The 92,494-nt window shown below is 62.6% G+C and carries 94 protein-coding genes (1 of these 94 cut by a window edge); 53 read left to right on the top strand and 41 right to left on the bottom strand.

Annotation, left to right across the window (positions count from 1 at the left end; genetic code table 11):
• Positions 1–275: 275 nt before the first annotated feature.
• From gshB to rsmI, 8 genes are all read right to left on the bottom strand, one after another.
• Positions 276–1,223 carry a glutathione synthase gene (gshB, locus tag D460_RS0114780; RefSeq protein ID WP_018899338.1) on the bottom strand — a complete coding sequence of 316 codons (948 nt, stop codon included), beginning with the start codon at positions 1,221–1,223 and terminating at the stop codon, positions 276–278.
• A 133-nt stretch (positions 1,224–1,356) separates the two neighbouring features.
• Positions 1,357–1,845, bottom strand: a complete 489-nt coding sequence (locus tag D460_RS0114775) for a cupin domain-containing protein (RefSeq protein WP_018899337.1) — start codon at positions 1,843–1,845, stop codon at positions 1,357–1,359.
• 148 nt (positions 1,846–1,993) lie between these two features.
• Complete coding sequence (locus D460_RS0114770; protein WP_018899336.1) at positions 1,994–3,097, bottom strand: sn-glycerol-3-phosphate import ATP-binding protein UgpC; 1,104 nt, start codon at positions 3,095–3,097, stop codon at positions 1,994–1,996.
• Positions 3,098–3,099: 2 nt separating this feature from the next.
• Positions 3,100–3,948, bottom strand: a complete 849-nt coding sequence (gene ugpE / locus D460_RS0114765; protein WP_018899335.1) for a sn-glycerol-3-phosphate ABC transporter permease UgpE — start codon at positions 3,946–3,948, stop codon at positions 3,100–3,102.
• A 14-nt stretch (positions 3,949–3,962) separates the two neighbouring features.
• Positions 3,963–4,847, bottom strand: coding sequence for a sn-glycerol-3-phosphate ABC transporter permease UgpA (gene ugpA / locus D460_RS0114760; RefSeq protein ID WP_018899334.1), 885 nt, complete (start codon positions 4,845–4,847; stop codon positions 3,963–3,965).
• Between the two features lie 66 nt (positions 4,848–4,913).
• Entirely contained in the window at positions 4,914–6,242 is a 1,329-nt protein-coding gene (gene ugpB, locus D460_RS0114755; RefSeq protein WP_018899333.1) for a sn-glycerol-3-phosphate ABC transporter substrate-binding protein UgpB, read from the bottom strand.
• A 124-nt stretch (positions 6,243–6,366) separates the two neighbouring features.
• Positions 6,367–6,750 carry a YraN family protein gene (locus D460_RS0114750; RefSeq protein ID WP_018899332.1) on the bottom strand — a complete coding sequence of 128 codons (384 nt, stop codon included), beginning with the start codon at positions 6,748–6,750 and terminating at the stop codon, positions 6,367–6,369.
• A complete protein-coding gene (gene rsmI, locus D460_RS0114745) occupies positions 6,740–7,600 on the bottom strand; it encodes a 16S rRNA (cytidine(1402)-2'-O)-methyltransferase (protein ID WP_051110797.1) in 861 nt (286 codons plus the stop codon). Before rsmI ends, D460_RS0114750 begins: the two co-directional genes overlap by 11 nt.
• A 329-nt stretch (positions 7,601–7,929) precedes the next feature.
• Here rsmI and dnaN point away from each other — a divergent pair, with 329 nt between their 5' ends.
• The 7 genes from dnaN (at position 7,930) to D460_RS36415 (ending at position 12,893) form a co-directional block, all read left to right on the top strand.
• A complete protein-coding gene (gene dnaN / locus D460_RS0114740) occupies positions 7,930–9,048 on the top strand; it encodes a DNA polymerase III subunit beta (RefSeq protein ID WP_026283155.1) in 1,119 nt (372 codons plus the stop codon).
• Positions 9,049–9,157: 109 nt separating this feature from the next.
• Positions 9,158–9,754 carry a phospholipid N-methyltransferase PmtA gene (gene pmtA / locus D460_RS0114735; protein ID WP_018899329.1) on the top strand — a complete coding sequence of 199 codons (597 nt, stop codon included), beginning with the start codon at positions 9,158–9,160 and terminating at the stop codon, positions 9,752–9,754.
• Position 9,755: 1 nt separating this feature from the next.
• Positions 9,756–10,343: a histidine phosphatase family protein gene (locus D460_RS0114730; protein ID WP_018899328.1), complete on the top strand. Its 588-nt coding sequence runs from the start codon at positions 9,756–9,758 to the stop codon at positions 10,341–10,343.
• A 1-nt stretch (position 10,344) separates the two neighbouring features.
• Positions 10,345–11,052, top strand: coding sequence for an orotidine-5'-phosphate decarboxylase (pyrF, locus tag D460_RS0114725; protein ID WP_018899327.1), 708 nt, complete (start codon positions 10,345–10,347; stop codon positions 11,050–11,052).
• 29 nt (positions 11,053–11,081) lie between these two features.
• On the top strand, positions 11,082–11,369 hold the full coding sequence (locus D460_RS0114720; protein WP_012482361.1) for a DUF1330 domain-containing protein: 288 nt from the start codon (positions 11,082–11,084) through the stop codon (positions 11,367–11,369).
• 109 nt (positions 11,370–11,478) lie between these two features.
• Positions 11,479–12,459: a complex I NDUFA9 subunit family protein gene (locus D460_RS0114715; RefSeq protein ID WP_018899326.1), complete on the top strand. Its 981-nt coding sequence runs from the start codon at positions 11,479–11,481 to the stop codon at positions 12,457–12,459.
• 284 nt (positions 12,460–12,743) lie between these two features.
• Complete coding sequence (locus tag D460_RS36415) at positions 12,744–12,893, top strand: hypothetical protein (RefSeq protein WP_018899325.1); 150 nt, start codon at positions 12,744–12,746, stop codon at positions 12,891–12,893.
• A 61-nt stretch (positions 12,894–12,954) separates the two neighbouring features.
• On the opposite strand, the gene D460_RS0114705 is transcribed toward D460_RS36415, so the two are convergent.
• Entirely contained in the window at positions 12,955–13,752 is a 798-nt protein-coding gene (locus D460_RS0114705; protein ID WP_018899324.1) for an undecaprenyl-diphosphate phosphatase, read from the bottom strand.
• 282 nt (positions 13,753–14,034) lie between these two features.
• Here D460_RS0114705 and D460_RS0114700 point away from each other — a divergent pair, with 282 nt between their 5' ends.
• From D460_RS0114700 to D460_RS0114680, 5 genes are all read left to right on the top strand, one after another.
• Complete coding sequence (locus tag D460_RS0114700; protein WP_018899323.1) at positions 14,035–14,727, top strand: glutathione S-transferase family protein; 693 nt, start codon at positions 14,035–14,037, stop codon at positions 14,725–14,727.
• Positions 14,728–14,738: 11 nt separating this feature from the next.
• Positions 14,739–15,899 carry a tRNA epoxyqueuosine(34) reductase QueG gene (gene queG / locus D460_RS0114695; RefSeq protein WP_018899322.1) on the top strand — a complete coding sequence of 387 codons (1,161 nt, stop codon included), beginning with the start codon at positions 14,739–14,741 and terminating at the stop codon, positions 15,897–15,899.
• The gene (locus D460_RS0114690) at positions 15,899–16,771 is read left to right on the top strand and encodes an SDR family oxidoreductase (protein WP_018899321.1); all 873 of its coding nucleotides are present in this window, start codon (positions 15,899–15,901) and stop codon (positions 16,769–16,771) included. Before queG ends, D460_RS0114690 begins: the two co-directional genes overlap by 1 nt.
• 406 nt (positions 16,772–17,177) lie before the next feature.
• Positions 17,178–17,540, top strand: coding sequence for a septal ring lytic transglycosylase RlpA family protein (locus tag D460_RS0114685; protein ID WP_026283154.1), 363 nt, complete (start codon positions 17,178–17,180; stop codon positions 17,538–17,540).
• Positions 17,541–17,703: 163 nt separating this feature from the next.
• A complete protein-coding gene (locus D460_RS0114680; RefSeq protein ID WP_018899319.1) occupies positions 17,704–18,993 on the top strand; it encodes an RsmB/NOP family class I SAM-dependent RNA methyltransferase in 1,290 nt (429 codons plus the stop codon).
• 16 nt (positions 18,994–19,009) lie between these two features.
• Here the strand turns inward: D460_RS0114680 and D460_RS0114675 are convergent, their stop codons facing one another.
• Positions 19,010–19,516: an HPP family protein gene (locus D460_RS0114675; protein ID WP_018899318.1), complete on the bottom strand. Its 507-nt coding sequence runs from the start codon at positions 19,514–19,516 to the stop codon at positions 19,010–19,012.
• Positions 19,517–19,729: 213 nt separating this feature from the next.
• Here D460_RS0114675 and D460_RS0114670 point away from each other — a divergent pair, with 213 nt between their 5' ends.
• From D460_RS0114670 to D460_RS0114655, 4 genes are read left to right on the top strand one after another with little or no spacing between them, the layout of a single operon-like run.
• Positions 19,730–21,010 carry an imelysin family protein gene (locus D460_RS0114670; protein ID WP_018899317.1) on the top strand — a complete coding sequence of 427 codons (1,281 nt, stop codon included), beginning with the start codon at positions 19,730–19,732 and terminating at the stop codon, positions 21,008–21,010.
• Positions 21,011–21,056: 46 nt separating this feature from the next.
• The gene (locus D460_RS0114665; RefSeq protein WP_018899316.1) at positions 21,057–22,592 is read left to right on the top strand and encodes a di-heme oxidoredictase family protein; all 1,536 of its coding nucleotides are present in this window, start codon (positions 21,057–21,059) and stop codon (positions 22,590–22,592) included.
• The gene (locus D460_RS0114660; protein ID WP_018899315.1) at positions 22,592–23,728 is read left to right on the top strand and encodes an imelysin family protein; all 1,137 of its coding nucleotides are present in this window, start codon (positions 22,592–22,594) and stop codon (positions 23,726–23,728) included. The genes D460_RS0114665 and D460_RS0114660 overlap by 1 nt, the downstream gene beginning before the upstream one ends.
• A gap of 4 nt (positions 23,729–23,732) precedes the next feature.
• Positions 23,733–24,830, top strand: coding sequence for a DUF1513 domain-containing protein (locus tag D460_RS0114655; RefSeq protein WP_018899314.1), 1,098 nt, complete (start codon positions 23,733–23,735; stop codon positions 24,828–24,830).
• Here D460_RS0114655 and D460_RS0114650 read toward each other — a convergent pair.
• Complete coding sequence (locus D460_RS0114650; RefSeq protein ID WP_018899313.1) at positions 24,816–25,892, bottom strand: DUF2252 family protein; 1,077 nt, start codon at positions 25,890–25,892, stop codon at positions 24,816–24,818. The genes D460_RS0114655 and D460_RS0114650 overlap by 15 nt on opposite strands.
• Before the next feature lie 136 nt (positions 25,893–26,028).
• Here D460_RS0114650 and D460_RS0114645 point away from each other — a divergent pair, with 136 nt between their 5' ends.
• Together D460_RS0114645 and D460_RS0114640 are read left to right on the top strand one after the other, a co-directional pair.
• Positions 26,029–26,481: a TspO/MBR family protein gene (locus D460_RS0114645; protein WP_026283153.1), complete on the top strand. Its 453-nt coding sequence runs from the start codon at positions 26,029–26,031 to the stop codon at positions 26,479–26,481.
• A gap of 11 nt (positions 26,482–26,492) precedes the next feature.
• Positions 26,493–27,125, top strand: a complete 633-nt coding sequence (locus D460_RS0114640; RefSeq protein WP_018899311.1) for a hypothetical protein — start codon at positions 26,493–26,495, stop codon at positions 27,123–27,125.
• Here the strand turns inward: D460_RS0114640 and D460_RS0114635 are convergent.
• Complete coding sequence (locus D460_RS0114635) at positions 27,122–27,583, bottom strand: GNAT family N-acetyltransferase (protein WP_018899310.1); 462 nt, start codon at positions 27,581–27,583, stop codon at positions 27,122–27,124. The two genes, D460_RS0114640 and D460_RS0114635, sit on opposite strands and share 4 nt — an antisense overlap.
• A gap of 149 nt (positions 27,584–27,732) precedes the next feature.
• Here D460_RS0114635 and D460_RS0114630 point away from each other — a divergent pair, with 149 nt between their 5' ends.
• The 5 genes from D460_RS0114630 (at position 27,733) to D460_RS0114610 (ending at position 31,246) form a co-directional block, all read left to right on the top strand.
• Complete coding sequence (locus D460_RS0114630; RefSeq protein WP_026283151.1) at positions 27,733–28,182, top strand: PaaI family thioesterase; 450 nt, start codon at positions 27,733–27,735, stop codon at positions 28,180–28,182.
• Positions 28,179–28,817, top strand: a complete 639-nt coding sequence (locus tag D460_RS0114625; RefSeq protein WP_018899308.1) for a 5'-methylthioadenosine/S-adenosylhomocysteine nucleosidase — start codon at positions 28,179–28,181, stop codon at positions 28,815–28,817. Before D460_RS0114630 ends, D460_RS0114625 begins: the two co-directional genes overlap by 4 nt.
• 121 nt (positions 28,818–28,938) lie before the next feature.
• Positions 28,939–30,501 carry a glutamine-hydrolyzing GMP synthase gene (gene guaA / locus D460_RS0114620; protein ID WP_018899307.1) on the top strand — a complete coding sequence of 521 codons (1,563 nt, stop codon included), beginning with the start codon at positions 28,939–28,941 and terminating at the stop codon, positions 30,499–30,501.
• 68 nt (positions 30,502–30,569) lie between these two features.
• Positions 30,570–30,860, top strand: a complete 291-nt coding sequence (locus D460_RS0114615; RefSeq protein ID WP_018899306.1) for an AbrB/MazE/SpoVT family DNA-binding domain-containing protein — start codon at positions 30,570–30,572, stop codon at positions 30,858–30,860.
• Positions 30,857–31,246 (top strand): type II toxin-antitoxin system VapC family toxin, encoded by a 390-nt coding sequence (locus tag D460_RS0114610; protein ID WP_018899305.1) that lies wholly within the window; start codon positions 30,857–30,859, stop codon positions 31,244–31,246. Before D460_RS0114615 ends, D460_RS0114610 begins: the two co-directional genes overlap by 4 nt.
• Positions 31,247–31,248: 2 nt before the next feature.
• On the opposite strand, the gene D460_RS0114605 is transcribed toward D460_RS0114610, so the two are convergent.
• Positions 31,249–31,809, bottom strand: a complete 561-nt coding sequence (locus D460_RS0114605; RefSeq protein WP_018899304.1) for a methylated-DNA--[protein]-cysteine S-methyltransferase — start codon at positions 31,807–31,809, stop codon at positions 31,249–31,251.
• 111 nt (positions 31,810–31,920) lie between these two features.
• Positions 31,921–33,150, bottom strand: coding sequence for a glycosyltransferase (locus D460_RS33055; RefSeq protein ID WP_018899303.1), 1,230 nt, complete (start codon positions 33,148–33,150; stop codon positions 31,921–31,923).
• A 123-nt stretch (positions 33,151–33,273) separates the two neighbouring features.
• Between D460_RS33055 and D460_RS0114595 the strand changes: the two genes are divergently transcribed.
• From D460_RS0114595 to D460_RS0114575, 5 genes are all read left to right on the top strand, one after another.
• Positions 33,274–33,891 (top strand): 2'-5' RNA ligase family protein, encoded by a 618-nt coding sequence (locus D460_RS0114595; RefSeq protein WP_018899302.1) that lies wholly within the window; start codon positions 33,274–33,276, stop codon positions 33,889–33,891.
• 44 nt (positions 33,892–33,935) lie between these two features.
• Entirely contained in the window at positions 33,936–35,015 is a 1,080-nt protein-coding gene (locus D460_RS0114590; protein WP_348625634.1) for a succinylglutamate desuccinylase/aspartoacylase family protein, read from the top strand.
• Between the two features lie 29 nt (positions 35,016–35,044).
• Positions 35,045–35,395: an ArsC family reductase gene (locus D460_RS0114585; protein ID WP_018899300.1), complete on the top strand. Its 351-nt coding sequence runs from the start codon at positions 35,045–35,047 to the stop codon at positions 35,393–35,395.
• 4 nt (positions 35,396–35,399) lie between these two features.
• Entirely contained in the window at positions 35,400–35,873 is a 474-nt protein-coding gene (ybaK, locus tag D460_RS0114580) for a Cys-tRNA(Pro) deacylase (RefSeq protein ID WP_018899299.1), read from the top strand.
• 78 nt (positions 35,874–35,951) lie between these two features.
• Positions 35,952–37,205 (top strand): aminopeptidase, encoded by a 1,254-nt coding sequence (locus D460_RS0114575; protein ID WP_018899298.1) that lies wholly within the window; start codon positions 35,952–35,954, stop codon positions 37,203–37,205.
• Here D460_RS0114575 and D460_RS0114570 read toward each other — a convergent pair.
• Positions 37,180–38,100: an EamA family transporter gene (locus tag D460_RS0114570; RefSeq protein ID WP_018899297.1), complete on the bottom strand. Its 921-nt coding sequence runs from the start codon at positions 38,098–38,100 to the stop codon at positions 37,180–37,182. The genes D460_RS0114575 and D460_RS0114570 overlap by 26 nt on opposite strands.
• A 97-nt stretch (positions 38,101–38,197) precedes the next feature.
• On the opposite strand from D460_RS0114570, the gene D460_RS0114565 reads away from it, so the two are divergent.
• A complete protein-coding gene (locus D460_RS0114565; RefSeq protein WP_018899296.1) occupies positions 38,198–38,680 on the top strand; it encodes a MarR family transcriptional regulator in 483 nt (160 codons plus the stop codon).
• A gap of 21 nt (positions 38,681–38,701) precedes the next feature.
• On the opposite strand, the gene D460_RS0114560 is transcribed toward D460_RS0114565, so the two are convergent.
• Together D460_RS0114560 and xseA are read right to left on the bottom strand one after the other, a co-directional pair.
• Positions 38,702–39,055, bottom strand: coding sequence for a hypothetical protein (locus D460_RS0114560; protein ID WP_155947753.1), 354 nt, complete (start codon positions 39,053–39,055; stop codon positions 38,702–38,704).
• 188 nt (positions 39,056–39,243) lie between these two features.
• On the bottom strand, positions 39,244–40,848 hold the full coding sequence (gene xseA / locus D460_RS0114555; protein ID WP_018899294.1) for an exodeoxyribonuclease VII large subunit: 1,605 nt from the start codon (positions 40,846–40,848) through the stop codon (positions 39,244–39,246).
• Between the two features lie 218 nt (positions 40,849–41,066).
• On the opposite strand from xseA, the gene D460_RS0114550 reads away from it, so the two are divergent.
• Both D460_RS0114550 and D460_RS0114545 read left to right on the top strand, forming a co-directional pair.
• Positions 41,067–41,330, top strand: a complete 264-nt coding sequence (locus D460_RS0114550) for a hypothetical protein (protein ID WP_018899293.1) — start codon at positions 41,067–41,069, stop codon at positions 41,328–41,330.
• A gap of 114 nt (positions 41,331–41,444) precedes the next feature.
• A complete protein-coding gene (locus tag D460_RS0114545) occupies positions 41,445–41,681 on the top strand; it encodes a hypothetical protein (protein ID WP_018899292.1) in 237 nt (78 codons plus the stop codon).
• 23 nt (positions 41,682–41,704) lie between these two features.
• Here the strand turns inward: D460_RS0114545 and D460_RS0114540 are convergent, their stop codons facing one another.
• On the bottom strand, positions 41,705–43,528 hold the full coding sequence (locus tag D460_RS0114540) for a hypothetical protein (RefSeq protein ID WP_245267751.1): 1,824 nt from the start codon (positions 43,526–43,528) through the stop codon (positions 41,705–41,707).
• A 194-nt stretch (positions 43,529–43,722) separates the two neighbouring features.
• On the opposite strand from D460_RS0114540, the gene D460_RS0114535 reads away from it, so the two are divergent.
• Both D460_RS0114535 and D460_RS0114530 read left to right on the top strand, forming a co-directional pair.
• Positions 43,723–44,736 carry a glycosyltransferase gene (locus D460_RS0114535; RefSeq protein ID WP_018899290.1) on the top strand — a complete coding sequence of 338 codons (1,014 nt, stop codon included), beginning with the start codon at positions 43,723–43,725 and terminating at the stop codon, positions 44,734–44,736.
• Positions 44,733–45,110: a GtrA family protein gene (locus D460_RS0114530; protein ID WP_018899289.1), complete on the top strand. Its 378-nt coding sequence runs from the start codon at positions 44,733–44,735 to the stop codon at positions 45,108–45,110. The genes D460_RS0114535 and D460_RS0114530 overlap by 4 nt, the downstream gene beginning before the upstream one ends.
• Here the strand turns inward: D460_RS0114530 and D460_RS0114525 are convergent, their stop codons facing one another.
• Entirely contained in the window at positions 45,111–46,097 is a 987-nt protein-coding gene (locus tag D460_RS0114525; protein ID WP_026283149.1) for a Gfo/Idh/MocA family oxidoreductase, read from the bottom strand.
• A gap of 193 nt (positions 46,098–46,290) precedes the next feature.
• On the opposite strand from D460_RS0114525, the gene D460_RS0114520 reads away from it, so the two are divergent.
• Positions 46,291–47,241, top strand: a complete 951-nt coding sequence (locus D460_RS0114520) for an aldo/keto reductase (RefSeq protein WP_018899287.1) — start codon at positions 46,291–46,293, stop codon at positions 47,239–47,241.
• Between the two features lie 12 nt (positions 47,242–47,253).
• Complete coding sequence (locus D460_RS0114515) at positions 47,254–47,697, top strand: GNAT family N-acetyltransferase (RefSeq protein ID WP_018899286.1); 444 nt, start codon at positions 47,254–47,256, stop codon at positions 47,695–47,697.
• Here the strand turns inward: D460_RS0114515 and D460_RS0114510 are convergent.
• On the bottom strand, positions 47,687–48,304 hold the full coding sequence (locus tag D460_RS0114510) for a hypothetical protein (protein ID WP_018899285.1): 618 nt from the start codon (positions 48,302–48,304) through the stop codon (positions 47,687–47,689). The genes D460_RS0114515 and D460_RS0114510 overlap by 11 nt on opposite strands.
• Positions 48,305–48,454: 150 nt before the next feature.
• Here D460_RS0114510 and D460_RS0114505 point away from each other — a divergent pair, with 150 nt between their 5' ends.
• Complete coding sequence (locus D460_RS0114505) at positions 48,455–48,949, top strand: ferritin-like domain-containing protein (protein ID WP_018899284.1); 495 nt, start codon at positions 48,455–48,457, stop codon at positions 48,947–48,949.
• A gap of 42 nt (positions 48,950–48,991) precedes the next feature.
• Here the strand turns inward: D460_RS0114505 and D460_RS0114500 are convergent, their stop codons facing one another.
• Entirely contained in the window at positions 48,992–49,882 is an 891-nt protein-coding gene (locus tag D460_RS0114500; protein WP_018899283.1) for a LysR family transcriptional regulator, read from the bottom strand.
• Positions 49,883–50,004: 122 nt separating this feature from the next.
• On the opposite strand from D460_RS0114500, the gene D460_RS0114495 reads away from it, so the two are divergent.
• From D460_RS0114495 to D460_RS0114485, 3 genes are all read left to right on the top strand, one after another.
• Complete coding sequence (locus tag D460_RS0114495) at positions 50,005–51,000, top strand: aldo/keto reductase (protein ID WP_018899282.1); 996 nt, start codon at positions 50,005–50,007, stop codon at positions 50,998–51,000.
• Positions 51,001–51,155: 155 nt separating this feature from the next.
• Positions 51,156–51,443, top strand: a complete 288-nt coding sequence (locus D460_RS0114490; protein ID WP_018899281.1) for a hypothetical protein — start codon at positions 51,156–51,158, stop codon at positions 51,441–51,443.
• Between the two features lie 78 nt (positions 51,444–51,521).
• Positions 51,522–51,881 carry a nuclear transport factor 2 family protein gene (locus D460_RS0114485; protein ID WP_026283148.1) on the top strand — a complete coding sequence of 120 codons (360 nt, stop codon included), beginning with the start codon at positions 51,522–51,524 and terminating at the stop codon, positions 51,879–51,881.
• A gap of 266 nt (positions 51,882–52,147) precedes the next feature.
• On the opposite strand, the gene pheT is transcribed toward D460_RS0114485, so the two are convergent.
• From pheT to infC, 8 genes are all read right to left on the bottom strand, one after another.
• Positions 52,148–54,583, bottom strand: coding sequence for a phenylalanine--tRNA ligase subunit beta (gene pheT, locus D460_RS0114480; protein WP_018899279.1), 2,436 nt, complete (start codon positions 54,581–54,583; stop codon positions 52,148–52,150).
• Between the two features lie 15 nt (positions 54,584–54,598).
• Positions 54,599–55,681: a phenylalanine--tRNA ligase subunit alpha gene (pheS, locus tag D460_RS0114475; protein WP_018899278.1), complete on the bottom strand. Its 1,083-nt coding sequence runs from the start codon at positions 55,679–55,681 to the stop codon at positions 54,599–54,601.
• Between the two features lie 40 nt (positions 55,682–55,721).
• Positions 55,722–56,576, bottom strand: a complete 855-nt coding sequence (locus tag D460_RS0114470) for a hypothetical protein (protein WP_018899277.1) — start codon at positions 56,574–56,576, stop codon at positions 55,722–55,724.
• Positions 56,577–56,672: 96 nt separating this feature from the next.
• Entirely contained in the window at positions 56,673–57,077 is a 405-nt protein-coding gene (rplT, locus tag D460_RS0114465; RefSeq protein WP_018899276.1) for a 50S ribosomal protein L20, read from the bottom strand.
• A 38-nt stretch (positions 57,078–57,115) separates the two neighbouring features.
• Positions 57,116–57,319, bottom strand: coding sequence for a 50S ribosomal protein L35 (rpmI, locus tag D460_RS0114460; RefSeq protein WP_007813308.1), 204 nt, complete (start codon positions 57,317–57,319; stop codon positions 57,116–57,118).
• A 247-nt stretch (positions 57,320–57,566) separates the two neighbouring features.
• Complete coding sequence (locus D460_RS0114455; RefSeq protein WP_155947752.1) at positions 57,567–58,256, bottom strand: hypothetical protein; 690 nt, start codon at positions 58,254–58,256, stop codon at positions 57,567–57,569.
• On the bottom strand, positions 58,253–58,756 hold the full coding sequence (locus tag D460_RS0114450; protein WP_018899274.1) for a hypothetical protein: 504 nt from the start codon (positions 58,754–58,756) through the stop codon (positions 58,253–58,255). The genes D460_RS0114455 and D460_RS0114450 overlap by 4 nt, the downstream gene beginning before the upstream one ends.
• 171 nt (positions 58,757–58,927) lie before the next feature.
• Complete coding sequence (gene infC, locus D460_RS0114445; RefSeq protein WP_037111403.1) at positions 58,928–59,464, bottom strand: translation initiation factor IF-3; 537 nt, start codon at positions 59,462–59,464, stop codon at positions 58,928–58,930.
• Between the two features lie 175 nt (positions 59,465–59,639).
• On the opposite strand from infC, the gene D460_RS0114440 reads away from it, so the two are divergent.
• Positions 59,640–60,440 carry an alpha/beta hydrolase gene (locus D460_RS0114440; protein WP_018899272.1) on the top strand — a complete coding sequence of 267 codons (801 nt, stop codon included), beginning with the start codon at positions 59,640–59,642 and terminating at the stop codon, positions 60,438–60,440.
• Positions 60,441–60,678: 238 nt separating this feature from the next.
• Positions 60,679–61,278, top strand: coding sequence for a transglutaminase-like cysteine peptidase (locus D460_RS0114435; protein WP_026283145.1), 600 nt, complete (start codon positions 60,679–60,681; stop codon positions 61,276–61,278).
• Positions 61,279–61,337: 59 nt separating this feature from the next.
• On the opposite strand, the gene mbfA is transcribed toward D460_RS0114435, so the two are convergent.
• Complete coding sequence (mbfA, locus tag D460_RS0114430) at positions 61,338–62,321, bottom strand: iron exporter MbfA (protein ID WP_018899270.1); 984 nt, start codon at positions 62,319–62,321, stop codon at positions 61,338–61,340.
• Between the two features lie 331 nt (positions 62,322–62,652).
• Between mbfA and D460_RS0114425 the strand changes: the two genes are divergently transcribed.
• Entirely contained in the window at positions 62,653–63,003 is a 351-nt protein-coding gene (locus D460_RS0114425) for a helix-turn-helix transcriptional regulator (RefSeq protein ID WP_026283144.1), read from the top strand.
• Positions 63,004–63,033: 30 nt separating this feature from the next.
• Here the strand turns inward: D460_RS0114425 and D460_RS36745 are convergent, their stop codons facing one another.
• From D460_RS36745 to D460_RS0114400, 5 genes are all read right to left on the bottom strand, one after another.
• Positions 63,034–63,237: a hypothetical protein gene (locus D460_RS36745; protein WP_018899268.1), complete on the bottom strand. Its 204-nt coding sequence runs from the start codon at positions 63,235–63,237 to the stop codon at positions 63,034–63,036.
• A 167-nt stretch (positions 63,238–63,404) separates the two neighbouring features.
• A complete protein-coding gene (locus D460_RS0114415; protein ID WP_018899267.1) occupies positions 63,405–65,246 on the bottom strand; it encodes a tetratricopeptide repeat protein in 1,842 nt (613 codons plus the stop codon).
• Positions 65,247–65,509: 263 nt separating this feature from the next.
• Positions 65,510–66,637: a molecular chaperone DnaJ gene (dnaJ, locus tag D460_RS0114410; RefSeq protein WP_018899266.1), complete on the bottom strand. Its 1,128-nt coding sequence runs from the start codon at positions 66,635–66,637 to the stop codon at positions 65,510–65,512.
• Positions 66,638–66,722: 85 nt separating this feature from the next.
• Entirely contained in the window at positions 66,723–68,639 is a 1,917-nt protein-coding gene (gene dnaK / locus D460_RS0114405; RefSeq protein ID WP_018899265.1) for a molecular chaperone DnaK, read from the bottom strand.
• A gap of 236 nt (positions 68,640–68,875) precedes the next feature.
• Positions 68,876–71,401 carry a transglycosylase domain-containing protein gene (locus tag D460_RS0114400; RefSeq protein WP_018899264.1) on the bottom strand — a complete coding sequence of 842 codons (2,526 nt, stop codon included), beginning with the start codon at positions 71,399–71,401 and terminating at the stop codon, positions 68,876–68,878.
• A gap of 305 nt (positions 71,402–71,706) precedes the next feature.
• On the opposite strand from D460_RS0114400, the gene D460_RS0114395 reads away from it, so the two are divergent.
• A complete protein-coding gene (locus D460_RS0114395; RefSeq protein ID WP_018899263.1) occupies positions 71,707–72,030 on the top strand; it encodes a hypothetical protein in 324 nt (107 codons plus the stop codon).
• 185 nt (positions 72,031–72,215) lie between these two features.
• Positions 72,216–72,398 (top strand): hypothetical protein, encoded by a 183-nt coding sequence (locus D460_RS0114390; protein ID WP_026283142.1) that lies wholly within the window; start codon positions 72,216–72,218, stop codon positions 72,396–72,398.
• Between the two features lie 200 nt (positions 72,399–72,598).
• Here the strand turns inward: D460_RS0114390 and D460_RS0114385 are convergent, their stop codons facing one another.
• Together D460_RS0114385 and D460_RS0114380 are read right to left on the bottom strand one after the other, a co-directional pair.
• Positions 72,599–73,489, bottom strand: coding sequence for an SH3 domain-containing protein (locus D460_RS0114385; RefSeq protein ID WP_026283141.1), 891 nt, complete (start codon positions 73,487–73,489; stop codon positions 72,599–72,601).
• A gap of 479 nt (positions 73,490–73,968) precedes the next feature.
• Positions 73,969–75,354: a M20/M25/M40 family metallo-hydrolase gene (locus tag D460_RS0114380; protein ID WP_026283140.1), complete on the bottom strand. Its 1,386-nt coding sequence runs from the start codon at positions 75,352–75,354 to the stop codon at positions 73,969–73,971.
• Positions 75,355–75,548: 194 nt separating this feature from the next.
• Between D460_RS0114380 and D460_RS0114375 the strand changes: the two genes are divergently transcribed.
• A complete protein-coding gene (locus D460_RS0114375) occupies positions 75,549–77,939 on the top strand; it encodes an EAL domain-containing protein (RefSeq protein WP_018899259.1) in 2,391 nt (796 codons plus the stop codon).
• 85 nt (positions 77,940–78,024) lie between these two features.
• Positions 78,025–78,561 carry a ribonuclease H gene (locus D460_RS0114370; RefSeq protein ID WP_018899258.1) on the top strand — a complete coding sequence of 179 codons (537 nt, stop codon included), beginning with the start codon at positions 78,025–78,027 and terminating at the stop codon, positions 78,559–78,561.
• On the opposite strand, the gene greA is transcribed toward D460_RS0114370, so the two are convergent.
• Both greA and D460_RS0114360 read right to left on the bottom strand, forming a co-directional pair.
• Complete coding sequence (gene greA / locus D460_RS0114365) at positions 78,545–79,027, bottom strand: transcription elongation factor GreA (RefSeq protein ID WP_018899257.1); 483 nt, start codon at positions 79,025–79,027, stop codon at positions 78,545–78,547. The genes D460_RS0114370 and greA overlap by 17 nt on opposite strands.
• 110 nt (positions 79,028–79,137) lie before the next feature.
• Positions 79,138–80,388: a D-arabinono-1,4-lactone oxidase gene (locus D460_RS0114360; protein ID WP_018899256.1), complete on the bottom strand. Its 1,251-nt coding sequence runs from the start codon at positions 80,386–80,388 to the stop codon at positions 79,138–79,140.
• 135 nt (positions 80,389–80,523) lie between these two features.
• Here D460_RS0114360 and D460_RS0114355 point away from each other — a divergent pair, with 135 nt between their 5' ends.
• From D460_RS0114355 to D460_RS0114340, 4 genes are all read left to right on the top strand, one after another.
• The gene (locus D460_RS0114355; RefSeq protein ID WP_018899255.1) at positions 80,524–80,946 is read left to right on the top strand and encodes a DUF1801 domain-containing protein; all 423 of its coding nucleotides are present in this window, start codon (positions 80,524–80,526) and stop codon (positions 80,944–80,946) included.
• 52 nt (positions 80,947–80,998) lie between these two features.
• Positions 80,999–81,460 carry a cupin domain-containing protein gene (locus tag D460_RS0114350; protein ID WP_018899254.1) on the top strand — a complete coding sequence of 154 codons (462 nt, stop codon included), beginning with the start codon at positions 80,999–81,001 and terminating at the stop codon, positions 81,458–81,460.
• Positions 81,461–81,572: 112 nt separating this feature from the next.
• Entirely contained in the window at positions 81,573–82,829 is a 1,257-nt protein-coding gene (locus D460_RS0114345) for a sensor domain-containing diguanylate cyclase (protein ID WP_018899253.1), read from the top strand.
• Positions 82,830–82,974: 145 nt separating this feature from the next.
• Positions 82,975–83,376, top strand: coding sequence for a hypothetical protein (locus D460_RS0114340; protein WP_018899252.1), 402 nt, complete (start codon positions 82,975–82,977; stop codon positions 83,374–83,376).
• Between the two features lie 50 nt (positions 83,377–83,426).
• Here the strand turns inward: D460_RS0114340 and D460_RS0114335 are convergent, their stop codons facing one another.
• Entirely contained in the window at positions 83,427–83,843 is a 417-nt protein-coding gene (locus D460_RS0114335; protein ID WP_018899251.1) for a MarR family transcriptional regulator, read from the bottom strand.
• Positions 83,844–84,208: 365 nt separating this feature from the next.
• The gene (locus D460_RS0114330) at positions 84,209–84,691 is read right to left on the bottom strand and encodes a hypothetical protein (protein WP_018899250.1); all 483 of its coding nucleotides are present in this window, start codon (positions 84,689–84,691) and stop codon (positions 84,209–84,211) included.
• 181 nt (positions 84,692–84,872) lie between these two features.
• Here D460_RS0114330 and polA point away from each other — a divergent pair, with 181 nt between their 5' ends.
• From polA to D460_RS0114315, 3 genes are all read left to right on the top strand, one after another.
• Positions 84,873–87,872, top strand: coding sequence for a DNA polymerase I (gene polA / locus D460_RS0114325; RefSeq protein ID WP_018899249.1), 3,000 nt, complete (start codon positions 84,873–84,875; stop codon positions 87,870–87,872).
• Positions 87,873–88,045: 173 nt separating this feature from the next.
• Positions 88,046–90,751 carry a DNA translocase FtsK gene (locus D460_RS0114320; RefSeq protein ID WP_018899248.1) on the top strand — a complete coding sequence of 902 codons (2,706 nt, stop codon included), beginning with the start codon at positions 88,046–88,048 and terminating at the stop codon, positions 90,749–90,751.
• A gap of 520 nt (positions 90,752–91,271) precedes the next feature.
• On the top strand, positions 91,272–92,494 hold the 5' portion of the coding sequence (locus D460_RS0114315) for an MATE family efflux transporter (protein WP_018899247.1). It continues 148 nt past the right edge of the window; 1,223 of the gene's 1,371 nt are visible here — the first part of the coding sequence; it begins with the start codon at positions 91,272–91,274; its stop codon lies off the right edge, out of view.

Below are 92,494 nucleotides of genomic sequence, written 5' to 3'. Positions count from 1 at the left end.
CGACACGTTCGCCCCCTCAAGCCCCGCCAGCCGACAGAATTCCAAACGCTCGTCCACAACCGACCTCGCCCGCCAAGCCATCGAAACCTCCCGGATTGCAATCCGAAAAGTGTCAGGCATGTCTCCGAACATCTGTCAGGTATGTATCAAGGCTGTACAACGAGCCCGAGGATGACGGTAGAGAGTGGGGCGCGGCCTCGCTTGCAATAAGTGGCGTTGCCGGCAATGGGGGGGAGGGGGATGTCAGGTATCGCCGCCCGCCGCCCTCGCCCACCTTACGCGCGCTTGCGCTCGATCGCATCCCACAACAGGCTGGCGATATCGGCGCCGCCGAATTTCTTGACTTCGCGGATGCCGGTGGGGGACGTGACGTTGATCTCGGTCATGTAGTCGCCGATGACGTCGATGCCGACAAGCAGGAAGCCGCGTTCGCGCAAGGCGGGGCCGATGCGGGCGCAGATTTCCTTTTCGCGCGCGGTGAGCTCGGTCGCCTCGGCGCGGCCGCCGACGTGCATGTTCGAGCGGCTGTCGTGCTCGGCCGGAACGCGGTTGATGGCGCCGACGGGTTCGCCGTCGACGAGGATGATGCGCTTGTCGCCCTTGCGCACGTCAGGCAGATATTGCTGGGCAATGTAGGGCTCGCGGAAGAGCTGGCCGAACATTTCGAGCAGCGAGGAGAGGTTGCGATCGTCCTTGGTCGAATGGAAGACGCCGGCGCCGCCATTGCCGTAGAGCGGCTTCAGGATGATATCGCCCATCTCGTCGCGGAAGCGGCGGATTTCGGCGGGATCCTTGGTGATCAGCGTCCGCGGCATCAGGTCGGAAAATTCGGTGACGAAGATCTTCTCCGGCGAATTGCGCACCCAGGCCGGGTCGTTGACGACGAGCGTCTTCGGGTGGATGCGCTCCAAGAGATGCGTCGAGGTGATGTAGGACATGTCGAAGGGCGGGTCCTGGCGGAGCAGGATCACATCCATGGTCGACAGGTCGACGCGCTCCGGCGCGCCGAGATCGAAATGGTCGCCCTTGATGTCGCGCAGCGTCATCGGCTCGACGGAGGCGTAGAGCTTGCCGTCGAGGAAGCTCAGGCGGTCGGGCGTATAGTGAAAGAGCTTGTAGCCGCGGGTCTGCGCCTCGAGGCTCATGGCGAAGGTGGAGTCGCCCGCGATGTTGATGGAGGCGACATGGTCCATCTGGACCGCTACGTTCTTGATCTTGGCCATTTCTGTCCCTTAGCGATTGCCGGACAGATGTAGGCCGCAGAGGGCGCGAACGCAACGGTCAATGGACGGCTTTTGTGCGGTGCGCCGGCGCAATTGGCCGGCGTGCCGTTCAGGTCTCAACACAAACCGTGTTTCAGGCCGCGATGCCCTGCTGGCCGCTGCTGCGCAGCAGGTTGCGCAGGCGATAGGCGAGCGCCACCGGCTTCGGGAAAGGCTTGCGCAGGAAGGCGACCTTGCGGACGTAATTGTCGACGCGCCAGCTGGCCCAGGTGCCGCCGGCGAAGAAGGCGACGTCGCCGGTGCGCAGCATGCGCTCGGTGCCGTCGTCGGCGGTGATGTGAACCTCGCCCTCGAGGATCATCACCGTCTCGTCCCAGCCGAAGAACCAGCGGAATTCGCCCGCCGTGCAGTCCCAGATCGCCGTCAGCGCGGCGTCGTCGTGGCCGCGCGAGTGCTCGCCGGTGCGCGCCTGCGGATCGCCGGCGACAATCCAGTCCGGGTTGATCGGCGTCGATTTCATGGCGATGAGATCGCTGGAATGCGCGACGAAGGACTTGCCGCGCGGAAATGCCACGATGTCGGGCATGGAGCGGGCGGCCAAGGCCATCGCGCTCGCGAACATAAGATGCAGTGATGCCACCAGAACCCCCTGAGTACACTATCCCCAATAGTGGGAATATCAGGGAGTCCTGACGGAGCCGTTCAGACATTCGCTAAAGTTGTAACGAGTGCCGCGATATTGCAACGCCCGCCTAACGCGGGCGCTAGCTTCAAGCGGGCTGGGCAGCCATGGCTGGCGCGGAGGCGCCATCAGTGTCGGCGGCGGCAATGCGCTTGCCCGTGTCGGCCGCGAAGAAGTGCAGCTTTTCGGGCGCGATGGTCAGACGCAGTTCGGCGGGAATGTCGATATCGGGCGCCAGCACCGCGGTGATCGGCTGATCGCCGAGCAGGCCGTGGACCAGCCGCTGCGCACCGAGTTCCTCGACGTACTCGACGCTGACCGGCATGGCGTGCTGGTCGGGTCCGGCGAGGCAGAGATCCTCGGCGCGGATGCCGACGGTGACGGCGCCCGAGGTCGGAGCACAGCCGGAAAGGTCGATCAGGCTCGGCCCAAGCGCCAGCTTGTCGCCGTGCAGCTCGCCCTTCAGGAGATTCATGGCCGGAGAGCCGATGAAGGAGGCGACGAAGGTGGAGGCCGGGCGGTGGTAGACATCGAGCGGCGAACCAACCTGCTCGATCTTGCCGCCGTTCAAGACGACGAGGCGGTCGGCGAGCGTCATCGCTTCCAGCTGGTCGTGGGTGACGTAGATGGAGGTGGTGCCGAGGCGGCGCTGCAGGCGCTTGATTTCGCCGCGCATGGAAACGCGCAGCTTGGCATCGAGGTTGGACAGCGGCTCGTCGAAGAGGAAGACGGCCGGCTTGCGGACGATGGCGCGGCCCATGGCGACGCGCTGGCGCTGGCCGCCGGAGAGCGCCTTCGGCTTACGCTCGAGATACTGGTTGATCTCCAGCATGCGGGCGGCCTCGGCCACGCGCGCATCGATCTCGGCCTTCGGCGTCTTGCGGTTCTTCAGGCCGTATTCCAGGTTCTGGCGCACGCTCATATGCGGGTAGAGCGCGTAGTTCTGGAAGACCATGGCGATGTCGCGATCGGCGGGCTCGACATTGTTGACGACGCGCGCGCCGATCTTAACCTCGCCTTCGGAGATTGTCTCGAGCCCCGCGATCATGCGCAACAGGGTGGACTTGCCACAGCCGGAGGGACCGACGAGCACGATGAACTCGCCATCGGCAATCTTGAGTTCGATGCCGGAAACGGCGCGCACGCCGCCGTGGTAGATCTTGCCGACATTATCGACGTCGATGGAGGCCATTGTTACTTCTCCGTCTCAACCAGGCCTTTGACGAAAAGGCGCTGCATGAAAATGATGACCAGAACCGGCGGCAGGGCCGCGAGGATGACGCCCGCCATCACAAGGTTCCATTGGGTGTCGCCATCCAGCACCGCGGCCAGGCGCTTGATGCCCATGACGACGGTGTAGTAGCCGGGTTCGGTGGTGATCAGCATCGGCCAGAGATACTGGTTCCAGCCGTAGATGAACATGATGATGAAGAGTGCCGCGATATTGGTGCGCGACAGCGGCAGCAGGATATCCCAGAAGAACTTCATGGGGCCTGCGCCATCGACACGCGCCGCTTCCATCATCTCTTCAGGAACCGTCAGGAAGAACTGCCGGAACAGGAAGGTGGCGGTGGCCGACGCGATGACGGGAATGACGAGGCCGGAATAGGAGTTCAGCATGCCGAGATCGGCGACGACCTTGTAGGTCGGCAGGATGCGCACCTCGATGGGGAGCATCAGCGTCATGAAGATGATCCAGAAGGCGACCGTGCGGAAGGGAAAGCGGAAATAGACGATGGCGAAGGCCGAGATGATCGAAATGGCGATCTTGCCGATCGCGACCAGGATTGCCATCGCCAGGCTGTTGCCGAGCATCAGGAGGAACGGCGGTGCGCCGGCGTTGGATGCGCCGGTGCCGAGCAGCACGCCGTAGTTCTCCAGCATCTGGTGACCCGGCGTCATCGGCACGACGCCGGTCAAGAAGTCCGAGGGACCGCGCGTCGAGGCGATGAAGGCGAGATAGACGGGGAACACCACCATGCCGATGCCGATGATCAGCACGAAATGGGTGAGGAAATTGAGGAAGGGACGGTTCTCGACCATGGCTAGCTCTCGCTTCAATACTGCACTTTGCGCTCGATCCAGCGGAACTGGACGACGGTCAGGACGACCACGATCAGCATCAGCACGACCGACTGCGCGGCCGATGGGCCGAGATTGAGACCGACGAAACCATCGGCATAGACCTTGTAGACAAGGATGTTGGTCGATTGCGACGGACCGCCCGAGGTGGCCGCGTCGATGATCGGGAAGGTGTCGAACATCGCGTAGGTGATGTTGATGACAGCAAGGAAGAAGGTGGTCGGCGACAGCAGCGGGAAGACCACCGTCCAGAAGCGCTTGATGGGACCGGCGCCATCGATCGCGGCGGCTTCGGTCAGCGAATGCGGGACCGATTGCAGGCCGGCGACGAAGAACAGGAAGTTGTAGGAGATCTGCTTCCAGGCGGCGGCGATGATGATCAGGATCATCGCGTTGTTCGGGTTCAGGCGGTGGTTCCAGCTATAGCCGAAATGTTCCAGCACATAGGGAATGATGCCAACGCTCGGGTTGAACATGAACCACCAGAGCAGGCCGGATGCGGCCGGCGCCACGGCATAGGGCCAGACCAGAAGCGTCGTATAGAAGCGCTGCGAGCGGATCACGCGGTTGACGCAGATCGCGAACAGCAGAGACAACCCCATCGACAGCACGGTGACACCGATCGAGAAGACGAAGGTGACGGTCAGCGAGTTCAGATAATCCGGATCTTGCAGCAAGCGCGAGTAGTTCGCCAAACCGACGAAGGTGTCCTTCAGACCGAAGGGATCCTGGCGCAGGAAGGACTGCCATACGGCCTGAACCGCCGGCCACACGAAGAAGACGATCGTGATGAGCAGCTGCGGTGCGATCAGGAGATAAGGCAGGAGACGGCTTTGGAAGACGGTGCGTTTGGTTTGCATGCATGACCCCTCAAGGAAAATGCCCTCCCCGGACGGGCCGGAGAGGGCTGACGGAGGGAGCGACCCTTAGTTGGAGTTCGCGGCTTCGAATTCGCGCAGCTTGGCATTGCCCTGCTTTGCGGCTTCGTCGAGCGCTTCCTGACCGGTCTTCTTGCCGTTGAGAACGGCTTCGAACTGCTGGTCGATGACGTCGCGGATCTGCGTCAGGTTGCCGAAGCGAACGCCCTTGGAGTTTTCGGACGGCGTGCCGCGCATGATCTGCTTGATGGCGATGTCAGAACCGGCGTTCTTTTCGTAGTAGCCCTGCTTCTGACCAAGCTCGTAAGCAGCGTTGGTGATCGGCAGGTAACCGGTGAACTGGTGCCAATCGGCCTGGACTTCAGGCTGCGACAGGTAGGTGAAGAACTTGGCGGCGCCCTTGTAGACAGCCTTGTCCTTCTGACCGTTCAGAACCCACAGCGTTGCGCCGCCGATAATCGAGTTCTTCGGATCCTGGGTGACCGTGTCGTCGTAAGGCATCGGTGCGAAGCCGACCTTGAAGTCCTTGGCGTTGTTGATGACGCCGGCGCGCGAAGCGGACGAGTTCATGTAGGCTGCGCACTGCTGCGAGTAGAAGAGCGGAGCAGCGTCGGCACCGGCGCTCGGGCCGCCGTACTTGTAGACGCCTTCATCCTGCCAGGTCTTCAGGTGATCCCAGAACTTGGCCTGGTTCGGGCCGTTGAAGGTGAACTCGGCGTTCATGCCGCCGAAGCCGTTCTGCTGGGTGCCGTAAGGCAGGTTCTGGATGGCGGAGTAGTTTTCCAGGCCAACCCAGGTCGCGCCGTAGGACATGGTGAAGCCGCACTTGGCAGCGCCGGAGGAGACGATCTTCTTGCTCATTTCAGCAAGCTCGGCCCAGGTCTTCGGGGCGACTTCAGGATCGAGGCCGGCCTTCTTGAAGACGTCCTTGTTGTAGTAGAGGATCGGGGTCGACGAGTTGAACGGCATCGACAGGATGCTACCCTCAGCGTCGGAATAGTAGCCGACAACAGGCGCCAGGAACTTCGAAGGATCCCAAGGCTCACCCTCGTCCTTCATCAGCTGGTAGACCGGGTAGACGGCGCCCTTGGCGGCCATCATGGTGCCGGTGCCGACTTCGAAAACCTGAACGATAGCGGGCTGCTGGCCGGCGCGGAAAGCGGCGATAGCGGCCGTCAGCGTCTCGGGATAGGTGCCCTTGTAGACAGGAACGATCTTGTATTCGCTCTGGCTGTCGTTGAACTTCTGGGCAACTTCCTCGAGTTTCTTGCCGAGTTCACCACCCATGGCGTGCCACCAGGTCACTTCGGTTGCAGCGAAGGACGCGGAAGCGGACAATGCGACCGCGGCAGCGGCCAAAGAAATCGACTTAAACATGAAAAAACCCTCTCCACCTTTGTTGGCGTGAGGACGCAATAGAGGCCTATTGTGACACCTCCTTAACGCTTTCATGACAGCGCGATTACAAATTCCGAAAATGTTAACCGACTAACGAAAGCAATCAGAACGCATCGCGCAAATGGACCGGCCATCGCCCGGGCAAGACGGCGACGATGTCGTAGCGTTGAGACAGGCGGGCCTGGTCGCGCTGGCGGGCGAGCCAGAGATCACTGGCGCCGCGGATGCGGGTTTGCGCGAGATGCGAGACGGCATCGACGGCCGCGCCCTCGTCGCGACGAGCCTTCACCTCGACGAAGACGGCCAGATCGCCCTTGCGGGCAATGATGTCGATCTCGCCGAGCCGCGTGCGGTAGCGCAGCGCGACGATGCGGTAGCCTTTGAGAATGAGATAGAAAGCGGCGATGTATTCGGAGACATGGCCCCGACGCAGTGCCTTGCGGCGAAGACCCCGTTGATGCGGGTCACTAGCGTCGTTACCTGACATCGCCCGCCTTTCTGTCGAGAAGGCGCTGGTAGAGCTCCTTGCGGGGGAGACCGGTGATGCGGGCGGCCTCGGCGGCGGCCTTGGCGGTCGGCAGCGTTTGCGAGAGGTCGGCGAGGATGGCGTCGATATCCGTCTCCTCGATTGCGCGCTCCGGCGCCGGGCCGATGACGAGGACGATCTCGCCTTTGACATTGTCCACATCCGCATAATGAGCGGCGAGCTCGGCGAGCGTGCCCCGGCGGAACTCCTCGTAGCTCTTGGTGAGCTCGCGGCACACGGAGGCCGGGCGATCGCCGCCGAGAACGTCGGCGGCCGCAATGAGCGTGGCGCCGATGCGGTGCGGGGATTCAAAGAACATCAGCGTTGCCGGCGTGGCGGCGAATTCCGACAGGCGGTCGCGGCGGGCCTTGTCCTTGGTCGGAAGAAATCCGGCGAAAAGGAAGGCATCGTTCGGAAGGCCGGAACCGACAAGGGCCGCCAGCGGCGCCGAGGCGCCGGGGATCGGGATCACCCGATAGCCGGCTTCGATCGCCGATTGCGCCAGGCGGTAACCGGGGTCGGAGACCAACGGGGTGCCGGCATCGGAGACCAGCGCCACGGACTTGCCCGCCTCGAGCGCCGCAAGCAGCCGGGGCCCGGCTTCGTCGGCATTGTGCTCGTGATAGGCGTAGGGGCGGTTCTGGATGCCGTAGCGATCGAGCAGCACGCGGGTGACGCGGGTGTCCTCGCAGGCCAAGACATCGGCGCCGGCGAGCGTTTCCAACGCGCGCAGCGTTATGTCGCCGAGATTGCCGATAGGCGTCGCGACGAGATAGAGGCCGGGCTCCTGCGGGCGGGCGGGAACGGCCATGTTGTGCAGGCGGAAGCTGCGCTGCCTGCCGCCCTCTGTCGTCGTCTCGTCATTGCTCAAGATATGTGTGCCCTTTCTGGCTTCCGGCCTTTATGGGCGACACCTTTCTCTTCGGCAAGGGGCAGGACTTCGCCGGTAACGGTGATTTCTGTGAGCATCCGCAGCGAAAATGGCAATTGCAGAGGCAGCGACCTTTGCGCCTCTTGCATTCGTCCGCAAAATTCTGCCATTTTGCGCGTCCAATCCTCCGATCCCAGCTTTTGGGAAAGGCATTATTCAGGCGCGTTTAAGCGCGCCCGGGCAGTAACGGTCGAAAGCGGTAGCATCCCATGCGTATTACTATTGAGCGGTCCAACCTTTTGAAGTCGCTGAACCACGTTCACCGCGTGGTTGAACGCCGCAACACGATCCCGATCCTGTCGAACATCCTGCTGCGCGCCGATGGCCAGAACCTCGACATGAAGGCGACCGACCTCGATCTGGAAGTGACGGAAGCGACGCCCGCCAATGTCGAGCAGCCCGGCGCCACCACGGTTCCCGCCCATCTTCTCTACGACATCGTGCGCAAGCTCTCCGATGGCTCCGAAGTGCTGCTCGCCACCAGCCAGGACGGCGGCTCGATGACGGTTCAGTCCGGCCGCTCGAAGTTCTCGCTGCAGTGCCTGCCGGAATCCGACTTCCCCGACCTCACCGCGGGCACCTTCACGCACACCTTCAAGCTGAAGGCGACGGATCTGAAGATGTTGATCGATCGCACCCAGTTCGCGATCTCGACGGAAGAAACCCGCTACTATCTGAACGGTATCTTCTTCCACACGATCGAAAGCGAAGGCGACCTGAAGCTGCGCGCCGTCGCCACCGACGGCCACCGCCTGGCGCGCGCCGACGTCAACGCACCCTCGGGCTCCGAGGGCATGCCCGGCATCATCATTCCGCGCAAGACGGTCGGCGAACTGCAGAAGCTGGTCGACAATCCGGAAGCGATGGTCACGGTCGAAGTTTCCGACGCCAAGATCCGCCTTTCCATCGGTTCGATCGTCATGACCTCGAAGCTGATCGACGGCACTTTCCCCGACTATCAGCGCGTCATCCCGACCGGCAACGACAAGGAAATGCGCGTCGATTGCACGAGCTTCGCGCAGGCCGTCGACCGCGTCTCGACCATCTCGTCGGAACGCGGCCGCGCCGTGAAGCTGGCGCTTTCCGACGGACAGCTGCTGCTTACCGTGAACAACCCGGATTCGGGCAGCGCCACGGAAGAAGTGGCCGTCGGATACGACACCGACGCCATGGAAATCGGCTTCAACGCCAAGTACCTGCTTGATATCACCGCGCAGCTCTCCGGCGATCAGGCGATCTTCCTTCTCGCCGATGCCGGCTCTCCGACGCTCATTCGCGACACCGCCGGTGACGACGCCCTTTACGTGCTGATGCCGATGCGCGTGTAGCGCGTCGCATTTGCCGTTCAAACTTTGTCAATTGCGACGCTCTGCCTTGTTTTAGCGCCGTATTGCCTGCACATAAGCATGCAGCATGTGCTGCACGAAGGAGAACGGCATGGGTGGCTTGCGCCTCAAGGAACGGCTGGGCAAGAAATTCGACGAGGAGATCCGGTTTTTCAAGGGGATGATGCAGGGGCCGAAGACAGTCGGCTCCATCGTGCCGACGTCGTCGATCACGGCGCGCAAGATGGCAAGCGTCATCAACCCAAACTCCGGCCTTCCGGTACTCGAGCTCGGCCCAGGCACCGGCGCCATCACCAAGGCCATCCTGCAGCGTGGCGTGAAGCCTGAAAACCTCGTCGCGATCGAATATTCGACCGACTTCTATGAGCACCTGGTGCGGCTCTATCCCGGCGTTAACGTCATCAATGGCGACGCCTTCAATCTTGACAAGACGCTGGCGCACATGGACGGGCAGAAATTCGACAGCGTCGTTTCCGCCGTGCCGCTTTTGAACTTCCCGATGCAGGCGCGCATCGCCATGCTGGAAAGCGTGCTGGACCGCCTGCCGGCCGGGCGCCCCTTCGTGCAGATTTCCTACGGACCGGTGTCGCCGATCATCGCGCGGCCGGAGCGCTACCATATCCAGCACTTCGACTTCATCGTCCGCAACATTCCGCCGGCGCAGCTCTGGATCTACCGCCGAGGCTGACGTGTTCGGTCTCTACATCACCCACCCGCAAGTGAAGATCGACGCCGCCGTCCCGGTGCCCAAATGGGGCTTGTCGGAGGTCGGCGCCGCACGCGCGCGGCTGGCGGCGGATACCCCCTGGGCGTCGCAATTGCGACGTATCGTCAGCAGCGACGAGACAAAGGCGATCGAGACCGCCGCAATTCTGGCCGCACCCTCGGGCGTTTCGGTCGAGATCGTCGAGGACATGCACGAAAACGACCGGTCCGCGACCGGCTTCCTGCCTCCATCAGAATTCGAAAAGGCGGCGGACTGGTTCTTCGCCAATCCTCAGCAGAGCTTCAACGGATGGGAGCGGGCGATCGATGCGCAGCAGCGGATCGTTTCCAACGTCGAGCGCATTCTCGCCACGCATGATAACAGCCTGCCGATCGCATTCGTCGGGCATGGCGGCGTGGGCACGCTATTGAAGTGTCACCTCGAGGGCCGGCCGATCGGGCGGGATCGCGACCAGCCCGGTGGCGGCGGCAATCTCTATTGTTTCCGTCTTGCGGATCGGCGCCTATCATGCGACTGGACGCCTATCGAAGACTGGCACGGATGGATGTGAGATGGACGCGCGCGAACGGTTGATCGTGGGACTGGATGTTCCAACACTCGGTGAAGCCGAGAAGATGGTCGCGACGCTCGGCGATACCGTCTCCTTCTACAAGATCGGCTACCAGCTGGTGTTTGCCGGCGGACTGGAATTCGCCCGCGACCTTGCCAAGGACGGCAAGAAAGTCTTCCTCGACATGAAGCTGCTCGACATCGACAACACGGTCGCCTCGGGCGTCGAAAACATCGCCAAGATGGGCATGTCGATGCTGACGCTGCACGCCTATCCGAAGGCGATGCGCGCCGCCGTCGAGGCCGCCAAGGGCTCGGGCCTCTGCCTGCTCGGCGTCACCGTGCTGACCTCGATGGACGAAGCCGATCTCACCGAGGCCGGCTATAGCGGCGATCCTCGCTCGCTGGTGCTGCGCCGCGCCGAACAGGCGCGCGAAGCCGGGATGGGCGGCATCGTCTGCTCGGCCGAGGAATCGGCCGTCGTGCGCGAAGTCGTCGGCCCCGACATGGCGATCGTGACCCCCGGCATCCGCCCCGCCGGCAGCGACCGCGGCGACCAGAAGCGAGTGATGACGCCCTATGACGCGCTGAAAGCCGGATCGACGCATCTCGTCGTCAGCCGCCCGATCGTCAAGGCGGCGGAGCCGAAGGTCGCGGCCAAGGCCATTCTCGACGAGATGGTCAGCGCGCTCTGGCCCGCCAACCGCTGATTTTACGACATAAACCAGGAGGAGACACCATGGCCAAGGGATACTGGATCGCTCGCGTGGATGTGCGCGATGCCGAGCGCTACAAGGATTATGTCGCCGCCGCCAAGCCGGCCTTCGAGAAATACGGCGCCAATTTCCTCGCCCGCGGCGGCGCGTTGACCGAGCTCGAAGGCAAGGCGCGGGCGCGCAATGTCGTCATCGAGTTCCCCTCGATGCAGCATGCGGTGGATTGCTACAACTCGCCTGAATACCAGATCGCCGCCAAGATCCGCCAGGAAGTGGCCGACGCGGAAATGGTTGTCGTCGAAGGCGTTTGAGGCAGATCAAAGTCGTGGCAAGCGTGGTGCGATAGGTCTTTTCGTCGCACCCTGATTGGGCTAAGACGAGATCACCCGCCAATCACATCAGCCTTCCGAGGAACCTGCCATGACCCTTGCCAACCTGCCGCCACTCGTCACCGTGTTCGGAGGCTCCGGCTTCGTTGGCAGGCACGTCGTACGCGCGCTGGCCAAGCGCGGCTACCGCATCCGGGTTGCCGTGCGCCGCCCCGATCTCGCCGGTTTCCTGCAGCCTCTCGGCAATGTCGGCCAGATTTCCTTCGTGCAGGCCAATCTACGCTACCGCCAGTCGGTCGATCGCGCCGTCGAAGGGGCGTCCTACGTCGTCAACTGCGTCGGCATCCTGTTTGAAAGCGGCCGCAACTCGTTTGAGGCCGTCCAGGAATTCGGCGGCCGCGCCGTGGCCGAAGCCGCGCGCGGCGCCGGCGCCAAGCTGGTCCACATCTCCGCGATCGGCGCCAACGCCAACTCCGATTCGTCCTACGCCCGCACCAAGGGACGCGCCGAAGCCGCGATCCACACGGTCGCGCCTGACGCCATCATCTACCGTCCGTCGATCGTGTTCGGTCCGGAAGACGGCTTCTTCAACAAGTTCGCCGGCATGGCGCGCTCGGCACCGTTTCTGCCGCTGATCGGCGGCGGCAAGACGAAGCTGCAGCCGGTCTACGTCATGGATGTCGCCGAAGCGGTCGCCAAGGCTGTCGAAGGCAAGGTTGCCGGAGGCAAGATCTACGAACTCGGCGGCCCTGAAGTGCTGACCTTCCGCCAGTGTCTCGAAGCGGTGCTGAAGTCGACCGCGCGCACCAACCCGCTGGTCTCGCTTCCCTTCGGCGTTGCCTCGCTGATCGGCAGCGTTGCCTCCATGATCCCGCTGATCGCCCCGCCGATCACCGCCGATCAGGTGAAACTCCTGAAGAAGGACAACGTCGTCTCCAAGGAAGCGGAAACCGAGGGACGGACGCTGAGGGACCTCGGCATTGCGCCGACGATGGTAAGCTCCGTCATCGACAGCTACCTCGTGCAGTTCCGCCCGCAGGGCCAGTATACGAATAGCGGCAAGGCTGCCTGATCCACGCCGATTTTCTTAACGACAACGCCGCTCGCGGACCCCGCGGGCGGCGTTGCGCGTTTCGAGGCAGGGGTTAAAAAACAGGCTGAACCATCAGCTTTTGCGGGTTTATGCACCGCCGGGCGTTGCATAAAAGTCGCATGAAAAGTTTAGCGGAATTAACAGGAAATTTAGCAGGAACATTTATTGCTATTTCCCATTCCTCTGACTACACACCCCGCGCGTCTGTGCTTGGACTCAGCGCCTCAAACAGGCGCGCTCAAACGACTTGAAAGGTTACTTCGATGGGTAGGTCAATTGCGCTGCTTTTTGCTTCCGCGGCGCTGGTGATTCTGGCTGGTTCTTTCGTGGCGCCCGGTTCGGTCGCTGCCGTGAAGGGCGAATGCTCGCCGGCCTACGGCGTTGATCCCTGCGAAACCGCAGCTCTCAGGTAAAAGAAAAACCGGCGCCCCAAGACGCCGGTTTCTTTTTTGGTCGGGGAGCTTTGCTTCCCGATCAGGCGATCATGCCGACCGATGCCATGCCGAGAAGAATGGCGCCGAGAATGATGCGGTAGATCGCGAAGGCCGTGAACTTGTTGCTCTGGATATAAGAGAGCAGCCATTTGACGGCGACGAAGGCAACGATCGTCGACACGACGAAGGCGATGCCGAGAGCCGTCCAGTCTTCATTGGCCGCGCCACCATCCTTGAACGTCTTCAGCAATTCATAGGCGCTTGCCGCATACATCGTCGGGATACCGACGAGGAAGGCGAATTCCGTGGCGGCCGCGCGGTTGCCGGTGCCGGCAAGCATGGCGACGAAGATCGTCGACGCCGAACGCGAGGTGCCAGGAAAGACGCCGGCGACGACCTGCGCGATACCGACAAGGATGGCGACCAGCCAGGTGATCTCCTTGTGCGGCGGACGGCGGGCGGCGAGCCATTCGGCAACCATCATCCAGATACCGCCGATGATCAGCGCCCAGGCGATCGGCGTTGCCGTATTGGGGAGCTCGAAGCCGAGCTTCTTGACGATCAGGCCGAGGACGGCGGTGATCAGGAAGGCAAGGATGAGCTTGAAGAGATAGGCGCGGTTGGCGGGATCCTGCCAACCGAGCAGAAGCGTCATGATACGGCGCCAGTAGATAATGGTGACGGCGAGGATGGCGCCCGCCTGAATGACGATGTTGAAAAGATCAGACCGGTGGCCGAGCCATTGCTCCGCAATGATGAGGTGGCCGGTGCTGGAAATTGGTAGAAACTCGGTAATGCCTTCGACTATGCCTAGGATTATCGCGTTTATGTAATCCATCAATTGTCTCCGTTTCGGGGTTCGGTCAGACGTGAATTGTGCTGTGCCGCTGGGGGAACGACACCAATTTTCACCAGACGAGGATGCGACGAGAACCTCTGATCGGTTGTCGGCGATTTTTGGGCGAGGTCGATTTCCTTCGTCAGGGTTTCGGGCGGCCCGACTCGCTTGTGTTGGAGGGGCCAAACTTCTATAGCTTCAACGAATGAGTCATGACTAGGGCGCTATAATCATCGCGTCCATGCGACGTGCACCCCCAGCCATCCAAAAATCCGAGTTTCGATGCCCACGCTCTATCATCACCCCATGTCATCCGCATCACGCTTCGTCCGGTTGATCCTGACGGAGTACGGCTATCAGGCAGACCTGATCGAAGAGCAGACCTGGGAGAAGCGCCGGGATTTCCTGGCGCTCAACCCGGCCGGCACCCTACCCGTCTACGTCGACGACAGCATGCGCGCACTCTGTGGGGCGACCGTGATCTCCGAATATCTCGACGAGACGCACGGTGTGCTGAAGCGCGACCGCCGATTGCTCGCCGAGGACCCGTTCCAGCGCGCCGAAATCCGGCGGCTGACCGAGTGGTTCATGGTCAAGATGGAAACCGACGTCACCCGGCCGCTGGCGCGCGAGCGCGTCTACAAGCTGCAGATGACGGCCGATCAGGGCGGTGGCGCACCGGATTCGAAGATCCTGCGCACGGCACGCGCCAATATCCGCCAGCACATGAAGTACCTGACGTGGCTCTCCGGCTCGCGCCAGTGGCTGGCGGGCGACCGGATGAGCTATGCCGATCTGGCGGCTGCGTCTTCCGTCTCCATTCTCGACTATCTCGGCGAGATCGACTGGACGGAATCGCCGCTCGTCAAGGAATGGTACCAGCGCATCAAGTCGCGCCCGTCCTTCCGCCCGCTGCTCACCGAGCGCGTGCGCGGCCTGACCCCTGTTTCGCACTACGCCGACCTGGATTTCTGACGGGGCCTCTCATGCCCGAACGATCCGCACTGACCAAGGAAGACAAACGCCTGCAGACGCTGACCGCCTTCGTCAAGGCGGAAGCGCAGGCGCTCGGCTTCGATCTCTGTCGGATCACGCGGCCGGACAGCATTCCCGAGGCGAAGGAACGCCTCGGCCAGTTCATCGATGCGGGCAGGCACGGGACGATGGAGTGGATGGCCGAGACGCGCGAGCGGCGCGGCGATCCGCGCACGCTGTGGAGCGACGTGAAATCGGTCGTCGTCTTCGCGATGAATTACGGGCCCGAGGAAGACCCGCGCGGCATTCTCGATAAGCCGGATAAGGCGGCGATCTCGGTCTATGCGCGCAACCGCGATTATCACGACATCATCAAAGGCCGTCTGAAGGAGATCGCCACGCGGTTTGCGGCGCGCGCCGGCGAAGACGTGAAAGTGTTCGTCGATACCGCCCCCGTGATGGAAAAGCCGCTGGCGGCCGCGGCCGGGCTTGGTTGGCAGGGCAAGCACACCAATCTCGTCAGCCGCGCGCATGGCTCCTGGCTGTTTCTCGGCTCGATGTTCACCACGGCCGACCTCTTGATCGATGCGCCCGAGATCGATCATTGCGGCTCGTGCCGGGCCTGTCTCGACGCCTGCCCGACGGCGGCCTTCCCGGCGCCCTACCAGATCGACGCGCGACGCTGCATTTCCTATCTGACGATCGAGCACAAGGGGCCGATCGATCCCGCCATCCGGCCGCTGATCGGCAACCGCATCTATGGCTGCGACGACTGTCTCGCCGCCTGTCCCTGGAACAAGTTTGCAAGTGCTGCTTCCGAAATGAAGCTGAAGGCGCGCGAGAATCTGCAGGAGCCGGATATCGAGGCGCTGTTGACGCTCGACGACCCGAGCTTTCGTACGTTTTTCAGCGGCTCCCCGGTCAAGCGCATCGGCCGCGACCGCTTCGTGCGCAACGTGCTGATCGCGGCCGGGAATTCCGGCGACCGACAGTTCCTCGATGCCTGCCTTTCTCTTTCCGTCGACGCCTCTCCTGTCGTGCGCGCGATGGCGATATGGGCGCTGTCGCGGCTGATGGAGGCTGGCGAATTTAAGCGGTTTGCGGCACAAAGGCCTCAGGGTGAGTCGGACAGCGATGTGCTGAACGAATGGAGACTGGCGGGAGCGGCGTGATGCATCTTGTGATTTTCGGTTGCGGCTATTCCGGCACGGCAATCGCCAAGGCGTTCATGGCCGAGGGTTTCCGCGTTTCCGGCACGACGCGCTCCGACGAGAAGGCGGCGGCGCTGAGAGCGCAGGGTATCGAGGCCTTCGTCTTCGATGGCGAGACGCTCGATGCGACACTCATCGACGCCATGCGCTCGGCCACGCATGTGGTGCAATCGATCGCGCCGCGCGAGGCAGGCGATCCGCTGCTGAGGGTTGCCGGCGAGCACATCGAGACGCTCATGCCCGAACTCTCCTGGATCGGCTATCTCTCGACCGTCGGCGTCTATGGCGACCACAAGGGCGAATGGGTGAGCGAGGAGACGCCGTGCGTTCCGGTCTCGGGCCGTTCCAAGGAGCGCCTGGAGGCGGAGGCGGCGTGGATTGCGATCGGCGAGCGGATCGGCATTCCCGCGGCGGTGCTGCGCCTGTCCGGCATTTACGGACCGGGCCGCAATGCCTTCGTCAATCTGGCACGGGGCACGGCGCGGCGGCTGATCAAGAAGGATCAGGTGTTCAACCGCATCCGTGTCGAGGATATCGGCACCAGCGCGCGGTTCCTCTCGGACCACAAACTTGGCGGCATCTATAATGTGACCGACGACCGCCCCGGCCCGCCGCAGGATGTCATCGTCGAGGCGGCCCGCCTGATGGGTGTCGAGCCGCCGCCGGAACAGGCTTTCGAAACCGCCGAGCTGACGCCGATGGCGCGCTCCTTCTATGGCGAGAACAAGCGCGTTTCGAACGCCAAGCTGAAGGCCGCCGGCTTCACCTTCGCCTTCCCCACCTACCCGCAATCACTCGCGCAGTTGTTGCAGAACGAGCGCTGGCGCGGCTGACTTAGACGCCCCTGATATCGCCATATCGTATGCGATAGATTGGTAGGAAATTCCTACTCCAGGCAGATTTCGTTAAAATTTGGCGCAAAATTTGGGCGGAAGCCTTGGAAATTGCCCAAATGGGGCAAGAATTATGACGCCGGCGCAAAATTATTTTCGTGATTTTTGTGATCACGGGAGTCGTGAACGGCTTCCCGCAAAAAAAGTTCTAATTTTACTTGATTCAATTGCGCTTTTTTCATTCGAAACCGCTTGACGACGGTTCGAATCATTTTGCCGGCTCATCACATATATTTCATAACGTAACATTCCGTGATCTCTCGGGGCACTTTTCTGCCACTTTTCGACCGGTTTAAGCCCCCGCCGCCCACAAGGCGTAGGTTTAACAGTTGAGGGACACCCCGTTTTGAAGAAAATTTGCCGTTCTATTATCGCCGTCACAACTATAGCAGCCTGTTCTACGATCCTTCCGATGGAAGGTTTTGCTGCAAATGGTTGCGGTGGCGCGTCGTGGTACGCACTTCACTCCAAAACCGCTTCCGGCGAACGCATGAACCCGACCATCAATACTGCCGCGCACCGCTCGCTCGCCTTCGGCACCAAGGTCAAGGTCACCAACCGCAACAACGGCCGCAGCGTCGTCGTCCGCATTAACGATCGTGGTCCTTTCATCCGCGGCCGCGTTCTCGATCTTTCCCGTGCAGCCGCCAGCAACATCGGCATGGTCAGCACCGGCACCGCCAAGGTCTGCTACGAAGTGATCGGCTAACGCCTGATATAAGGCACCGCTTGCTCTTGCCGCCAATCGCGGATACCACGCGGTTGAGACTTGTGTACCATCCGCTGCGTCTGTCGCGCTTCCTGCGGATCGTTCACAAGCCGCCGGTCCTTAAAAGGGTCCGGCATTGATCCAGGCAATAGGAGCGTTGTGAATGCGATTGGGCGGTAGGCTCGAAGGGGCGATTTCGGTTCTTGAAGACATCGATGCCCGCAGACGGCCTGTCGCCGATGCCCTCAAGGATTGGGGGCTCGCGCATCGCTTCGCCGGTTCCGGCGACCGCGCCGCAATCGGCAACATCGTCTACGACGCGCTTCGCATGCGCCTCTCGCACGCCTGGCTGATGGACGACGACAGCGCATCGGCGATTGCCCATGCCGTCATGTTCCGCCAGTGGGGCTTTACGCCCGAGACGCTCGCCGCCGAGCTTGCCGATGACAAGTTCGCGCCGGCAGCACTCTCCGAAACAACGCTTTCGGCCTTTCACTCCCGTGATCTCAAGGATGCTCCTTCCCATATCCAGGGCGATATCCCGGAGTGGATACAGCCCACCTTCGAAAAATCCTTCGGCGATACCTGGCTTCGCGAAGCCCAAGCGCTCGCCGAGCGACCGACGCTCGATCTCCGTGCGAACATCCTGAAGGCCACCCGCGAAAAGGCCGTCAAGGCGCTCGAAAGATCAGGCGCGCAGGAGGCCAGCATCGCGCGCTACGGCATCCGGATTGCCGCGGGCGAAGGAGCCTCCCGTCTTCCCAACGTGACAGCGGAGCTTTCGTTCCAAAAAGGTTGGTTCGAGGTTCAGGACGAGGGATCGCAGATCGTCGCCGATCTCGTGCTGCCCCAGGATGGTGAGCAGGTGCTCGACTATTGCGCCGGCGGCGGCGGCAAGACGCTCGCCATGTCGGCCGCGATGCACAACAAGGGCCAGGTTCACGCCTATGACGCCGACCGCAAGCGGCTGGCGCCGATCATCGAGCGGCTGAAGCGCGCCGGCACCCGGAACGTCCAGCTGCACGACAATCCGAAGGCACTGAAGAACCTCGAGGATCGTTGCGACAAGGTGCTGGTCGATGCGCCCTGCACGGGAACCGGCACATGGCGCCGACGCCCGGACACGAAATGGCGCCTCACCGCCAAGAATCTCGACGAGCGCACCGCCCAGCAGCAGGACGCACTCAGCCAAGCGAGCGCCTATGTGCGCCCCGGCGGCGAGTTGATCTATGTGACCTGCTCGGTGCTGCCGCAGGAAAACGAGGAGCAGGTGCGCGCGTTTAGCGCCGCCAATCCGGAGTTCGAAATCTCGGGTGCGCTCGAGGGCTGGGATCAGCTGTTCGGCAAGGACAGCCCGCATCCGCGCTCGTCGGACGGACAGACCATCACGCTGACACCCGCGTCGACAGACACGGATGGATTCTTCTTCTGCCGGATGAAGCGCAAAGCCTAAATCAATAAAGGCTAGATCAGTGCGGGGCCCGCAGCGGATATTGATGCCGCGGCGGGATCAGGTGATGCAGCACGGCGATCGCGATCAGCAGCGCACTGCCGAAACCGACGATCAGAAACAGCATCGGTCCGCCCATATGCGAGCCGAACGCCACCAGCGGCACGGCGCCCGCCGGCGGATGGGTGACGCGCAGCATCAGCATGCCGGCAATGGTCAGCCCGACGGCGATCGCGCCGACCCACCAGAGGCCCGGAAACAGGAAAACCGCCAGACCACCGATCAGCGCCGCCAGAAGGTAGCCGCCGATGACGTTGGCCGGCTGCGCCAGCGGGCTCTTTGGCTGGCCGAAGATCAGCACTGCCGTGGCGCCGAAGGGCGCGATCAGCAGCGGAATGCCGGTGAAAACGGTGAGCGCGCCGACCGACGCCATGCCGATCATGGCGCCGATGCCGGATTTCAGATGGAGGTGGACGGTACCCTTCGGCTCATGGCGATGGGTGAAATGCTTGATATGTCGGCGCATACGCGGTCAATCCGGACAATGTTTATGCAGTTGCACATTGATTACTCATATATCGCCCATTTTCCAAGCAATTCGATTTCGATTTCATGGCCTTTCGGCGGAATTCGTTTCCTTAAAATCATTCCAAACTAGAGTGTTTGACACCAGTTTGCTTTTGCGCGAAGACATTTTCGCCGGGTGTCATACGGGATGCCCGTCACAGGAGAGGATCCCATGAAACTCAACAAAAATTTCTGCGCAGCCCTGGCGCTGGCGGTGGCCCCAACCGCTTTGTCCGCCATTCCCGCTTACGCGGCCCCGGATGCTGCTGCCGTTGTGAAATATTACACCGAAGTCGGCCACGCGAAGTATGAAGACGCGCTGACCACGGCGAAGGCTCTCGACGCCGCGATCGACGCCTTCTTAAAGGAGCCGACGGACAAGACGCTGGAAGCTGCGCGCGCCGCCTGGATCAAGGCTCGCGTTCCCTACCAGCAGACGGAAGTCTACCGCTTCGGCAACCCGATCGTCGATGACTGGGAAGGCAAGGTCAACGCCTGGCCGCTCGACGAAGGCCTGATCGACTATGTCGACGCGTCCTACGGCACCGAGAGCGACGAGAACTCCCTTTACGTCGCCAACGTGATCGCCAACAAGACGATCAAGATCGACGGCAAGGATGTCGACGCTTCGAAGCTGACGCCCGAATTCCTCTCCGGCACGCTGGCGGAAGCCGGCGGCGTGGAAGCCAACGTCGCGACCGGCTATCACGCCATCGAATTCCTGCTCTGGGGCCAGGATCTGAACGGCACCGGCCCAGGCGCCGGCAACCGCCCGGCAACCGATTACGACCTGAAGAATTGCACGCACGGCAATTGCGACCGCCGCGCCGAATATCTGAAGTCGGCCTCGACGCTGTTGGTCTCCGACCTGCAGGAAATGACCGACAACTGGAAGCCGGATGGCGAAGCCACCAAGCATGTCGAGGCCGATCCGAAGGCCGGCCTCGTCGCCATCCTGACCGGCATGGGCTCGCTCTCCTACGGCGAACTCGCCGGCGAGCGCATGAAGCTCGGCCTGATCCTGCACGATCCGGAAGAAGAGCATGATTGCTTCTCCGACAACACCTACAACTCGCACCTCAACGACGCTGTCGGCATCGCTGCCGCCTATACGGGCAACTACACCCGCGTCGACGGTACGAAGATGAAGGGTCCGTCGCTGCACGATCTCGTTGCCGCCAAGGACAAGAAGCTCGACAAGGAAATGCAGGGCAAGCTCGACGCGACGCTGAAGGCGATGGCGATCATGGCCAAGCGCGGCCAGAACGTCGAGAAGTACGACCAGATGATCGCCGAGGGCAACAAGAAGGGCAACGCCGTTGTCCAGGCCGCCATCGACGGCCTCGTCGACCAGACGAAATCGGTGCAGCGCGTGATCGCAGCCCTCGATCTCGGCACGGTCAAGCTTGAAGGTTCCGACAGCTTGGATAATCCTACTGCCGTCTTCAAATAAGTAAAAAGGCGGGCCGCTTCGCTATCGAGGCGGCCCGAACTCCGAAATGTCGCCTTTCTCGGCCCGTCGTCTTCTTTTCAGCGCAACCATCTGCGCCACGATCGCCGGCCTATCAGCCGCCCTTGCGGATAATTTCGACCTTCCCACCAAGCGCACCGATCTCACCGAAGCCGACGCCAAGCGCGTTGCCGATGTGACGCGGCCGACCACCGACTTTTCCAAGGCCGAGCAATACGAGGCCATGCAGGCGGGCGGCGCAACGTCGATCGATCCGGTGACGCGCAATTCCTTCTCGCATATCTCCGCGAACATCCCTTTCGAGGAGGAGCAGCCGTTCAAGCTCGGCAATGCGCTCTTCAAAAAGCTCTGGGTCTCCGCCCCTTCCTCGACGCAAGCCTCCGACGGGTTGGGGCCACTGTTCAACGCGCGCTCCTGCATGAACTGCCACCTCAACGACGGGCGCGGCAAGCCGGAGCCCGACGCCAGCACCAGCTCAATGTTTCTGAGACTGGCGCGCACGGCCAAGACGCCCGACGAGGAACGCGCTGTCGCCAATGCCGAGACCATCAACTTCCCCGATCCGGTCTACGGCCACCAATTGCAGGACCGCGCGGTACCCGGCCTTCCCGCCGAGGGGAAGATGGCGGTCAGCTACACCGAGGAGCCGGTGACGCTTGCCGGTGGCGAGACCGTGTCGCTGCGGCGACCGCGCTACGCAATCGACGACCTCGGTTACGGGCCGCTCGATCCGGCAACGACAATCTCGCCGCGCGTGGCGCCGGCGATGATCGGGCTGGGGCTGATCGAGGCCATTCCCGAGGCCGATATCCTCGCGCATGCCGATCCGGACGACAAGGACGGGGACGGCATCCACGGCAAGGCGGCGATCGTGCGCGACCACCGCACCGGGAAGATCGCGCTTGGCCGCTTCGGCTGGAAGGCTCAGAACGCCAGCGTGCGCGACCAGAGCGCCGATGCCTTCCTGAACGACATCGGCATCTCCACCCCTGACCAGCCCGACCCGCATGGCGATTGCACGGAGGCGCAGGCCAAGTGTAAGGCGATGGCCACAGGCGTGCAGAAGCGGCTTGGGAACGAGGAAGCGCCGGGGCCGATCCTCGACCTTGTGACTTTCTATTCCGCCAATCTGGCCGTGCCGGCGCGGCGCAAGGCGAGCTTTCCGGAAACGCTGAAGGGCAAGCAGGTTTTCTACGAGAGCGGCTGCACCGCCTGCCATGTGCCGAAGTATGTGACGCGCCGCGACAGCCTCGACAAGGCGCAGTCCTTCCAGCTGATCTGGCCCTATTCCGACTTCCTGCTGCACGACATGGGCGATGGGCTGGCGGACGGACAACAGGTTGGACTTGCAAGCGGACGTGAATGGCGCACGCCGCCGCTATGGGGTATAGGTCTCACCAAGACTGTCAGCGGACATAGCTTTTTCCTTCATGACGGCCGGGCCAGAAACCTCACCGAGGCCATTCTCTGGCACGGCGGCGAAGCACAAAAGTCGCGCGACGCATTTGCCTCCCTGCCTGCGGATAACAGGCAGGCACTGATTACGTTTTTGGAGTCTCTTTGATGCGCCTTTGGTACCCTCTGGTTCTCTCGCTTGCCCTTGCCTCCAATGCCGTGGCGCAGACGGCCGCTCCGCAGGCGGGCGAGACCCCAGCACCGGCGGGTCAGGCTGCCGCTCCGGCCGGATTGAACGAGGATGCGGTGCCTGCCGTCATGCAGCGCGCTGTCGACGAGGTGATCCGCCCGGGATACCGCAACGCCCAGCAATCGGCCGCGCGGCTGACCACGGCGATGAAGGATCTTTGCGACAAGGGTACGCCCGGCAGCCTCGACAAGGCGAAGTCTGCCTTCGACGACATCATCCGCTACTGGTCGGCGATCGAAATGGTGCAGGTCGGTCCTGTCATCCAGGACAATCTCTTCGAGCACATCCTGTTTTATCCGGATCGCAAGGGCGTGGGCTTGAGGCAGGTGCAGACGCTGATCGCCAAGGCCGATCCCAAGGACACGACGGTCGACGCAATCGCCTCCAAGAGCGTTGCCCTGCAGGGCCTGACGGCGCTCGAATACGTGCTCTATGGGACGGGATCGGAAGACCTCACCAACCAGAAGAGCGGTTTCCGCTGCCTCTATGGCGCGGCCGTTGCCGGCAATATCCAGCGCGAGGCGGCCGAAGTGGTCGCCGCCTGGGAAAAGCCTGACGGCATCCAGGCGAGCTGGAAGCATCCGGGTCCGCAGAGCGCCGATTTCATGGACAACAAGGAAGCTGTGACCGCGCTTCTCGGCACTCTCGTGCACGGCGCCGAGAATGTCCGCGATCAGCGGCTCGAGCAATTCTACAAGGGCAAGGACAGCACCCCGAAGCCGCGCATGGCGATCTACTGGCGCTCCAAGAACACCTGGAAGTCGATGACATCCAATCTGGAGGGGCTGCGCAACCTTTGGCAGAAGGCCGAAATGGCCGACCTGCTTCCTGCCGACAAGAAGCCGGTTGCCGACGCGATCGACGCCAAGCTGAAGTCGCTGCTTGAGACCGTGCCGAAGCTCAACCCTGATATCGAGGTCGCCACCAGCGACGCCGAAAAGGCAAAGCTTGACCAGCTGCTGGTCGATACGCGCGACCTCGTGACCATGATCAGCGACAACTATGGCGCCGCGATCGGCCTTTCGGCCGGCTTCTCCTTCTCCGACGGCGATTGAGCCGATGATCAGGAGTGCCGCGATCGATCGGCGCAGCTTCGTCAAGGCGGCCGGGCTGACCTTCCTGGCGGCATTGCCGCCGCGCGCGCTGATGGCGCTCGAGCGCGCCGACGCCGTCTATGCCTCCGGCGTGCGGCAGGCCAACGGGTCCTTCGCGGTGGCGACCGTTTCCGAGCGTGGCGAGATCATCGACCAGGTGGCGCTGCCGGCGCGCTCGCACGGCATGGCCTTCAGCGCCGCCACGGGCAAGACCGTCGCCTTCGCGCGGCGGCCCGGCACCTATGCGATGATCTTCGACCCGCACGGAAAAGCCAAGCCGATCGTGATCACGGCCGCCGAGAACCGGCATTTCTACGGCCACGGCGCCTTTTCGCCCGATGGGCGCATACTCTATGCCAGCGAGAATGACTTCGACGGCAATCGCGGCATGATCGGGCTCTACGACGCCACCCATCGCTTCGAGCGGATCGGCGAATTCGAGACCTATGGCGTCGGCCCGCACGACATGACCGTCAGCGACGACGGGCACACGCTCATCATTGCCAACGGCGGGATCGAGACGCATCCGGATTTCGGCCGCACCAAGCTCAACCTCGGCAACATGCAGCCGTCGCTGACGCTCGTGGACGCCGCAACCGGCGCGCTGATCGAGAAGCACACGCTGCCCGCCGAATGGGCGCAGGTCTCGACGCGCCATGTCGATGTCGACGACAGCGGCCGCATCTGGTTCGCCTGCCAGTATGAAGGCCGCCGCAACGACCTGCCGCCGCTGGTCGGCTCCTTCGCCAAGGGCGAGGACCTGCGCTTCGTCGATTTGCCCGAAGAGACCACCCGAAGGCTCGCCAACTATGTCGGCGCCATTGCCGTCAACCGCAAGGACGGGCTGGTGGGCGTGACCTCGCCAAAGGGTGGGGCCTCGGTGACGATCGATGCCATAAGCGGCCGGGTGCTGCGCGAGGAGATCGTGCCCGAGGCGGCCGGCATCGCGCCCGCGAGCACCGGCTTTGCCGTTTCCTCCTATGACGGCGATTTCCTTGGCAAGCGCAGCGACGTGGCCTGGGACCAGCACATCGTCAGGATCGCGCCCTCACGACGCGTGTGACCATGTTTTCTGCTCGGCGCCGATCTGCGCTGCTGTAGCCTTCGCGTCTTCCACCAGCCAGCCCGGCTTGCGCGCCTTGAGGTCGCGCAGGATCGCATCAACGGCCGCAGGGTCATTGGCGTGGCAGTTGCCGATCTCGAAGCCCATCAGATCAAGCATATCCGGCGACAGCAGCAAATCGGAATTGCCGTCGATCTCGATCTTGGTGCTGCTTGGCGACAACCGCCGCACTAGGACCGAGCCGATCAGCCGATAGTGCTGATCGGGAGACCGCATCTGACCTGTCGCGATCTCGACGGCGTGGATGGCCCGATCATCGGGCGCGTGGGCGAGCGACCAGGCCGATTGCAGCATGGCCTTGGCCTCGCGCAGCACCGGCCCGCCCCGCCAATCCGTGTAAGCGATGAAACGCGGACGCCCGAGGCTGCCGGTGCCCGCCGTGCGCGGCTTCGGAATGTAAGCGGCATGGCCCGACGGCAAGGACGCGTCGAGCGCTTCGGTATAGGCTGACGGCGCCGGCTTTTCGCTCGGCGCAAGGCTCGCGAATTTATCCCAGAAGGCGCGGCGCTCGCTATCGGGCAGGGTCAGCGCCTTGCGCAGCCATTTGTGATCGCGCTCGAGAATGACGGACGTGGGCGTCTGCAGCGCCCTCAGATATCCCCCCAGCACCGAAGCCGCGATCGTCTGCGCCGGCGGGCCGCCCTCGGTGACCGCGAGGAGCGCGCTTGCCGTCAGCCGGATGAGATCAAGCGCGTAGGGCATGACGGCCGCGTCGTCGAAATCATTGGCGCCCCAGACGAGGCGTCCCTCGACATCGCGCCAGGTACCGAAGTTTTCCAGATGCGTATCACCGATCGCCAGAACCTTCGGCGCGGCGGCAGCGTCGGGGCAGATATCGAGGACGGTTTCTGAAAAGCGCCAATAGGTGGCGCGCAGGAAAGAGAAGCTGCTTGATCGCATCTTCATGTGCTTGCGCAGGAGATCGCCTTCGACCAGATCGGCCCCGAGTTGGCCGCGAAGCCAGCTTTCATAGGCCTGTGTGGACTGCACGATGCCGGCCATTTCGAAGCACTCCAATTTCCTGCTTCGCCAAGCATATCCCGAAGCGCATGGCGGGCAATCGGGATCATTGCACGATCATTTGAATCGTATGCGATATGGCTCTGGCGACGCGACGGCCGCGCCCTATCTCCGCCGCATGAGCAAAGCCCTGACCTACATCATCTTCGTTGCGATCGTGCTTGGCGGCGGTCTCGTGATCGGCGTCAACAATCTTCCGGGCGAATGGTATCAATCGCTCGCCAAGCCGCCGTTCAACCCGCCGAACTGGGTATTCGGCCCTGCCTGGACCATTCTCTACGTGCTGATCGGGCTTGCCGGCGCGCGCACCTGGATGCGCGGGCATCTCTCCGTGGGGATGCTGATCTGGGCGGGACAGATGGTGGCGAATTTTCTCTGGTCGCCGTTCTTCTTCGGCCTGCAGGTGCCGACGGTGGCGTTGATCGTGATCCTTGCCCTGCTGGCGTTGATCATCGCCTTCATCCTCAACCGCTGGAATGCCGACCGGATCGCAGCGCTGCTCTTCCTGCCCTACCTCGCCTGGGTTTCCTTCGCGACGCTGCTCAACGCCTCGATCGTCTATCTCAACTGAGATTGCCCTCGATGCCGCGCACCGCTAACACGGGCCGCATGGAGACACGACCGATCCCCGATCACGGCGCATGGGACGCCTGGCAGCCCGCGGAACTGGCCTTGCGGTTCGGCGGGATTGCGAAGCCATGGTGCGTGGTCGGCGGCTGGGCGCTCGATCTCTGGCATGGCGAGAAGACACGCGATCACGAGGACCTGGAGTTCACGGTTCTGCGCGGCGACGTCGCGGTGTTTCGCGCGGCGCTCGGCGACATGGATTTTTACGCCGTCGGGAGCGGCGTGGTCTCGCCCCTGCCGGATGACGCTGCGCCGCCCACCGGGATCGCGCAGATATGGTGCCATGATCGCGGCGCCGGCCGCTGGCGCGTCGACATGATGATCGAGGAGGGAACGGCCGATCGCTGGGTCTACAAGCGCGATCCCTCGATTGCGTTTCCCCGCGCCGAGATGATCGCCACCACCGCCGACGGCATACCCTATCTCGGGCCGGCCGGTGTGCTGCTGTTCAAGGCGAAATACCTGCGCGACAAAGACGAGATAGACTTTGCCAAGGCGCTGCCGAAGCTTGCTCCTTCCGAGCGCGACTGGCTGAAGGCCACGCTGGGACAAGCGCACCCCGGCCATGCCTGGCGGGACCGGCTCTAGAGAAATTTCTCCATGCGGAAATTGGTGAGGCGCTGGCCGCGCTTCTCGACGCTCTGGCGGGCGATGACGCTGAAGCCGCGACGCTCGAAGAAGGGCCGCGCGGTGAGGCTTGCCTCGGTGAAGATGCGGCCAATGCCCTGTTTTTTCGCTTCCTTCTCGACCGTCGCAAGAAGCAGGCTGGCGACGCCGATGCCCTGATGGGCGGGGTGGACGAACATCATGTCGAGGTGACCGTCGGGTTCCAGATCGGAAAAGCCGATGAAGTGCCCCGCACGCTCGGCGATGAAGGTTGGCCGGCTGGCGCGGCGCTCCGCCCAGGCGTCGCGGTCCTCGACCTTCGCCCAGGCTTCGATTTCGGCCGGGCTGTAATCGCGCGATGCCACCTCGCGGATCGCCGCAAGAAAGATCGCGATCGTGTCGTCGCAATCATCCGCCGTGTAACGCCTCACCTGCAGCACGCCGGTCCCTCCTCGTCTCCGCACTCGCTTGCCCGATCTAGCACGTCCCTCCGCCGACGTTGAGTGCACAATCGTACCGGCCATTCCGCCATTGCGCTTGTGTGGCGCGGCGACGCATGGCACTTTCCGGCTCGCACGAGGGCAGACAGATGACCAACACCGATAGCGGCGACTTCCGCGATCGCATCCAGACCAACTTTTCGCGCCAGGCGGCGCTGCACACGATCGGCGCCGAACTCACCCGCGTGGAGCGGGCGATGGTCGAGATCGAGCTGCCGTTCGACGTGAAGCTGACGCAGCAGCACGGCATCCTGCATGCCGGCATCATTTCGGCGGTGCTGGATTCGGCCTGCGGTTTTGCCGCCTATAGCGTCATCGACCCTGATGCCTCGGTGCTGACGATCGAATTCAAAGTGAACCTGCTTTCGCCCGGGCGCGGCGAGCGCTTCCTGTTTCGCGGCGAGATCACCAAGCCCGGCACCAATATCATCGTCGCCGACGGGCGCGGCTACGCGATCAGCGACGGCCCGGCCAAGCTGATCGCCTCGATGACCAGCACCATGATGATCATACGCGGCAGAGAGGGCATTACTGGATGACGTTCGAACTGAAATCGGTCGCGGGAAAATCCATCCTGTTCGTGATGGCAGCCGAGGCCGAATATGGCCCCTTCCTGCGCTCGCGCTTCGAGCCGCTGATGACGGGCGTCGGCCCTGTCGAAGCCGCCGTGGTGCTGACGCGGACGCTCGCCGCACTTGAGCACCAGGGAGAGCTGCCGCAGCTCGTGGTCTCGCTCGGTTCGGCAGGCTCCGCAAAGCTCGAGCAGACGGCGGTCTATCAGGTGACGTCGGTTTCCTATCGCGACATGGACGCCTCGCCGCTCGGTTTCGAAAAGGGACGCACGCCGTTTCTCGACCTGCCTGCCGTGATCGACCTGCCGCTGCGCATCCCCGGTGTCGCGGAAGCGACCTTGTCGACCGGCGGCAATGTGGTCTCGGGCGCGGCCTATTCTTCCATCGATGCCGACATGGTCGACATGGAGACCTTCGCCATCCTGCGCGCCTGCCAGGCCTATAATCTGCCGCTGATCGGCCTGCGCGGGATTTCCGACGGCGTCGAGGAGCTGCAGCACATCTCCGGCTGGACCGAATATCTGCACGTGATCGACCGCAAGCTGTCCGATGCCACCGACAGCCTGTTCACGGCGCTGGAAGATGGGGTATTCTGGTTCTAGCGCTTCTTATGCCCGAAAAACGGCTCCAGGCCCTGCGAAAGCGGGACAATCGATGCAATAAATCCCGCGGCGGCGGATTTCCCGCATTGCAAGACCGGGTGCTTTTCATTAAAGGCTCGCCATGACCCAGACAGCACATCCCGACAGCGTTCTCATCGTCGATTTCGGCAGCCAGGTAACCCAGCTGATCGCGCGCCGCGTGCGCGAAGCGGGCGTCTACTGCGAGATCGTTCCCTTCCAGTCCGCCGAAGAAGGCTTCAACAGCCTGAAGCCGAAGGCCGTGATCCTGTCCGGCAGCCCGGCCTCGACGGTCGACGAGGGTTCGCCCCGCGCACCGCAGATCATCTTCGACAGCGGCCTTCCCGTTTTCGGCATCTGCTACGGCCAGCAGACGATGTGCATGCAGCTCGGCGGCAAGGTCGAGAGCGGCCATCACCGCGAATTCGGCCGCGCCTTTCTCGAAGTCGACGAAGACAGCGAACTGTTCGAAGGCCTCTGGTCCAAGGGCTCGCGCCATCAGGTCTGGATGAGCCATGGCGACCGCGTCACGGCATTGCCTGAAGGCTTCAAGGTCGTCGCGACCTCGCCGAACGCACCCTACGCCTTCATCGCCGACGAGAAGCGCAAGTATTACGGCGTGCAGTTCCACCCCGAAGTGGTGCACACGCCCGATGGCGCCAAGCTGATCGGCAACTTCATCCACAACATCGCCGGCATCAAGGGCGACTGGTCGATGTCTGCCTACCGCCAGAAGGCGGTCGAAGAGATCCGCAAGCAGGTCGGCGACAAGCGCGTGCTTTGCGCTCTCTCCGGCGGCGTCGACAGCTCGGTTGCGGCGCTTTTGATCCACGAGGCGATCGGCGACAAGCTCACCTGCGTGCTCGTCGACCACGGCCTGATGCGCAAGGACGAGGCGGCCAATGTCGTCGCCATGTTCCGCGAACACTACAATCTGCACCTGATCCACGTCGATGCAGCCGACAAGTTCATCGGCGAGCTCGAGGGCGTTTCCGACCCCGAGACCAAGCGCAAGATCATCGGCCGCCTGTTCATCGAGACCTTCGAGGAAGAGGCAAAGAAGCTCGGCGGCGCCGATTTCCTCGGCCAGGGCACGCTCTATCCAGACGTGATCGAAAGCGTTTCCTTCACCGGCGGCCCGTCGGTGACGATCAAGTCGCACCACAATGTCGGCGGCCTGCCTGAACGCATGAACATGCAGCTCGTCGAGCCGCTGCGCGAACTCTTCAAGGACGAAGTGCGCGTGCTCGGCAAGGAGCTCGGCCTGCCTGACTCGTTCATCGGCCGCCACCCCTTCCCGGGCCCAGGCCTCGCGATCCGCTGCCCGGGTGGTATCACCCGCGAAAAGCTGGAGATCCTGCGCGAAGCAGACGCCATCTATCTCGACGAAATCCGCAAGGCCGGTCTCTACGACGCGATCTGGCAGGCCTTCGCAGTGCTACTTCCCGTCCAGACCGTCGGCGTCATGGGCGACGGCCGCACCTACGAATTCGTCTGCGCACTGCGCGCCGTGACCTCGGTCGACGGCATGACGGCGGATTTCTACCACTACGACATGGAATTCCTCGGCCGCGCCGCCACCCGCATCATCAACGAAGTGCGCGGGATCAACCGCGTGGTTTATGACGTGACCAGCAAGCCGCCGGGCACGATCGAGTGGGAATAAGGGTTCACGCTTGAAGACCAGGGCAAGGCGGATTATCTTACATCCGTCTTACCTCTGGAGTTCAAGCCATGGCGCAGAGCGAAACGCTGATCACGACCGTCTCGACCAAGGGGCAGGTCATTCTCCCCAAGGCAATCCGCCAACGGCGCGATTGGGAAGCCGGTACGCGCCTGATCGTTGAGGAAACGCCAGAGGGCGTCCTGCTCAAGCAGGCGCCTGCGTTTGCGCCGACACCTCAGGGCTCGGCGTTCGGCATCCTGCCGTACAAAGGTGAGCCCAAGACGCTTGAAGAGATGGACGCCGGTGTGGCGGCAGAAGCGCGGGCTCGCTACGCGCGCAGCCGCGATCCGGAAACATGATCGCTGTCGATACGAACCTTATCGTACGGTACATAACAGGCGACCATCCTGAGCAATCGCTTCGGGCGCGAGAGATTATCGACACGCAGAGCATTTTTGTCGCCGGGACCGTAGTAATGGAGGTGGCCTGGGTTCTCAGGACGACCTTCGGTTTTTCTCGGACGGATATCGCGAACTCGCTGCGCATCTTCGCAGGCATGCCGAGTGTGACGATCGAAGACGCAGACTTGGTGGCCGCCGCATTCGATCTCGTTGAAAACGGCATGGACTTTGCGGATGCGCTGCATCTGCTTCGCGCCCAGCATTGCGACGCTTTGATCACGTTTGACCGCAAGTTCATCAAGGCGGCACATGCCGCGGGCCACCCGTTCGTCCGCGAACCCTGACCTCAAAACAACGACTGCTGCACCGGCGTTGGCGGCGCGAGCTTCACGCCTTCCAGTTCCAACATGCGCGCCTTCGACACCGAGCCGCCGGGGGCCGAGAAGCCGCCGATCTTGTTGCCGGCGGCCAGCACTCGGTGGCAGGGGATGATCAGCGCGACGGGGTTCTTGGCCATGGCCTGGCCGACGTCGCGGGCGGCTTCGGGGCCGTGGCCGAGCTCTTTGGCGAGAGCGCCGTAGGTGGTCGTTTCGCCCCAGCGCAGGCGGCGGGCGGCGGCGTAGATGTCGCGGAAAAAGTCGTCCTGGCCGGCGAGATCCAGTGCGAGATCAGAGAAATCGATCGGCTCGCCGGCGAAGTAGCGTTTTACGGCAGCGATAGCCAGCGCGATGTCAGGCGTCGGGGCTGCCGGCTCGGCATCGGGGACGCGGCGCAGCAGCAGGCGTTCGGTTCCTTCAGCGCTTGATGTCGGCAGCTGAAAGCGGGTGATGCCGACGGCGTTCCATGCGATGCCGCAGAAACCGCCCGCAGTTTCGAAGATGGCGTAATGCTGTGCTTGTTGGGCCATGGGTCTCGCCTCCCGATATCGAAGCTTGCCGGCCTAAAGATCGGCCTCACCCGAAAATCGTGCCTGCCGGCCAAGAATTCAACCCGTTTCTTGCGCGTGGCGAATTCGCGATCAGCCGCGCGCCTGGCGAGGTTCGGCGTCTTCCTGCGCAGGCTTTGCCAGATCGGGGCGCAGCTTGGCGAAGACGGCGTCGAAGCCGGCGGCGATCTTTTGCGGCTCGTAGCGACGAGCCGCCTCAAGGGCTGCGCGCGACAGCGCCGGGATAGCCTCTGGTTTCGCTGCCATGGATGCGATCTCGGCGGCCAGCGCCGTGTCGTCGCCGGGATCGAAGAGATAGCCGTCCTTGCCGGGATCGATCGATTCCGGGATGCCGCCGGAGCGGGCGCCGATGACGGGAACGCCTTGCGCGAAGGCCTCGATCACCACGCGGCCGAAGGGCTCGCGGAAGAGCGAGGGGACGACGAGGACATCGATCTGAGGGAAGAAATCATCTGGCTTGGTCCAGCCGAGGAATGTGGTGTTTTCTCCCGGAAATTTCTGCGGCAGCGACTTCGAATAATCGCTCTTGGCGCTGCCGGCGATGACGAAGCGAACGTTCTGGTCGTTCACCAGCCGATGGGCAGCGCTGGCGAGTGTGTCGAGGCCCTTCACCGGATCATGCACGCCGATGAAGCCGAAGCGCATCGGCCCCTCGGGCTGCTTGCGCGGTTCTCTCAGGGCGATCGGCGGAACGGCGCCGGGGACGCGGTGGGTGCTGGCATTGGGGAAATAATCATGCTCGGTGTGGCGGCCGATGATGAAATCGGTCTCGCCGATCACGGCATCGACATAGCGCGAGAAGAATTTCTTGCCATAGGAAGAGACCTGGCAGGAGGAACAGGCGCGCACGCAATTATCGTCGCCGCGCCGCATGCTGGCCTTCCAGCAGAGCAAAAAGGCGCTGCGCAGGATATGGCAGACCGGCACGCCTGAACGCTTGGCGGCCGCCCAGGTGGCGACATTGATGTTCTCGATGCTATCGGTCAGCACGATATCCGGCTTGAAGCGGCGGATTTCGCGGCGCATGACGAGATAAGCGCGCGGATTGAAATTTTCCAGCGCGTGCCAGATCAGCTTCTTCCAGCCCGGCCGCGGCAGGCGGTAATTCCAGTCGATGTTCAGCGTCTTCAGGCGGTGCACTGGAACGCCGTCATAGACCTCGTGCTTGTCCTCGCCCGAGACATTGACGACCTCCAGGTCGTGACCAGCCGCGATCAAGAGCTTGGCGACCATCATCGCCGAAATCGGGCCGCCGCCATCGATAAAGGGCGGAAAGGCCGCACAGGCCATCAGGATACGCATGTACAGTCTCCCGGCATCGATATTGAATGTTCTTCTTTTGTTCTTGATTTCCTCAATCCACCTGCTACCATCCCCGCGTTCCCTGGATAGACAGAGGCGGGGCGGATGCTCCGGTGGTTGGTCATGCACGAACAGAACACGCAATCGTCCTTCGATTTCGCAAGCCGCACGATGCATCCGAAATCGTCAAGATTTGGCAAAGAAACCCTGTTTTTCGCGATCCTGCCGGATCCCGACGCGCGCCAGGCCTGCCTGGAGATACAGGCGCACCTGCAGAGGGAGCATGACGGGCTGCTCTCGCCCATGACGCCCGAGCGGTTGCACGTTTCGCTCTACGGCGTCGCCAGCGCCGAGAAGATCAAGGACGAGATGATCTTCGCGGCTTGCCAGGCAGCGTCGGCGGTGGATGCCTGCCGCTTCGATCTCAGCTTCGATCATGTCGCGACGTTCCGGACAGCGTCGCGCAACGCCGTCGTGCTCTCGGGCAATGGCGGTCGAGAATTTCTGCGACAGTTGCATATCCAGATCGGTATCGAGATGCATGCGATCGGCTGCGACCCGCATGTGAAAGCCGATTTCCAGCCGCATGCGACGCTGTTTTATGCTGACGAGACGGTGGCAAAGACGACGCTTGCGACGCCTGTTGTCATGCCCGCGCGGGAGTTCGTGCTCCTGCACAAGCGGCCGGGTGAGCCGAACTACGAGCATGTGGAAAGCTGGCCGCTCAGCGAACGCGGCTGACACCTTGCCTCATGCATCGGAACGCGCTTAAAGCTGCTGCAGCAATGACAGCAGCAGCGGAGACAAAGATGGATAGGTCCGAGATCATCATTTCAGGCGATACGGCGGGAATGGAGTGGCGGCTGCCGGTGCTGCGCTTCAAGGGCAACGATCCGAAGGCGCCGAAGATTTATATCCAGGCGGCGCTGCATGCCAACGAGCTGCCGGGCACGGCGCTGGTGCATTTCCTCTGCGAAAAGCTGCGCGCGGCCGAAAGCGCCGGCGAAATCCGCAGCGATATCACGATCGTTCCACACGCCAATCCCGTTGGTGCGGCGCAATCGCATTTCGGCGAGCTGCAGGGCCGGTTCGATCTTGGGACGCGCACCAATTTCAACCGCGAGTTCCCGCTGATCTCGGTCAAGGATCGCGACAGGCTGGTGGCCGAGCTCGACCGCTACAACGCCGTCGACCGGCTGAAGCGGCAGCTGATGCATATGGCGCTCGAAGCGGATCTGGTGATCGACCTGCATTGCGACGATGAATCGCTGCAATATGCCTATATCGACGAGGCCTTCTGGCCGGAGGCGGCCGATCTCGCAGCAGCACTCGAAATGGAAGCGGTGCTCCTGTCGGATGGCGAAAGCTCGGCCTTCGAGGAGGCGATCGGCTATGCCTGGAAGCACGAGACGCATGAGAAGAAGACGCGGTTGCCGGGCAAGCTCTCGGTTACCGTCGAGCTGCGCGGCATGCGCGATGTCTACCCAGAGATGGCGAAGAAGGATGCCGAGGGGCTGTTCAACTTCCTCGCCGCGCGCGGCGCCATCGCCCATCCGGTTACGCTTGCGCCCTTCACCGGCCCTGCCGTGCCGCTCGACAATATCGAGATGATCCGCGCGCCCGAGGCCGGCACGGTGCTCTTCCACCGCAACATCGGCGAGGAGATCAAGGAAGGCGAGCTGCTGGCTACCATCCTCACCCGGCCGGGCATGGCCGATGGCGCGATCGAAGTGCGCGCGCCGCAGGCCGGGCTGATCGTCACCCGCAGCTCGTCGCGTCTGGTGCGCCGCCGCGCCGACCTGATGAAGATTGCCTGCGGGGCCGCCAGCAAGGTCGTGCGCAAGCCGGGTGCGCTGGAAAACTGAACGCCTTAGAACTGATTGGGAAGAACCGAATGACCGTCACCATCTATGGCATCAAGAACTGCGACACGATGAAGAAGGCCCGCACCTGGCTGGAAGAGCACGACGTCGCCTATGATTTCCACGACTACAAGGCGTTGGGCATCGACCGGGCGCATCTGGAGAAGTGGACGCAGGAAGCGGGCTGGGAAACGGTGCTCAACCGCGCCGGCACGACTTTCCGCAAGCTGCCGGATGACGCGCGCGAAAACCTCGACCGCGAGAAGGCGATCGCGCTGATGCTGGAGCAGCCGTCGATGATCAAGCGGCCTGTTGTCGAGGCCGACGGCAAGCTTCTGGTCGGCTTCAAGCCGGAGATCTATGGCGGGTTCTTCAAGGGCTGATCAAATGTCGAAGACGACGCGGGCAACACAGGTTCTGGAGAAGGCCAAGGTGGCCTTCACCGTTCACACCTATGAGTACGATCCGAACGCCGAGCGCATCGGGCTGCAGGCGGCCGAAGCGATCGGCGAGGAGCCGCACCGCGTGTTGAAGACGCTGATGGCCGAGGTGGACGGCAAGCCTGTCTGTGTCGTCGTTCCCTCCGACCGCGAGGTCAGCATGAAAAAGCTCGCCGCAGCCTTCAGGGGCAAGTCGGCCAACATGATGAAGCCGGCGGATGCCGAGCGCCTGACCGGCTATCACGTCGGCGGCATCAGCCCTTTCGGCCAGAAGAAACTGGTGCCGACGGCGATCGAGGAAGCGGCGATGAGCGAGGCCCTCGTCTACATGAATGGCGGGCAGCGCGGATTGCAGGTGCGGCTTGCTCCGAAGGATGCGCTCGACGTGCTGAAGGCGACGGCGGCTGTGCTCGTCGCCTGATTGTCTTCGAGCTTCAATTTCGCCGCAAAGGGGTCTAAGTCTGATGGCCTGTCCGTTCGTTTCAGAAGGTGATCGATCATGAACTACATGCCGCAGGGCGATAACGCCGTGGACCCCATCAAGCTCGACAAGCTCGCCGAAGTCGCCGTCAAGGTCGGGCTGCAGCTGCAGAGCGGCCAGGATCTCGTGATCACCGCGCCTGTTGTGGCGCTGCCGCTGGTACGCCAGATCACCAAGCATGCCTATATGGCCGGCGCCGGTCTGGTCAGCGCGTTCTATTCCGACGAGGAATCGACGCTGGCGCGCTATCAATATGCCAATGATGCGAGCTTCGACCGCGCGTCCAGCTGGCTCTACGAGGGCATGGCGAAGGCCTATGAGAATGGCGCGGCGCGGCTTGCGGTTGCCGGCGACAATCCGATGATGCTCTCCGAGCAGGATCCTTCCAAGGTCGGCCGCGCCAACCGGGCGATGTCGACGGCCTACAAGCCGGCGCTCGAGAAGATCTCCAATTTCGACATCAACTGGAACATCGTCTCCTATCCGAACCCTGCTTGGGCAAAGCTGGTGTTCCCCAATGATCCCGAGCCGATCGCGGTCGCCAAGCTCGCCAAGGCGATCTTTGCCGCCTCGCGCGTCGACGTCGAGGACCCGATCGCCGCCTGGGCGGAGCATAACGCTAACCTCGCGAAGCGCTCCAGCTGGCTGAACGACGAGCGCTTCTCGGCGCTGCATTTCACCGGCCCGGGCACGGATCTGACGGTCGGGCTTGCCGATGGCCACGAGTGGCACGGCGGCGCCTCCACCGCCAAGAACGGCATTACCTGCAACCCGAATATCCCGACGGAAGAAGTGTTCACGACGCCGCATGCGCTGCGCGTCGAGGGTTACGTGTCGAGCACCAAGCCGCTGTCGCATCAGGGCACGCTGATCGACAATATCCGCGTGAAGTTCGAGGGCGGCCGGATCGTCGAGGCGAAGGCGTCGCGCGGTGAAGAGGTGCTGAACAAGGTGCTCGATACCGACGAGGGCGCGCGCCGGCTCGGCGAAGTGGCGCTGGTGCCGCATTCCTCGCCGATCTCGGCCAGCGGCATCCTGTTCTACAACACGCTGTTTGACGAAAACGCCTCGTGCCACATCGCGCTCGGCCAGTGCTATTCCAAGTGCTTCCTCGATGGCGCCAACCTCAGCCAGGATCAGATCAAGGCGCAGGGCGGAAATTCCAGCCTGATCCACATCGACTGGATGATCGGCTCCGACAAGGTCGATATCGACGGCATCAGAGCCGATGGCTCGAAGGTGCCCGTCATGCGGCAGGGCGAGTGGGCGTAACGGCCGGCTCGATCACCGATTTGGCATCCAATTTGGCGGGCATCGAGACCCGCTGACTGAACCAGACGCTCGCCAGCACCATTGCAAAACCGCAAAGCTGGGCGGGCGTCAGCACCTGGCCGAGCGCCAGCCAGCCGAGGAGAGTGGCGACGACGGGGCTCAAGAAGCCCAGTGAGGATGCCGCCGACGGCTCGATGCGGGCGAGACCGCGAAACCACAGAATATATGTCAGCGCCGCGCCGATCAGGCCGAGCCAGGCCATGCCGAGCACGTTTTCGAGCGTCGGCGGCGGCAGAGCGGGCTCGGCGATCAGCGCCAGCGGCACCAGCAGCAGGCCGCCCGCCGTCAGCTGCCAGGCGGTGAAGGCGAGGCTTGATACTGGTGGCGTCCAGCGGCGGGTGAGCACCGTGCCGCAGGCCATGGAAACGGCGCCGGCAAGACCCGCAAGAACCCCGATCGGATCCAGCGCCGCGCCCGGCGTCAGCACCAGCAACCCCACGCCCGCCATGCCGACAAGGCCGGCTGCGACCGCCAATGCCTTGATCGGCCGGCCAAGCACGAGGCGCGAGAGCACGATGACGATCAGCGGCTGGATGGCGCCGACCGTTGCGGCGACGCCGCCGGGCAGCCGATAGGCCGAAACAAAGAGCATTGCCCAGAAGAACGAGAAGTTCAGCGCGCCGAGCACGAAGGCGCGAAACCACCAGATACCCTGAGGCAGCCTGCGAACGACCGCGAGCAACAACAGCCCGGCGGGCAGGGCGCGGAGCATGGCTGTTGTCAGCGGATAGCCGTGCGGAAGATAGGACGTGGTGACGAAATAGGTGCTGCCCCAGATGGCCGGAGCGAGCGCGGTGGCCAACACATCGGCGGCGTATGTCGTGTTTTTCTTCATATCAAGTATCTCTATCTCAAGATAAATCAAGCCTATGCCGATTTATCTTGACGTCAAGACATATTGCGGTAGAGCTCAATCAGCATGGAGTGAGCCGATGGACCGCGTCGACAGGATATTGCAGCAATGGGCCCGCGAGCGGCCTGAACTCGACACCCAGGCGATGGGCCTGCTCGGGCGCATGAAGCGGCTGGCGACGCATCTCGGGCGCGAGGTGGAGCAGGTGCTGCAGAGCCACGGTCTGTCGTCGTCTGCCTTCGACGTGCTGGCGACGCTGCGCCGCTGCGGCGCGCCCTACCAGATGTCGCCGGGCGATCTCTTGGAGATGACGATGGTGAGCTCCGGCACGATGACCAACCGCATCGACCAGCTGGAGAAATCAGGCCTGGTGGAGCGCGTGGTCAATCCGCATGATCGGCGCAGCGTCCTGATCGCGCTGACCGGCAAGGGGCTGGCCCTTGTCGACGAGGCCGTCGGCGCGCATGTCGCCAACCAGCAGCGGCTGACGGAGACGCTCGATCAGGATGAGAAGGCGGCGCTCGATGCGTTGCTGCGGAAGTTCCTGGCGGCGTTCGAATAAAACGCCGCCCAGCCGAGATGATCAGCGGTAATAGATCACGTGGCCGCCGTTCAGCGCCCGCTGGACCTGGATGACATTCTTCAGCGCGATGCCGCGATCGGCGATCGCCTGCATCAGATGCCGGTCGGCGCTGACGGTTGCCTGCGCCTCGCGGATGCCTGAGGGCATGGGGTGGCGCAGCGATAGCGGCAGGGATTGCTCGCGCTGGGAGAGCGAGGTGATGCGGATGGCGGTGACGCTGTCGTTGTAAGCCTTGCCGAAAATAAACTCGGACACTTTCGACTGACCCGCCAGCGCCGGCGCGGCAGGCAAAGCGCCGGAGAGTGCACCGGCAAGGGCGCCAACCATCAGAAGAGCGGGCAACATTCTTTTCAAGGTATTTCTCCAGTCTCAAATATCAGAGCGGCCGCGATAGGCTGGCCATATCAAACGCGCGACGCACCGAAAGGTGGCCGCTTCAGCATCCAGATAAGCACTTTGCGGCAATTTTTAAACGCCCGGAAATAGGGCTCGACCACGATTTGGTGATTGCCCGTTGCGGCCCGCAAAGAAGCCGCGTGGGATCAGAACAGGCTGCCCTGCTTCGGCGGCGCTGCAGGATCGGCTGCCTTCGGCTCCGAGGTTTTGCTGCCGCGCTTTCTGGCGCCGGCCGGCGGTTCGCCGCCCTCGGTGGTGATCGCGCCGATGCGGCCATCGGAGAATTCGATCGAGATGCCTGAGCCCGCCGACAACATCGCCGCCTCGGAGACCGGGCGGTTGTCCTCGTCGCGAATGACGGCATAGCCGCGCTTCAGGACGTTCTTGTAGGAGAGCGATTGCAGCATGCGCTCCTGCGCCGAAAGCTCGCCGCGCGCCCGCACCAGCTGGTGGCGCACCGCCGTGTCGGCGCTGCGCGAGAGATTGGCGAGGCGGTCGCGCATGCGCGATGTCTGGCTCTTCAGGCGCGATGGCAGCGAGGCGAGTGCGGCATCGGCGCGGCCAATGCGCGATTTCGAGCGATCGATCAGCCGCTCGACGGTGCGCTCGGCCCGCGTCATGCGCTCGCTAAGCATCTGGCGGCGCTCGGCGATCCGGTTTGACAGCATGTCGGGGCGCAGATGCGCCGCCGTGCGCTCGAAGCTGCGGCGCTTGTTCAAGGTGTTGAGCTCAAGGCCACGGCCAAGGCCCGATGCGGCCTCGTCGAAGCGGCGGCGTGGGAGGGCGAGAAGCTGGTCGAGCGAGGGAAGTGCCCGCATCAGCGCCCGCACCTGTTGCCGGCGCTGGTCCATCTGCCTCAGCGTGCTGCCCTGCAGCCGGGCCGCAAGACCCGAGATCTGCGCCTGAAGCTCCGCCTTGACCGGCACGGCCATTTCGGCCGCACCCGTCGGCGTCGGGGCGCGAACATCGGCGGCGTAGTCGATCAGCGTCCAGTCGGTCTCGTGGCCGACGGCCGAGATCAGCGGGATCCGGCTTTCGGCGGCGGCGCGCACCACGGTCTCGTCGTTGAAACTCCAGAGATCCTCGAGACTACCGCCGCCGCGCGCGACGATCAGGACATCGGGACGCGGCGTTGGACCATTGGGCTCGAAAGCGTTGAAGCCGCGAATGGCGTTTGCCACTTCCTCGCCCGAACCCTCGCCCTGCACCTTCACCGGCCAGACGACGACATGCACGGGAAAGCGATCGGAGATGCGATGCAGGATATCGCGGATGACGGCGCCTGTCGGCGAGGTCACCACACCGATGACGCGAGGCATGAAGGGCAGCGGCCGCTTGCGGGCGGGATCGAACAGGCCCTCGGCGCCGAGCTTGCGCTTACGCTCCTCGATCAGCGCCATCAGCGCGCCGGCGCCCGCCGGCTCCAGCGTCTCGATGACGATCTGGTATTTGGAAGAGCCCGGGAAAGTGGTGATCTTGCCTGTTGCGATCACTTCCATCCCCTCTTCGGGGCGGACCTTCAGGCGCGAAAAGCTTGTCTTCCAGACCACGGCGTCGATGCGGGCGCGGTCATCCTTCAGCGAGAAATAGGCGTGTCCCGACGAGTGCGGGCCGCGATAACCGGAGATTTCGCCGCGCACGCGCACCTGATCGAAGGCCGTCTCAACGGTTCGCTTGATCGAACCCGACAGTTCCGACACCGAATATTCGGTGAGATTGCTCGGCGAATCATTGTCGAAGAAGCTGCTCATGGCGCTGTTCTAACCGAAGAACCGTGCGAACGCAGCCCCGTACGCGGGGAGGTTTTTTGCTCGCTGGCGCTATTTGGCACCGCATCTCGACGACAAAAGTCTTTTCGCTTCAATGGCTTGATGGTTCGGTAAGATTATATTGCGTTTCAAGCCAGCGCGCGATTTTCCCCGTTTTGCATGATGGCACCATCATTGCGCAAGCAACCAAGGAGCTTCCCATGTCCGATCGCTTTGCATCCCATACCCCCTCGCTCACGGGCCCCGCCAGCAGCGGCTTTCCGATCACGCCCGACGACACGCTGGCGCTGCCGGAAACCACGCGCGCGCTTTATGTCGGCGGCGGCGGCAGCCTTGCGGTGGAGATGGCGTCTGGCGCGGTGCTCACCTTCGAGGGCGTGGTCGACGGCATGCTCTTGCCGCTGCGTGTTTCGCGGGTGCGCGCATCGGGCACCACGGCAAGCGGCCTCATCGGTCTCGTCTGAGTTTTCCGGTGATGTTTTTCGGCCGGCCAAATATATGGAACCTCGAATATTGCCGGTGCGTTAATTGTTCGTCAAAGCCAGCGGACGTATAGTGAGGTGATTCGGGAGACCCTGATGATTGCTCTGACCGCAACAGCAATTGGCATCGCCACCGCGCCGATGCGCAACATCTTTTCCATGATTCTCGTGGGCTTGCTCATCTGCGGGAGCTATATCTGTGCCGCGATTTTCGGGCCGACCTCGATCATCGATCTCGCTGTCGCCATCGTCTTTTACAACATCAGCCTGCTCGCCTGCCTCGTCGGGCTTCACCTGATCGGGCGCGCCCGCAAGAGCGCGCGCCTCGTTTAACCTCCCTCACGATCCGACGATGATTACGATCCGCTGGGCACGTAGCGGAAAAACTGCACCGGCGACCCCTCCTGCTTCGGCATCGGCTGCAGGTAGGATGGGATATTGCCCTTTTCCAGCTGCGCGTAGAGACCATCCGGCTTCATCTTGGCGATCTCGCGCGTCTGCGCGAAATCGGGGCAGAAGGCGAGCGTCGTCACGCCGGTGCCGCGAATGAAGGCTTCCGCGTCCGCGGGCGTCGCAAGACCGATGTGCAGCTCAGTGAGCATGCCGCCCTGATTGCGGTGGTAGGGCGCGGAGAGAATGCGGTTTTGCGTGAAGCGCAGGATATGAACGCCCATGTCCGAGGGTGCTGAGACGAGGCCGGGCGGGATCGACGCCAGCGGCGCGACCACCTCGGGCGAGGCGCAGGTGAGCTTCTCCTTGGCCTCGGCCAATTCGGCCTGGGTGTTGTCGAGCCTGGAGCCAATGAAGCCGCCGACCAGTCCCCAGACCGAAGCAACGCTCAAAAGCACGGTGAGGATATAGCTCAGCGCGGCGGCGCCGTTTTCGCGGTCGGCATTGGACACGCGGCGCATGTCGATGATCAGCAGCGCCAGAGGGAAGACGGCGAGCTGGTTGGCGAAGGTCGAGCCGCGAACCTGGACAAGCGAGATCCCGAAGCTGATACCGAGCAGGCACAGCAGGATGAGATGGATACGGACACGATCGGCATGGAACAGCCGGAAGATGCAGACGGCGATGCCGAACAGGCCCGTCGCGTAGAAAAAGCCGATCGTATAGGGATCCTGGCGGATTGCGCCGAAGATCGACTGCGCTTCCTGGACATTGTTGAGCCACAGGTCGATCAGCATCGGGTCGAGATCGGCGAGCGGGTTGCGCAGGCATTGCGGGGCGATGATGAGCGCCGAGGCGAGCACGCCGGCCCCCACGCCCGCAAGGGCGACGAAGCGCAAGCCGCGTCCGAGGCCGCTGGCAAAAGCGGCGGCAAACAGGAGCAGGCCGCCGCCGATGGTCGCCAGGCTGTAATAGCCGAGAGAGAGGTTATCGCAGGTCACGGCTGGATAAAGCCTCGGCGGCACCGTGCCGAAGAAGAATAGGCTGATCGACAGCGCGAGCGTCAGGCCGAAGGCCTTGGCGGCGGGCGCGAAGGGCTTTCCCTCCCAGGCCCAGGCCAGCGAAACGACAAGGCAGACGCCGGCGACGAAGGGCGTGGTCTCGGCGCCGATCGCAATTGCCAGCGCCGCTGAAAATCCAGCGATCGCATAGCTCAGCGGCCTGTGATCCTCATCGAGCAGCATCGCCGTCATGATCGCCACCAGGGCAAACTGGACATTGTGGTGATCGATGGAGCCGGGCAGGAAGCGGTTGCTGGCAAGCAGCAGGAAAACGGTGAACCCCAGCGCGATATGCATGCCGAGCACGCCGCCGACGCGCCGGCCGGCAAGCCCCATGCCCCAGAGGCTCGGAACCACGAGCGAGAGCGGCCAAACGAGCAGTGCGGCGGCCTCGGCCCGCTGCTCCGGCAGGAAGAGCGAGAAGAACTTGAGCAGCGTGGCGATTGGAAGGTCGATCAACCGCGACCAGTGCATCAGCGTGCCGTTGCCCAGCCCCATGCGGTACTGCATCAGATCGAACCAGCCTTGTCCGTTCAGGAAGTCGCGAACCTCGACGAGGCGCATGACATCGTCATTGTCGGCGCCGACATAGTCCTTGGCATTCGGCAGGCGAAGCGCGACGATCGCGATTATCAGCAGCACGCTGTAGAAGAAAACGGAAGGCCAGAGCCGCGTCGCCTGCAGTTGCAGCCTTTCGCGCAGGGACATGGATGTTGGTTCGCCAGTCATCGGGGCAACAGTCGCCATGAAGCAGATCTCGTCATTGATTGCGGCGCGACTTTACGATGTGCGTATCAAGAAAGCGTAAAGTAGCGGCGCGGACACATCTTCGCGGCCCCATCAGTGACCTTCGCCCTCGTCATAGGCACTTGTTAACGGCCCTGCTTTAGACTTGCCGCAAATTCTTTCTAACGGGTGTGATCATGACCGGATCGCGTATCGACAATCTGAGCGTTGCCGTTTTGCTTCCCTGCTACAACGAGGCAGCGACGATCGGCGCGGTCGTGCGCGGCTTCAAGGCGACGCTGCCGGATGCGGCAATCCATGTCTACGACAACAACTCCACCGATGGCACGGCGCTCCACGCCATGCTGGCGGGCGCCCATGTCGTGCGCGAGCGGCGCCAGGGCAAGGGCCATGTGGTGCGCCGCATGTTTGCCGATATCGATGCCGACATCTACATCATGGCCGATGGCGATGGCACCTATGCGCCTGAGGACGCCGAGGAACTCATCCGCACGCTGCTGTCGGAGCGCGCCGACATGGTCGTCGGCACACGCCGCGGCGTGCATGACGACGCCGGCCGCCAGGGCCACGCCTTCGGCAACCGCATCTTCAACATCCTGTACCGCACGATCTTCGGCCCGGATTTCACCGATATCTTCTCCGGCTACCGGGTGTTTTCGCGCCGCTTCGTGAAAAGCTTCCCGGCGGTCTCGGCCGGCTTCGAGATCGAGACGGAGATGTCCGTCCACGCATCGCGGCTGAAGCTGCCTGTCAGCGAGCTGGAGCTCGACTATGGCCGCCGGCCCGAGGGCTCGCATTCCAAGCTTTCGACCTTCAAGGATGGCGCCAAGATCCTCTGGATGTTCGCCATGCTGATGAAGGAAACGCGCCCCTTCGCCTTCTTCGGCATCATCACCGGCCTGTTCATGGCGCTAAGCCTCGGCTTCATGACGCCGGTCCTGGCCGAATATTTCGAGACGGGGCTCGTCAGCCGCATGCCGACCTGGGTCATGTCGATGGCGCTGATGATGATCTCGTTCATGATGTTTACCGCCGGCGTGATCCTGGATTCGGTCGCCCGCTCGCGCGCCGAGCATCTGCGCATCGAATATATGCGGCTCGAGGCATCGCATCTTCTCGGCAACGGCTTTGCCTCCGAGCTCGAGGAGATCGACATTCGCCGGCAGACCTCTCAAGCAGGTGCGGCGTGAAGAAACTGCTGCGTTTCGGCATTGCCGGCGGGCTGGGCTTTATCGTCGATGCCGGCGTGCTCATGCTTCTGCTGCACACGACGCCGATCGGGCCCTTCATCGCTCGGGTGATCGCGATCGCGCTCGCCATGGTGACGACATTCGTCTTCAACCGAACCTTCACCTTCGAACGCTCGGGAGATTCTCTCGCCGCCGAAGGGTTCCGCTACGGCTCGGTCGGGATCACCGCCGCATTGGTCAATTACGGGCTCTATTCGGCGCTGCTTCTTTCGATGCCCGACCTGCAGCCGCTGGCGGCGATGGTGTTTGCCACCGCCGCGGCAACTGTCTTCAGCTTCTTCGGCTACTCGCGCTTCGTCTTTCGCGAGAAATAATCACACTGTCTCCCAGCCATCCTTCTCGCTGGCGCGATAGATCGCGTCGATGAACGCCTGGCTGAGCTTGGAGCTCTCCAGCGACACGATCTCCTGCGCCTCACCCTTGGCGGCGCGCGCGAAAGCTTCGGCCTCGCGCTTGTACTGGCGGCTGTCGGGGAAGCGGAAGGTGGTGGATTCGTTGTGGCTACGGTTGCTGAGCTCGATCTCCTCGGCGCCCCAGCGGTCGGCATTGAAGGGCGACTTCACCTCGATGAAGCCTTCGGAGCCGTGGAACACCATGACCTGGCGGTTCGCCATTTGCGTGGAGATGTAGAAGCTGAGCTCGAAGCCGCCGAAATCCGCCTTGACGCTGGAATAGATGTCGGTGCCGAAATCGGGATCGCGGCGGGTGACGGCCTGGACGCGGCGCGGCTCCTCGCCGGTGACGAAGCGCGTGGTGATGGTCGGATAGACGCCGATATCGGGCAGCGCGCCGCCGCCGAGTGCAGGGATGTTGCGCATGTTGCCGGGGTCACGGTTGAAGTAGGTGAACGCGCCCTGCACATGCAGCAGCGTGCCGATGGCGCCGTCCTTGATCAGCTGGCGCACCTTCAGCCACACCGGCGCGTAGGTGACCATGTAGGCCTCGGTCACCAGCACCTTGTTGCGGTCGCGCGCGGCAATCAGGCTGTCGATCTCGTCTGCCTTCAGCGCGATCGGCTTTTCGCAGAGCACATGCTTGCCGGCATCGGCCGCCTTGATCGTCCATTCGACATGCTGGGCCGTCGGCAGCGGGATGTAGACGGCGTCGATCAGGTCGGAGGCCAGCATTTCCTCGTACGAGCCGAAGGCATGCGGCACCGAGAAACGGTCGGCCATCTCCCTTGCCCTGGACAAATCGCGGCTGGCGATCGCCGTAACGACGCAGTTTTCCGCATCCTGGATGGCCGGAACCACGAGCTCGCGGCCGATCTTGGCGGTCGACATGATACCGAAACGCAGCATGGTCATTTCCTCTCCTCTACTGATTTTGAGGGGAGATTAGAGACGGCGGCCCCGCGGCGCAATGGCGCGATCACAATTCGCGGCGCTGGCCGCGGCGCGGGTTTTCATCCGCCTTGGCGCGCTCTAGGTTACATCGCAGCGGCGTCCTGCCGCGATCCGAATTTCACCATATTGAAGATTTCAGGAGTATCTCATGGAATTGCGTCGCCTTGGAAAAACCGGCCTTTCGGTCGCGCCGATCGTGTTCGGCGGCAATGTGTTTGGCTGGACGGCCGACGAGAAAACCTCTTTCAACATCCTCGACGCCTTCTTCGACGCCGGCTTCAACACCATCGACACCGCCGACGTCTATTCGGCCTGGGTGCCGGGCAACAAGGGCGGCGACAGCGAGGAGATCATCGGCAAGTGGCTGAAGCAAAACAAGGTCGCCCGCGACAAGGCCGTGATCATCACCAAGGTCGGCTCCGAAATGGGTCCGGGCAAGAAGGGGCTGAAGGAGCAGTACATCCTTGAGGCCGTCGAGGCCTCGCTGAAGCGGCTGCAGACAGATTATATCGACCTCTACCTCTCGCACTGGCCAGATGCCGAGACGCCCTATGAAGAGACGCTCGGCGCCTTCGCCAAGCTGAAGCAGCAGGGCAAGATTCGCGCCATCGGCTGCTCCAACCTCGACGCCACGCAGCTGCAGGCCTCCTTCGACGCCGCCGAGAAGGCCGGCCTGCCGCGCTATGACGTGATCCAGCCGGAGTATAATCTCTACGACCGCGCCCCCTTCGAGGGACCGCTGGCCGATCTCTGCGTCAAGCAAGATATCGGCGTCATCACCTATTTCAGCCTCGCGGCCGGCTTCCTGTCGGGCAAGTACCGCAGCAAGGCCGACACCGAAGGCAAGGCGCGGGGCGGCAAGGCTGCCGGCTATCTCGACGACAAGGGCCTGAAGATTCTTGCGGCGCTCGACACGGTCGCCACCGAAACCGGCGCCAAGCCGGCCGAGATCGCGCTTGCCTGGCTCCTGCGCAAGAAGGGCGTCACCGCCCCGATCGCCAGCGCCACCAGCCTGTCGCAGCTCGACAGCCTGACGAAATCGGCGACGCTTTCGCTCAGCGACGAGGCGATGGCACTGCTCGACAAGGCTGGTGCCTGAGGGGAGATGGCGATGACCGTGACGATCCGTGACGCGAGACCCGACGACGAAGCGCGCTGGCGTGCGCTTTGGGATGGCTATCTGGCGTTCTACGCGGTGACGGTCGCGCCCGAGATCACCAACAATACGTGGCGCCGGGTCTTCGATCCGGCGTCATCGATCGCCATGCGCGTGGCCGAGGTGGATGGGACACTGATGGGCTTTGCGCTCTATCTCACCCATGAGGGCACTTGGATCATGGGCAAGGACTGCTATCTGGAAGATCTCTATGTCGACGACGCCGCGCGCGGAATGGGGATTGGCCGGACGTTGCTCGACGACCTCGTGGCGCTCTGCAGAAAAGAAGGCTGGTCGCGGCTCTACTGGCATACCAGCGAGAGCAATGAGCGCGCCCGCTCGCTTTACGACAGCTACGTCGAAAGCGACGGCCATATCCGCTACCGCATCAATTTTTGAGCGGCGGAAAACCCTCATACCAATCCGAATGCTCGCCCTCCCAATTCTCCATCCCGGGCTTGGTCAAGATGCCGCGCGGGCTGACGTAGCTCTGGATCACCCGCCGCGGGCGCTCATGCCACTGGATGTTGAAGGCCCATAGCTTCGGGAAGAAGCAGAGCGAGGCGTAGGGCAGATGGTCGTGGATCCACCAGGCGAGCCGCTGCCAGTCTTCGAGCGCGTGATAGCGGTCGACCACCCAGGGAACGACGACGCAGGCTGCAGCACCCATGTAGCCATCGGCGTCGCGCATGTCCCAGATATGGTGGGCGGCCGTGGACGCGTTGGTGGAGCAGTTGAGCTTGTTCTGGTTGCCGAAGCGATTGACCTCGGGCGAGCGGTAGCCGGAACGGATGTGCAGGCGGCCGAAGGTCTCCTGCAAGGGTTCCAGCAGCTCTTCGCAGAGCCTCTTTCCCGTCTCGATTGCGAGATCCGGATCGTCGGGGATATTCGGGATGCGGTAGAAATCGGCGATCTCCGAGTGCAGGAAATCGCGCAGGAAGAAGTTCTTCGACAGCCGTGCCCGCCCCAGATCCTCCAATGCTTTCATCGATCCCGGCTTTTTCATAAGCGGCCTCCCTGCCCTTCTGACGACAAGTTTGCAGCATCCGCTGCAAATCGCCACCCGAAATGATCGGAACCATTAGCCTTCGTCCAGCTTCTCTCTGCGAAGCCGCATGACGCGGCTTCCACGAGCCAGGGACAAAGGACAAGGGACATGGCAAAGGAAAAGAACCTCGACGATCTGTTCTACGATACGCTGAAGGACATCTACTACGCGGAAAAGCAGATCCTCAAGGCGCTGCCGAAAATGGCGCGCGCGGCGCAATCGGAAGAGCTGAAAGCCGGATTCATGACGCACAAGGAACAGACGGAAGGCCATGTCGACCGGCTGCATCAGGTGTTCGAGCTGATCGGCAAGCGGGCGCAGGGCAAGACCTGCGAGGCGATCCAGGGGATCATCGCGGAAGGCGAAGAGATCATCGAGGAATTCAAGGGTTCGCCGGCTATCGATGCCGGGCTGATCTCCTCGGCGCAGGCCGTCGAGCACTACGAGATGGCCCGCTACGGCACGCTGAAGACCTGGGCGCAGACGCTCGGCAAGAAGGACGTGGTGACACTGCTCGATCAGACGCTGCAGGAAGAAGCCGCCACCGACAAGACCTTGTCTAAGCTCGCCACCTCGGCAGCCAACCAGAAGGCCGCGGCCTGACCGGCGGCGCGGGCGGGAGCGCCATGATCGGCCGCTCCCGCCTCAGGCGGTGTAACGGAAGAAGTCGATGAAGGCGCGCAAGGCCGGGCGCATCTGGCGGCGGCTTGGATAGTAGATGAACGGGCCGGGATAAGGTGCGCACCAATCCTCCAGCACCCGCACCAGCTTGCCGCTGGCAAGCTCGTCTTCGACGCGCAGATCGAAGAGATAGGCGAGGCCGACGCCGTTCAGCGCCGCGATCAGCGCCAGCCTGTCCTCGCTGACGATCAGCGGGCCATCGACGGGAACCACCAGTTCGCGGCCGTCCTTCTCGAACTCCCAGCGGTAGATCGTGCCATTGGTGAAACGCCTCTTGATGCAGCGGTGGTTGACGAGGTCGGAGGGATGCAGCGGCTTTGGGTGGCGTTTGAAATAATCCGGCGAAGCGGCGATCACGGTCGTGAGGTTCGGTGAGGCGCGGACCGCGATCATGTCGGCCTCGAGACTTTCCTCCAGCCGGATACCGGCGTCGAAGCCCTCGCGGACAATGTCGATGAAACCATCCTCGTTGGCGATTTCGAGCGTGATATCGGGATAGCGGTTGAGGAACTCGCCGAGACGGGGCGCGAGCAGGATATCGGAGGCAAAGCGCGGCGCGGTCACCCGCAGCGTGCCGGCCGGGCGTCCGCCCGCCTCGCTGACGGCTTCGAGCGCGATGCCGATCTCGTCCAGCGCCGGCTTCAGCCGCTGCAAGAGCAGTCGCCCCTCCTCCGTCGGCGCGACGCTGCGCGTCGTGCGCGCCAGAAGGCGGATGCCCAGGCTCTCCTCGAGGCTGGAGACGGCATGGCTGACGGCCGAGGGCGCGATCTCCAGCTCCTTGGCGGCGGCGCGGAAGCTGCGGCGCTCGGCGACAGTGGCGAGAACGGCGAGTTGGGCGAGCTGGGTCCTGTTCATTGATCTATTTGTTAGAACAGCCTGTGCCGCATTGCACGTATTTTTTGAAAGCTTCCGGCGCGCTAGGTTTGCCTCGTGCCGCTCAAATCGCGGCCTCACTATTTGCTCGAAGGGAGCCAGACATGAAAACCCGCACACTCGGACAGGACCTTGAAGTATCCGCCGTCGGCCTCGGCTGCATGGGCATGAGTTTCGCTTATGGCGCCAGCGACGAGAATGAATCGATCCGCACGCTTCACCGCGCCGTCGATCTCGGTATCACCTTCTTCGACACGGCCGAAATGTACGGCCCCCACACCAACGAGCAGCTGCTCGGCCGCGCCTTGAAGCCGGTGCGCGCGCGCGTCGTCATCGCCACCAAGTTCGGCTTCAAGTTCGATCCTTCCAAATCCGGCGCCGCGGCGCTGACAGGCGTCGACAGCCGGCCGGAGAATGTGAAGCGCGTGGCGGAAGCGTCGCTGAAGCGGCTCGGCACCGATGTCATCGACCTCTATTACCAACACCGCGTCGATCCCAATGTTCCGATCGAGGAGACCGTCGGCGCCATGTCCGAGCTGGTGCGCGAGGGCAAGGTGCGGGCGCTGGGCTTGTCCGAGGCCGGCAGCGCCACGATCCGGCGGGCGCATGCGGTGCATCCGATCGCGGCCGTGCAGAGCGAATATTCGCTCTGGTCGCGCGATCCGGAGCATGACGTGCTCGCCACCTGCCGGGAGCTCAAAATCGGCTTCGTGCCATACAGCCCGCTCGGCCGCGGCTTCCTGACGGGGGCGATCCGCAAGCCTGATGATCTTGGCGCCGACGATTTCCGCAGCCAGCTGCCGCGCTTCCAGGCCGACAATTTCGATGCGAATGCGGCCCTTGTGGCCAAGCTTGAGGCGCTGGCGAAGGATAAGGGCGTGACCACGGCGCAGCTGGCGCTCGCATGGGTTCTGCATCAGGGCGAGGACATCGTGCCGATCCCCGGTGCCCGCAAGGTCAACCATCTCGAGCAGAATGCGGCCGCCGCCGATATCGCGCTGTCGGCCAGGGAACTCGCCGAGCTTAGCGCGATCATGCCGCTCGATGAGATCGCCGGCAAGCGCTACTCCGAGGCATCGCTGGCGATGACCAATCTCTGAGGGAACAACCTCTGACAGGTTGGGCCGCGCCAGGCGATGTCAGCGGGGCGGCCCAACCACAGATCAGGAAAGAGATTTGGTTTTGTTCAACTTTGGGTCTTCTCCTCGCGCATATTAGCACTAGGTAAACTTTCCGTTGAGAGGAAGGGAACCCCATGCCAGATGCCAAGGACAAAGGGCCGGCCGATCCAGGCCTGTCCGACATAAGAGGACGTATGCTCGTGCTTGAAGTGGTGGCGATGACCTCGCTGGCACTGGTTCTGGACACATCCGGCGAGGATGGCGGAAAGATGGGGCGGGGTATCCTGCACCTCATCCGCGAGGCCGTCGGCAACAAATGCGACGAGATGGGTCTGTCCGACAACGCCTCATCGACCGCGCAGGCCTATGCCGAGGAACTGATCGGCACCGCCCTGGCCACGCTCTACCCATCCACGCATTAAGGTCAGCGCCATCCAGCCACTTTGCGCGTTGCGCGCTCCGCGCTATACTTCACCATCGACACGATCGAGGTACGGACCATGACGGACCGGCAGGCGATAGAGGCAGTTGTGCATCTCTATGTCGAAGGCATGACCTTCGCCAACGAAGCAGCGCTGCGCAAGGCGTTTCATCCGAAATGCGCTGTCATCGGGCATTACGAGAGCGCGGTCGAATGGTCGACCCGCGACGAATTCATCGCCGCCATCGTGGCCGAGGGCTCGGCCCCGCCAGGCACACAGCCGCACATGGACATCCAGACCCTCGACGTCATCGGCGATGCCGCGAGCGTCAAGGTCAGCGACGACTTTGCCGGCATGCGTTTCACCGACTATCTCTCGATGCTGAAGATCGAGGGGCGGTGGACGATCGTGAACAAGGTGTATTATTTGCACGATTGATGGGGTGGTACGAGCCTACCCAGTAGCTTTGATATCGCGTTCCGCGATAGCCCACTCTCCTCCCTCATTCCTTTGCCCAGGCTTCGCCCGTGCGATGTGACAGGAATCCAGCCACGGCGCGTCTGCGCCGTGAATGACCGTTTTTTGCATGTCAGAAAAAGAGTCTCTCCGCCGCGCCGACGCGCGTCGGCTGGATCCCCGCCACGAGGGCGAGGATGAGGGAGAGTTAGGGGCGACTGCTGAGGCAGATCGACCCACCGATTTCATCAGCCGCGCAGGACGCCGCCGGTGACCTTGGTGACGCTGGCGACGATCTTCTGCGTCAGAGCCTCGAAATCCTCGTCGGTCAGCGTGCGCTCGACCGGCTGGATCTGCACCTCGATGGCGACCGACTTCTTGCCCTCGCCAACCGAAGCGCCCTCGAAGATATCGAAGACGTTGACACCGGCGACCAGCTTGCGGTCGGCACCGGTCGCGGCCTTGATGATGGCGCCGGCTTCGACCGCCTTGTCGACGACGAAGGCGAAGTCGCGCTTGACGGCCTGGAACTGCGAGAGTTCCAGCGCCGGCTTAGTGCGGGTCGCCTTCTTCTTCGGCTCGGGCATGGCGTCGAGATAGACCTCGAAGCCCGCGAGCGCGCCGGAGACGTCGAGCGCTTCCAGCGTCGAGGGGTGGAACTCGCCGAAATAGCCGAGCACGACCTTCGGGCCCATCTTGATGGTGCCGGAGCGGCCGGGGTGGTACCATTCGGGACCGCCTTGCTCGACCTGGATGTTGGTCATCGGCAGGCCGCAGGCCTCGATTACGGCCAGCGCATCGGCCTTGGCGTCGAAGACGTCGACCGGCTTGCCGCCGCCCTTGGACGCGTTCGACCACATGCGGCCGGAGCCCGCCATCGAGGCGCTGCCGCGACGGATGCCGCCGGCAACACGGCGCTGGCCTTCCGGCCTGTCGTTCTCATAGGTGCCGGAAACTTCGAAGATCGCGACATCGCCATAGCCCTTGTCGGCATTGCGCTGGGCAGCCGTGAGCAGACCAGGCAACAGCGAGGGGCGCATGTCGGACATTTCGGCAGCGATCGGGTTGGCAAGCTTCAGAGCCGGCGAACCACCGCCGAAGAGCTTCGCCTGTTCCTCGGAAATGAAGGACCAGGTGACGGCCTCCAGCATGCCGCGCGAGGCAAGCGCACGCTTGGCGGTGCGGGTGCGGATCTGCAGCGTCGTCAGGATGCGGCCGTTGACTTCCGTGTGGCTTTCGAGCGGCGCCGGCTTGATGTTGTCGACGCCATGGATACGCATGACCTCTTCGACGAGATCGGCCTTGCCGTCGACATCCGGACGCCAGGAGGGAACAGCGACGGAAACGCGCTCGCCCGAGCCGCTAACCTTGAAGCCGAGGCGCGTCAGGATCTCGACACTCTCTTCCGTGGAGACTTCGAGGCCCGTCAGGCGCTTCACTTCCGAGAAGGGGAAGTCGACGACCTTGGGCTCGTAGCCCTTGTAGCCCACGATCTCAGCCTTGGCCGCCGTGCCGCCGCAGAATTCGAGCACCAGTTCGGTGGTGCGTTCGAGGCCGGGGACCATGTATTCGGGGTCGACGCCGCGCTCGAAGCGGTAACGGGCATCGGTGATGATGCCGAGGCCGCGGCCCGATTTGGCGATGTTCATCGGATCCCACAGCGCCGATTCGATCAGCACATCGGTGGTGTTTTCATCGCAGCCGGAATGCTCGCCACCCATGATGCCGCCGATCGACTCGATGCCGTTTTCGTCAGCGATGACGACGTTGTTCGGGCCGAGCTTGTATTCGCGCTGGTCGAGCGCCAGCACCGTCTCGCCGTCCTTGGCGCGGCGAACGGTGAGGTTGCCCTTCACCTTGGCGGCGTCGAAGACGTGCATCGGGCGACCCTGGTCGAAGGTCATGTAGTTGGTGATGTCGACGAGCGCGTTGATCGGCCGCAGACCGATCGCCGTCAGGCGCTGCTGCACCCACTTGGGGCTCGGGCCGTTCGTGACGCCGCGCACCAGGCGCAGGCCAAAGCCCGGGCAGAGCTTGTCGTCGTCGAGATCGAGCGTCAGCTTGACCGGCGTTTCGCCTTCGACGGCAAATGACGGTGCGGCGCGCGTCTTCAACGTGCCGAGGCCGGAAGCGGCCAGATCGCGGGCGATGCCGTAGATCGAGGTGCAATCCGGACGGTTCGGCGTCAGGTTGATCTCGATCATGGGGTCGTCGAGATGGGCGTAGGCGGCAAACGAGGTACCGACCGGCGCATCCTCGGGCAGGTCGATGATGCCGTCGTGGCTGTCGGACATGTTGAGCTCCTTTTCGGAGCACATCATGCCGTGGCTTTCAACGCCGCGGATCTTGCCGACGCCGAGCGTGACATCGATACCCGGCACATAATCGCCCGGCCGCGCCAGCGCGCCGACCAGACCGGCACGCGCATTCGGCGCACCGCAGACGATCTGCAACGGCTTGCCGCCATTGATATCGGGACCGGCATCGACCGACAGCACCTTCAGGCGATCGGCCTCCGGATGCTTTTCAGCCGAAAGCACGCGGGCGATGACGAAGGGCTTATAGGCCGCCTTGTCGTCGACATCCTCGACCTCAAGGCCGATCTCGGTCAGCCGCTTGCAGATTTCATCCAGTGTGGCGTCGGTCTCAAGATGATCCTTGAGCCAGGAAAGCGTGAATTTCATGATCTTTATCCTCCCTTACGCGCTCAACCCGCCGAACAGCGTCGGCATGTCGAGTGGGCGGAAGCCGTAGTGAGTCATCCAGCGGACGTCGGCGTTGAAGAAGTCGCGCAGGTCGGGCATGCCGTATTTCAGCATGGCGATGCGGTCGAGGCCCATGCCCCAGGCAAAGCCCTGGTACTCGTCGGGATCAAGGCCACCCGCGCGGAGCACGTTCGGGTGCACCATGCCGCAGCCCAGAATCTCCATCCAGTCGGTGCCTTCGCCGAACTTGACGATCGGGCCGGAGCGGTCGCACTGGATGTCGACCTCGAAGGACGGTTCCGTGAAGGGGAAGAAGGAGGGGCGGAAGCGCATGGTGACGCTGTCGACCTCGAAGAAGGTCTTGCAGAACTCTTCCAGCACCCAGCGGATGTTGGCGACATTGGCCTTCTTGTCGACGACGAGGCCTTCGACCTGGTGGAACATCGGCGAGTGCGTCGCGTCCGAGTCCTGGCGATAGGTCTTGCCGGGGATGATGATGCGGATCGGCGGCTTCTGCGCTTCCATGGTGCGCACCTGCACCGGCGAGGTGTGCGTGCGCAGCACCTTGCGCTCGCCGTTCTCATCCGGATTGAAGAAGAAGGTGTCGTGCATCTCGCGGGCCGGGTGGCCCTCGGGGAAGTTCAGCGCCGTGAAGTTATAATAGTCGGTCTCCACATCGGGACCTTCGGCGATCGAGAAGCCCATGTCGGCGAAGATCGCGGTGATCTCGTCGACGATCTGGCTGATCGGATGGATGCGGCCGCGCTCGGCGGGCGAGGAGCGGACCGGCAGCGAGACGTCAACGGTCTCGGCCTTCAGGCGCGCATCGATCGCCGCCTTCTTGAGATCGGCCTTGCGGGCGTTGATCGCATCGGTCACGACCGTCTTCAGTGCATTGATCTGGGCGCCGCGGGTCTGGCGCTCTTCAGGCGTCATCGATCCCAGCGTCTTCAGGAGTTCGGAGACCGACCCCTTCTTGCCAAGGGCCGCGACGCGCACGGCTTCGATCGCCGGTTCATCGGCGGCGGCCGCGACATCGGACAGGAGTTGCTTTTCCAGGGTTGCGAGTTCGGTCATCTTTTCCTGCCTTCAGGGCGTCCAGTCTTTGAGGGACACTTCACGAAACATGCTTCAGATAGCTGGTCGCCACGATGAAACGTCGCAGATCACTACCCATGTGTACGCGGCCAATCAACCGGGCAGCCGACAAAAAGCCGCCCAGGAAGCCGGTAAGCTTGCGCAGTTCGGCAACCGCCGCCGGTGGCGCCAACTCGGCCCAGGCCTTGTAGGCCCGGTCGTGGGTTTCGCCGCCAAGCTTGGCGCGGGTTGCGACCTGCAAAAAGAGCAGCCAGATATCCCGCGCCTGGGCGACCTCCAGCGGCATCACCCGGTCGGGCTCTTCCTCGAAATCCATGAAACCGACGCGGCCGTCCTTCAGGAACATGTCGCGCGGATAGGGGCGGCCGTGGCAAAGGCCCTTTGCATGCAACCGGCCGAGTTCGCCGGCGCAATGGACGAGCATGTTGTCGTGGGCGACGGGGTCGTTGTTCAGCACGTGATAGAGCTGGCGATCGACGGTCTCGCCGGCATCGCTGAAGACGACGGCGGCACCCGAGGAATAGATGACGCGGGCTGTCGGCACGTCTTGGGCTGAAAACTGGGCGATGCGGCGGATTTCGCGCGCCGCCATGCCCTCGTCGGCCAGAAGCGGCGACGGGCGCAGGAAGGGCGCGCGGATGAGATTGGCGAGCATGCGCTGCAGCACCATCCAGCGCGAGGCGCGCTCGGTGCCGTAGCGCTTGATCCAGACGGCGCCACCAGACAGCGCGACACGCTCGACGCGCTTGGAACCACGCAGCAATGCCGCGAGCAGAACGGGCACGTCCTCCTCGCCCAGCCCGCTTTCGGCAAGCAGGTCGCGATCCATCGTTGGACGCATCACATCGTTCGCCAAATCTTGATCGTTCGCCACGTCAGGCGTCCCTATCCCGGTAAAACGAAGAAACCCGCGCAAGCCTTGCCAGCGCGGGTTTCAAATCATCGAAGCGAAGGTTCGAATAGCGCCGGCTTAGTTGACGGCTGCTTCAAACTCGTTCTTCGTGCCAGCGTCCTTCAGGTACTCGAGTGCCTTCTTGGAGGCAGCAACGAGCGCACCGAATGCTTCCGGCTCATGGATCGCCATGTCGGAGAGAACCTTACGGTCAACTTCGATGCCAGCCTTGTTCAGGCCGTCGATGAAGCGGCCGTAGGTCAGGCCGAATTCGCGGACAGCAGCGTTGATACGCTGGATCCAGAGTGCGCGGAAGTTACGCTTGTTGATCTTGCGGTCGCGGTAAGCGTACTGCTTCGAGCGATCGACAGCAGCCTTGGCGGCGCGGATGGTGTTCTTGCGGCGGCCGTAGAAGCCCTTGGCCTGCTTCAGAACCTTCTTGTGCTTGGCGTGGGCGGTAACGCCTCTCTTTACACGTGCCATTTCATGATCTCCTTAATCTATACGTTCGCGGAATAGTCTTAGAGACCGTTCGGCAGGTAATTCTTCACGACCTTGCGGCCATCCGGTTCTGCCAGAACCATGGTGCCACGTGCATCGCGAATGAACTTGTTGGAACGCTTGATCATGCCATGGCGCTTGCCAGCGGCTGCAGCCTTGACCTTGCCGGTCGCGGTGATCTTGAACCGCTTCTTGGCGGAGGACTTCGTCTTCATCTTGGGCATTTTGCTACTCCGTTTCTGATCCCCCCACTTGGCCAAAGAGGCGCGCTTCAAAAGAAGCCTTCTTACGATGCCCGGTTGCCCGGTCGTCGCAACAAGTGCGGGAGCGTTTGTTGTTGATCTGCGGTCACGGTGACGAACCGTGCCGCAAGCATTCGAAACTGCCACGGCATGCCCTGCCGGTCAGTTCGGACGCGCGCTTATAACCGCAGTGTCATGAAAGTGCAACGGGGCGAAAGACGGAATCTTTTCAGGAGCGGCGGCTGAAAAACCAGCTTAACACACCAATCCTTTTCCGCTTACATTCCGGAAAGACGCCGTCGTCAAGAACATCGCTATTAAAGATGAGCAGATAGGATCCAGCGAGGCGATCATCGAAATCAGGATTGCCATTCTCTTTGATCACGACGCGCATAGCTTCCAACGCCGACGCGTTGGCTTTGAAAACGACCCGAACCGATGGGTCTTCGTCCTTTTCTATGGATGGATTGGTTACGAACTTCACATCGGGAAACTCCGTCGCGCGGAGCAGCGACCGCTTCGTCCCTTCGCTGTCGGCCACCGCGTAGGAATAGACTTTGACCTTCAGGTCGCGGCTTGACGCATCGGCATCGTCGATGGCAGCGTTGTTGATCATGAACCACACATTGCCGCCGATGATGGACCGCGCTTCGACGAACATGCAGTTGTTTCTGTTCAACGGCGCCAGGCGCTTGGCATTCTGCGCATAGCTTTTCTGCGTGTTTTTACCCTCGCCTGCTCCCACCACGACCGCTAGCGAGAACGCGTTTTCGGGCGTTAGAAAGGTCTTCCTATCCAGCTTTGCTCGCGTTTCGACGAGGAAGCTGCGCGGCAACTGTTCCTCGGCATCCTGCGCCGCGACTGCGGTCGGGATAGAAAGAGCGATCGCCAGCAACACACATGCGGCACAGGACCTCATACGATCGGCTCCTGTCCCTTGCCATCATTCTGATTGCCGGCCCCATCCGCCGGGGGCACCTCCGTTACTCCTTGGAAGGCATAGATGATTGGGATGCAAAAATTCCAGAGAATAACGAACATCAGAAACGCGACGCTGTTGCGTGCCAAGGTGTCGAAGGGAAAAGGCAGTTCATACGCCGTCGCGGTCTGGGCAAAGTAGCTGATGTCGATTGCAACTGCCCAAATGAAGAAGGACAGGACCGTTATTGCTATCTGGAGCTTGTTGCGGATTTTGCTGACGCCATAGAGATAAGCGATGGCGATGACGATCATCACCATCATGTAGGGAATCATGATCTTGAGATATCTCGCGACATCATCGCCGCTCGGCACCCCAGTACCGAGTAAGGCCTGCGCGGCAAAAAGCTTCAGCGACATGTAAACGCTGGTTATTTCGCCAGGTATGGTCTTCTTGAGTTTGTCGACATAACTGTCGCTTGATGTGACATCGTTCGCCATGATCGCCCCCAAATGGAGAACAATCTTAGGTAACAATCACATCTTATCAATAATCCAAAAATTGCAATCAGTTGCATTCGTCGAAGCGTTTGAAAACACCTACATTTCGCCTGCTCAAAATACAAAAGCCGCCCTCGCGGACGGCTTTGATACGAACGGTGGCGACGCGCCTTATTTGGGCGCGAGCACCATCATCATCTGGCGACCTTCGAGCTTGGGCTCGGCTTCGACCTTGGCGAACTCCAGAGTGTCGGCCTTGACCTGCTGCAGGAGCTTCATGCCGAGTTCCTGGTGGGCCATTTCGCGGCCGCGGAACTTCAGGGTCACCTTGACCTTGTCGCCTTCTTCGAAGAAGCGGCCCATCGCCTTCATCTTCACGTCATAGTCATGCGTGTCGATGTTCGGACGCATCTTGATTTCTTTGACTTCGACGATTTTCTGCTTCTTGCGCGCCTCGGCGGCCTTCTTCTGGTTGGCGTATTTCAGCTTGCCCAGATCGAGGATCTTGCACACAGGCGGTTCGGCGTTGGGGGAAATCTCAACGAGGTCGAGTCCGGCTTCTTCAGCCATTCTCAGGGCCTGGTCGGTCGCCACGACGCCCAAATTCTGTCCTTCAGCGTCGATCAGCTGAACTTTGGGAATGCGAATTTCCCTGTTCGAGCGCGGCCCATCCTTTACGGGCGCGTCGTTCTTAAACGGTCTGCGAATGGTCGTATTCTCCTCGCGTTGTTTCGGATTGCTGCAGCGGATCGCCTCTATATAAGGAAGACGACCGTGTTTCGCCATCGCTGCAACGAAGTCATTAGCACGCTTTAGCGGAAAAATCACCTGCTGTCAGCCTGTCAAGAATCTGTTTTATAGGCCGAAACAAAGGAGTTTCGCCATGTCCGACGCCAATATCGCCCCGCAGCCCCAATTTCTGACCGTCGGCGAGGGGCTGGCTGCGCGAGAGATCGCCTATATCGCCCGCCCGGCTGTCGGCGACAAAGCGGGCCCGACGCTCGTCTGGTTATCCGGATACCGGTCCGACATGAGCGGCAGCAAGGCCGTCGAGCTCGATCGCATGGCTGAAGAGGCCGGGCTTGCCTGCATCCGCCTCGACTATTCCGGCCACGGGCTCTCGGGCGGCGAATTCCGCGACGGCACGATTTCGCGCTGGCTTGAGGAGGCGATGGCTGTCATCCTTCACCTCACGCCGGAACGCATCATTGTCGTGGGATCCTCGATGGGCGGCTGGATCGCGCTTCGGCTGGCGCAGGAGCTGGCCGCGAAAACCGGTGCGCCGAAACTTGAGGGTATGGTGCTGATCGCGCCGGCGCCGGATTTCACCGAAGTCTTGATCGAGCCGAACCTCACCGAGAAAGAGAAGACCTCACTTGCCGAGCGCGGCTTCTTCGAGGAGCATTCGGAATATAGCCCCGAGCCCAATATCTATACGCGCGCGCTGATCGAGGACGGCCGCGACAACCGGGTCCTGACCGGGATGATCGAGACCGGATGCCCGGTTCACATCCTGCAGGGCATGAAGGACCCCGACGTCCCCTACACGCATGCAATGACCCTGATCGAGCACCTTCCCGCCGACGACGTGGTGCTGACATTTATTCGTGATGGCGACCACCGCCTGTCGCGTCCACAGGACATCGAGCGCATGCTTTCTGCGGTCAAGTCGTTCGTCAGCTAAGGCGCTGATGGCGCAACAGCGTCGCGCCATCCGAAAATATGAATTTATTTCAATATGTTGGCGATGCATTGCCGCGTGCAGCAAGCGCGCGCGGCGCCACGCCTTGTGCCAAATCCTAACGCATTTTAACCATATTGACCGCTTCTCACCCCCTCCTCAGAAGTAGTGATTGACTCCAAGCAGCCCTCTCCGTTAACTTTTTGTTAATAAATCAAGGGCGATGCAAGGGACAGTGGGCGTGCGGATCAAGGGTTTCCTGGTGGCCATGATGGCCATGTTTGCAATGTCGACCTCGGCTACGCCGGCATCGACCAACACTCTTTCCATGGTCGTCGGCGCCACGACTTCGCAGCCGATCGGCCATTACGAGTTTTGCCAGTCGCATCGCGAAGAATGCGGTCCGAACCGCAATGTTGCCGTGATGGAAATGACCGATGCCAAGTGGGCTCTCGTCCGTTCGGTTAACGCAAGCATCAACACCACGATCATCCCGATGACCGACATGGAAGTCTACGGCAAAGAGGAAGTCTGGGCCTATCCGACGACCGCCGGCGACTGCGAGGACTATGCGCTTTTGAAGCGCCGCATCCTGATCCAGCGCGGCTTCTCCGCCGCCAACCTTCTGATGACCGTCGTGCGCAAGCCTGACGGCGAGGGTCACGCGATCCTGACGCTGCGCACCACCAAGGGCGACTTCGTCCTCGACAACCTGGCCTCCACAGTGAAGCCCTGGTTCGACACGCCCTATTCCTTCATCAAGCGCCAGTCGAGCGCCAATGCCGGCCGCTGGGTCACCATCGAGAACGGCCGCGACGTTCTGGTCGGCGCGCTGAAGTAGGATTATCGAAAACCGAAATGTTCAATGGCCGGCTTGCGCCGGCCATTTTCGTTTTCGGGTCAACCACTCCCGATCAGTATACCCGCCCCTAGCACCAGCCCGCCACCGACGACCACTTGGAGGGCGGCGCGCAGGAATGGGGTTTCCATGAAGCGGTTCTGGATGAAGGCGATGGCCCAGAGTTCGAAGATGGCGATGATGACCGCCAGCGTGGTGGCGGTCCAGAAATCGGAGATCAGGTAGGGCAGCGTGTGGCCGAGGCCCCCGAGCGCCGTCATGACGCCACAGGAGAGGCCGCGCTTGATGGGCGAGCCGCGGCCGGAGATCTTGCCGTCGTCATGGGCAGCCTCGGTGAAGCCCATGGAGATGCCGGCGCCGACGGAGGCCGAGAGGCCGACGAGGAAGGTCTGCCAGGTGTCCTGCGTGGCAAAGGCCGCGGCGAAGATCGGCGCGAGCGTCGAGACGGAGCCATCCATCAGGCCGGCGAGGCCGGGCTGCACGTAGGTCAGCACGAATTGCCGACGGCTCTTCTGGTCTTCTTCCTTGCGCACGTCCTCGGGCGTGTGCTTGTCGCCGAGCATGCGGGTGATGTCCTCATGCCCCTGCTCTGCCAGCGCCAGATCGCCAAGCAATTGCCGCGTCGAGGCGTCGCTGACGCGGCCGGCGGCCTCGATGTATAAGCGGTAGGCCTGGTTCTCCATGGCTTCCGCTTCCTGGCGGATCTTTTCCAGCGACAGATTGGCGCGCAGCCAGTCCGGCTTGCGCTCGTAGAAGCCCTCGACATGCTCGCGACGGATCAGCGTGATGCGCTCGCCGAAGCGCTGGCGGTAGAGCGTGATCAGGGAATTGCGGTGGGTGTTCTCGACTTCCGCCATCTCCTCGAAAACCTTGGCCGAAGCCGGATAATCATTGCGCAGGCGGTCGGCATAGGCGAAATAGATGCGCGCGTCGTCCTCCTCGGAGCCGATGGCGAGCGCCAGGATCTCCTGCTCGGACAGGCTGTCGAAAGAACGCTTGGGTGATCTGAAAATACGTTTGAGCATGCTGGCCTCTTTTAGAATAATTCTAAAATAGGCTTCGCGGATGCGACGGTCAAGCCCGCTACACGGCTGCGATCGGGTGATGCACCCTATCTATCGAGCGGCCATGTCTAGCACGGGCGAAAAAGCATTTCCGTTAGTAACGCAGGCACAGCTGTAAACTAGCTTCATGTATTTTATGCACGCCAAGGTATATTTCATCTTCTTTATTTACAAAAATAGTCCCAAAATCAGCCAAAAAGCTGGTTGAATTTTGCAAATCCTGGGTTGAGATATTTAAAAACCTCTGCATTATGCTCAGATAAATTTAATGAAATGAACGGGAACTATCAAAGTGCCAGATCCGGTGGATATTATTGTCGGCCAGAATGTCAGGACGTTGCGCGCCAAGCGACGCATCTCCCAGCTGGAACTTGGAGAGGCGCTCGGGCTGACGTTTCAGCAGATCCAGAAATATGAAAAGGGCACCAACCGCGTTTCGGCGAGCAAGCTGCACCAGATCGCGGTTTTTCTCGGCGTCGACATTTCGGCGCTGTTTGAGGGTGCGGATACGACGTCGCGGCCGGGCCTCAGCGCCGAGGCCTACGAGCTTGCCGTGACCTACGACAAGCTGCGCTCAACCGCCGGCAAGGAAGCCGTCATGACCATCGTGACGCTGATGTCGGGTGAAGACGTCTACGCCTGAGATTTCGGCGCGACGTGACCGCGCGAGCGGTTAGTGAAAATCGCAATCGTGCAGAGCGACCAGCAGCTGATCCTGCGTCTGATGACCGGCATGATAGAGATCGATCGCGATATTGGCGATCGACAGGCCCTGTTGGCTGAGCAACTTGATATTGCGCTCGGCGCACCAGGTGTACAGCGCGCCCGCGAGTACATCGACATCATCAGCATGTAAGGACAAAGCGGCTACCGTCATGGAAGTTGCTCTCGGTGTGTGAGTGTGCGTGTATTCCCCTTCGAGCATATTGAATATATTCGCGATCGCTGCAAAGCGGCTTTCATTGCTTGCGTTAACGCGAATATTGCGGCTGCCACACCCTGTCCCGGAATGAAGCGCCTGCGCGGTTGCACTCTACCTGCACGTTATTCCGACGCGACCCGGAACCCGTCCTGATGGAAGGTGCAGGCGGCGATGGCGTCGAGCATCGCCTGGAAGCGCGGGTGGCCGCGCACCGCATCGAGGTCGGAATCATTGCTGAACCAGAGGATCTGGTAGCAGGATGATTGCGGCAGCAGGGCCTCGAGGATGTCGAGCGCCTGGTCGCATTCGCCGATCAGCGCGTGGACGCAGGCGACGTTATACTGCGCGACGATATCATCGGGGTCGATGAGCTGGGCGCGCTTGACCCATTCGCGCGCCTCGTCGAAGCGGCCCATATGGGCGAGCGCCAGCGCGCCGCGATGCGCGGGGCCGGCGTTTTCGGGATGCAGCTCCAGCGCCCGCTCGGCGCGCTCCAGCCCGACCCTGGCCCAATGCTCACTCTCGCGCGAGAGCCCCAGCGAGCGGCAGGCGCTCGTCAGGTGGATCGGCGAGAGATAATCGTCCGGCCGGATCTCGCTGGCGCGGGTGAAGAAGGTGATGGCGCCCTCGAACTTGCCCTGCATGAACAGGAAGCGGCCGTAGTGGAAGTTCGCCTCGTAGAGATCGGGCTCCAGCGCCAGCGCCTTTTCGAACTCCACCAGCGCCTCGCCGTCGCGACCATCCTGGTGCAGCGCCAGCCCGCGTGAGGCATGCGCCTCGGCGAGATTGGGGTCGAGCGCTAGTGCCTTGGCGGTGAGCTCCAGAATGCCTTTCAGCGTGTATTCGCCGGCGTGCCAGTCGCGAAGCGTCGATTCGCAATCAGCGATGCCGGCATAGGCCTGGGCGTAATTCGGGTCGAGCGCGACTGCGGTCGCGAACATGCGGCGCGCCATCAGCAGATAGTGGCGAGTCCAGGAGTGCGAGAACTGCCGTCCGCGCAGATAATAGGTGTAGGCCTCGACATTGGTGGTCGGCGCGGCGGCGATCGCTTCCTGCTCTTCCGGCAGCAGCTTGATCTTCAACTGGTCGACGATCGCATGGGTGATTTCGTCCTGCACGGCGAAGATATCGGTCAGGTCGCGATCGAAACGATCGGCCCAGAGATGAGCGCCGTTGCGCGCATCGATCAGCTGGCCGGTAATGCGCACCCGCTGACCGGCCTTGCGCACGCTGCCCTGCAGCACGAAGTGGACGCCGAGCTCGGCTGCCGCCTGCTTCACCTGCACCGACTTGCCCTTGTAGGTGAAGGCGGTGTTGCGGGCGACGACGTAGAGATTGGAGATCTTCGACAGATCCGTGATGATGTCCTCGGTGATGCCGTCGGAGAAGTATTCCTGCTCGGGATCGCCGCTCATGTTGGAGAAGGGCAGCACCGCGACCAGCGGCTTCTGCTTCTCCTTGGCCGCCGCAAGTGCCGCCGCATTGACCTTGAGCGGCAGAGCGCGCTTCGCCGAGATGGCGTAGACCTGCACGGGCTGCTCGATGTTCTTCAGGGTGAAGAGGCCGAGATCCTGGAAGGACAGGTCGAGCCGGCTGCCGACGTGATCGCGGGCCGACGCCGAGATCGCCACGCCGCCCGGCGCGCAGATCGCCTCGAGCCTCGCCGCGACATTGACGCCATCGCCGAAGATGTCGTTGTCCTCGACGATGACGTCGCCAAGGTGGATGCCCATGCGGAATTCGATGCGCCGCTCTTCAGGGAGTGCCGTGTTGCGCGCCGCCATCGCCTGCTGCACGTCGTTGGCGCAGGAGACCGCGTTGACGATGCTGGAGAACTCCACGAGCATGCCGTCGCCGGTGTGCTTGACCACACGGCCGCGGGCATTGGCGATCCTGGGATCGATGACCTCGCCGCGGCAGAGCTTGACCGCATCCAAGGTCCCCCGCTCATCGGCACCCATCATTCGGCTGTAGCCGACAATATCCACTGCGAGAATAGCTGCGAGACGGCGTTCCAAATCAACCTCGGGACAGGCTACCAAAGGGAATGCAAGTCTAGACCGTTTTCGAGGCCCAATACAGGAAGAATGCAACAAATCTAATAAAGAGACTAGCAATAGAATTGTCGAGTCTCTTCGACCACAAAAGATATGTTTATCCCTATGCAAAAACAGAAAAGCCCGGTCGCGAACAACCGGGCCCCTGAATTTTTACTGAGTATCTTCGATCAGCCTTCGAAGAATTCCTTCATGCGGGCGAAGAAGCCCGTCGATTCCGGATTGTTCTCCTTCGACGACAGCTCCTCGAATTCCTGCAGCAGCTCGCGCTGGCGCTTGGAGAGCTTTTGAGGCGTCTCGATCTGGATCTGGATGTAGAGATCACCGGTCTGGCTGGAGCGCAGCACCGGCATGCCCTTGCCCTTCAGGCGGAACTGCTTGCCGGCCTGGGTACCCTCGGGAACCGTGACGCGCGACTTGGTGCCATCGAGCGTCGCCACATCGAAGGTGCCGCCAAGGGCCGCCGTCGTCATCGAGATCGGGATCGCGCAATAGAGATCGGCTCCGTCGCGCTGGTAGAACTCGTGCGGCTTGACCGACAGGAAGATATAGAGATCGCCCGCCGGGCCACCGCGCATGCCGGCCTCGCCCTCGCCCTGCAGGCGGATGCGGGTGCCGTCCTCGATACCGGCCGGAATGTTGACCGACAGCGAACGCTCTTCCGTGACGCGGCCCTGGCCGTGGCACTTGGTGCAGGGATCGGGAATGATCTGGCCGCGACCATGGCAGGTCGGGCAGGTGCGCTCGACGGAGAAGAAGCCCTGTGCGGCGCGGACGCGGCCGGAGCCCTGGCAGGTGCCGCAGGTCTTCGGCTGGGTGCCAGGCTTGGCGCCGGAGCCGGAACAGACGTCGCAGGTGATCGAGGTCGGAACCCTGATCTGTGCCGTCTTGCCGGAGAAGGATTCCTCCAGCGAAATTTCCATGTTGTAGCGAAGATCGGCGCCGCGTTCGCGACCGCCCGACGAGCGCTGCCTTGCACGGCCGCCGCCCATCATCTCGCCGAAAATGTCCTCGAAGATATCGGAGAAGCCGCCGCCGGCGAAACCGCCGCCACCGCCGCCCATGCCGCCATGTTCGAAGGCCGCGTGACCGTAGCGGTCATAGGCCGCGCGCTTCTGCGGGTCCTTCAGCGTCTCGTAGGCTTCGTTGATTTCCTTGAACTTCTGCTCGGCGGTATGATCATCGGGATTCTTGTCCGGATGGTATTTCATCGCCAGCTTGCGGAAAGCGCTCTTCAGCTCTTTTTCGTCAGCCGTCTTGGCGACACCCAGCGTTTCGTAAAAATCGGCTTTTGCCATTAAGGATCAGACCCCGGAAATGGATTTCCGGCTGCCATGGTGAGCAGCCGGAATGTCAGTTTCAAACGTGACCGTTGCGAGCCGCTTACGCGGACTTCTTACGGTCGTCGTCCTTGACTTCTTCGTAGTCGGCATCGACGACATTGTCATCGCCGGCTTCGGCGGAAGCGTCTTCCGCGCCACCTTCAGCCTGCTGCGCTTCGTAGATCGCTTGACCGAGCTTCATGGACACTTCCATGAGGGTCTGGGTCTTCGCCTTGATGTCCTCGGCGTCCGGCTCAGTTGCCTCGACGGAGGTCTTCAGAGCGGCAATCGCGTCGGAGATCGCGGTGCGATCGGCTTCGGTGACCTTGTCGCCGTAATCCTTCAGCGACTTCTCGCTGGAGTGGATCAGGCTTTCGGCCTGGTTCTTGGCTTCAACGCCTTCGCGACGCTTCTTGTCGGCTTCAGCATTGGCTTCAGCGTCCTTGACCATCTTTTCGATGTCGGCGTCGGAGAGACCACCGGAGGCCTGGATGCGGATCTGCTGTTCCTTGCCGGTGCCCTTGTCCTTGGCCGAAACCTGCACGATGCCGTTGGCGTCGATATCGAAGGTGACTTCGATCTGCGGAACGCCACGCGGTGCCGGCGGCAGGCCAACGAGGTCGAACTGGCCGAGCAGCTTGTTGTCCTGGGCCATTTCGCGCTCGCCCTGCGAAACGCGGATGGTGACGGCGGACTGGTTGTCGTCGGCGGTCGAGAAGGTCTGCGACTTCTTCGTCGGGATCGTGGTGTTACGCTCGATCAGACGGGTGAAGACGCCACCCAGCGTTTCGATGCCGAGAGACAGCGGGGTTACGTCGAGAAGCAGAACGTCCTTGACGTCGCCCTGGAGAACGCCGGCCTGGATGGCAGCGCCGAGAGCGACGACTTCATCCGGGTTGACGCCCTTGTGCGGCTCCTTGCCGAACAGCTGCTTGACGACTTCCTGCACCTTCGGCATGCGGCTCATGCCACCGACCAGAACGACTTCGTCGATCTCGGCTGGCGTTACGCCAGCATCCTTGAGGGCTGCCTTGCACGGCGCGATGGTGCGCTGGACGAGATCGTCGACCAGGCTTTCGAGCTTGGCGCGGGTCAGCTTCAGCGTCAGGTGCTTCGGACCGGTTGCATCGGCCGTGATGAACGGCAGGTTGATTTCGGTCTGCTGCGAGGAAGACAGTTCGATCTTGGCCTTTTCAGCAGCTTCCTTGAGGCGCTGCAGAGCAAGCTTGTCGCCCTTGAGGTCGATGCCGTTGTCCTTCTTGAACTCGGCAACGAGGTATTCGACGAGACGCATGTCGAAGTCTTCACCGCCGAGGAAGGTATCGCCGTTGGTGGACTTCACTTCGAAGACGCCGTCGCCGATTTCGAGGATCGAGATATCGAAGGTACCGCCACCCAAGTCGTAAACGGCGATCGTCTTGCCGTCCTTCTTGTCGAGACCGTAGGCCAGGGCTGCCGCCGTCGGCTCGTTGATGATGCGCAGAACTTCGAGGCCAGCGATACGGCCGGCATCCTTGGTTGCCTGGCGCTGTGCGTCGTTGAAGTATGCGGGAACGGTGATGACAGCCTTTTCGACCTTTTCACCGAGGTAGGATTCAGCGGTTTCCTTCATCTTCTGAAGGATCATCGCGGAGATCTGGGCAGGCGAATAGCCGGTGCCGCGGGCCTTGACCCATGCGTCGCCGTTGTCGCCCTTGGTGATCTCGAAGGGAACGAGGCCCTTGTCCTTTTCAACCGTCGGATCGTCGTAGCGGCGGCCGATGAGGCGCTTCACTGCGAACAGCGTGTCCGTGGGGTTGGTGACTGCCTGGCGCTTGGCCGGCTGACCGACGAGGCGTTCGCCATCTTCGGAAAATGCAACGATCGAAGGCGTGGTGCGCGCACCTTCGGCGTTCTCGATGACCTTTGCGTCCTTGCCGTCCATGACAGCGACGCAGGAATTTGTCGTTCCGAGGTCGATACCAATTACTTTTGCCATGTCATTTACTCCTTGAAGCAAGCTGTCTGAACCCCGGGAAGGCATTTCGATGACAGCCCCTTACGGGATGGGTCTCTACGTTTGACGCAATCGTGATTGCGGTGATGCGGCGTATATAAGGACGGGTTTTCGCGACTGCAAGGCGGGAAATGTCCTGAAAACCAGCAAAAGAAGCCAACAGCAATTAATTTTCGCCGCGCGCCCGAAGGCACGTTTTTTGTTGCGCGGCAAAGCGTTTACTCACCCATGATCAGGTCGAGAAGCGTGGTGCGGCGCGGCTGGTACGGCTGGTGCTGCGGACCACCCCCGACATCGCCCGGCGGCAGCGCATTTCCATAGCCATAACCCTCGTCCTGAGCGACATCGGCGGGCGGTACCGGACCGCCATAAACCGGAGACTGCTGCTGGCCACCGCGGCGCACCGGCGCCTGCGGATACTGGCTCCGCTGATCGTTGCCGCCGCCACCGAAGACGCCCGAAATGATGCTGCCGATGGTGCCCTGATCCTCGACGGGCGGCTGCATGCCACCGGTGGAGCCTGTCATGTTACCATTCATGTCGTTGGGCATGCCGCCCTGCATATTTGGCTGCATGTTTGGATCGTTCGACGCCATCGGCTGGCCGTTATCGATGGGTGCCGCCGGATTGACGAACTGGCCGTTGCCGAAGAGCGGCGCGGGAGACAGGCCCTTGTGGGCGGCGACCATGAATTCCTGCCAGGCCTTGGCCGGAAGACCACCACCGGTGACCTTCTTCATCGGCTTGCCGTCGTCGTTGCCAAACCAGACGCCTGTGGTCAGGTTGCTGGTGAAGCCGACGAAGAGAGCGTCACGGGAGTTCTGCGTCGTTCCGCTCTTGCCGGCGACCTGCCAGCCGGGGATCTTCGCGGCCTTGCCCGTTCCCTGCTCGACGACGCCGATCATCATCGCGTTCATGTTGGCGGCGACCGCCTCAGAGAGAACGCGCGGCGGGTTGTCATAGGTGTTTTCGTAGAGAACCTTGCTGCCATCGGCCGTCGTCACACGGCGGATGACATGTGGCGTTGCCTTGTAGCCGCCGTTCATGAAGGCGGCGTAGGCGCCGGTCAGCTCCGTCAGCGACACTTCCGAGGTGCCGAGCGCGATCGAGGCGTTGGACTGCAGCTCGCTCTCGATACCGAGGCGGTGGGCGAGCTTGATGACCTGATCGGGGCCGTCATACATGACCAGCTGGGCAGCGACGGTGTTCAGCGATTTCGCCAGCGCTGTCGCCAGCGTGACCTCGCCGTTGTACTTCTTCTCGTAGTTCTCCGGCGTCCAGTCACCGATGCGGATGGGCGCGTCGTTGAAGACGGAGAACGGTGTCAGTCCCTTTTCGAGCGCTGCCGCATAGACGAAAGGCTTGAAGGAGGAGCCCGGCTGGCGCTTGGCCTTGACCGCGCGGTTGAACTGGCTGTCGGCGTAATCGCGGCCGCCAACAAGCGCGCGGATCGCGCCGGTGCCGTCGACCGAGACCAGCGCTGCCTGCGAGGCATCGAGCTTGGCGCCGTCCTTGCCGAGCACGTCGTTGAGTGACTGTTCGGCGCGCTTTTCCAGCGTCTTGTCGATGGTGGTGTCGACGACGATGTCTTCCTTGACGTCGCCGATCAGCGCGGGAAGCTCGTCCATGACCATGTCGGCCACATAGTGACCGGCGCCGTCCCAATAGCGCTTGGCCTTGGCTGGCGTCTGCGACATCGCGGTCTTGACCTCGTCGTCGGAGATCATGCCCTGGTCGCGCATGGCCTGCAGCACCACCTGGGCGCGGTCGTTTGCGGCCTGCGGATCGCGCGCCGGTGACAGGCGCGACGGCGCCTTGACGAGACCGGCCAGCAATGCCGCCTCGCCGAGATTCACATCGCGCGCCGACTTGTTGAAATAGCGCCGCGAGGCAGCCTCGACGCCATAGGCATTGGAGCCGAAGAAGACGCGGTTCAGATACATCGCAAGGATCTGGTCCTTGGTGTATTTCTGCTCGAGCCAGAAGGAGAGCAGCACTTCCTGGACTTTACGCTCTAAAGTGCGGTCCGGCGAGAGGAAGAGGTTCTTGGCGAGCTGCTGGGTCAGCGTCGAGCCGCCCTGCACCATGTGGCCCGAGGTCAGGTTGGTGACGAAGGCGCGGGCGAGGCCCATGGGGTCGACGCCGAAATGCGAATAGAAGCGCCGGTCCTCGATGGCGACGATCGCTTCGGGGATATAGGGCGACATGTCTTCCAGCGCCAAGGCTTCGCCGCCGGTGGCGCCGCGATTGGCGATCACGCTGCCATCGACAGAGGTGATCTTGACGTTGGGCGGACGGGCGGGAATTTCCCAGCTGCTGGCGCTCGGCATGCGCGAGCCGTAATAGACGACCAGACCGGTGACCCCGATGCCGGCCCAGATGCCAAGCACGATGCACCAGTAGACCATGCGGCGGATGAGGCCGAAGAAGCCGAGCCCCTCACGCGCCGGCCGCCGGCGCTTGCCCCTGCCATCATTACCACCACCACCGCCGTTGCGGCGGCGCGGCGGCTCGCGATAGCGCGGCTCGTCGTCGTAATCATCTTCATAGCGGGCGGAATCGGGTTCGCGCCTTGCGGGCGGTTCGCGGCGTGGGGCGGACTTCTGCGCCGTGCGCTTGACGGGGCGTCCGCCGCCGGCGACGCGGTCATCGGCGCCGAGCGCGAAATCATCGCCATCGTCGCGGCGCTCGCGCCCGCTGAAGGATGGTTCGATTCTATCGCCTGATCTGCCCCTGCCTGCCATTTACGCCCGCTGAACCTCGCTTCAATCGCAAACCGAGGTTTGCCCCAACCCGCAATCCACCGGCTTCAAGCCCGATGGATGCGGCGGCCGCATCACGCTGGCCGCATCTTTACCCGGTTGAACTTTAAATGCGGCGATTTAAGGGGGAGTTAAGACCTCGTTAGCCAAAGGCAAACGCTTTTGAACACAGTGTTTTTACCCTGTGTCGCCTGCCGCAATAATGCCTTGGTTGGTTCAGCTTCCATTCACCAGAGCGGCCCTCTAATCCACGTGCAAGGGACTTGCATAAGGAATGAGGTGCAGAGATGCGCAAGACAATTATCGCGATCGCGATTGCACTGACCGGGCTTACTGCCACGGTTGCCGAAGCCATGCCGATGGGCGCCGTACAGAGCGGCGTAAACAACAATGTCGTGAAGGTCGACTATGCCTGCGGCCGTGGCTTCCACGTCACGCCCTGGGGCGATTGCAGGCCGAACTGGCGCCGCCCGCCGCCACCGCGCTACGAACGCCGCTACAACCGCGACTACGGCTGGGGCCACCGCCCGCCGCCACGCTATGGCTGGCGTTATGAACGCGGCCATCGCCCGCCGCCATGGGCACGCGACGGCTACGGCTATCGCTACTGAGCGACCAACGATCGCACCGACCACTCGAAAGGCCCGCCCGTCGCGGGCCTTTTTTCGTAGGCATGCGCGAAACGAGCCATTTTGTCTCAACATGGCTGCTATTCGTTGCCTTTGTCACAAATCTGACATATGTCGCGGCGGTTGCGCCTCTTATTCGCTCATTCAGCGCATCAAACAGGCAGACAATGACTATCCATTCGGCAACAGCAGACGATTTCAGCCCCAGGGAGATCTGGAGCGTGCATGATTTCGCGCGCCGTCATCGGCTGTCGAAGATGGAGGAGAGCCGTCTGAAGATGCTGCACGGACCCTATGCCGCCATGCGCGACCTGATGGCATCCGGCAAAAATACAGCTTCCGGCTGGTGACGCGGAACCATTTCCGCTTTCACCCATTTCTACCCAAGCGAGGCAACACGCCTCGCGGCAGGTCGGCCGTCTCCCCTCAACACGAGCCGATCGAATTCAGGCCCGGCGTCTCTCAGGAGCGTCGGGCTTTTCGTTTCTTCCCGACAAAACAGAAAGGGCGACCTTTCGATCGCCCTCTCAATCTTACTGCTGATTCCTGATCACTGCTGGTTTTGGCCGCAGTTCGGATCGCCCGGCTGGCAGACCGGCGGGCGGCGGCGGTCGTGGTCGCGACGATCCGGGCCGCGATCGAAGCCCGGCTGTCCGGGTTGGCCTGGCTGACCAGGCTGACCTGGCTGGCCGGCCTGTCCTCCCTGACCGCCTTGGCCGCCCTCGCCACGCCGGCCGGGCTGACCCGGTTGACCTGGCATGCCTGGCTGGCCAGGCATGCCGGCGCGGCCGGACTGATCGTCAAACTGCGGCGGGCGGCCCGGACGGCCACCGTTGTCCTGACGCGGATCGGGGCCACGGCCATAATCGGGACCGCGACCGGGGCCACGATCGAAATTGGGCTGGCCATTGTCGAAGCCGGGACGCGGGCGATTGTTGTCGTAACCCGGGCGGTTGTAATCATAGCCGGGACGCGGACGGCCGGGATTGTCGAAGCCAGGGCCGGGCGGCGGGCGGACGGCTGCCGGGCGGTCGTAGACCGGGTTGCGGCGCCAGCGGTCGCGCTGACCATAGAAGGACCGGTCGCGGTAGTAGCGATCCCAGTAATTGCCGACGCTGAAGACGACCGTCGGGATGCCGAGCGGGCGATAATATTGCGGATCGACATAGACGCGGCGCTGCTGGTAGAGCGCCTGCACATAGCGGCCGGCGACCCAGCCGCGGCCATTGTAAAACTCGACATCGCACCAGGGCACATCGGCAAGGCAGCCGTGGATTTCGACGGATTCGCCGGCGGGAATGACGGTTACGGCCGGATACTGCGTGCTCGGGCCGGCGCGCATGTTGACGTTGGCGGTCGCGAACCCTTCGGCGGCCTCGGCCGCCACCGGGGCCAGCAACAAGGCTGCGACGGCGGTGATCTTCATCAATGTGGTCTTCACGCTTGCACTCCCTAGATAGAGCGGCCGAAACGCCGCCCCTTCAGAAAACTTTCGGGCTTATCGCCTTATCAAGACAACAGTGAACAGCTTCCCGGCCAAAGTTTGGCGAGAGTGATTCAACTTTTCTTTCAATGACTTATAGCATCCGCTGATGAACGCAGCTTGAACGGTTCGAGCGCAAAGGCCTTGAAATGGGCCGGCGCGATCACGATATCCCGGTCATCGGATGCAGTCGTCGATCACCAAGCCGCACCATGGAGCGCATGGAGAATTGACCTGCCTATCGCGAGATTATCGTTAACGCTTCGTTAACCTTTCGCGGGCAGTCTGACTGCAATATTCGCTTTCACTTTGACCACGGATGTACTGGCACTGATGCGAAGCGAATGACGAAAGGCCGGTTTCAACCCGGCCTTTTTGTTCCTCTGGCGCCCCGATCTTTAAAAATCGGTGCGCCTTTTTCATTTCATCGACGCCGATCAGGCCGCCAGCGCTTCCATGATGCGGATCCAGGAGCGGATGCCCTTGTGATAGGACGTCAGCTCGTACTTCTCGTTCGGCGAATGGATGCGGTCGTCGCTGAGGCCGAAGCCGACCAGCAGCGATTCCATGCCGAGCATCTTCTGGAAATCGCCGACGATCGGGATCGAGCCGCCCATGCCGATAACGACGGCGGGCTTCGGCCATTCGTCGGAGAGCGCCGTCTTCGCCTTGGTCAGAACCGGCGAATCATAGGAGAGGTGGATCGCCGGCGAGCCGCCATGCGGGTGGAACTCGACCGAGCAATCGGCAGGCAGCTTGGAGCGCACGTAGGCGCGGAAGCTGTCGCGGATGGCGGCCGGATCCTGCGTGCCGACGAGGCGGAAGGAGACCTTGGCCGACGCCTTTGCGGCGATCACGGTCTTGAAGCCTTCGCCGGTATAGCCGCCCCAGATGCCGTTCACTTCGGCGGTCGGGCGGGCCCAGGTGAGCTCCAGCACCGAGCGGCCCTTCTCGCCCGAGGGAACCGACAGGCCGACCTCGCCGAGGAAGCCTTCGGTGGTCAGGCCCAGCGTTTCCCAGGAAGCCTTGATGTTTTCAGGGGTTTCCTCGACGCCGTTATAGAAGCCATCCAGCGTGATGCGGCCGGTGTCGTCGTGCAGGCCGGCGAGGATCTTCGTCAGGATGTGGATCGGGTTGGCGGCGGCACCGCCGAAGAGGCCCGAATGCAGATCGCGGTCGGCGGCGGTGACGACAACTTCTTCGCCGACGAGGCCGCGAAGGGTGCCTGCGATCGCTGGCGTGTCGCGGTCCCACATGCTGGTATCGCAGACCAGCGCATAGTCGGCCTTCAGCTCGGCGGCATTGGCCTCGAGGAAGGGCTTCAGAGATGGTGAGCCGGATTCTTCCTCACCTTCGAACAGGATCGTGACGCGGATGGGCAGCGCGCCGTTGATTTCCTTATAGGCGCGGCAGGCTTCGACGAAGGTCATCAGCTGGCCCTTGTCGTCGGCGGTGCCGCGGCCGGTGAGGATCTTGCGGCCGCCAGCTTCCTGCACGGAAGGCTCGAAGGGGTCGTTGTCCCAGAGATCGATCGGATCGACCGGCTGCACGTCATAGTGACCGTAGAACAGCACGTGCGGAGCCGAAGAATTGGCGCCATCGTGATGGGCGACGACCATGGGATGGCCGGGCGTGGTGCGCACCGAGGCGTCGAAACCGATGTCGCGGAGATAGGCCACCAGCCACTCGGCCGCCTTGTGGCAATCATCCTTGTAGGCGGGATCGGTCGAGATCGACTTGATCCGCAACAGCTCGAACAGCTTGTCGAGGCTCGAGGGCAAATTCTGGTCCGCGCGCGCGAGAACCGGCATCAGGTCAGGCATTTCCGACTCCTTCTTGAATTTTTGCCGGACGATAGACCAAAGCATGTGCGCTTTCGAGGTGAAAAACGAAATTCGGGCATCCGCACGACAGGGTGAAAACGCACATCGAATGCTGGGAAAAGTTGCAATTTGCAATTCATAGTTATTTAAGAAGACGCTTGATAACTTCCGGAGATTGGTGCTGGAGGTGGCTGATGTTTACCGTGATCGCCTGTATTCGTGACAATCATGACTGGCGCTTGATCATTGCCGCCGTCGTCGTCTGTTTCATCGGAAATCTCACCGCCATGCTGCTGCTCTTCCGCGCGCAGCAATGCGATCGCGCCCAGCAGCGCAACTGGCTCATGGCGTCTGCCTTCGCCATCGGCGTCGGCATCTGGGCCACCCACTTCATTTCCATGCTCGCCTATGACGGCGGCTATTCGATCGCCTACGGGCTGGGGCTAACCACACTCTCGGTTGTGATCGCCATCGGCGTCTCCTATCTGGCGCTGCTTGTCGCCACCGAGGGCACCAGCCGCTTCGCCTTCGCGCAGGGCGGCGCGCTGATGGCGCTCGGGATCACCGCCATGCACCTTACCGGCATGCAGGCGGTCGAGGGCCAGTTCAACATTCTCTTCAACGCGACGGCGACACTCTCGGCGCTTGTCATCAGCGCTGCACTTGCCAGCATTGCCTTCCTGATCTTCCGTTCGCTATCCGGCTCCAAGCGCGTGCTGCTCTCCGCAACCGCAATGGTGCTGGCGATCGCCGCCGCGCATTTCGTGTCGATGAGCTTCATCACGCTGACCCCTGAGCCGGGACGGCAGATGACGGCTGCGATCGTCGAGCCGAAGGCGCTGGCGGGTGTCGTCATGGCGGTCTCTACGGCGCTCATTCTCGCATCGCTCGGCATGGTGTTCCTGGCAAGCCACCTCACCGACCTCAAGGGCCTGGCGAACGCCACGATGGAGGGGCTGCTGGTGCTCTACGAGGGGATGATCCTCGACGCCAACGAGCGCTTTCTGGAGATGTCCGGCTGGCAGCTCAACGAATTGCGCGGCCAGAAACCGGACTTTCTGCTGCTGCCCCCAGGCGGGCTGCAATCCGGCGTGCATCATGAGACGCTGCTCACCACGCACAGCGAGACGGAACTGCCGGTCGAACTGATGGCGCGGCGGATGATCTATCGAGGCCGCAGCTGCGATATCCTGGCGGTGCGCGACCTGACGGAGCGCAAGCGCGCCGAGCAGATGATCGAACACCTGGCCCAGCATGACGTGCTGACCGGGCTTCCGAACCGCTCGCTCTTCGACCCGCGCCTCAGGCAAGCAATCCAGGTGGCGCAGCGCAAGCGTGGGCAGGTGGCTGTCTTCTATCTCGATCTCGATCGCTTCAAGGCCGTCAACGACCTGTTCGGCCATGCCGAGGGCGACCGGCTTCTGTGCAAGGTCTCCGCGATCCTGCAGCGCGTGGCCGACGACAGCGCCACCATCGCGCGGCTTGGCGGCGACGAGTTCGCCATCATCCAGAGCGGCAAGCCGCAGCCCGATGGCGCGCGCGGCCTGGCCGACGCGATCCTTGCAGGCGTCGCCGCCGAAATGGACGTCGCCCGCGATCCGACGGCCGTCGGCGTCAGCATCGGCATCGCGGTCTACCCCGCCGATGGCGATACCGGCGAGCTTCTGTGCATCAACGCCGATACCGCGCTCTACCGCGCCAAGCATGCCGGCCGCGGCAAGGCGTGCTTCTTCGACGCGGAGATGGATGCCGCCGTCAAGGCACGGCGCGAGATCGAAAACGAGCTGCGCCACGCGATCACCCGCAACCAGCTTTTCGTCAACTACCAGCCGATCCTCGACAGCCGCACAGGGAGCATCAGCGGCTACGAGGCGCTGATGCGCTGGAACCGGCCGGGGCATGGAAGCTCCGAGCCCGACGTCTTCATCAAAATCGCCGAGGAGAGCGGGATCATCGTGCAGCTCGGCGAATGGGTGCTGCGCCAGGCCTGCACCGAGGCGGCGCGCTGGCCGCAGCCGCTGACGATCGCCGTCAACGTCTCGCCGGTGCAATTCATGCTTCCCAATCTCTACGACCGGGTCGCCGCCATTCTGCACGAGACCGGGCTTGCGCCGCAGCGGCTCGAGCTTGAAATCACCGAGGCTGCCTTCATCCGCGACCGCGTGGCGACGATCTCGACGCTGATGCGGCTGCATGGTCTCGGCGTTCGCATCGTCATGGACGATTTCGGCACCGGCTTCTCCTCGCTCTCCAACCTGCGCGCCCTTCCCTTCGACAAGATCAAGGTCGACCGCAGCTTTACCGGCATCCTCGAGCACGACGCAGCCGCCCGCTCGATCGTGCGCGCCATCATCGGCCTCGGCCACAGCCTTGGGATCCAGGTGGTGACGGAAGGCGTGGAGACCGAACTGCAGCGCCAGATCGTCACCAACGAGGGCTGCGAGCAGATGCAGGGGCTGCTTCTCGGCAAGCCGGATATCGAGCCGAGCGTGAAGATGGCGGCGCGCGAGAGCTATCTTTCCGCGCATGAGAAGCAGCAGAAGACGGTGTTGCTCTATCCGCAGGTGGTATCGACGTCGAAGTAGGCGGGCATCATCTGGGGCGGAAGACAGGGACAGGCGTTTCGGATAGGTTGCGCCTTCCCGCCGATTTGCCAGACATTCCGCCGACATGACCGATAATCCCGACACCGCCCGCGCCGCCATCGGTGCTCACGACACGCTTGAGATCTTCACCGATGGCTGCTGCGAGCCTAGCTCCAGCAATGGCGGTTGGGGCTTTGCCGTCTACCGCGATGGCGTCGAGATCGCATCCGGTTGCGGCGGCGCTGATAAGACCGCCAACAATGCGATGGAGGCGACCGCCGTTCTGGAGGCCGTGAGATGGGTCAACGCCCACGCGGCGGAGGCGGCGGTGACGATCTGGTCGGATTCGGTCTACGCGGTGAAGGGCTGCAACGAGTGGCGGCCGATCTGGCGCAACAACGGTTTCAAGAAGATCACCGCCAATAGCCGGCTCAGAAGCCGTGGCATCGCCGATGCCGATCTCTGGAGGGCGATCGACGCGGCACTCTCGGGATCAGCGACGATCACCGTTTCATGGTGCAAGGGCCACGCCGGCACCGAGGGAAACGAGCGGGCCGACAGGCTTGCGGAGAGCGGGCGGCTGTCGATCGCGGGGAAAGCCCCGCTCAAGCGATCGCGATGATCTCAAGCTCCTGGCCGCCGGCATCGACCACGTCGCCGACGGCCTTGCCGATCAGCACACGCGCCACCGGCGAGACGTAGGAGATCGACCCGGCCTTCGGATCGGCCTCGTCCTCGCCGACGATGCGATAGGTCTGCACCCGCCCGTCCTCGCGCTCGAAGGTGACGAGGCTGCCGAACGCCACGGCATCGCTGGACGTAGGCGCGGGCATGAGCTGGGCAGTGCCGAGGCGGGCCGCGAAGTAGCGCGCATCGCGCAACGGCGCGGCACCCTGGCGGCGGCGCTCGTTGATGTCGTCGATCCCCAACGTCGCCTTATAGGCTTCGCGCGCTTGGCTAAGATTGAGCTCCAGTGCCTTCAACCCGGCCTCGGTGACGAGGTTCGGATGCGGCGAGATCGGCCGATCGGGAATCAGGGTTTCCGATGCCGTCTCGAAGCTTTCTTCCTTTGTGAAGGCGACCGCCAATCTTTACTCCATATCGATATCAGGGACGTCTTCGTCCCTTGCTTGTTCGCAACAGCATATACCGGCGCGGCGGCGAGCGCCAACGCCGGCAAGATGCCGCACGATCCCGCTCAGGCCTTCGCGCCGAAGACGACCTCTTCCAGCCATGGATTGGAGAACTTGCGTTCCGGGTCCATACGTTGGCGCAGGCGGGCGAAGTCGGGGAGCTTCTCGTAGTTCCTTCCGATATGCTGGCGGGCGAAGACCTTGCCCCAGTGCGGCAAGGGCGAGAAAGCCGCCAAGGCTTGCTCTATCTCGGCGGCGGCGGCATCGACCGCCGCCTGGTCGCGAACCCAGGTGAAATGGATCGACAGCGTATCGCGATTAAACTGCGGGCTGAGCCACAGGCTGTCGGCGGCGACGGTGCGGAGTTCGCCCGATTGGACGAGATGCGCGAATTTGGAGCGGATCGACAAAAGCGCCTCGACGGCGGCCGCGCCATGCTTGCGGGGCACGTGGTATTCGGACTGGATCTCGGCGCCGCTGCTTGGGGTAAAACCCATCTTGAAATGCGGCAGCCGGTCCGACCAGCGTCCGAAGGCGCCGAGCTGCTCGGTGGCGTTTTCGGCGTCGAGGCCGATGATCGGATGGCGCTTGATGTCGGCATTGACCGCGCCATGCAGGGCATCGGGATGATTGCCGCTCTTTTCCGTCTCCTTCAGCCAGACCGCGCCGGCCTTCTCGCCCCATTGGGTGAAGACGCTGACGCTATAGGCCGCCGCCATGATGGCATCGAGGTTGGCGAGCAGTGCATCCCAGCTTAGCCCCTCATAGACGTGCTGCGCGACCTGGAATTCCGGCTGGACATCGAGCGTCACGCGGGTGACGACGCCGAGCGCCCCCAGATGAACGACCATGCCTTCGAAATCGACGTCGCCGCGCTTCACCTTCACCAGGCTGCCATCGCCGGCGACGAATTCGAGGCCGGAGACCGCCGTCGCCAAGTTGCCGTTGCCGTCGCCCGAGCCATGCGTCGCGGTGGCGATCGCGCCGGCGATCGAGATGTGCGGGAGGGATGCGAGATTGTGGATGGCGAGCTGGTGGCGCTGCAGGAAGAGTGCGAGCTCGCCATAGGTGCAGTGGCCGGCGACCGAGACCTGGTGGCCGCCGCTTTCGACGACAGGATCGATCGGCAGGCGCTCGAGCAACATGGCAGAGCTGCCATCGACGATGGCGTTGAACGAGTGGCGCGAGCCGAGCGTCTTTACCGCCGCCGACCGGGCCACGATCGCACTGATCTCCTCGAGCGAGGACGGATAATGGCAGTCCTTGAAACCATAGTGAAAGCTTTCCGCCCAATTGGCGGCAGGCACCTGCGTCATGAGTGAACCTCCTCGAATCCCGCAGGAGTGGTAGCACGACGATGGAGGCGGAGACAAAGGAAACCCTCTTTCCTTCAGCCGCGAATCTCCTAGATTGCGTAGTATTCGCATGAGCTTATCGACGGGGAGGATGGAATGGCGGAGAAGACGAAGGGTGCCGTGGGCGAGGAAGCCAATGCGTCGCAGCTGATCGACCAGCGGATCGCGGAGCTGACGGACTGGCGCGGCGCGATGCTGGCGAATGCCCGGCGGATCATCCGGGACGCCGATCCCGACGTGATCGAGACGTGGAAGTGGCGCGGCGTTCCGGTGTGGGAACGTTCTGGCATCATCTGCACCGGCGAGACCTACAAGACCGCCGTGAAGCTGACCTTCGCCAAGGGCGCATCGCTCGATGATCCCTCCGGCCTGTTCAACGCCAGCCTCGAGGGCAATGCCCGCCGCGCCATCGACTTTCACGAGGGAGACACGATCGACGCGCCGGCCCTTGCGGAACTCGTGCGGGCGGCGATCGCACTCAACATGACGAAGGCCACGAAGAAGCCGAAGGGCGGTTGAGAGGGCGGCCTGCCAAACCACCCGCCGAACACATGTTGCGGAGGATAATCTGATGCCGAAGATCGACGTCGCCACCGTAGCCCGCGTCAAGGGCTCGCCTTACCCGGCGCCGCATGCGGCGGCCTGCGCCGAGCGGGTCCGCCAGCGGCTGGGTGACGCCGGCGGGCTTTCCGATTTCGGCATCAACCTCATGCACCTGCCGCCCGGCAACTGGTCGAGCCAGAGACACTGGCATTCGCATGAAGACGAGTTCGTCTATGTGCTTCAGGGCGAGGTGGTGCTGGTCGAGGATGACGGGGAGACGCCGCTTCGCGCCGGCGATTGCGCGGCGTTTCCGAAGAACACCGGCAACGGCCATCACCTGATCAACCGGTCCGATGCGATGGCCATCTATTTGGAGATCGGCTCGCGGGACATGGCCGATCTCACCACCTGTTCCGACATCGACATGATGAGCGCGAACGCCGACGGTCGGTTCGTTCACAAGGATGGGAGCCCTTATCCGCAGCCTTGACACCCCTGCCCGCGACCTTCACCCATGAGAACCGGGGACGCATAATATTCATTTGTTCATGATTTTGTGCGAGGCATCTCATACACGGACTTAGGTGGGGAGCACGTTTGCAATGGCTGTTGCGCGCGCATTCGGTACATCTTCCGCGGATGTGAAACAGCGGGAACTCGAGCGTCTGGCGGCGCTGGAGCAGCTCGACCTGCTCGATTCGCCGCGCGATGAAGGCTTCGAGCGGATCGTTCGGCTGATCAAGGAAGTGTTCACCGTCGACATCGGCCTGGTCTCGCTGATCGACGCGCACCGCCAATGGTACAAGGCCTGCTCCGGCCTCTCGAACAGCGAAGTTCCACGCGAGGATTCCTTCTGCCGCTTCGTGGTGGACCTCGACACGGCCGTGATCGTGCCCGACGCGACGCGCGACCCGCGCTTTGCCGCCCACCCCGCCGTAACAGGTGAAAATCACGTTCGCTTCTATGCCGGCGTTCCGCTGCGCACCAAGAGCGGCCACACCGTCGGCACTGTCTGCGCCATCGACCGCACGGCGCGCTCCTTCGGGCGCAAGGATCTCACCATTCTCGAAGAGATTGCCGGCGTCGCCATGGACCGCATCGAGCTGATGCAATCGGCGGCGACCGACAGCCTGACCGAGGGACTGACACGCCGGGCTTTCAAAGAAGAGACCGACCAGCTGATCGGGGCTGCGCTGCGCAGCCAGAAGAGCCTCGCCTGCATCGTGCTCGATATCGACCACTTCAAGACCGTGAACGACACGCATGGCCATGCGGCCGGCGACGAGGTGCTGAAGGCGGTGTCTTCGATCTGCCGCTCGGTGCTTCGAAGCGGCGACCTGTTCGGGCGGCTGGGCGGCGAGGAATTCGCGATCATCCTGCCCAATGTCGACCGCGAGGGCGCACTCGTCGTGGCCGAGAGACTGCGGGCGGCGATCTCGGCCGAGCCGATCGTCGGCGATTTCGGCTCGCTCGAGGTGACGGCGAGCTTCGGGATTTCGGCGCTCTCGATCGTCTGCAAAGAGATCGACACGCTGCTGGCGCAAGCGGACGCCGCCATGTACGAGGCCAAGCGCAGCGGCCGCAACCGCTGCCTCTGCTGGCAATCGATCAGCTCGGATCAGCCGAGCGGCGCACGCCGGCGGGTGCTGAAGGCCGGCTCGATCCTCTTCAACGACCGCCGCTCGACGATCGACTGCACCATCCGCTCGCTCGGCGCCGACAGCGCCGCACTCTCGGTTTCGAGCTCGACGGGAATCCCGGCGGAGTTCGTTTTGATGATCAAGGGCGAAGGCTTCGAGACGCATTGCCGGGTGGTGGCGCAGGACAGGCAAAACCTGGAAGTTGCGTTCCGGGGCTGAGCCGATGGCGCTCAAAGGGCGAAAAAGCGGCGAAATTCGTAAGAATTCGAAACAACTTGTGACTAAGTGGCTCCAAAAGCTGACCTTTTCGTCTTGAAGCTGAAACATAGATATCGGATATTACGTGCACGTTAAGGAAGACGTCATGATCCGTATGATTGAAGATCCCGCCGAATTGGCCGGGGAAGACATCACCGGCAAGTATATCTTGCGGAAATTGAACTACCACTGGTTTGCCTATGGCAAGGCCGGCATCGTGACCGCGTGCAAGGGCACGATCCTTCATATCGATCGCGAAGAGACCGTCTATTCCGAGCGCTGGGGTCGCCGCGCCTACACCGGCAACGGCAAGCGCTATCCCGGCGGCATCTGCCCGATATCTGCCATTGCCTGCGTCTGCGATACGCCGGATGAGGTGAACGCCGTCATTCAGCTCGATGTCGAGGCACAGGACGAGTTCTATCAGCTGATCGCCAAGACTGAAGCGCGCGTGCAGGCTCTGGCCGCATCCTCGCAGAACCAGATCTACCTCGCCGCCGCCGAATAAGGCGCCGGCCCCATCCCGGGTGCTAATCGCGCCGGAGCCACACCCAAATCTCAGAGTTTTTTGGCGTTCTCCAGCAGACGGCGGATGTATTCCAGCGTCAGCTCGCGCTCGAATGTCTTGAAGCCATCGAACAATGCGAGATCGGCCTCGCGGGCGGCGAGAACCGCATCGTTTTCCATCGTTTTCGCGCGGTCGGTGAGGAAGACCAGCTGGGCGCGCTTGTCTGACGGGTGCGGGCGGCGCTCGATCAAGCCATCGCGCTCCATGCGCGACAGCGTGTTGGCCATGGTCGCCTGCTCGATATCGACGCGGGCAAGCAGCTGCTTCTGCGTCAGCCCGTCCTCGGCCCAAAGCTCCAGCAGAATCGGAAACTGACCCGGCGAAAAACCCAACCTTGCCGCGCGCTGCTGCAGCGAGCGGGCAAAGCCCTTGGCCAGCTGGCTGGCGAGATAGGCTCCCGAGTCCATTCGTTCCGTTCCCATTTTTTCAGTTAGGCGCAAAACCCAGCCACGAGCAATGCAACAAATCGTATGCGATGCTTTGAAAGACAGACATTCATATTCATACAGCTGGAGATAGTGCAGAAAAACAAAGCCGCCATAGCCTGGAGGTAAGGCTATGGCGGCTTCAAATAGGGGACAAAGGCCCGGAGAGGGGATGAGGCCTTTGTCCAAGTCCAATGCGGCGGGGGACGAGCCGGCAATCAGACCCTCGACGTGATCAATGTCGCGTCGGTGATATTTATTTGTAGTTCCGAATGTGGCTTTTCAAGGGAAAGAAAAGAATTGACTATTACATTTTGGTAACAGTCCGGTGAGCGACTTGCGCAGGACTACGCCGCAGGTGGCAGGCGCGGGCCGATGAGGCGTTCGAGTTCGGCGAGGCGCTCCTCGATATCGTTAACGGACATCCGGTTCTGATAACTGTCCTGCACGGCGTTGATCACTTCGTTGTACTGGCGCAGGCTATCGGAACGCAGTTCCTGGATATGATCGGCGATATCATGTGCCCGGCCTTCCAGGTCGTCTATGCGCTTCAAGATCGCGCCGAGCCGAGCCTCCATCTCCGAGCGAAACTGACCCATCTCAGAGCGAAACTGGCCTATCTCCAGTTTCACGCCTCCCATATCAGCCCTGAGGTCGATCAAGTCGTTCTCGAACTTGTTCATGGAACGCCCGAGCTTAAAAAATTCGACGTCGTACCGACCCATCGCGTCGACCTGCCGGGCGACCTGCGTACTCAACCCCTTCATGCCATCGATGAGCACGGAGAGTTGGTTGAGAAAGTATCTCTGTGACTCAGGGGCTCCAGACATCGCGGGCTCTCGTTGAACGCAGACCCAATGTATGGGCGAAAAACGCCTGAAACAAGCCGCAGCTATTGAGGGGTTATGGCCGTTTGCTGGCGTTTTCCGGCACTTCCCAAGCATGTGCGCAACGCGCCGGCACCCTAACTTTATATGGACCTCGCAGGGCCGGCGCGCTATCCATGCTGCCATGAAAAAAGGCGATCATCTCTTTCTTGTCGACGGCTCCGGATTCATCTTTCGAGCCTTCCATGCCCTGCCGCCGCTGACGCGCAAATCCGATGGGCTGCCTGTCGGCGCCGTCTCGGGCTTCTGCAACATGCTGTGGAAGCTTTTGACGGAGGCGCGCGACACGTCGGTGGGCGTGACGCCGACGCATCTCGCCGTCATCTTCGACTATTCGTCGAAGACCTTCCGCAAGGATCTCTACGACGCCTACAAGGCCAACCGCTCGGCACCGCCCGAAGAGCTGATCCCGCAGTTCGGGCTGATCCGCCAGGCAACGCGCGCCTTCAACCTGCCCTGCATCGAGACAGAGGGTTTCGAAGCCGACGACATCATCGCCACCTATGCCCGCCAGGCCGAAGCGCTCGGCGCCGACGTGACGATCGTCTCCTCCGACAAGGATCTGATGCAGCTCGTCACCGATAACGTCCACATGTACGACAGCATGAAGGACAAGCAGATCGGCATCCCTGACGTGATCGAGAAATGGGGCGTGCCGCCGGAAAAGATGATCGACCTGCAGGCGATGACCGGCGATTCCGTCGACAACGTGCCTGGTATTCCCGGCATCGGCCCGAAGACGGCGGCGACGCTGCTTGCCGAATATGGCGACCTCGACACGCTGCTCGAGCGCGCCACCGAGATCAAGCAGGAGAAGCGCCGGCAGACGATCATCGAGAATGCCGACAAGGCGCGGCTGTCGCGTGAACTCGTCAAGCTCAGGACAGACGTGCCGCTGGAGCTTGCCGTCGCCGACCTCATTCTCGAAGCGCAGGACGGGCCGAAGCTGATCGGCTTCCTCAAAGCCATGCAGTTCACCAGCCTGACGCGGCGCGTGGCCGAGGCCTGCGAATGCGACGCGAGTGTAATCGACGCGGTGGACGTGCCGGTCGAGTGGGGCGCCAATGCGCATGGCCCTGATCTCGACGTAGCCGAGCCGGCGCCGGTTGCCGGCGGAACGCCTGAGGTCGTCGGCGATGCCGTCGCTGTTCCCACTAAGGTCAACGGCGTGGCTGCGCCCGAGGGCAGCTTCACGCCGTCCGACTTCGCCAAGTCGCGGGCCGACGCCTTCGCCAACCTGCCCTTCGACCATTCGCGCTATGTGACGATCCGGGATGTCGCGACGCTCGACAGGTGGATCGCGGATGCGCGCGAGACCGGCGTGATCGGCTTCGACACCGAGACGACCTCGCTCGATGCGATGCAGGCCGAGCTCGTCGGCTTCTCGATGGCGATTGCCGATAACGCGAAGAGCCCCACGGGCGTCAACATCCGCGCCGCCTATGTGCCGCTTGGCCACAAGACCGGCGTCGGCGATCTCTTGGGCGGCGGCATGGCCGAGAACCAGATCGCGATGCGCGACGCGCTGCCGCGGCTGAAGGCGCTGCTCGAGGACCAGTCGGTGCTCAAGGTCGCCCAGAACCTGAAATACGACTACCTGCTGATGAAGCGCTACGGCGTCGAGACCAAGAACTTCGACGACACGATGCTGATCTCCTACGTGCTCGACGCCGGCACCGGCGCGCATGGCATGGACCCGCTGTCGGAGAAATTCCTCAACCACAAGCCAATCGCCTACAAGGATGTGGCCGGTAGCGGCAAGTCGAACATCTCCTTCGACCTCGTCGATATCGACCGCGCCACGCATTACGCGGCAGAAGATGCCGACGTGACGCTCAGGCTCTGGATGGTGCTGAAGCCGCGGCTGGCGGCCGAGAAGCTGACATCGGTCTATGAGCGGCTGGAACGGCCTCTGCTGCCCGTGCTCGCGCATATGGAAGAGCGGGGGATCACCGTCGACCGGCAGATCCTGTCGCGGCTCTCGGGCGAGCTGGCGCAGGGTGCCGCACGGCTGGAGGACGAGATCTATCAGCTGGCCGGCGAGCGTTTCAACATCGGCTCGCCGAAACAGCTGGGCGACATCCTGTTCGGCAAGATGGGCCTTGCCGGCGGCTCGAAGACCAAGACCGGGCAATGGTCGACCTCGGCCAGCGTACTGGAGGATCTGGCGGCGGCCGGGCTGGAACTGCCGCGCAAGATCGTCGACTGGCGGCAGCTGACCAAGCTCAAATCGACCTATACCGACGCGCTGCCGGGCTATGTGCACCCTGAGACGAAGCGGGTGCATACCTCCTACTCTCTGGCGTCTACGACGACGGGGCGGCTTTCCTCGTCGGAACCCAACCTGCAGAACATTCCGGTTCGCACCGCCGAAGGCCGCAAGATCCGCACCGCCTTCATCTCGACGCCGGGCCACAAGCTGATCTCGGCCGACTACAGCCAGATCGAGCTGCGCGTGCTTGCCCATGTCGCCGAGATCCCGCAGCTGACGCAGGCCTTCGCCGACGGGATCGACATTCACGCGATGACGGCGTCCGAAATGTTCGGCGTTCCGGTCGAGGGCATGCCGTCGGAGGTGCGCCGCCGCGCCAAGGCGATCAACTTCGGCATCATCTACGGCATCTCGGCCTTCGGCCTCGCCAACCAGCTCTCGATCGAGCGCTCGGAAGCCAGCGACTACATCAAGCGCTATTTCGAGCGCTTCCCCGGCATTCGCGACTACATGGACAGCACCAAGCAGCAGGCGCGCGACAAGGGCTATGTCGAGACGATCTTCGGGCGGCGAATCAACTATCCGGAGATTCGTTCCTCCAACCCCTCGGTTCGCGCTTTCAACGAGCGCGCGGCGATCAACGCGCCGATCCAGGGTTCGGCCGCCGACGTGATCCGCCGGGCGATGATCAAGATGGAGCCAGCGCTGGCCGAGGTCGGGCTTTCCGAGCGGGTGCGCATGCTGCTGCAGGTGCACGACGAACTGATCTTCGAGGTCGAGGACGAGGACGTCGACAAGGCGATGCCTGTTATCGTTTCGGTGATGGAAAACGCCACCATGCCGGCGCTCGAAATGCGTGTGCCGCTGAAGGTGGATGCGCGCGCGGCGACCAACTGGGACGAGGCGCACTAGAGTGCCTCGTCGAAAAATCGCTAAAATTTTCTTTATCAAGCAAGCCACTGAAAACACTCTAATTACGCCTTGCGGCGGCTGTCCCGCAGGGGCGTCGAGAAGGAACTTATTAACCTTCATTTCCTAAGCCGGAAGAGGATAATAGTTACCAATCATGAGTGAGTGGCTGTCGTATGCGCTTTCCTAGAACCAATCTGACGGATGCAGGCGAGGTTTCCGCCGACACCCAGGGCGAACAGCTGCAGGAACAGGCCGGCGAGAAGCCGGTGCCGCCGATCTGGCAGAATCACTTTTCGCTGGCGCCGAATGTCCGCTTTACCCGCACGCCGGAAAGCCAGATCAACCCGCGCAAGCAGCCGGCCGAGCCGGTGCAGCAGCGGGTGATGGAGCCGGAACAGGTCGTGGCAGCCGCGCCGACACCTGTCCCGCAGCCCACCCAAGCGGTAGCACCGGCGGCCGTGAAGGTGATGGCGCCGGTGGCCCAGCCGATCGTCGTGACGCCGCAGCCCGCCGCGCAGCCGCGCCAGGGCTATGTCGCCCGACAGGCCGCCATGCAGCCTGCCGTCACGCAGCCGCAGCCCCACGTTCAGCAGCAGGCGCTGCGCAATGCATATGCGTCGCAGCCGGCCGGCCCACGCGCGCCTTTGGTCACGTCTCGCGCACCCTTGGTCGCGCCCGTCGTCAACGTGCCGTTCGACGTCTACCAGCCGGTAGCCAATGTCGCCGCCGTCGAGGAAAACGCGATCGTCGTTTCCGAGACCTCCGACGAGGCGCAGTTCCATGCCTCTTCCAACCTCTCCTCGATCTCCGACTTCGCCTTCTGGGAAGTCATGTCCTTCGAGGATGGCGAGGCGCCCGTCGAGCCGGTGGAAGCGGCACCGCAGGTGCAGATCGTCGCGCCGCAGACCGTCTCCGAACCGCACTCGATCATCAGCCAGTTCCGCATCATGGAATGGCGCCCGGGCAAGCAGCCCGTCGTCGCCGCTCCCTATGCCGCGCCGCTGCCGGTCGCCGTTGCCCCCGCTCCGGTCGTGGCCCCGATCACCACGCCCGTCGTAACAGTTGCGCCTGCCGTTTCCGTTGCAGCACCTGTCGTCGTGGCGCCTGCACCGACCACTGGTCGCGCGCCGATCCGCCAGCCGCTTGCGGTGAGACTGAAGCAGCAGGCAGCTGCCGCCGAGGCACTGGCGCCCGCCCCTGCCCCGCAGATCGTGCAGCCGATCGCCATCGAGCCGCAGCCATCAGTAGCGCAGCCGATCGCGCCGATGCCGGTTCGCTCGCAGCCGGCGATCGCGCCGCTGGCGCCCGCTGCCCGTATGGTGGCGCACAAGTTCGTGCCCTCCAAGGTCGATGCCTCGGGCTACGAGTTTCCCTCCAACTCGCTGCTGCAGGAGCCGCCGGAACGCGTCGGCGAGATCATGTCGCAGGAAGCGCTGGAGCAGAATGCAGGGCTTCTGGAAAGTGTTCTGGAAGATTTCGGCATCAAGGGCGAGATCATCCATGTGCGCCCTGGCCCTGTCGTTACGCTCTATGAATTCGAGCCGGCGCCGGGCGTGAAATCCTCGCGCGTCATCGGCCTTGCCGACGATATCGCCCGCTCGATGTCGGCCCTTTCGGCGCGCGTCGCCGTGGTGCCCGGCCGCAATGTCATCGGCATCGAACTGCCGAACGCGCTGCGCGAAACCGTCTATTTCCGCGAGATGATCGAGAGCGCCGATTTCGAGAAGAGCAGCTACAAGCTGGCGCTAGGGCTCGGCAAGACGATCGGCGGCGAGCCTGTGATCGCCGAGCTTGCGAAGATGCCGCATCTGCTCGTTGCCGGCACCACCGGTTCCGGCAAGTCGGTCGCCGTCAACACGATGATCCTGTCGCTGCTCTACCGGATGACGCCGGAACAGTGCCGTCTGATCATGATCGATCCGAAGATGCTGGAACTGTCGATCTATGACGGCATTCCGCATCTGCTCACTCCCGTCGTGACCGACCCGAAGAAGGCCGTGATGGCGCTGAAGTGGGCGGTGCGCGAGATGGAAGAGCGCTATCGCAAGATGTCGCGCCTCGGCGTGCGCAATATCGACGGCTACAACAGCCGCGTGGCGCAGGCCAAGGAAAAGGGCGAGACGATCCACATCATGGTGCAGACCGGCTTCGACCGCAGCACCGGTGCGCCGATCGAGGAACAACAGGAACTCGACCTGACGCCGATGCCTTACATCGTCGTCATCGTCGACGAGATGGCCGACCTGATGATGGTGGCCGGCAAGGAGATCGAAGGCGCGATCCAGCGTTTGGCGCAGATGGCGCGCGCCGCCGGCATCCACCTGATCATGGCGACGCAGCGTCCCTCGGTCGATGTCATCACCGGCACGATCAAGGCCAACTTCCCGACCCGCATCTCCTTCCAGGTGACGTCGAAGATCGACAGCCGCACGATCCTTGGCGAACAGGGCGCCGAACAGCTGCTCGGCCAGGGCGACATGCTGCACATGCAGGGCGGCGGCCGCATCTCGCGCGTCCACGGCCCGTTCGTCTCCGACGCCGAGGTCGAGAAGGTCGTGGCGCATCTGAAGACGCAGGGGCGGCCGGAATATCTCGACACGGTGACCGCCGACGAAGAGGAAGACGGCGAGGAGGAAGACAGCGCCGTGTTCGACAAGGGCGACATGGCGGCCGAGGACGGCAACGACCTCTACGACAAGGCCGTCAAGGTCGTCCTGCGCGACAAGAAGTGCTCGACCTCCTACATCCAGCGCCGCCTCGGCATCGGCTACAACCGCGCCGCTTCGCTCGTCGAGCGCATGGAGAAGGAAGGGCTGGTCGGCCCGGCCAACCATGTCGGCAAGCGCGAGATCGTCAATGGGCGTGGCGAGGGGGATTGAGGTCTCTCGCCGGGGGTGCAGCACAGAAAAATTGAACTCGGAACCCGGAGCCCCCTCATCCGGCTGCCGCCACCTTCTCCCCGTTGGGGAGAAGAGACTCGTGGCTGCGCCTTGAGCGATATTGTCACTCGTTAGCCGGCTGGAAATCAACATCCAAGGTGGCGCAGAGCGGCAACCACCTGCCCCTTCTCCCCAACGGGGAGAAGTGCCGGAGCGACAGCGAGGCAATGAGGGGGTGGAGCGGAAGCGACGCCCTGAGCGACAAGCGAAGGGCACCCCAGTCTCACATTTCCTTTTCCCAAACCCCATCTCCACCCACCGCCACCCCGTGGTCGCCGGTTTTCGAATTGACAGATCCGCGTCAAAATGATTGATCCGGTGCAGGTTTCGAGTGCCTGCCGCCTGCGGACGCAAGTCACGGTAAAAGCTCGACGTGGATATCGTCTCACCCTCGAAGCATTTCGTTGGTGGCAATGCAGGCTCCCTCCTCAATCGAAATGCCTCATGTGAGGAGTGCGTGATGTCTGCGAGACAATCACCCGATAATCGATTCCTGACCGCGCCCGTGGGCCGGATCTTTGCCACGACCGCCCTGCCGATGGTGGCCATCATGACGATGAACGGCCTGCTCGGTATCGTTGATGCCGCCTTTCTTGGACGCTTTGTCGGGGAAGAGGCCATAGCGGCCATCAGTGTCGCGTTTCCCGTTCTGCTGCTCACTATTGCGCTTTCGACGCTTGTAGGCAGCGGCATGTCCAGCCTGCTTGCCAGACAACTCGGCGCCGGTGCGCGCGAAGAGGCGGGCGCGACATTTGCCCGGGCGCATGGTCTGGCCATCATGATCGGCCTGGCGCTGATCCTGCTCTTCCTTATCGGGGGCTGGACGTTTGCAACGCGGATGGCCGGAACGGCGCAGCCGGTTGCCAGGATGGCTTGGGTGTTCCTGATGATCACTCTTCTGGGCACGCCGCTGCAGTTCCTGCTTGTCATCCATGCGGATGCCTGGCGCAATGAAGGCCGGGCGGGCAGCATGGCGCTGATGTCGCTCGGCGTGACATCGATCAACATCCTCTTCAACTACATCCTGATCGTGCCGCTTGCGATGGGCGTTGCGGGGTCGGCCTTGAGCACCGTCTTGGCGCAGGCGGCGGGCCTCGCTCTCCTTATCGAGGGCCGGCGGCGATCCCGGGGCATGATGCCGCTTGGCGTCCTGCGGCGGAACGCATGGTATGGGCAATGGGGGAAGATCGCGGCACTCGGCGCTCCCGTCAGTCTCACGTTCCTGGGGATGGCGCTGACGGCGACCTGCGTGGTTCTTGCGCTGCCGGCCTCAGGCGAAGGCCATTCGCAGGCGGTCGCCGCCTATGGCATCATCACGCGCATCCTCGGTTTCGCCTTCCTGCCGCCCATGGCCGCAGCGCTCGCCATGCAGAGCATCGTCGGCAACGATGTCGGAGCCGGGCGCTGGGATCGCGCCGACCAGGTCCTGCGGATCGCCGTGGCAACGGCCTTCGTCTATGGCGCCGCCGTCGAACTGTTGCTTCTGACAAAAGGCAAAATGATCGCCTCCGCCTTTATCGCCGATGCCGGCGTCATCGAGGAGGTCGCTAGAATTCTTAGACCGATGGCAGCGCTCTATCTGTTTTCGGGGCCGGTGCTGGTGCTCGCGCTTTACTTCCAGGCGATCGGCCGACCTCTACAGGCCGGGCTTCTGACGCTGATGAAGTCGTTCGTGCTTGTTCC

The sequence above is a fragment of the Rhizobium sp. 2MFCol3.1 genome (genome assembly GCF_000377565.1).
Taxonomy (GTDB): Bacteria; Pseudomonadota; Alphaproteobacteria; order Rhizobiales; family Rhizobiaceae; genus Rhizobium.
This window is presented reverse-complemented; position numbering and strand designations above follow the sequence as displayed.

Bases quoted from the DNA above. Each gene is read 5' to 3' on its own strand.
- gshB (WP_018899338.1), bottom strand. From the start codon at position 1,223: ATGGCCAAGATCAAGAACGTAGCGGTCCAGATGGACCATGTCGCCTCC.
- D460_RS0114775 (WP_018899337.1), bottom strand. From the start codon at position 1,845: ATGTTCGCGAGCGCGATGGCCTTGGCCGCCCGCTCCATGCCCGACATC.
- D460_RS0114770 (WP_018899336.1), bottom strand. From the start codon at position 3,097: ATGGCCTCCATCGACGTCGATAATGTCGGCAAGATCTACCACGGCGGC.
- ugpE (WP_018899335.1), bottom strand. From the start codon at position 3,948: ATGGTCGAGAACCGTCCCTTCCTCAATTTCCTCACCCATTTCGTGCTG.
- ugpA (WP_018899334.1), bottom strand. From the start codon at position 4,847: ATGCAAACCAAACGCACCGTCTTCCAAAGCCGTCTCCTGCCTTATCTC.
- ugpB (WP_018899333.1), bottom strand. From the start codon at position 6,242: ATGTTTAAGTCGATTTCTTTGGCCGCTGCCGCGGTCGCATTGTCCGCT.
- D460_RS0114750 (WP_018899332.1), bottom strand. From the start codon at position 6,750: ATGTCAGGTAACGACGCTAGTGACCCGCATCAACGGGGTCTTCGCCGC.
- rsmI (WP_051110797.1), bottom strand. From the start codon at position 7,600: ATGGCCGTTCCCGCCCGCCCGCAGGAGCCCGGCCTCTATCTCGTCGCG.
- dnaN (WP_026283155.1), top strand. From the start codon at position 7,930: ATGCGTATTACTATTGAGCGGTCCAACCTTTTGAAGTCGCTGAACCAC.
- pmtA (WP_018899329.1), top strand. From the start codon at position 9,158: ATGGGTGGCTTGCGCCTCAAGGAACGGCTGGGCAAGAAATTCGACGAG.
- pyrF (WP_018899327.1), top strand. From the start codon at position 10,345: ATGGACGCGCGCGAACGGTTGATCGTGGGACTGGATGTTCCAACACTC.
- D460_RS0114720 (WP_012482361.1), top strand. From the start codon at position 11,082: ATGGCCAAGGGATACTGGATCGCTCGCGTGGATGTGCGCGATGCCGAG.
- D460_RS0114715 (WP_018899326.1), top strand. From the start codon at position 11,479: ATGACCCTTGCCAACCTGCCGCCACTCGTCACCGTGTTCGGAGGCTCC.
- D460_RS36415 (WP_018899325.1), top strand. From the start codon at position 12,744: ATGGGTAGGTCAATTGCGCTGCTTTTTGCTTCCGCGGCGCTGGTGATT.
- D460_RS0114705 (WP_018899324.1), bottom strand. From the start codon at position 13,752: ATGGATTACATAAACGCGATAATCCTAGGCATAGTCGAAGGCATTACC.
- D460_RS0114700 (WP_018899323.1), top strand. From the start codon at position 14,035: ATGCCCACGCTCTATCATCACCCCATGTCATCCGCATCACGCTTCGTC.
- queG (WP_018899322.1), top strand. From the start codon at position 14,739: ATGCCCGAACGATCCGCACTGACCAAGGAAGACAAACGCCTGCAGACG.
- D460_RS0114690 (WP_018899321.1), top strand. From the start codon at position 15,899: ATGCATCTTGTGATTTTCGGTTGCGGCTATTCCGGCACGGCAATCGCC.
- D460_RS0114680 (WP_018899319.1), top strand. From the start codon at position 17,704: ATGCGATTGGGCGGTAGGCTCGAAGGGGCGATTTCGGTTCTTGAAGAC.
- D460_RS0114675 (WP_018899318.1), bottom strand. From the start codon at position 19,516: ATGCGCCGACATATCAAGCATTTCACCCATCGCCATGAGCCGAAGGGT.
- D460_RS0114670 (WP_018899317.1), top strand. From the start codon at position 19,730: ATGAAACTCAACAAAAATTTCTGCGCAGCCCTGGCGCTGGCGGTGGCC.
- D460_RS0114665 (WP_018899316.1), top strand. From the start codon at position 21,057: ATGTCGCCTTTCTCGGCCCGTCGTCTTCTTTTCAGCGCAACCATCTGC.
- D460_RS0114660 (WP_018899315.1), top strand. From the start codon at position 22,592: ATGCGCCTTTGGTACCCTCTGGTTCTCTCGCTTGCCCTTGCCTCCAAT.
- D460_RS0114655 (WP_018899314.1), top strand. From the start codon at position 23,733: ATGATCAGGAGTGCCGCGATCGATCGGCGCAGCTTCGTCAAGGCGGCC.
- D460_RS0114650 (WP_018899313.1), bottom strand. From the start codon at position 25,892: ATGGCCGGCATCGTGCAGTCCACACAGGCCTATGAAAGCTGGCTTCGC.
- D460_RS0114645 (WP_026283153.1), top strand. From the start codon at position 26,029: ATGAGCAAAGCCCTGACCTACATCATCTTCGTTGCGATCGTGCTTGGC.
- D460_RS0114640 (WP_018899311.1), top strand. From the start codon at position 26,493: ATGCCGCGCACCGCTAACACGGGCCGCATGGAGACACGACCGATCCCC.
- D460_RS0114630 (WP_026283151.1), top strand. From the start codon at position 27,733: ATGACCAACACCGATAGCGGCGACTTCCGCGATCGCATCCAGACCAAC.
- D460_RS0114625 (WP_018899308.1), top strand. From the start codon at position 28,179: ATGACGTTCGAACTGAAATCGGTCGCGGGAAAATCCATCCTGTTCGTG.
- guaA (WP_018899307.1), top strand. From the start codon at position 28,939: ATGACCCAGACAGCACATCCCGACAGCGTTCTCATCGTCGATTTCGGC.
- D460_RS0114615 (WP_018899306.1), top strand. From the start codon at position 30,570: ATGGCGCAGAGCGAAACGCTGATCACGACCGTCTCGACCAAGGGGCAG.
- D460_RS0114610 (WP_018899305.1), top strand. From the start codon at position 30,857: ATGATCGCTGTCGATACGAACCTTATCGTACGGTACATAACAGGCGAC.
- D460_RS0114605 (WP_018899304.1), bottom strand. From the start codon at position 31,809: ATGGCCCAACAAGCACAGCATTACGCCATCTTCGAAACTGCGGGCGGT.
- D460_RS33055 (WP_018899303.1), bottom strand. From the start codon at position 33,150: ATGCGTATCCTGATGGCCTGTGCGGCCTTTCCGCCCTTTATCGATGGC.
- D460_RS0114595 (WP_018899302.1), top strand. From the start codon at position 33,274: ATGCACGAACAGAACACGCAATCGTCCTTCGATTTCGCAAGCCGCACG.
- D460_RS0114590 (WP_348625634.1), top strand. From the start codon at position 33,936: ATGACAGCAGCAGCGGAGACAAAGATGGATAGGTCCGAGATCATCATT.
- D460_RS0114585 (WP_018899300.1), top strand. From the start codon at position 35,045: ATGACCGTCACCATCTATGGCATCAAGAACTGCGACACGATGAAGAAG.
- ybaK (WP_018899299.1), top strand. From the start codon at position 35,400: ATGTCGAAGACGACGCGGGCAACACAGGTTCTGGAGAAGGCCAAGGTG.
- D460_RS0114575 (WP_018899298.1), top strand. From the start codon at position 35,952: ATGAACTACATGCCGCAGGGCGATAACGCCGTGGACCCCATCAAGCTC.
- D460_RS0114570 (WP_018899297.1), bottom strand. From the start codon at position 38,100: ATGAAGAAAAACACGACATACGCCGCCGATGTGTTGGCCACCGCGCTC.
- D460_RS0114565 (WP_018899296.1), top strand. From the start codon at position 38,198: ATGGACCGCGTCGACAGGATATTGCAGCAATGGGCCCGCGAGCGGCCT.
- xseA (WP_018899294.1), bottom strand. From the start codon at position 40,848: ATGAGCAGCTTCTTCGACAATGATTCGCCGAGCAATCTCACCGAATAT.
- D460_RS0114550 (WP_018899293.1), top strand. From the start codon at position 41,067: ATGTCCGATCGCTTTGCATCCCATACCCCCTCGCTCACGGGCCCCGCC.
- D460_RS0114545 (WP_018899292.1), top strand. From the start codon at position 41,445: ATGATTGCTCTGACCGCAACAGCAATTGGCATCGCCACCGCGCCGATG.
- D460_RS0114540 (WP_245267751.1), bottom strand. From the start codon at position 43,528: ATGACTGGCGAACCAACATCCATGTCCCTGCGCGAAAGGCTGCAACTG.
- D460_RS0114535 (WP_018899290.1), top strand. From the start codon at position 43,723: ATGACCGGATCGCGTATCGACAATCTGAGCGTTGCCGTTTTGCTTCCC.
- D460_RS0114525 (WP_026283149.1), bottom strand. From the start codon at position 46,097: ATGCTGCGTTTCGGTATCATGTCGACCGCCAAGATCGGCCGCGAGCTC.
- D460_RS0114520 (WP_018899287.1), top strand. From the start codon at position 46,291: ATGGAATTGCGTCGCCTTGGAAAAACCGGCCTTTCGGTCGCGCCGATC.
- D460_RS0114515 (WP_018899286.1), top strand. From the start codon at position 47,254: ATGACCGTGACGATCCGTGACGCGAGACCCGACGACGAAGCGCGCTGG.
- D460_RS0114510 (WP_018899285.1), bottom strand. From the start codon at position 48,304: ATGAAAAAGCCGGGATCGATGAAAGCATTGGAGGATCTGGGGCGGGCA.
- D460_RS0114505 (WP_018899284.1), top strand. From the start codon at position 48,455: ATGGCAAAGGAAAAGAACCTCGACGATCTGTTCTACGATACGCTGAAG.
- D460_RS0114500 (WP_018899283.1), bottom strand. From the start codon at position 49,882: ATGAACAGGACCCAGCTCGCCCAACTCGCCGTTCTCGCCACTGTCGCC.
- D460_RS0114495 (WP_018899282.1), top strand. From the start codon at position 50,005: ATGAAAACCCGCACACTCGGACAGGACCTTGAAGTATCCGCCGTCGGC.
- D460_RS0114490 (WP_018899281.1), top strand. From the start codon at position 51,156: ATGCCAGATGCCAAGGACAAAGGGCCGGCCGATCCAGGCCTGTCCGAC.
- D460_RS0114485 (WP_026283148.1), top strand. From the start codon at position 51,522: ATGACGGACCGGCAGGCGATAGAGGCAGTTGTGCATCTCTATGTCGAA.
- pheT (WP_018899279.1), bottom strand. From the start codon at position 54,583: ATGAAATTCACGCTTTCCTGGCTCAAGGATCATCTTGAGACCGACGCC.
- pheS (WP_018899278.1), bottom strand. From the start codon at position 55,681: ATGACCGAACTCGCAACCCTGGAAAAGCAACTCCTGTCCGATGTCGCG.
- rplT (WP_018899276.1), bottom strand. From the start codon at position 57,077: ATGGCACGTGTAAAGAGAGGCGTTACCGCCCACGCCAAGCACAAGAAG.
- rpmI (WP_007813308.1), bottom strand. From the start codon at position 57,319: ATGCCCAAGATGAAGACGAAGTCCTCCGCCAAGAAGCGGTTCAAGATC.
- D460_RS0114455 (WP_155947752.1), bottom strand. From the start codon at position 58,256: ATGAGGTCCTGTGCCGCATGTGTGTTGCTGGCGATCGCTCTTTCTATC.
- D460_RS0114450 (WP_018899274.1), bottom strand. From the start codon at position 58,756: ATGGCGAACGATGTCACATCAAGCGACAGTTATGTCGACAAACTCAAG.
- D460_RS0114440 (WP_018899272.1), top strand. From the start codon at position 59,640: ATGTCCGACGCCAATATCGCCCCGCAGCCCCAATTTCTGACCGTCGGC.
- mbfA (WP_018899270.1), bottom strand. From the start codon at position 62,321: ATGCTCAAACGTATTTTCAGATCACCCAAGCGTTCTTTCGACAGCCTG.
- D460_RS36745 (WP_018899268.1), bottom strand. From the start codon at position 63,237: ATGACGGTAGCCGCTTTGTCCTTACATGCTGATGATGTCGATGTACTC.
- D460_RS0114415 (WP_018899267.1), bottom strand. From the start codon at position 65,246: ATGATGGGTGCCGATGAGCGGGGGACCTTGGATGCGGTCAAGCTCTGC.
- dnaJ (WP_018899266.1), bottom strand. From the start codon at position 66,637: ATGGCAAAAGCCGATTTTTACGAAACGCTGGGTGTCGCCAAGACGGCT.
- dnaK (WP_018899265.1), bottom strand. From the start codon at position 68,639: ATGGCAAAAGTAATTGGTATCGACCTCGGAACGACAAATTCCTGCGTC.
- D460_RS0114400 (WP_018899264.1), bottom strand. From the start codon at position 71,401: ATGGCAGGCAGGGGCAGATCAGGCGATAGAATCGAACCATCCTTCAGC.
- D460_RS0114395 (WP_018899263.1), top strand. From the start codon at position 71,707: ATGCGCAAGACAATTATCGCGATCGCGATTGCACTGACCGGGCTTACT.
- D460_RS0114390 (WP_026283142.1), top strand. From the start codon at position 72,216: ATGACTATCCATTCGGCAACAGCAGACGATTTCAGCCCCAGGGAGATC.
- D460_RS0114380 (WP_026283140.1), bottom strand. From the start codon at position 75,354: ATGCCTGACCTGATGCCGGTTCTCGCGCGCGCGGACCAGAATTTGCCC.
- D460_RS0114375 (WP_018899259.1), top strand. From the start codon at position 75,549: ATGTTTACCGTGATCGCCTGTATTCGTGACAATCATGACTGGCGCTTG.
- D460_RS0114370 (WP_018899258.1), top strand. From the start codon at position 78,025: ATGACCGATAATCCCGACACCGCCCGCGCCGCCATCGGTGCTCACGAC.
- D460_RS0114360 (WP_018899256.1), bottom strand. From the start codon at position 80,388: ATGACGCAGGTGCCTGCCGCCAATTGGGCGGAAAGCTTTCACTATGGT.
- D460_RS0114355 (WP_018899255.1), top strand. From the start codon at position 80,524: ATGGCGGAGAAGACGAAGGGTGCCGTGGGCGAGGAAGCCAATGCGTCG.
- D460_RS0114350 (WP_018899254.1), top strand. From the start codon at position 80,999: ATGCCGAAGATCGACGTCGCCACCGTAGCCCGCGTCAAGGGCTCGCCT.
- D460_RS0114345 (WP_018899253.1), top strand. From the start codon at position 81,573: ATGGCTGTTGCGCGCGCATTCGGTACATCTTCCGCGGATGTGAAACAG.
- D460_RS0114340 (WP_018899252.1), top strand. From the start codon at position 82,975: ATGATCCGTATGATTGAAGATCCCGCCGAATTGGCCGGGGAAGACATC.
- D460_RS0114335 (WP_018899251.1), bottom strand. From the start codon at position 83,843: ATGGACTCGGGAGCCTATCTCGCCAGCCAGCTGGCCAAGGGCTTTGCC.
- D460_RS0114330 (WP_018899250.1), bottom strand. From the start codon at position 84,691: ATGTCTGGAGCCCCTGAGTCACAGAGATACTTTCTCAACCAACTCTCC.
- polA (WP_018899249.1), top strand. From the start codon at position 84,873: ATGAAAAAAGGCGATCATCTCTTTCTTGTCGACGGCTCCGGATTCATC.
- D460_RS0114320 (WP_018899248.1), top strand. From the start codon at position 88,046: ATGCGCTTTCCTAGAACCAATCTGACGGATGCAGGCGAGGTTTCCGCC.